Here is a 109,518-nt window from a genome sequence, read left to right as displayed (position 1 = left end):
TGGCCGAGCGGGGCAGCCGGCAGAGCGTCTCCGAACAACTCCATCTCCACCGCAACTCGGTGGGCTACCGGGTCCGCCAGATCAAGAACCTCCTCGGCACGGACCCCCTGCTTCCCGCCGCCTCGGCGCAGTTGCACCTGGCGCTCGCGGCGCTCGACCTGCTCGCCGCCGACGACCAGCGGCTGCGCGGCGACGACGAAGAACCGGTCTCCGCCGGACACTGAGCCGCCCTCGGCCGGGGCCGCCGGGGCGTGCGGCGCGATGCGTCCGCACCCGCTCCCGGCCCGCCCTGGCCTGCGCTGTGAGAGTCAACAGCAAGTGAAATGCCGACAACAGTCGGTGAAACGCCGACGAAACCCAGTTTTTCCATACAAGCGTTGACAGCGCTGGTCGGCATGGGCAGAGTGGCCCCACAATACGTTCCACCGCCTCGCAATGCGAGACGGCAAAGGTGAGGAGGGCCGCGGTGCGAGCGATGGTGCAGACCGACTTCGGGGGAGCCGAAGTCGTGTCCCTGCAGGACATCCCGGAGCCGGTGTGCGGTGCGCGCGATGTCGTCGTCGAGGTCGCGTACTGCGGGCTGAACCGCCTGGACCTGCTGCAGCGCAAGGGGCCCGGGCTGATCCCCGGCTTCCGTCTTCCGCACGTACCGGGCATGGACTTCGCCGGCACGGTGGTGGCGACCGGATCCGCGGTCAGTTCCCTGGTCCCCGGCGACCGGGTCGTCGCCGACCCCACCCAGGGCTGCGGGAGCTGCCCGCGCTGTTCGGTGGGCGATCGTGCGTACTGCGTCAGCCCGCGCATCCTCGGCGGCAACATCCCGGGCGCGCTGGCCGAATACGTCCTGGCGTCCGCCGAATCGATCGTACGGGTCCCCCAGTCGGTGTCGCTCGACGAGGCTGTCACTCTGCCCACCGCCTTCGCGACGGCGTGGCACGCGGTACACACCGTCGGAGCACTGGACGCCGGTGAGACCTTCGTGGTGCACGCGGCCGCCAGTCCCGTCAGCCTGGCGGCCATCGCGCTGGCCAAGCAGGCCGGTGCCTCGGTCGTCGCGTTCGCGGGCAGCGACGCGAAGCTGGCCGCGGCCCGTGCGGCCGGCGCGGACCTGGCCCTGCGCAACGAGGAACCGGACCCGGCGAAAGCGGTGACCGCCTTCACGGACGGCGCCGGCGCGGACCTGGTCCTGGACCACGTCGGCACCGGCACCTGGCGCACCTCACTGGACTGCCTCGGCATCCGCGGGCGGCTGGTGCTGCTGGGCAACACCAGCGGCGACCAGGTGTCCTTCTCTCTCCGCGAGGTCTTCCACCGCGGCCTCAGCCTGCTGGGCGCCGGGGGCTACACCTCGGCCGACTTCGTCGCCGCCACCTCGGCCTGCTTCGCCGACGGCCTGCACCTGCCCACCGCCGCCCGGTTCCCGCTCGGGGACCTCGCCGACGCCTGGGACGTGCTCGGCGCCCGCGACACCATCGGAAAGGTCGTGATCACGCCATGAACGACCTGCTGATCGTGGGTGGCGACATCGTCACCATGGACTCCGCACGGCGGGTCCTCACCGGCGCGACGATCGCCGTGTCCGGGGACAGCATCGCCGCGCTCGGCACCACCGAGGACCTGCGCGCCCGCTTCCCGGGCGCGAGAGAGATCGACGCGTCGGGCTGTGTCGTCATCCCGGGCCTCGTCGACGCCCACCAGCACACGACCGTCGACCCCCTCGTGCGCAGCACGATCCCGGATCACATCAGCTCGCAGGAGTCGATCTTCGACTGGATCGTCCCGCTGCACGCCCACGCCGACGGTGACGACGACGAACTGGCCGCGACCATCACCGCCGTCGAGTGCCTGTCCCGGGGCATCACCACCGTGCTGGAGCCGGGCACGGTGGCCTACCCGGAACGGGTCGCCGCCGGGCTGGCCGCCGCGGGGATCCGCGCCCGGGTCGGCGGCTGGGGCTGGGACGCCGAGGGCGTGCCGTTCGGCGCGCCCGCCGACGAGGTGCTCGCCCGGCAGGAGGACATCGTCCGGTCCCTGCCGACCACCGGGCCGGTCACCGGATGGGTGACACTCGTCGGCCACGACCTCGCGAGCGACGAACTCTTCGTCGGAGCGGCGAACCTGGCCGAGCGGCTCGATACCGGAGTGACTTGGCACGTCTCGCCGGGACCCGCCGACACCGAGGCCTACGCCCAGCGCTGCGGGCGCCGGCCGGTGGTCCACTTCGGCGAACTGGGCGTCCTCGGCCCGCGTCTGCTGCTGGGCCACGCCGTGTGGCTCGACGACGCGGAGGTCGACGCGATCCTCGCCACCCGTACCGCGGTCGCCGCCTGCCCGGGGGCCTACCTGCGCCTCGCCCAGGGCTACACCCGCGCCTCGCGCCACGCCGAACTCGTACGCCGGGGAGGCAGGGTGGCCCTGGGCTGCGACGCCCACAACGCCGGCGACGCCCCGGACGTCCTCCTGGCCGCCTATCTGTTCGCCGGCCTCGAACGTGACCGGGACCTGCCCGACCCGATCCGCGCCGAGCAGGCGTTCGCGCTCGCGACGGTCGACGGCGCCGAAGCGGTCGGTCTGGGCGGGCGGACCGGCTCTCTGGAGGTCGGCAAGGCCGCGGACATCGTCGTACTCGACACCAGTGACCCCGCCTGGATGCCCCGGGGCGACCTGGCCCGCCAGCTCGTCTGGGGCCACGTGTCGCGCACCGTCCGTGACGTGCTGGTCGACGGCCGTGTGGTCGTCCGCGACCGGCAGCCGACCGGCATCGACCTCGCCGCCGTCGCCGAGGCCGCCGCCGAGCGGTCCGCCGCTCTCCTGCGGCGCGCCGGCCTCACGCCCCGCCCGACCTGGCCGACACAGCCGGCGGGCACCCCGTAAAGGAGACCACCCGTTGAACGTCATCGACATGTCCGGACGCTCTCCGGCCCAGAAGCAGGGCCTGCTCTCGCAGCTGGTGGTACCGCGGCCGATCGCGATGATCACCACGCTCGACCCGGACGGAGGGGTCAACGTCGCGCCGTACAGCTACTACATGCCGGTCAGCGGCGAACCGCCGCTGATCGCCGTCACCATCGGTGCCCAGCGGGAGGCGACTTCGGAGCCGAAGGACACCTGGCTCAACATCGAGCGCACGGGCGAGTTCGTCGTCAACGTCACCACCGCCGAGCTCGCCGAGCACATCGAGGCGGTGGCCCGCGAGTACCCCCGCGGCGTCAGCGAGATGGACGTCGCCGCCTGGCGGTCGGTGCCCTCACAGGTCGTCGACACGCCGTCGCTGGCCGACAGCCCCGCGCACCTGGAGTGCCGGGTGCACGAGGTGATCGACCGCGGCGACCACACCTCCTGCTTCTCGGGCGTGCACATCGTCCTCGCCGAGGTCGTCTGCATCACCACCGACGACTCGCTGATGTCCGCCCCGGGCCGCGTCGACCCCACCCGGGTCCGAGCGGTCGGGCGGATGGGCTTCCCGTGGTTCGTCACCGCGGGGGAGGAGTCCATCTTCCACCAGGAGCGTGTCTCCTACGCCGAGCTCGACCGGGCCGCCCGGTCCGCCAACTGACCCACCCCCCCCGCGTCACCACCGCCTCCACAGGGCGGTGACCCACCCAGCGAACGGAACCGCAGACATGACTGCAGGCAGATCTCTCTGGCGTAGCAGGGCGGCGCTCGGCCTCGCCCTCACAGGAGCCCTCGCGCTCTCCGGCTGCGCCAGCAACGACGCGACGGCACCCAAGGCGACCCCCGCCGCGACCGGCGGCGCCAGTGGCGGATCGGGCCTCAACGAGCCCGACGTCAACGGCGACGGCAAGGTCGTCATCGGTGTCCTCAGCCCTGGGGACATCAACGACCGCGGCTACTACGAGAGTTTCGTCGACTCGGCGGACGCCTACGCCAAGGAAAAGGGCTGGACGGTCATCAAGCGCGGGAGCGTGCCCGCGAGCGACGCGCTCAGTGCCGCACGCGCGCTGTGCCAGCAGAAGGTCGACATGGTCGCGCTCGCCGCGAGTGAGCTCAAGGCCGCCATCCCGGCCTCCGAGGAGCCGGTCTGCGCCAAGACCGCCTGGTACGTGCCGTCGTCGGCGAACATCGACCAGACCCCGCGGATCATGCTGTCCTCCGACAACCCCAACCAGTCGATGCTCGCCGCCGGCTACGCCGCGGGCCTGAAGATGAAGGCGGCCGGCTACACCAAGGCCGGATTCGTCACCGGCATCAAGGCCGACTTCAGTGTCCTGGGCGCCAAGGCCTTCCTCGCCGGGATCCGGGAGGTCGTCCCCAAGGCCACCCTGGTGAGCACCTACACCGGCGACTTCAACGACTCGGCGAAGGCCAAGGAAGCCATCCAGGCCCAGATCAGCCAGGGTGCCAAGGTCATCTACCCCTACCTCGGGGGCGCGACCGACGCCGCCGCGCAGGTGGCGAACGCCAGCGGCGTGCTGACCCTCACCCCGGGCACCGACCGGTGCGCCTCGACCAGCCCGAAGTTCGACATCTCGGTGATCTTCAGCCCGGGTGACTACTTCCGCGCCGCGCTGGAGGACTTCGCCAAGGACGACCTGAAGATGGGCACGCCGCGCGTGTGGCAGCTGGGCGTCGACCCCTACCCGACCATCAAGATCTGCAAGGGCCAGGGCGACGAGGACCAGCAGCTGGCCGAGTTCATGAAGAAGATCGGCAACAAGGAGATCGACCCGGAGGCCGAGGTCAACCGCCTCGGCTGACCGACCGTGCCGACACCGACCCAGGAGATTCACACGCGATGACACCGACGACCTCAGCGGCCCGGATCCTCGAGCTGCGTGGCATCACCAAGACCTACGGGTCCGTCACGGCCTGCGACGCCGTGGACCTCACCGTCGACGCCGGCGAGATCCACGGTCTCCTGGGCGAGAACGGGGCGGGCAAGTCCAGTCTCATGAAGGTTCTGCTCGGACTGATCCGGCGCGACGCCGGCACCGTGCTGGTGCGCGGTGAACAGGTCGCGCTGGACAGCCCGCAGGAGGCGGCCGAGCTGGGCATCGGCATGGTGCACCAGCACTTCAGCCTCATCAACGGGCTCACCGTGTGGGAGAACGTCGCACTCGGCGACACCGGCGCGGTGAACAAGCAGGCCATCTGCGCCGACATCGCCCAGGTCGCCGAACGGTACGGGCTGCCGGTCGACCCCGAGGCGCGCGTCGACGCGCTCTCGGCGGGCGAGCGGCAGCGCGTCGAGGTGGTCAAGTGTCTGCGGCGCAACCCTCAGATCCTGATCCTCGACGAACCCACCTCGGTGCTGACCCAGGCCGAGTCGCAGGAGCTGTTCGCCGTGCTCGGCCGGGTGGTGCAGGAGGAGGGGCGCGCCGTCATCCTCATCAGCCACAAGCTCGCCGAGATCGTGCAGGCCACGGACCGGGTGACGGTCCTGCGCAAGGGCAGTGTCGCCTTCCGGACGGTCACCGCCGAGACCACCGCGCCGGAACTGGCCCGCCAGATGGTGGGCCGTGACGTGTCGCTGCACGAGGAGGGAGCCGCCCTCGGCCTGCTGCCGGTCAGCACGACCCGCACGGGCCGGGGCGGGGCCCACGACCGGCCCACCCCTGTCCTGAGCCTGGCCGGGCTCACCGTCGAAAAAGGCGGGGTGAAGGTTCTCCAAGGAATCGACCTGACCGTGGGCGAGGGCGAGATCTGCGCCCTCTACGGCGTCGAGGGCAGCGGCCAGGCAATGCTCGGCGAAGTCCTCGCCGGGCTGGTCCTGCCGACCGCCGGCACCATCGAGGTCGCCGGCCGCAGGGTCGACGTGACCCGGCCCGGCGCGCTCGGAAAGGCCGGTCTCGGCATCGTGCCGGAGGACCGGCACCAGAGCGGCGTCGTCCTCGACATGAGCGTCACCGAGAACCTGACGATGAAGTCGCTCGACAAACTCAGCGGCCGGTTCCTGCTGCGCCGCCGCGCGATGCACGCCGAGGCCCGTCGCCTCGCCGACGAGTTCAACATCATCGCGCCCTCGCTCGACGCGCCGCTGCGCAGCCTCTCCGGAGGCAACCAGCAGCGCGTCGTACTCGCCCGGGAACTGTCCGGTCACACCAGCGTCCTGGTGGCCGCGCAGCCCACCCACGGACTGGACGTCGGCGCCATCGAGGACATGTACGCCCGACTGCGCAGGGCGGCCGCGGACGGCGTCGGAGTGCTGCTCATCTCCACCGAACTCGAGGAAGTCATGGCCCTTGCAACCTGGATCGCGGTGATCTCGTCCGGGCGGATCACCGGAGCACTCCCCGTCTCGGAGGCGACCCCCGAGCGACTGGGCATGCTGGTCGGCGGTGAGGCCGCATGAGTGCCGCCTCACTGACGCAGGGGGACGGGGACGACCTCGCCCGGCGCTTTCTCGCCCAGCTACGGCCCGGGCGCGACGGCTGGATGACGGCGGGCCTGACCGCCGTACTGCTCGCCGTCGCCGCGGGCGCCTCCGCGCTGCTGCTCGTACTGACCGGTGGCTCGCCGAGCGCTTCGGCGGAGGCGATATGGACCGGAAGTCTGGCCGACGCCACGGGATGGACGACGACGCTGCTCAACACGGCGCCGTTGCTGCTGGTCGCGGTCGGTGCGTGCGTCTGTGCGTCGGCCGGCACGTTCAACATCGGCCAGGAGGGACAGGTCCTCATCGGCGGCCTGGTCGGCGCCTGGGTCGGGCTGCGGCTGGCCATGCCCGGCCCGATGCTGGTCGTCGTGGTACTGGTCGCCGCGGCCGTCGGCGGTGGCGCCTGGGCCGCGCTCAGCGCGGTGATGCTCCGCCTGCGCGGCGTCAACGTCCCGGTGAGCACCCTGCTGATGACGTTCCTCGCCATCCAGCTCGTCACGTTCGCCGTCAGCACGCCGTGGCTGCAGGAGAGCGCGCAGGGCTCCTCGGGCATCGCCGACGCGGCGTCCAACCCCCTGCCGGCAGGCGCCCGGCTCGGCGGCTTCGGGCAGTACCCGTCCGTGCAGTGGAACATCGGCCTGTTCATCGCCCTCGTCGCCGCGGCCGGTGTCGCCGTGGTCCTCACCCGCAGCCGGTGGGGCTTCCGGGTGCGCATGCTCGGACTGAATCCGCTGACCGCCAAGCACACCGGCGTACGGGTGGCCGCGCTCGGCGGCTTCACCCTGGCACTGTCCGGTGCCTTCGCGGGACTGGCGGGCGGGCTGCTGCTGGTCAGCCCGGTCGGCACCAACCGCCTGCAGGCCGGGCTCTCGGACAACTTCGGCTGGGACGGCCTGCTCGTCGCGCTCGTCGCACGCAACCGGCCCCTGGTCGCGATCCCGGTGTCGCTGGTGTTCGCCGTACTGCGCGCGGGCGGAGATTTCCTCTCGGCCACGGGCGTGCCGTACTACCTCGTCGATGTCGTCAAAGCACTGCTGGTCCTCGCGTTCGTCGCGCCGCCCGTGCTCGTCGATCTCTTCCGCCGGCGTCGCGGTGCCACACCGCAGGCGACGCCCGGCCTGTCCGTAGTCCCGACCAAGGTGAAGGCAGCCGCGTGAGCGTTCTGGACAGCACCACCACCATTCTCGCCAGCGGTGTCCGGCTGACCGTGCCCCTGGCGTTCGCCGCCTGCGGTGAGTACGTGGCCGAGCGCGCCGGCACGATGAACATCTCCATCGAGGCGATGATGCTCGGCGCCGCGTTCACCTCGATCGCCACAGCGAGCGCGACCGGCAGCGCCACCGCCGGTCTCCTGGCGGGCGTCCTGACGGGCCTCGTCCTTGGCTTCACGCACGGCAACCTCTCCCACCGGGCGCAGATCAACACCTTCGTCGTCGGCCTGGTGCTGAACGCGCTGGTGCTCGGGCTGACGAGCTACCTGATCACGACGAACGAGTTCGTCTCGCACCAGGTCGGGGTGTTGTCGATCCCGCTGCTGCAGGACATCCCGATCCTCGGCAAGCCGCTGTTCTCCGAACGCTGGCCGGCCTTCCTGCTGTTCGCGCTGATACCGCTCACCTGGTGGCTGGTCGAGCGCAGCCGCTGGGGCCTGGAACTGCGGGCGGTGGGGGAGAACCCCCAGGCCGCCGACGTCACGGGCATCAAGGTGAACATGCGGCGCCGGCAGGCTCTGCTGTGGGCCGGCGCGCTGGCCGGTCTCGGCGGCGCCTACCTCGCGGTCGGTGAGGTCGGATCGTTCAACCAGAACATGACCGCAGGGCGCGGATACCTCGTCATCGCCGCTGTGATCTTCGGGGCGTGGCGGCTCGGCCGGACCATGCTCGGCTGCCTGGTCTTCGGTCTCTCCGACGCGATGCGCCTGGCACTCCCGGCGCTCGGCGTCACCCTCAACGCCCAGCTGCTCGTCGCGGCCCCGTACCTCCTGGCGCTCCTGGCCATGCTCCTGTTCACCACCCAGCACCGGGAACCCGGCGCACTCGGCCGCCCCTTCGAGCGCGGGTCGACCTGATGCCCGACACCGGACGACGACGGACACCGACCCCGCGAAGGCACGGGGCCGGTGTTCACCGTGGGTGTGCGATATCGCCGTCGGCGCGGCGTCGTGGTCTTCGGCGCCGGTGGTGTGTGGGGGGCGTCGGCCGGGTTGCGGATGCCGGCCGGCGTGGCGAGTCGGTCGGGTGTGGGGCGGACGTGACGGGCCAGGTCCGGCGTGGGTGTGTGGCGTCGCTGTCGCCGTCGGCGCGGTGTCGTGGTCTTCGGCGCTGGCGGTGTGCAGGGGGCGTTGGCCGGGTTGCGGATGCTGCCCGGCGTGACGAACTCGTCGGGTGTGGGGCGGACGGGACGGACCGGGGCCGGGGAGGGCGGATGCCGGCCCCGCGAGTGCGCGGGGCCGGTGTTCGCCGTGGGTGTGGGGCATCGCCGTCAGCGGCGGCGCAGCGCCGGGGTCTCCAGGGCCGGTGGTGTGTGGCCGACGTCCAGCGGGTTGAGGACGCTGCCCGGTGTGACCAGCGCGTCGATCCGGTCCAGTGCCTCGGCCGACAACGGGCGGTCCACCGCGGTGAGTTGGGACAGGAGCTGGTCGTGGGTGCGCGCACCCATGACGGCCGTGCTGACGCCGGGATGGGCGAGCACGAAGCGCAGGGCCAGCTCGACGAGCGTGCAGCCCTCGTCGGCGGCCACGCGGACGAGTTCCTCGACGACGGCGAGCTTGCGCGTACGCATCTGCTCGTCGGCGAAGTCGAAGTGCTCGCTGTTGCGCAGCGCGCGCGAGTCGCCCGCCGGTTCGGCGCCGGCCCGGTACTTGCCCGTCAGCCAGCCGCCGTTGAGCGGGCTCCAGACCATGACGCCCATCCGGTGCCGTTGCGCGGTGGGCAGGGCAGCGGCCTCGGCGTGCCGGGCCAGGACCGAGTACGACAGTTGCTCCACGGTGAACCGCTCGCGGCCACCGCGCCGCGCCGCCCACTGCGCCTCCACGATCTCCTCGGCCGGAAAGCTCGACGAGCCGATCGCCCGCACCTTGCCCGCCCGCACCAGGTCGCTGAGCGCACCGAGGGTCTCCTCGATGTCGGTGTGGGGATCGGGACGGTGGACGAGGTACACGTCCAGGTGGTCCGTCCCCAGCCGGCGCAGGCTGTCCTCCACGGCCCGTGTGATCCACAGCCGGGAGGTGCCGCCCCGGTTGCGGTCGAGCGGGCCCGCGGGCATCCGGCTCGCGACCTTCGACACCAGGACGACGTCGTCGCGCCGCCCCTTCAGCGCCCGGCCGATGATCTCCTCCGACTCGCCGAACGCGTACACGTCGGCGGTGTCGACGACGTTGACCCCGGCGTCCAGCGCCGTCGCCACCATGCGGTGGCACTCCGCCTCGTCGGTGTTGCCCCAGGCACCGAACATCATCGACCCGAGGCACAGCTCACTCACCTCGATGCCCGTCCCACCCAGAATCCGGTAGTGCACGCTGCCCTCGTCTTCCCAGCCGACGCCCTGTCGCTGTCCTCTCGCAGGCTCGCACAGCGGCAGGCCGCGAACCGATGTCGCGCGGGGCCAGCATCCCTGGCCTGCGTGTTGTGTCCGCAGCACATCGACCCACGGGCGCGTACGCGCCTAGTCTCGAAGAAATCCGCACCACTCACGATGGAGGTACCGTGGCCACCGGTCTCATTTCGGCACGCTGGACTCACGTCGCGCTGCCGACCGGCGATCTCGACAAGGCGATCGCGTTCTACACCACACTGACGCCGCTGGTCGTTGTCGAGCGGTTCAAGGACGCCGACGGCGAGAGCGTCTGGCTCTCCAACGACCAGCAGGCCGAGACGCCGTTCGTCCTCGTCCTGGTGTCGTTCAACAAGGACAAGGGCGCCCAGCTGGGCCTGCTGCACCCGTTCGCGCACCTCGGCATCGAGGTGCCGGCGCGGGAGGACGTCGACGCGCTCGCGGACCGGGCCCGCGAGCTCGGCTGCCTGCACTGGGAGCCGAGGCAGATGCCCGAGCCCGTCGGCTACATCTGCGCCCTGAAGGACCCCGACGGCAACGTCGTCGAGATCTCCCACGACCAGCGGGTCTTCACCTCGGTCCGCAAGAAGTGGGGTTCGTCCTGAAGGACACCCGCGCCACCGTCGAGGCCTACCTCGCGGCACTGAACGCGCACGACGCCGACGCCGTGGCCGCCTGCGTGGCCGAGGACTTCGTCAACGAGCACACGTCGTCGCTGGGGCAGAGCAGGAAGGGCCGCGCCGAGTACCGCGCCGCGCTGACCGGGTTCCTCGAGAACTTCGGGGACCTGCACTACGCGCCCGAGGGCGTCCTCGTCGACGGCGGGTCGGCCGCGGTGCCGTACGTCATGACGTTCCGGATGCGTTCGGCGGGCGACCGCCCCGTACGAGTACGCGGGGTCTTCGTGTTCACCGTCGCCGGCGGCCTCATCACGCGTAGGACGGACTACTGGGACAGCGGTGAGGTGCAGCGGCAGCTCGCGTGACGTCCCGGCCCGCAGGCCCGGAACCGGCGCCCTGACCCGGCAGCCTGCCCTGACGCCCCGCCCGCACACCCCGCCCGCTCTTCTGCGGACGGGGTGGCCGTGCCTTCCCCGACCGGCAGTTCTCTGAGCGTCACGCTGTCGCGAACGAGAGATGCCCGCCATGCGAGCAGACCGCTGGAGACACCGATGCCGATGGGCACGACGTGGTGCGCGGTAGGGGGTGACCCGGGCCGCGGCGCCTGTGAAGAACGCGGGCGCCGGTGTCAGCCGACGTCTGTGCCCAGCCCCTGGGCGACCGTCTCCTTCTTCTTCCTTCTTCCTCAAAAGGGACGGTGACCTGCCAGTGGAGCCCGCCATGATCGCGGCGCAGCTCCTGGCATGAGCCGGCCGGCCACGCCCGCCGGCCCGGCCGGCCACGCCCGCCGGCCCGGCCGGCCACGCCCGCCGGCCCGGCCGGCCACGCCCGCCGGCCCGGTCGGCCGGGCCTGCCCGCGGACGGCCCGGCCGAGTCCGCTGTGGGCCGGTGGGGCGGGAGCGTCGTGGTCGGTGCCGCGGAGAAGGGCTCGTCCATGAGCGCGAAAGGTCCGGCCGAAGACCAGGGGGCGCGGACGACGGCCACCGCTGTCGCATGCCCCTGGACAGCCTTCCGAGGTACTTGCCGGCGTAGTCGCTGAGGCCGACCGGCGTCAGTGGCTCGTCCGGATCTCCCGTGACAGAGACCCGGTCCGCGCCGCGTCGACGGTCGCGGAGCCGACCCACCGACTGGTTGATGCCGGCCGGCAGGGCGACGTCCTTGCGTGGCGTCAGCCATGGCAGCAGGGCGGGGGCCTGGGGGACCGGTCCGATCGCTTCCAGCGCGCAAGCCCGGTGCCGAAGTCATCCCGAGAGCGTCAGGCTGCCGCTGCTGTACGCGTCGAGCTGATCAGGCCGATGAACGGGCCGCGAGGTCTTCGACGGGGCCGGGGACGGCCCAGGGGAGCGACGTCGTCCAGGTGGTCATGACGGATCGTTTCCGGCCGACTGCGGTGCGGCCGGCTCCAGCGGGTTCAGCGTGTGGAACCGGCGTCCCTGATAGGTGAGCGGCTCCCCACCGCCGACCACCACACCGGCCACGTCGATCAGGATGATCGTGTGGTCGCCGGCGGTGAGGCGCTGGTGCACGGCGCCCTCGAGCGACAGGGTGGCGCCGTCGAGCAGGGGTGGACCGAGCTCACCCGGACTGAAGTGCGCCGCGGCGAACCTGTCGACGCCGGCTGTCGCGAACGCCTGCGCCACCGGGTGCTGGTCGGCCGCCAGGACGTTGACGGCGACCGACTCGGCCTGGCTGAAGGCCGGGTGGACGTCTGCCGTGTCGGCCAGACAGACCGAGATCAACGGCGGGTCCATCGACACGCTGGTCACCGAGTTGGCGGTGAAACCGTACCGCTGCCCGTCCACTTCGGTGGTGACTACACAGACAGACGTGACCATCGAGGACAGTCCGTCGCGGTATGCCTGCGGGTCGTGGCGGATGACCGGGCGGCGCTTGACGGCGTGATCCACGGAGGGAGTGGGCATGTCAGGCCACCGCCGTCTCGCCGGCACACTCCGGCGCGCCGCAGGCATCGCCGCCGAGAGTGATCCGGGACGGTCGTCGGGTCGCGGGATTCGACAGGGAGGCCGGCCCGGGGGCCGGCGGGGAGCAAACGGATCTCATCATGTCGTGCCTTTGCTAGGGATGCCCCGACGCTAAGATGGGGTGTCTCGTATGTCAATACGCCATCTCGCATTGAATGCCGCGGATGAGATCCAAGGGCTCGGCAAGGTTGTTCTCGTCGGCGGCGGGGGCCCAGCCACCGGTCGCGCATGCCCCACGGGCCGAGCGTGCCGTAGATGACGTAGACGTAGACGTAGACGTAGCCGGAGAAGGCGTAGGGGAAGGCGTAGTCGTCGGTGAAGGCCGGCGGGACGCCGGCCAGGTCGACCAGTAGCCGGGCGATCCGGAACTCGACCATGCCGCGTGTCGTTACCGGGGCCTACTTCGTCAGGCCTGCCGCCGCGCACTCGGTCGCGAGTCGGGGCACGCATATGTCGGAGGGTGTGTACATGCCGTCCCTGATGACCATGTCCTTGATGTTGTTCTTCGTCAGGGCGACAACGGGCACGAAGTGCGAGGGGATGCCCTTGTGGGTGGGGCTGTCGACCTCGTCGCGGGTGAGGGCGTCAAACTGCAGGCCTTTGCTCTGGGCCTTGGCCACGGCCATCTCCGCGGCGAGTTCGGCCTCCTGTGGATACGGTTTGTACGCGCTCATGTACTGCTCGCCGGCGACGATCCGCTGCACCGCCGAGAGCTCGGCGTCCTGTCCGGTGATCGGCGGCAGGTCGGTTACGCCTGCGGCCTTCAGCGCTTCGATGACGCCGCCCGCCAGACCGTCGTTGGCGGCGTAGACGCCCTTGATGTTGTTCTTGCCGATTTCCTTGATCGCCTCGGTCATGTTCTTCTCGGCGGTCTGCGGCTTCCAGTCCACGGTGTCGAACGACTTGGCGATCGTCACGTTGCGGTCGAGCGCGAGGAGCGCGCCTGCCTTGAACTGCTGGGCGTTCGGGTCTGTGGGCGAGCCGTTCATCATGACGATCTTGTCGGAGACGCCGGCGTCCTCGCCGAGGGCTTCCAGGAGGGAACGGCCCTGTATCTCACCGACGAGCTCGTTGTCGAAGGTGATGTACCCGTCGATCGGGCCCTCGGCCAGCCGGTCGTAGGCGATGACCGCAATACCGGCCTTCTTGGCCTTCTTCACTCCGCCGGCGATGGCGTGCGCGTCGACGGGGTCCAGCAGGATCACATCGACCTGTGCGTTGATCATCTGCTGCAGTTGCCGTGACTGCTCGCCCGGGTTCGCATCGGCGTTGGCGTACGCGACCCGGCCCTGGCCGTGGGTGAGGGACGCGACCTTCGCCTTGATGACGGGGTAATGGAACTGCTCGTACTGGGGGTTCGACCTTTCGGGCAGCAGCAGCCCCACGGTGATGTCGTCGCCTTTGGCCGGGCTCGCATCGTCGCTGCTGCTCACCGCGTCGAGCCCGCCGCAACCGACGAGCGAGACAGAGAGCGTGGTGGTGGCTGCGGATATGGCGATACGACGCATCGGGAGCTCACTTCAGGCGCGATCCGGACGTGGGTACCTGCATTGCGGCCCACCTGACAAAAGCCGAGACGGAGGCGTCCCTCGGTATCGAGCGGGGCTACCATACGATATGAGAGATGGCATCTCGCAATATGCATGCCCTCGACAGTCGCGCTGCACCATCGGGCCGCCCCGGCCAGGTGTCTGCTCCGTGACGTCGACGGGCGCCCGGTGGAAAGGGCGTGAACCGAGCCGTCGGTCCGCTCGACCTGCCACTCCGAGACGCCAGGCGCTGCGCTCGGGGTGGCCGCGCCGTGTGCATCCGTGGCCGGCAGCCCGCGGGGCGCTGCGGCCGACCTCGTGGAAGCGGCTCCCTGATCGTGCGCCCAACTATGACCTGTCCGGCCGATCACGCCGCAGGCGCGGGGTGGCCGTGACATCAGCCGCTCCGCGGCGGGCGCACATCTGCCGCGTTGTCGTCGGTTGCCGACTCCCCACGCTCGAACACCCTCGCGCGGGGGGACCCCCATCGCGTCGACGCCCTCCTCCGCCTTGCAGCTGCACGCTCCCCCACGCTCGAACACCCTCGCGCGGGGGGACCCCCATCACCCCGCTCACCGGCACTCAGGAGGTACCGCCGATTTCCTGCGACTTGATCGGCCGGACAGGTCCTGGTCCTAGCCGTCAGCTCACGTCCGGACGGGGTGTCTTCGTGTCCGCGCCCCGACGCTCCGTATCGCTGGGCGCGATGCCGTCTCGCATTGCTTGACATGATGTCGTCTCGCATTGAAAGATGCCGTCATGCGAGTGGTAACGACACACGCCGGCCTGGGCCGGATCGAGGACGGGGCCATCGCCCTGTTGGACACGGCTTTTCCGCACGTCGGAGCGGTCCTCGAACAGGAGGGATCGCTGCTGTGCCTGGAGTCGTGCGCGGTGCGCCGACGGATCCCGCTCGACGAAGCCACGCTCGTGGCGCCGTTGGGCCGCCCCCGGGCGGTGTGGGGCGTCGGCCTGAACTACCTGTCGAAGGCGGCCCGGGCCGGCCGGGGACTGCCCGAGCAGCCGATCCTGTACCTGGCCGCGTCGTCCGGTGTCCTGGCGCCGGGCGCACAGGTGGTGATCCCGCCGGCCGTGACCGAACCCGACTACGAAGGGGAGATCGCGATCGTCGTCGGGCGCCCGCTGTACCAGGCGTCCGAGTCGCAGATCTGGCCCGCGATCGCCGGCATCACCGCCGCCAACGACATGACGGCGCGTGATGTCATGCGTGCCACCGCCACGCCCGCGCTCGCCAAGAGCTACCCGGGATTCACGCCGCTCGGCCCGTCGCTCTGCACTCCTGACGACCTCGCCGACCGCGACGCGATCCGCGTACGGAGCTGGGTCAACGGCGAACTCATGCAGGACGACACGAGCGCCGGGATGATCTTCCCGGTCGCCGATCTGCTCAGCCGGCTCTCGTGGTTCACCGCCCTCGAACCCGGCGACGTCGTCCTCACCGGAACCCCGGCCGGCACCGGCCAGGACCGCGGGCACTTTCTCGCCGACGGCGACGAGGTACGGGTCGAGGTGGACGGCGTGCTGCCCCTCGTCACCCGCGTCGTGCGTCCCTCGGACGCCTCACCGCACGACCACCGGCTGACCCAACCGGTCAGCTGACCGCCCCTCACACTGGAGCACACACCAATGCCCATCTCTTCCCCGTCGTCCTACGACCTCGTCCTGGCCGGCGGCACCGTCATCGATCCGGCGTCGGGCACCAACGCCCGGCTCGACGTGGCCGTCACCGGTGACCGCATCGCCGCGATCGGGGAAGGGCTGGCGGCGGGCGCGGCCCGCACGATCGACGTCACCGGTTCCACCGTGCTGCCGGGCCTCGTCGAGGGCCACACCCACATCTTCCAGTACGTCTCCGCCGTCGGCGCTCCCGCCGAAGAGGCCCACCTGCGCCGTGGCGTCGTCGCCGCGGCGGACGCCGGCACCGCGGGCGCCTCGACGTTCGCGGCCTTCCGCAAGCTGGTGGTCGAGGCGAACCCGCTGCGCATCGTCAACTTCCTCAACGTCTCGGTGCTCGGCCTGATCGACTTCCGGTTCGGCGAGCTGCTCAACCCCGACACCCTGGTCCCCGAGGACGCGCTCGCGACCGCCGAGGCCCACCCCGACATCGTGCGCGGCTTCAAGATCCGGCTGTCCGAGGACGTCGTCGGCGAGCACTGGGAGTCGCTGCTGAAGAAGTCGGTGGCGCTGGCCGAGCAGGCCCAGCTCCCGCTGATGGTGCACATCGGCGAGACCGAGGAGCCGGTACCCGTCGTCCTGGACTACCTGCGCCCCGGCGACATCGTCGCGCACTGCTACACCGGCAAGCCGAACGGCATCCTCGACGGCGACCAGGTGCACCCGGCGGTCATGGCGGCCCGTGAGCGCGGTGTGCTGTTCGACTCCGCCCACGGCAAGAGCAACCTCAGCTTCGAGGTGGCACGCAAGGCGATCGCTGACGGATTCCTGCCGGACATCCTCAGCTCCGACACCAGCGCCCGTAACTGGCGCGGCCCGGTGTTCGACCTGCTCACGAGCATCTCCAAGCTGGTCGCGCTCGGCGCGCCGCTGGAGGAGTGCATACGGCGGGCCACCGTCGCCCCCGCACAGCTGCTCGGCCTCGACACCGAGGGCTACGGGCGCCTGGCGGTCGGCGGGCGGGCCGACGTCACGGTCGTCGACTGGACCGACGAGGTCACCCTGCCCGACGCCTCGGGCAACACGATCGTCGCGCCGCGCCTGGAGCCGTCCGTCGTGCTGCACGCCGGTGCCGAGGTCGACATCGTGCCGTGGCGCGGTCTGCCGGCGGCATGAGACGCCGGCCCGCCCCGGGGAGGACCCGATGACCGCCGGTGACGTCCACCTGCTGCGGCGCCGGCTGCGCGCGGCCCTGACGGCGGGGCGACCCGCCGTCGGGACGTTCGTCAAACTGGCCTCGCCCGACGTGGTGGAACTGGCCGAGGCGGCCGGGTTCGCGTTCGTGGTCGTCGACCTCGAACACTCCACCCTCACCGAACAGAACGCCGTCGACCTGGTGCGGCACGCCCATGTGTGCGGCCTGCCGGCTCTCGTCCGGGTGCCCGAGGTGGACGCCCCCGCCGTCAACCGGCTGCTGGAGGCCGGGGCGGCGGGGATCCAGCTGTCCATGCTCACCTGCGTCGACCAGACCGAGGCACTCGTGGCCGCGACCCGGTTCGCGCCCGCCGGCCGCCGCTCGGTCAGCCTCGCCAACAGGGCCGCCCGGTTCGGCGCGCTCCCGTTGGCCGCCTTCCTGGGCGCCGAGCAGGACGACCCGCCGGTGCTGGTCGGCCAGATCGAGACGGCGCTGACCGATCCGCTGCCGGAGCTGCTCGCCCCCTTCGACGTGTGCTTCGTCGGCAGCACCGACCTCGCGGTCGACCTGGGCCTGCCGGCCGACCCCGCGGTGCTGCGCGCCGCGGTGGACCGCGTACGCGAGGCCGCCCGCTCGGCGGCGGTGGCGTTCGGCGGCTGGACGCCGACCCGGGACGCCGCGGCACACCTGGGCCTCGGTGACGCCGGCTACCTGATCGTCGGCTCGGACCTGCAACTGCTGGCGACCGCCCTGAGGACGGCCGCCGGAGAGGAGAACCAGTGACCACACGCAACGCCGCACTGTTCAGCACCGTCCTCAACTGGGACGAGCTGCCGGTGACCCAGGTGCGGCCGGGGGTACGCCGTCGGGTCTACGCGACGGACGAGATGATGATCTGCCACCACGAACTAGACGTCGGCATGACCCTCAACCCGCACCGGCACGAGGACTTCGACCAGCTGGTCCACATCGCCCAGGGCCGTGCGAACTACTACGTGGACGGTGTCGCCCACGACATGCGCGCGGGCTCGTTCCTGCTGGTCCCCCGGGGCAGCGAGCACTACGTGGAGCCGACGGAGGCCCCCTGCGTGAACATCGACTTCTTCGTCCCACCGCGCGCCGACCTGCTTCCCTGACGACCGGTGCCGGGACCGACGCGGCCCACCCACACCCGAGTCACCGCCGGGAGGCGTGTCACATGACCCATATCGTCGTGTTCGGAAGCACGAACATGGACCTCGTCGCGTACGTCGCGAAGGCCCCGCAGCGCGGAGAGACCGTCAACGGACGCGAGTTCCGTACGATCCCCGGCGGCAAGGGTGCCAACCAGGCGGTGGCCGCGGCCCGCGCCGGCGGCACGGTGTCGATGATCGGCGCGGTGGGCACCGACGACTTCGGCGCCCGGTTGCGGACCGCGCTCGACGAGTCGGGCGTGGGCACCGGCCTGCTGCGCACCGCGAAAGGCCCCTCCGGTACCGCGCACATCGTGGTCGACGACGAGGGCGGCAACGCGATCGTCGTCGTCCCCGGCGCCAACGGCACCGTCACCGCCCTCACCCCCGGCGACGAGGCTCTCATCGCCGGCGCGGACTGTCTGCTGCTCCAGCTGGAGGTTCCGCTGGAGGGCGTCCTGGCCGCCGCGCAGGCCGCGCGCCGGCACGGCGTACGCACCGTCCTGACCCCGGCGCCCGCCCAGCCCCTGCCCGCCGCTCTCCTCGCCGCCACCGACCTCCTCGTACCGAACGAGCACGAGGCCGCCGCGCTCACCGGCATCACCGACCCGTACAAGGCGGCCGACGCCCTGCTGGAGCGGGTGCCCGAGGTGGTGATCACGCTGGGCTCGGCGGGCAGTGTCCACGCCGCCCGGGGCGCCGGGAAGATCACCGTCCCAGCGCGGCAGGTGACCGCCGTGGACTCGACCGGCGCGGGTGACACGTTCGTGGGCGCCCTGTCCGTGGCGCTCGGCGAGGGCCGGCCGATGCCGGAGGCACTCGCCTGGGCCTCGGCCGCGGCGGCGCTCTCCGTGCAGCGGCCGGGCGCCTCGGCGGCCATGCCGTACCGCGCAGAGATCGACGAACTCGCCGCGCGGGCAGGCTGATCATGGCCCCGTCGACGACCAGCGCGGTCACCCTGGACATCGACGGAGAGAGATACGCACTGCGCGTCGACCACCGCACCACCGTGCTCGACGTCCTGCGTGAGCGTCTCGGTCTGACCGGCACCAAGAAGGGCTGCGACCAGGGGCAGCGCGGTGCCTGCACCGTTCTGCTCGACGGCCGCCGGGCCGTGGCCTGCCTCCAGCTCGCGGTGGCGGCCCGGGGCCGCGAGATCACCACCGTCGAAGGCCTCGCGGACGGCGACCGACTGCACCCGGTCCAGCAGGCGTTCCTCGATCTCGACGGCTTCCAGTGCGGCTACCGCGCACCCGGGCAGATTTGCTCGGCCGTCGCGGTGATCGAGGAGCACGCGGCGGGCCGGCCCAGCGCCGTCACCGGCGACGTCCGCCCCGAAGCCGGCCCGCCGCGTTCTCCGCGGTGGGCCGGCTGTCGCTCCGGTGAGTGGGTCAGCCCCCGTTGGGTTCGCTGTCCGAGGTGCCCAGTCGCTGGGACAGCGCGCGGGCGGTCTCCAACAGTGCCTGGGCCATCGGTGACTTGACGTCGTCGGGGACGGTCGCCGTCGTGCCGACGACAGCGAGGGTTCCGCTGATCTCGTCGCCCTCGAAGATCGGCGCCGCGATGGTGCGGACTCCGTTGACGGCGGGGGAGTTGACCGACAGCCCGTACAGCCGGATGGCTTCGAGCTCGTCGGTGAGTTCGGACGACTTGCGGACCGAGCGCGGCAGCGTCGGTACCTGGTCCGGGGGCAGGAACGTGAGGAAGATCCGTCCCTGCGCCGAGGAGGTGAGGTCGAGACGCGAACCGACCCGGACGCTGATGCGCACCATGTGGGCGGTGTTGTCCACCGAGCGCACCACGGTCGCCGACTCCCCGTCCCAGACGGACAGCACGATCGTCTCGTCGATGCGCCGGACGAGTTCCTCCATGTACGGCTCGGCGGCGGCGACGATCGGGAGGCCGGCCCGCGCGGCCGCGGCGAGGGTCAGCACCTGCGGGCCGAGGGAGTAGAGCGAGGTGCGCTCGTCGTACCGCAGCAGGTTCGCCGCTCGCAGCGCCTTCGTGTAGCGGTGCGCGGTCGCCTTGCTCGCCCCGAGGCGGGCGGTGATCTCGTTGAGACTCATGTGCGGCTTGCCGACCGTGAACGAGCCGAGGATCAGCGCCGCACGCTGCACCGTCTGGATGGTCGGCGCGGTGGTCTCGGGACCGCTTTGCTCGCCGGTGCCGGGCTGCGCCTTCGTGGCCATGAAATCTTGCTCCTGTCCCCTACTTAGTAAGCTGGTAAGACGTTGAGTGGAACGTCGTATCGGATAGCGTAACGGCGACGGCCGACTGAATGTGCGGGAAGTTCCGGGAAGAGGCACTCACGCATCGGAGGAGTGCCCCGGCGTGAGCGAGCGCGCCGGGTCGAGCAGGGCGGCGATGTGGTTGACGGCGAGGGCCGCCTCGCCGAAGCCGATCGAGATCAGGCTGACCTTGCCGTCGTGGTCGGAGATGTCGCCGGCCGCGAAAACGCGCTCCCGGCTGGAGCGCATCGTGCGGTCGACGAGGATGCGCCGGCGTCGCAGCTCCAGTCCCCACTGCTCGATCGGCCCGAGATCGGCGATGAAGCCGAGCGCGGCGACGACGGACTGGGCGGGCAGGCTGATCCGGTCGCCGTCCGGGCTCGCGACCACGACCTCGGACACCGCCCCGTCGGCCGACCCGTCGCCGGAGATCTTCTCGACCTCGTAGGGCGTCAGGACCCGCACGGAGGACGCGTGCACCTGCTCGACGGTGCGTTCGTGGGCCCGGAACCGCGCACGCCGGTGCACCAGCGTCACCGACGAGGCGATCGGCTCCAGCGACAGCGCCCAGTCCAGCGCGGAGTCCCCGCCGCCGACCACCACGACGTCCTGACCGGCGAGTTCGTCCAGCCGTGGCACGAAGTACCGCAGTCCCCGGCCCAGGTAGTCGGAGCCCACCGGAAGCTCGCGGGGGACGAAGTTGCCGATCCCGCCGCAGACGAGCACCGCCCCCGCGGTGATCCGCGCGCCGGCGTCGGTGGTGGCGACGATGCCCTCGCCCGCGTCGTCGAGACGGGTGACCCCGTGCCCGAGCAGGTAGGCCGGGTTCCACCGACCGGCCTGCTCGGCCAGCCGGTCCACCAGGTCCTGGCCGCGGACGGCGGGGAAGCCGGCCACGTCGTAGACGAGCTTCTCGGGGTACAGCGCGGCGATCTGGCCGCCCACCTCGGGCAGCGCGTCGGCGATCGCGACGCTCAGGCCGCGGAAACCGGCGTAGTACGCGCCGTACAGCCCTGTCGGGCCGGCGCCGATGACGAGCAGATCGACGGAGATTTCGGAGCCGTCGCCCGTGGCGGTCGGGAGGCCGCTCACGCTCCCACCTCGGGGTGGTCGTGGCCGACCCGGCCGACCTTGCGCGCGCCGCCGGGCGACCCGAGCGGCTCGGCTCCGGCGATTCCGAGGGTGAAGAACTCGGTGTTGATGCGCTCGGCCTGCTGGGACTGGGCCGGCAGGTCCTCGTGGTGGAAGATCGAGATCTGCGGGCAGACGGGTTCGCAGCGCCCGCACTCGACGCATTCGTCGGGCTGGATGTAGAGCATCCGGTCGCCCTCGTAGATGCAGTCGGCCGGGCACTCCTCCATGCAGGACTTGTCCATGACGTCGAGACATGCCTGAGTGATGACGTACGGCACGGGCTTCTTGCCCTTCACACGGTCGCACAGTATGCGAGATGGCGTCTTCTAATGCGGAACGTGGAATGGATGATGACGGTGTAGGCCCAGGGTGTCAACCATCAGGTGATTGCTTGACAGTGTCGCGTGTGCTAGGCGAAGCTGGTGCGACATACGAGATGGCGTCTCACAGCACGCCGCTCGGGTCGGGACTTGTGAGAGGCAAACGCCGTAATGGGAAGCAACCCCCGGACCGTCCCAGAACCGATGATCGTCGAGGACTGGGACCTGCTCACCTTCCGGGTCAACCGCGAGGCCTACCGCAGCGCGGAGATCTTCACCCGGGAACGCGGCTGGGTGTGGACACACACCTGGCTCTACCTCGGCCACGAGACCGAGATCCCCAACCCCAACGACTTCAAGGTCCGCACCCTCGGGGGCCGACCGCTCATCTTCTGCCGGGACACCGCCGGCGAGGTGCACGCCTTCCTGAACTCCTGCCCCCACCGCGGCACCGTGCTGTGCCGCGAGAGCGAGGGCTCGGCCAGGCTGTTCCAGTGCTTCTACCACGCCTGGACATTCCGCAACAACGGTGACCTCGCCGCGATCCCCGACGCCGACGCGTACGAGTCGACCGACGAGTTCAAGGCGTCCATGGGTCTGCGCGGCGTACCGCGCCTGGAGATCCACGAGGGATTCGTCTTCGTCGCCTTCGACCCGGACGTCCCGCCGCTGCTCGAACACCTCGGCGATGCCGCCGACTACATGACGATGATCGAACAGCAGCACGTCGGCGGCATGACCACCCTGCCCGGCACCCAGAAGTACAGCGTGCGCGGCAACTGGAAACTCGCCGTCGAGAACGCGATGGACGGATACCACTTCGCCCCGACCCACAACACGTTCGTGGGCTACCTGCGCGAGAGCGGCTACGCCGTCACCGACGACAACCAGTACGCCTACAACCTCGGCAACGGCCACGGACTGCTGGTCCTCACCGGGCACGGCGGCCGGATCAGCATGGAATGGGAACCGCGCTTCGGCGAGGACGAGCGGGTGCGCACCGAGGCCCACCGAGCCGAGATGACACAGCGGCTGGGGGAGAAGCGGGCGCACCACGTGGCCGACGAGAGCCACATCCTGTTCGTGTTCCCCAACCTGCTGCTGTTCGACATCGAGGGCCTGTCGATCCGGCAACTGGAACCGGTGGCGCCCGACCAGACCGACGTACGCGCCTGGCAGCTGGTGCCCCGCAACGAGGACCCGGACACCCGCGCCCTGCGCATGAAGACGGTCGTCAGCTTCGTCGGCCCGGGCGGGCTCGCCACGCCGGACGACATCGAGGCGTACGAGGCGGTCCAGCGCGGCATCCAGGCCACGGCCGACATCGCCGCGCCCGAGCTCGACTACAGCGACATGTCGCGCGGCATGGCCGACGAGGTCAAGGGCGTACAGGGCAGGTCGACCGACGAAGGCGCGATGCGGGGCTTCTGGCGGCACTGGATCGAAGCCGTCGGGCTCGAGAACGACCTCAAGGTCCACGGCCGGCGTCCGGAGTCCTTCCTCGCGGGAAGGGACGTGCGATGAGCGCGATCACCAACACCCACTCCGTGCAGTGCGGGGGACGCACCATCACCCGGCCCGAGGTGGAGGACTTCCTCTACGCGGAGGCGGACATCCTCGATCACTGGAACTATGACGGCTGGCTGGCCCTCTTCGAGCCCGGCGCCCGTTACGAGATCCCGACCACCGACTACCGCCCCGGCTGGTCGCCGCACGAGACCGGATCGTTCGTCGACGACGACTGGGACCTGCTCCTCGCCCGCGTCAAGCGGATGAAGTCCCGCAAGGCGCACGCCGAGAACCCCCACTCGCGCACCCACCGGCTGGTGTCCAACGTGCGGCTGTCCGAGCACACCGAGGATTCGTTCCGGGTGGCCGCCTCCTTCGTCGTGCACCGCGCCCGCGACGGACACTTCGACGCCTACGTCGGCTGGTACGAGCACGTACTGGTGCCGGCCGAGGACGGACTGCGTTTCCGGCTGCGGCGCTCGATCCTCGGCCACGAGTCGCTGGCGGCAGGCGCCCGGCTCAGCTTCATCCTCTAGCCGGCGACGGACGGTGACCCGATGATCCGACACACCCTGTCCTTCCGTTTCGACGACGGAGTCGACCAGGCCACGCGGGAGTCCGTGCTGGCCGAGCTGCGCACCTTCCCGGACCGATACCCGGACATGCGCGGCTTCGTCCTCGGCGAGAACATCAGCACCCGCGACCAGACCTTCACCCACACCATGGCCGTCGACTTCGACAGCCGCGACGACCTGCTCGCCTATCTCGGCAGCGAGTCCCACGAGAACTTCGTGCACACACGCTGGCGACCGGTCATCGACCGGCAGGCCATCACCTCGTTCGAGTTCGCCGAGCGTGCCGCGCTCGCCAAGGGAAGGACATCGCCGGTGAGCACCCGCCCGCACGCCCCGTACGGCATGGAGTACGCCCGGATCGAGGTTCCGGACATGCAGGCCACGATCGACTTCCTCGAATACCACGTCGGGCTCCAGCTGGAGCAGCGTACGGACGACTACGCCTACCTGCGCGCCGACATCGAGCACCACGCGATCGAGCTGATCAACGCGCCCGAGCGGACCGACGGATGGACGACCGCCGTCGGCTACAGCGTGGCGAGCGAGGAGGTCCTCGACCAGCTGCACAAGAGCGTCCTCGACGCCGGCCTGGAGGTCCTTCAGCTGCAGGAGCGGCAGCAGGCGCTGTGCGACAACGGCTTCGCCGTGAAGGACCCGAACGGTCTCATCATCGAGCTGTTCACCGAGTTCCAGGAGTACGCCGAGCCGCCGCACATCGAGATCCGGCCCCTCGACCTGGTGCACCCCTTCATCGCCACCGCGAAGTACGAGGAGTCGCTCGACTTCTACCAGAACGTCCTGAAGTTCGTGCCCTCGGACTACGTCGTCGGCTCGACCACGTTCCTGCGCGGCGAGGACCGCTACCACCACAGCCTCGCGATCCAGAACAACAAGGAGCACTTCACCGCGCACCTGTGCTTCGCGATGAAGAGCCTCGACCACGTCATGCGGATGCGCGCCCGCGCGCTGTACAAGGGCGCGCCGATCGCCTCCGACATCGTCAACCACTCGGCGTCCACGTCGATCGCGTTCTACCTGCACGACACGCGCTTCGGCCCGCGGTTCGAACTGTGCGACCGGCACCGGGTGTTCACGCCGGAGGAGCACGAGACGCACCGGGCCCGCAGGATGCCGGCCGACCCGCGCAACATCGACGTGTGGCGTCCGGCGTCCGACGACTGGGGACGTTTTTGAGACAGGAGCTGCTCGACGTCCTGCACCTGCTCGACGCGACGCCCGCTCCACGCGGCGCGGAGCGGACGGCGGCCCACCGGCTGCGCACCTGGTGCGCCGACCGGTGGCCGCACGTCGAGTGGGAGGTGGTGGAGCACGGCCCTGCCGGCGGCAGCCTGATCGCCGCGCACGGAGCCGGGCCGCTGCTGTACTCCCACCTCGACACGTCGCTGGACGACGGCGGGGCGCACACCCCGCTCGTCACCGGCGACGCCACGCCCGTCGCTCCGCTCCGCGTGGACGGCGACCTGGTGACCGGCTTCGGCCTCGGAGTCGCCCGCGCGCCGATGGCGGCCGCGCTGGTCGCGTTCGCCGAGGCGGGTGGCGGACGGCTCCTCCTCGCCGGCTCCGGTACCCACCGCCGCACCGGCGGGACCACCGGCCTGGAGGCCTACGCCGACGCGTATCAGCTGCCGCGGTCGGCGATCGTCGCGAAGTGCGGCCCGCCCACGCTGCTGTGGCACGAGCCGGGCGCGCTCTACCTGAGCGTCCGGGTGACGGGTCGCTCCGGGGCCGCGATGATGGCGGAGTCGGCCACACCGCCCGGGGGAGTGGTCGCCGGGGCCGGCGTCGTCCTGGACGAGCTGGCCCGCTGGCGCACGGACTACCTGGCCGCCGACCCGCGCGAGGGGCAGACCGGCCGGGCGTGCGGAATCGGCGCGATCAGCGGGGGATGGCCGGACAAGCCGGACCTGCTGCCGGCCCAGCTGCGGATCGAGCTCTACGTCGTCGCAGGCGACCGGGTCGAACCGACGGCGCTGGCGGCCGACCTGGCCGACCGGCTGCGGGCCCGGTGTGCGCGGTCGGTGCTGCGCGACTGCGCGGTCGAGGTGGAGGCCGAGCCGGTCGCGGCAGCCGCTGCCACACCGGCCGACGCCCCGGTGGTGACGGCCGCGCGGGCGGCCTGGCTCGACGAGTTCGGTGCGCAGCCGCCGCCGATCACCGGCTGGACGGGATCCACCGACGGCGTCGAACTGCGCGCCCGCGGCGTCGAGACCGTACGCCTCGGCCCTCAGACGAAGCCGGCCGCCGGCGACCCCCGCCGCGACGCCCTGTCGCTGGAGCAGCTGACCGCCTACGCGCGCATCTACCGCCGACTGCTGACCGAAGTGCCGGCGTAGCGCCGCGGCCCCCGGCACGGACCGGACCGGACTTTCACCTCACTCAGCGAACAACCAACTGAGAACAACCAATCAGCGCAGGGCGCTTCGCCCTGCAGAAAAGTGGGCGGGCGGATGGACAAGGTGGTCGCTTCCGCGGCCGAGGCGGTGGCGGACGTCCCGGACGGGGCGTCCCTCGCCGTCGGCGGCTTCGGGCTCAGCGGAATTCCGGGGGTCCTGATCCAGGCCCTCCACGACGCCGGCGTCACGGGACTCGACGTCGTCTCCAACAACTGCGGGGCGGGCGAATCCGGCCTCGCCGTGCTGCTCACCTCGGGCCGGATAGCCCGGGTCACCGGCAGCTACATCGGCGGCAACAAGGAGTTCGCCCGCCAGTACCTGGGCGGCGAGATCGAGCTGGAGCTGATCCCGCAGGGCACCCTCGCCGAACGGCTGCGGGCCGGGGGCTGCGGCATCCCGGCGTTCTACACCCCGGCGGGGGTCGGCACCCAGGTCGCCGACGGCGGGCTGCCCTGGCGCTACGACGGCGGGGGCGGCGTCGCCGTCGCCTCACCGGCCAAGGAGGTCCGCGACTTCGCCGGCGCCGCATACGTCCTGGAACACGGCATCACCACCGACTTCGCCCTGGTGCGGGCGGCGAAGGGCGACCGGCACGGCAACCTCGTGTTCAACAAGTCCGCCCGCAACTTCAACCCCCTCGCCGCCATGGCGGGCCGTATCACCATCGCCGAGGTGGAGGAGCTCGTCGAACCGGGCGCCATCGACCCCGACCAGGTCCATCTGCCGGGCATCTTCGTCCAGCGGGTGGTGGCCCTCAGCCCCGAGCAGGCCGTCGACAAGCAGATCGAGAACCTCACGGTGACCCAGAGGGAGGTGCGGGTCTGATGGCCTGGACACGCGACGAGATGGCCGCCCGCGCGGCCCGTGAACTGCGCGACGGCGAGTACGTCAACCTGGGCATCGGGCTGCCGACGCTGATCCCCAACCACCTGCCCGAGGGTGTCCACGTCGTGCTGGAGTCGGAGAACGGCATCCTCGGCACCGGCCGTTTCCCGTACGAGGACGAGGTCGACCCGGACCTGATCAACGCGGGCAAGGAGACCGTCACCGTCCTGCCGGGCGCGGCCTTCTTCGACTCCGCCCTGTCGTTCGGCATGATCCGCGGCGGCCACATCGACGCGGCCGTGCTCGGCGCCATGCAGGTCTCCGAACGGGGCGACCTCGCCAACTGGGCGATCCCCGGCAAGATGGTGACCGGTATCGGCGGAGCCATGGACCTCGTGCACGGTGCCCGCCGAGTGATCGTCACCATGACCCACACCGCCAAGGACGGCACCCCGAAGATCGTGCGGGAATGCGACCTGCCGCTCACCGGCAGGGGCTGCGTGGAGCGGATCATCACCGACCTCGGCGTCCTCGACGTCACCGACGACGGCCTTCTCCTCGTCGAGACCGCCCCCGGCGTCACCACCGAGGAGATCACCGCGAAGACGGCGGCGAACCTGCTGATCCCTTACGGCGCCCGCTCGTAGCGGGCCCTCCGTGGCACGTACGACGTGGCAGCCCGCCCGTACTGCCTGCCGGTCATCCTCCCCGGCGCGACCGTCGACCGGCGGCGCGCGTCGGTGCGGGCGCCGACCGGCACGGCGCCGACCACCTGGAAGCACGGCCTGTACGACGCCGAGGTCATTGGCGTCGACGGCGTCGATCACACCCGGTACGAGCAGTCGTCCGCGACAACACCCCGCTATCCCCGTGCTTGGAGATCACCGGCCCGTCGGCAGTGAGCCGACGGGCCGCTCGACGTGCTCGACGCGGCTGAGTGGGTGCGCTCGTGGACTTCCTGGCTGACGGCAGACGACCGCCGCAGTCACAGGGAACCTGTGACTGCGGCGGTCGGGATTTCTCCAGGGCGGCACCCGACGGTCAGCGGCGCTGGTCGAGCGACCGGTGTCCGAGGGGCGCGGCCTCACCGAGAGGCCGAGGCCTCACACGCCCCAGTCGTCATTGACGGTGACGGCGTCGGCGATGCGGAACCGGCCGCCGGGGACCAGCGGTGTGGCGGGCTCGCCCATCACGACGACGTGCTTGCCGAACTGGGGCGCCAGCGGCCGGCCGACGTCGCGCTTGAGCCACAGACGCAGCAGGTGCCGGCGGCGCTCCGGTTCCGGGTGGTCGAGGTAGCTGGTGCGCGAGTGCAGTGCGGCGTAGTTGAGCAGCCACTGCACGTCCCCCGGCTGGAAGTCCATGTCGATCGGCAGGCCGGATTCCTGCGAGATCTCGTCGAAGAGGTTGATGGCCGCAACCTGGTCGGGCGTCAGCTGGGGGACACCGGGGTACTCCTGGGCGCTGAAGATCATCGAGTTGCCCGCGTAGGTGCTGAAGACGCCGTCGACGTGGCTGATGATCGGCGAGGTGTACGTGAGTTCCGGGGAGTCGGGGTCCTGACGCCGCCAGTCCCAGTGGTAGGTGTCGAAGAGCCGTGCGGCGAGGTCCGGCCGGCGGCGCAGCATCTCGTTGTAGATCGTGGTGCCGCTGACCAGGCTGGAGGCTCCGCCCTCCCTGGCGCCGCGCAGGCACATGAGGGCGACGACGTCGGAACTGTCCGAGTGGAACGGCAGCCGGTCGCGTACGCGGGAGGGCAGCGCGCCTTCGTCGGACAGCGTCATGTTCGACGTGGCGATCACGTGGTCGAGCAGGTCGCCGCGCTGGTTCTGCCCGATCGGCTGGCCCAGGTGCAGGCCCATGACGAAGAAGACGGCCGCGGCCACGGCGTCGCCGTACTCCTCGGTGCGCAGGCCACGCACCAGGATGAAGCCCCGGCCGGCGTCCATCTGGCGGGCGCACTCGTCGTTGAGGGCGCGACAGGCGTCCAAGGGGTAGTCGGCGGCGGTGACCGTGCGCAGGTCGGGGTCGTCGGCGACGAAGCGCCGTCCCAGGTCTTCCAACTCGGTGCGCTCGGCGTCGCTGAGTACGTAGATCCATGCGGTGGACTTCGACAGCTCGTCGCCGCGCCAGGCGGACGGCCCGGAGATCGGCTGAACGCCAGCAGTGGTGGTCACGATGATGCACTCCTCGAAAACGTGATGGGGAAGTCCCGTCGGCGAAGACACGACGGACGACGGACGACGAACGTCGACGGACGACGCACGTTCGGTGTGGCGGGGGCTCGTCGCGCGGCGACGAACCGCGCTCAGAACGGAGTCTGAGGCTCGCCGACAGCCGTGCCGGGGCGCAGTCCCTCCCGGGGAGGGAAGAAGCTGAGCGGCTCGTCGTAGGTCCGACGGCCGGCGCACGACACGAGCAGGACGCCGATCAGAGCGACTGGCCTCATGCGGGTCCCGTCCTTTCGAGAAGTGCCTCAACCATAGGAGACGTCTGGGTTGTGGTCAATGTGCGAGACGCCGTCTCGTGATGCATTACGGCGAATGGATTCGACGTCGGTCACGGCGGACTGCCGTCGTTGGTTCGGCGTCGCAGTGACAACGCCGCCGGAAGGAGGGCCGAGGCCACAGCCAGTGCCGCGCAGGCCGCTGTCGTCGTGGCGAGTGCCGGCCACGGGAGTGCGAGCGATGTCCGTACGGACAGGACGCGGAGCGCGCTCCACATGCCCAGCAGGTTCAGCGCGGCGACCAGCAGGCCGAGGATCGCACCCACCGACACCACCAGCAGAGCCTCCGCACCGACCGCTCCCAGCACCTGTCGGCGGGTGGCGCCGGCCAGGCGCAGTGCGGCCAGATCGCGGGCTCGGTCGGAGGTTGCCATGGCCATGGTGTTGGCGAGGGAGATGCCCGTGTAGGCGAGGGCGATGCCGAGTACCAGGAGGAGGCCGATGCGGGGTGTGGGGGTGGGCGGGTGACTCGCCTTTGTCGGGTGGGGGTTGGTGGTTATGCGCGCGCCCGTGTCTGCGATGGCCTTGCGCAGGGTCGCCGTCGTCGCGGGTGCGTTCGCTTGGGGGGCCAGATTCACGTCCAGTCGGTCGGGCTGGGCCTCCGGTGCGTTGGCCGGGGTGACGTACGCACCGTTGTCGCCCGTGCCTGTGGCCAGTGTCGCGGCGATGCGCAGCGACCGCTTCGTGCCGTCGCCCAGCCACACCGTCACCTTCTCGCCCACCGTGTGCCGTTCCCACTCGTCGTTGACGATGATCGAGTCGTCGTCGAGGTCGGTCACCCGGCCCGATGTCACCGGCAGGTCGGTCGTCGCCGCGAGTGGTGCCGGATCGGCCACGCGGGCCTCGGACTTGATGAGCGCCACGCCCTCCTCCAGGACGTACACAGCGGTCGGCGCGGTCGCGGAGACCTCGGCCACGCCCGGCAACGTGCGCAGACGTGCCGCCAGTTGTGCGTCGAAGGCTGCGCCCGGCGGTGCGGTGACGACGAGATCGGCTGTCGTCGCATGGCGTCGTTCGGTCGCCCTCGCCTCGGCGAGGATCGCGGTGGCGCCCAGAAGTGAGCCCGTGAGGGCCACGGTGACCAGGACGGGGGCCGCGATCGCGGCGGTGCGGCGGACGTTCGCTGTGGCGTTCTCGCGGGCCAGCAGCATGATGACGCCCGGGAGTTGGGCCAGCGGCCGGGTGAGGAGGCGAAGCAGGGGGCGTACGAGGACCGGTGCGAGGAGCGCGGTCGCGGTGATCAGGAGCAGGGGGCGGCTCGTGTACGTCTTGCGGTGCAGCAGATCGCCCGGATCGGTGAGCAGGGAGACGGCGAGGGTCAGTACGGCGCCAAGGAGGAGGGCCGCGCCGATCAGGAGACGTGTGCGGGGCACGGGGAGGGTGTTCGGCGCGGCCTCTCGCAGCGCCTCCACCGGGGCTGTGCGGCCGGCGCGCCAGGACGCGGTAGCCACGCCGCACAGGGAGACCAACAGGCCTGTCCAGAAGGCCAGATGATACGGCCACACGTGATCGCCGAGCACGAACCAGCGCGGTGCGACACCACTCTCGACCGTCCACTCGACGAGCCGCGGTCCGCCGTACGCGCCGAGTGCGCAGCCCGTCGCCGAGGCGAGGACGCCGACCGTCAGGGCCTCCGCGAGGACCATGCGGCGGAGTTGCCCCGGGGTCGCACCGGCGGTGCGCAGCAGGCCGAACTCCCGTTGCCGCTGGGCCACTGTGAACGCGAACGTCGACGCCACGACGAACACCGACACGAAGCCGGTGACCCCGCCCGCCGTGCCGAACAGGGCGTTCAGCGCGACGAGCGCCTCCTCGTCCCGGTCGGGATCCGTGTCCGCGAGGCGCCGGGCGTCGCCGGTCAGGACGGTGACGCCGTCGGCACCGCGCACCGCCTCCCGTACGGCCGACTCGTTCGCTTCCACCACCAACTGGGCGCTGTGCGGGGCCAGTTCGGCGGCCCGGGCGTCTGTGAAGAACATGGCGTTCTCGAAGCCCAGGGGGTGCAGCCTGCCGACGATCCGTACCGTGCCGTGGGTGGTGGCGACGCGGTCGCCGAGGTCGGCCCGGTCGCCGGTCACGACAGCCTCCCCGGGGGCTCTGGGGGGCCGGCCTTCGGAGAGTCGGTACGGGGCGAAGGCTGCGGTCGACCAGGGGTGGGCCAGCAGGTCGGCGGGGACGCCCGTCCGGGTCCGTACGGTGAATGTTCTGTCCTCCACGACCCGTCCCAGGGTGCGCAGTCGGTCGACGACCTCCGGTGGTACGGGGCGTGGGTGGGCCAGTTGCTGTGTTTCGGGGCCGTTCGGGGTCTGTACGCGGAGGGTGTCCGCGCCTCGTACGACCAGGGGTGCGGCGGCGAAGCGTTCGGGGGCGCGGGTGGGGGCGTCCAGGGTGGCGGCCAGGGCCAGGCCCATGACGGTGAGCAGGGCGACGCCGAGGGAGAGGGCCACGAAGCTGCCGGTGAAGGTGGTCCAGCGGGCGCGCAGAGTGGTCGTCGTCAGCACGGGGCGGCCTCCGGACGGGTCGCCTGCGCGGCCTCCAGGGTGGTGATGCGGGCCGCTGTGGCCTCCGCTGACGGGGCCGCCAGCTCGTCGTGCACGCGGCCGTCGACGAGGAAGACCACACGGTCCGCGTACGCCGCCGCCACCGGGTCGTGGGTGACCATGACGACCGTCCGGCTGTCGTCGTCGACCATGGCGCGCAGCAACCGGAGCACCTCGCGGCTCGTCCGCGAATCCAGGGCGCCGGTCGGCTCGTCGGCGAACAGGACCTCCGGGCGGGTGATCAACGCGCGGGCCAGGGCGACTCGTTGCTGCTGGCCGCCGGAGAGTTCGGAAGGGCGATGGCGGGCCCGGTCGGTGAGGCCGACCTGCGTCAGCGCCTTCCGTACCTCCGACCTGGCGGGGCGGCGGCCGGCCAGGCGGAGGGGGAGCGCCACGTTCTGCTCGGCGGTCAGGGACGGGAGCAGGTTGAACGCCTGGAAGACGAAACCGACGCGGTCGCGGCGCAACAGGGTCAACCTGCGTTCGCTCAGGCCGGTCAGCTCGGTGCCACCGATGGTGACCGAACCGGACGTCGGCCGGTCCAGGCCCGCCGCGCACTGCAACAGGGTCGACTTGCCCGAGCCGGACGGACCCATGACGGCGGTGAAGGTGCCTCGGGGAAAGGCGAGGGTGACCGAGTCGAGGGCGGTCACCGCGGCCCCTTCGGCTTGTCCGGTGCCGAACTTCCTGGTGACGGAGCGCAGTTGGATCGCGGCGGTGTTCATGAGATCAAGGCAACCGTGCGCTGGGCGGTCAAGCAGTGCGGCAGGGGCGAGACTTGGGGTAGGGCCAGGCATACCGTCGATTCGCCCACAGGGCCGATGGCCCCGCCGGACGGCCGCCTCCTACGGTGATCCCCATGCACCCAAGAAACGTGTGGCAGGCCATGACCCGGGCGGGATTCCTGCTGTCGTGGTGGCCCTGGCGGTCGGTCGCCTACCTCGTCAGCGGTGCCGTGTTCGGTTCTTTCGTGCTGGTGTCGGTCGTGCTCGTGGCGGTGGTCGGTGGGATTCTCGCCGTCGTGCTCGTGGGCCTGCCGCTGCTGGTCGCCCTGGCCCTGGCCGGGCTTCCCGTGGCCCGGGTCGAACGGCTGAGGCTGCGGCTGGTCGACCCGGACCCGGTGCCCGACCCGCATCGGGAGCCGTCCGCGCCCGGACTGTGGCCCTGGCTGACGACACGGCTGCGGGAACGGGCGACCTGGCGGGAGTTCGGGTACACGCTGCTGTACGCGGGCCTGCTGTGGCCCGTGGACGCCCTCCTCCTCGCCGTCGCGCTGTTCCTCCCGGCGTCCATGGTGGCAACTCCGGTGCTGATGGCCACCGTTGGCGACGGGGAGGAGGCCAAGGTGCTCAAGCAGTGGACCGTCACCGACTGGCCGACCGCCTTCGGCTGCTCGGTCGCAGGGCTGGTTCTGCTCGCCCTGGGCGCCTATGTACTCGGGGTCGCCGCCGGTGCGCGGGCCGGACTGACGCGCCTCCTGATCGCTGTCAAGGACGTCGAGTTGGGGGAGCGGGTCGTCGAACTCGCCCGGTCCCGCGTCCGGTTGGTGGACGCCTTCGAAGCGGAGCGCCGGCGTATCGAACGCGATCTGCACGACGGCGCCCAACAACGCCTGGTCGCCCTGTCGGTGACGCTCGGGCTGGCCGGGCTCGACGCTCCGCCGGGGCCGCTCGCCGAGCAACTGGCCAAAGCTCAGGGGGAGGTGGGAAAGGCGCTGGCGGAACTGCGGGAGCTGATCCACGGGATTCATCCCCAGGTCCTCGCGGACTACGGGCTCCAGGCCGCGGTGACCGACGCGGCCGACCGTACGGCGGTGCCCGTCGACGTCACCTTCGATGTGCCCGGGCGCCTTCCCCGGGCCGTGGAATCCGCCGCGTACTTCGTGGTCTGCGAGGCGCTCGCCAACGTCGACCGGCACAGCGGCGCGCACCGGGCCGAGGTCGGCGGCGGACACCGTGACGGACGGCTGTACCTCGATGTGCGCGACGACGGGCGGGGCGGGGCGGACGCCGGGCGCGGCAGCGGGCTCACCGGACTCGCGGACCGGGTGTCAGTGCTCGATGGCAGACTTTCCCTGTCCAGCCCGCCGGGTGGACCGACGTTGCTGCGGGTGGAGATCCCTTGCGAGACGGACGACCAGACGGACGAGTCGGACACGGCACGCTCCGCATAGTCCTGGCCGAGGACAGCGTCCTGCTGCGCGAGGGACTGACCGCCCTGCTCACCCGCGTCGGCCACGAGGTCGTCGCGGCCGTCGGGGACGCGGAGGCGCTGCTCACGTCGGTCGCCGAGCAGGAACCGGACATCGTGCTGACGGACGTACGCATGCCGCCCGACTTCCAGGACGAGGGGCTGCACGCGGCGGTGAAACTGCGCGAGACACGCCCGGCGCTGCCCGTCCTGGTCCTCAGCCAGTACGTCCAGCGGGCCTACGCGGCCGAACTGCTCGACTCCGGCGACGGCACGGGCGTCGGTTATCTGCTCAAGGACCGGGTCGGGCAGGTCGCGGAGTTCGTCGAGGCGCTCCAACGGGTCGCGGCCGGGGGCACGGTCGTCGACCCCGAAGTCGTACGACAGCTGCTGCGTCGGTGCCGCGACCCGCTGGAGCGGCTGACCCCGCGTGAGCGCGAGGTGCTGGCGCTGATGGCGGAGGGCCGGTCCAACGGCTCGATAGCCCGCGAGCTGGTGGTCTCCGAGGCGGCTGTCGGCAAGCACATCGGGGGCATCCTCACCAAGCTCGACCTGCCCCCGGCGGACGAGACGCACCGCAGAGTCCTGGCGGTGCTGGCGTTCCTGAGGGCGTGAGCAGACTCCGTACGAGAGGACGAAAGTGCGAGAGTGCGAGAGTGCGAGAGTGCGAGCTACGAGAGTCTCCTCAGGGACTGTCGGTCAGACTCTTGGCGAAGCACTGGCTCGCCTCGTGGTGGCGGTAGTAGCCGAACTTCGCGCTGGGTTCGTAGCCGCTGGAGGTGTAGAGGGCGATGGCCTCCGGCTGTCGGTCGCCGGTCTCCAGGACCATGCGGGTGCGGCCCGCGGCGCGGGCGTCGTCCTCCAGGGCGGCGAGTATGCGGCGGGCCAGCCCGAGTCCGCGCGCCTGGGCGACGACGTACATCCGCTTCAGCTCGGCGTCCCCGTCCTGGTAGCCCTCGTCGTTGGTCTCCTGTCGGCGCCAGCCGCCGGTGGCCACGGGACGGTCCTGCTCGTCGTACGCGATCAGGTACAGCCCCGACGGCGGGTCGAACATCGCCGGGTCGAGGTGGGTGAGGTCGCCTTCGTCGTCGTAGCGGGCGGCGTACTCGGCCTGGACCTGGTCGTTGAGCTTGACGGCGTCGGGGTGGTCGAAGGAGACCCGGCGAATATCCATGTCAAGCACCGTACATCTATGCATCGTGCTGTCGCCATGTGTTTTCGGTCTCCAGGTATCGTGCCCGCGTGCTGACAGTGACCTCTGTGAATGTGAATGGACTGCGCGCCGCCGCGAAGAAGGGCTTCGTGGAGTGGCTCGCCGGGACCTCCGCGGATGTGGTGTGCCTCCAGGAGGTGCGCGCCGAGCCGCAGCAGCTGCCGGAGGAGGTCCGCGCGCCCGAGGGCTGGCATGTCGTGCACGCGCCCGCCGCCGCCAAGGGGCGCGCCGGCGTCTCCCTCTACACCCGCCGCGAGCCCGACCGCGTCCAGGTCGGCTTCGGTTCGGCGGAGTTCGACGGCAGCGGGCGCTACGTCGAGGCCGACCTGCCCGGCGTCACCGTGGCATCCCTCTACCTGCCCTCGGGCGAGGTCGGCACCGTGCGGCAGGACGAGAAGATCCGCTTCATGGACGAGTTTCTCGCCTACCTGAAGGGCCTGCGGGAGCGGGCCGCCGCCGACGGCCGCGAGGTCGTCGTCTGCGGCGACTGGAACATCGCCCACCAGCCCGCCGACCTCAAGAACTGGCGCGCCAACCAGAAGAGCTCCGGGTTCCTGCCGGAGGAACGGGAGTGGCTCGGCCGGGTTCTCGACGCGGCGGAGGGCGGGTACGTGGATGTGGTGCGGGCGCTGCATCCGGAGGTCGAGGGGCCGTACTCGTGGTGGTCGTACCGGGGGCGGGCCTTTGACAGCGATTCAGGTTGGCGCATCGACTACGAGATCTCGACGCCCGGGCTCGCCGTCAAGGCGGTCAAGGGGTACGTCGAGCGCGCGGCGACACACGCGGAGCGCTGGTCGGACCACGCGCCCGTCACGGTCGTGTACGACCTCTGAGTCGCGTGACCTGCTGTGATGTCTACGGCTCCTGACGCATCCGGCGGTCCAGTGCCAGTGAGAGCTCCGACTCCACCACGCGTCGCGCCAGTGGGCGCAGGTGGGCGGGGTCCGTGGTCGGGGCGTGGGTGAGGAGCATGTCCGTGAAGATCTCGGCCAGGGCGTCGGCGTGGGCGCGTACCTGTTTGCCCGCCGCCAGGACGGCCGACAGTGGGATGCCCGCCTGGACCAGGGTCGACGACGCCTCCAGGAGGCTGCGGCTGATGTGGACGATCTGCTCGCCGTCGGTGCCCAGGTAGCCGAGGTCCATCGAGGCCGCGAGGTTCTCGGGGGTGGCCTCGGGGCCGAAGCGGTCGGCGAGGTCCTCGGGGGTGAGGCGGACCGGGGTCTCCTCGGTGGGGGCGCCGAGGCCCAGCAGGTCGGCGACGTCACGGCCGTGGTCGAAGGCCTCGGCGAGTTCCGCGATGCCGTTGAGGGTGTGGCCGCGTTCGAGCAGCGCCGAGATCGTGCGCAGACGGGCCAGGTGGTGGTCGCCGTACCAGGCGATGCGGCCCTCGCGGCGGGGTGGCGGGATCAGTTTGCGTTCGCGGTAGAAGCGCAGGGTGCGGACGGTGATGCCGGCCAGGTCGGCCAGCTCCTCCATCCGGTATTCGCGCCGTTCGGCGTTCTCCGCTGCGTCTGCGTCTGCCACGTCGGAACCTTAAGGCGTACCGGCGGTAACTTTCCTCTCCCCACCTTCTCCCGACCCCTACCCATCAGTACGGGGCTCCTCTACTCTCCCCATTGCGCCAGTGTTCACTGGCGCGGTCGCGCAGGGAAGGGCATCGGCATGGCCGAACACGAACATGTGCGGGTGGCGGTGATCGGGTCCGGGTTCGGCGGGCTCGGGGCCGCCGTGCGGCTGCGCCGCGAAGGGATCACCGACTTCGTCGTGCTGGAGCGCGCCGGCAGCGTCGGCGGCACCTGGCGGGACAACAGCTATCCGGGGTGCGCCTGCGATGTGCCCTCCCATCTCTATTCGTTCTCCTTCGCGCCCAACCCCGACTGGCCGCGCGCCTTCTCCGGGCAGGAGCACATCCGCACGTACCTGGAGCACGTCACCGATGTCTTCGGGCTGCGGCCCCATCTCCGCCTCAACTCCGAGGTGAAGACGATGACTTGGGACGCGAGCCGGTTGGTGTGGGTGATCGAGACCAGCAGCGGGACCCTCCTCGCCGATCTCGTCGTCTCCGCCACCGGACCGCTCTCCGATCCCCAGGTGCCGGACGTCCCGGGGCTCGACACCTTCCCCGGCAAGGTCTTCCACTCCGCCCGCTGGGACCACGACTACGACCTGCGCGGCAAGCGGGTCGCGATGGTCGGGACCGGGGCCTCCGCCATCCAGATCGTGCCCGCCATCCAGCCCGACGTCTCCCGCCTCACCCTCTTCCAGCGCACGCCGCCCTGGGTGATGCCCCGCATCGACCGGGCCATCGGCAACGCCGAGCGCGCCGTGCACCGCGCGCTGCCCTTCACGACCCGGCTGCGGCGCGGACTCTCCTGGGGGGTACGGGAGTTGCAGGTCCAGGCGTTCACCAAGCGCCCCGGCGAGCTGGGGATGGTGGAGGCGCTGGCCAGGCGCAACATGACCCGCGCCGTCAAGGATCCGGCCCTGCGCGCCAAGCTCACCCCCGACTACCGCATCGGCTGCAAGCGCATCCTGCTGTCGAGTGCGTACTATCCGGCGCTTACCCGGCCCAACGTGGACGTGGTGGCGAGTGGGTTGAGCGAGGTCCGCGGGTCCACCGTCGTCGGGGCCGACGGGAGCACCGCCGAGGTCGACGCCATCGTCTTCGGTACGGGGTTCCACGTCACCGACATGCCCATCGCGGACCGGGTCGTGGGTGCGGACGGACTGACGCTCGCCGAGGCCTGGGCGGGGAGCGGGATGCGGGCGCTGCGCGGTGCCTCCGCCGCCGGGTTCCCCAACTGGATGACGATCATCGGGCCCAACACCGGCCTCGGGAACTCCTCCATGATCCTGATGATCGAGTCCCAGTTGAACTACCTGGCCGACTACGTACGGCAGTTGGACGTTCTCGGGGGACGGGTGGCGCTCGACGCCCGGCCTTCCGCCGTCGACGCGTGGAACGACCGGGTCCAGGAACGGATGGGGCGCACTGTGTGGAGCACGGGCGGGTGCAGCAGCTGGTACCTCGACGCCGACGGGCGCAACACCACCATCTGGCCCGGTACGACGTCCGAGTTCCGGCGCGCGACCCGACGCGTTGATCTCGCCGAGTACGAGGTCCTGCGGGCGCCCGCCGACATCAACTCCCCTGTCGAGGTGGGCGCGTGAGCCGGCTGATGTCCGTGGCGGACGGTCCGTACGCCCATCCCGCACCCGTCCGTGAACTCACCGCCGTCTCCGCCGACGGGGCCCGGCTGCACGTCGAGGTGCACGGCGTCGACGACGGGCCCGTGGTGGTCCTCTCGCACGGCTGGACCTGCTCAACTGCCTTCTGGGCCGCCCAGATACGCGACCTCGCCGCCGATCACCGGGTCGTCGCGTACGACCAGCGCGGCCACGGACGCAGCCCTTCGAGCTCCGCCTACGGCACCGACGTACTCGCCGACGACCTGGAAGCCGTACTCGCGGCGACCCTCGCGCCCGGCGAGAAGGCGGTGATCGCCGGACACTCCATGGGCGGGATGACGGTGCTGGCCGCCTCCGCGCGGCCGGGGTTCCGGGAGCATGCGGCGGCCGTACTGCTGTGCAGCACCGGCAGTTCGCGGCTGGTCGCCGAGGCGCTGGTCGTGCCGATGCGGGCGGGGCGGCTGCGCACCTGGCTCACCCGGCGCGCCCTCAGCTCGCGGGCCCCGCTCGGGCCGGTCACGCCGGTCTCCCGCCGCATCCTCAAGTACGCGACCATGGGCGCCGGTTCACCGGCCGTCATGGTCGAGGCGTGCGCCCGCATCGTGCACGCGTGCCCGCGCAAGGTGCGGTACTTGTGGGCGCGGGTGCTGGACGGGGTCCAACTGGAGGCTGCAGTACGGGAGTTGCTCGTGCCGACCGCGGTCGTCGTCGGTACGGCCGATCGGCTCACGCCGCCTGTTCACGCGCGGGCGCTGGCCGCCGTACTGCCCAAGTGCCACGGTGTGACCGAGCTGCCGGGACTCGGGCACATGACGCCGGTGGAGGCGCCGGGGGTGGTGAGCGGGCTGATACGTGAACTCGTCGTGGCATACGCGCAGTCGGGTTCGCCGAGTACTCAGGCCGACGACGGCAGTGTACGAATCGAGGAGGGCGCATGAGCAGGGTCAGTCTGGACGGGCAGGTCGCTGTCGTCACGGGGGCCGCTCGGGGGGTCGGTGAGCTGCTCGCGCGCAAGCTGTCCGCTCGCGGGGCCAAGGTCGCGCTGGTCGGCCTGGAGGCGGATGTGCTGAAGGGGGTGGCGGAACGGCTGCACACCGACAGTGCGTACTGGTACGCCGATGTCACCGATCACGAGGCGATGGCCCGGGTGGCCCAGGAGGTCAAGGAGCGGTTCGGGAAGGTCGACATCGTCGTCGCCAATGCGGGGGTCGCGAGCGGTGGGCCCTTCGTCGACTCCGATCCGGAGTCGTGGCGGCGGGTCGTCGAGGTCAATCTCATCGGGTCGGCGGTGACCGGGCGGGCGTTTCTGCCGGTGCTGACGGAGAGCCGGGGGTATCTGCTGCAGATCGCCTCGCTGGCCGCCATGGCTCCGGCGCCGATGATGACGGCGTACTGCGCGTCCAAGGCGGGCGTCGAGGCGTACGCGCACTGTCTGCGGGCCGAGGTCGGATACAAGGGCGTGGGGGTGGGGGTCGCGTATCTGTCCTGGACCGACACCGACATGGTGCGGGGCGCCGACCAGGACGACGTCATGCGGGAGTTGCGCCAGAAGCTGCCGTGGCCCGCGAGCAAGACGTATCCGCTGGGACCGGCCGTCGACCGGCTCGTGGCGGGCATCGAGCGGCGGTCCAGTCATGTGTACGGGCAGTGGTGGCTGCGGGGGATGCAGGGGGTACGGGGGTATCTGCCGGGGCTGATCGGGGCGGTCGGGCAGCGTGAGGTGGGGCGGGTGGCGCCCCGGTTGACGGGGATGCGGACGGGGCTTGTGGGAGCGGGTGGGGCGGCGGACGAGGAGGCGCGGGGCGCGGGGGCGGGCGCGAGCGCGAGCGCGGGACACGAGGAACACGGTCGGTGACGTTCGGTTACTGATCGAAATGCGTGCTTTGTCCGGGCGTGCAAATCTGGTCGAGCCCCGATCCCCTCACCCACTACGGGAGTGAAACCACATGGGCATGAAGGACGAGATGCAGGAGAAGGCCCGGCAGGCCAAGGAAAAGATGGAGCAGGGCCGGCAGGGCAAGCAGGGTCGGCGGCAGGGCCAGCCGGACCAGCCGGGCCAGGGCCAGCCGGGTCGGTCGGGCCAGGACCAGCCGGGCCAGTCGGGCCGACAGGGTCAGCAGGGCCAGGAGCGTAAGCCCGGCCAGGAGCAGACCCCGGAGCGGGGGCGTACGCGCGACGAGGACACGGAGCGCGCGATGCGTGAGGAAGAGGACCGGTTCAACCAGGACTACGACATTTAGTCCCTTGGCTTGAGCGGACGCAGGGTGCCCCTTGTTCGTGGGGCACCCTGCGCTTTTGGTTTTTTGGGGTTCTGGGGTGGTGGGGGTGCGTTGTCGGGGTGCGGTCGGTGGGGGCTTGTCGCCCAGTTCCCCGCGCCCCTGGGACGCGCCCGGGGGTCAGGAGCGTGGCTGTCAGGAGCGGGGCGGCAGCTTCGGCCTTGCTCGGTTCGGTACGTGGTTGTAGGTCGGGGGAGTCGCCGCCGGGTGGGTGGTGAGGAGGTCGAGGGCCAGGCGGATCGCGTCGTCCATTTCCACGTGACGGCCCTCTGCCCAGTCCAGGGGGGTGCGCAGGACCTCCAGGTCCGGGGCGACGCCCTGGTTCTCCACCGTCCAGCCGTAGGCGTCGAACCAGGCCGCGTTCATCGGCACCGTGATCACCGTGCCGTCGCCGAGGCGGTGGCGGCCGGTCATGCCGACGACTCCGCCCCAGGTGCGCTGACCGACCACCGGGCCAAGCTCCAGCAGCTTGAAGGCCGCCGTGATCATGTCCCCGTCGGAGGACGTCGCCTCGTCGGCGAGGGCGACCACCGGTCCCCGCGGGGCGTTCGAGGCGTACGAGACCGGCTGGGCGTCGCGTGTCAGGTCCCAGCCCAGGATCGTGCGCGTCAGTTTCTCCACGACCAGCTCGCTGATGTGGCCGCCCGCGTTGCCGCGTACGTCGACGATCAGCGCCGGACGCGACACCTCCATGCGCAGGTCGCGGTTGAACTGGGCCCACCCCGAGCCGCCCATGTCGGGGATGTGCAGATACCCGCACCGTCCGCCGCTCAACTCCCGTACCACTTCCCGGCGTTTGGCCACCCAGTCCTGATACCGCAACGGCCGCTCATCGACAAGCGGCACCACAGCAACCCTCCGCGCCCGCCCCCCACCCGCGACGGGGCCGCTTTCGGGGGGAGCACTCTCCGCGGGGGCGCTTTCGGGCGGAGAACTGTCCGTCGGAGCTCCCCCGGCCGGATCAACCTCCGCCGAGGCAGGCCCCCTCGGGGGACCTTCCGTCGGAGCAGCGCCTGCCGGAGCAGCGCCTGCCAGGGCAGCCTCCGTCGGAGCAGCGCCTGCTGGAGTAGCTCCCGTCGGGGCAGCCGTCGCCGGGGCAGCGCCTGCTGGAGTAGCACCTGCCGGAGCAGCTGCCGCCCAGGCGGCCTCCGTCGGGGCAGCGCCCGTCGGGGAATCCCCTCTTAGGGCAGCGCCCGCTGGAGTAGCACCTGTCGGAGTAGCGCCTGCTGGAGTAGCTCGCGTCGGGGAATCTCCCGCCAAGGCACCCTCCGTCGGGGCAGCTCCCGCCGGGGCACCCTCCGGTGGGGTTGCTCCCGCCGGGGTAGCTCCCGCCAGGGCACCTTCCGCTGGAGCAACTCCCGCCGGGGCACCCTCAGCCGGGGTAGCTCCCACCGAGGCTCCCTCCGTCGGGACAGCTCCCGTGGGGGCACCCTCAGCCAGCGCGGCTCCCGCCGGGGAGTTCCCCGCGTGGGCACCCCCTGCCGGAGCAACCCCCGCGAGGGCACCCCCCGTCGGAGCAACCCCCGCGTGGGCACCCCCCGCCGGAGCAACCCCGGCCCGAACACCCTCCGTCGGTGTGAACGTCAGCTCCACCGTCGTGCCCCCCGCCCCCGCCAGCAGGGGGAACGGGCCCGTTACCGGGTCTACGGGGCGGCCGTCGACGTGGGTGAGGGTTGCGCCCTCTCGGATTCCTGAACCGGCCAGGGGGGAGCGGGCCTTGGAGTCGGAGGAGTCGCCGGGGAGGATACGGTCGAGCATCCAACCGCCGTCCCTGCGGACGAAGTTGGCGCCCAAGAGGCCCTGGCGGCGCTGGTAGTGGGGTGGGCCCTCGTTGCGGCGGGCGGCTGTGACGTACGCGTGGGACGTGCCCAGCTCGCCCAGGACCTCCCGGAGCAGGTCCGCGAACTCGTCGGGGGACGCGACCCGTTCGACCAGTGGACGGTACTGGTCCAGCACCGCGTCCCAGTCGATGCCGCACATGTGGGGATCCCAGAAGTAGGCGCGGATCAGACGGCCCGCCTCCTCGTACGACTGGCGCCACTCCGCCGGCGGGTCGACCTCGTGCAGGACCCGGCGGAGGTCGATCCAGACGGTCGTGTCGCTGTCGCCGGGGTCGGTGGACGGCACCGCGCGCAGCTCGTCGTCGTCCACGACGACCAGTCGTGAGGCGTCGCCGCTCACCGCGAACCAGTCGAGGTGGTCGACGAGTTCGGACTTCTTCGCCTTGCTGATGTTGAAGTACTCGAGCGTCGGACGCCCACTCGTGTCCGCCGGGTTCGCGAACGTCTCACCCAGCGCGCCCGAGATCGGCCAGCGCAGCCACACCAGCCCGCCGCCCGCGACCGGGTACAGCGCCGAGTACTTGGAGGCGGTGACCGGGAACGGCGTCACCCGGCTCTCCAGCCCCTCCACCTCGACCGTCACCGTGCCGTCGGCGCCCTCGTCCTCGGCGGGGTCCAGGCCCCCGGCGGCCGGCCGGCCATGGGGGGACAGCGCGAAGGGGGAGGGGGTCGCCGACGACAACGGCACCAGGTAGGGGCGGCAGCCGAGCGGGAAGGAGAGGTCGCCCGTGTGGACGTCGTACACCGGGTCGAAGCCCCGCCAGGAGAGGAAGGCCAGATACCGGCCGTCCCTGGTGAAGACCGGGTTCTCGTCCTCGAAGCGGCCGTTGGTCACGTCCACGATCAGGCGGTCCTTTATACGGGCCATCTTGATCTGGCGCAGGGAGCGGCCGATGCCCGGGTGCGACCAGGTCAGCCAGGCGCCGTCCGGGGAGAACGCGAGGTCCGTGACCGGCCCGTTGATCGAGCGGATCAGCTCCGTCACCTCGCCGTCCGAGTCCTCCGAGGCGTCGATGAGCAGGAGCCGTCCGTCGTGGGCGGCGATGGCGAGCCGTTCGCCCTCCGGGTCGGACACCAGTTCCAGTACCCGGCCCAGTTCCCCCGACGCCAGCCGCCTCGGCTCCCGCTCCCCGCTGGCCCTCGGCAGGTAGGCGATCTCGATCGCGTCCTCGCCCTCCGCGTCCGTGACGTACGCGACCTGTCCGCCCGAGCCGAGCATCTCGGGCAGCCGGACCCGTACCCCCGGGGTGTCCGTGATCGTCCGCGCCGGGCCGTCGCGGTGGGTCAGCCAGTACAGGCTGCCGCGTACGACGACGGCGCTCGCGCGGCCCGTCTCGTCGACCGAGATGCCGTCGACGTGCTGCGCGGCGGGCACCTGGTACGTACGGCGCCCGGCACGCGGTCCGCCGAGCCGTACGTCGATGCGGCGCGGGAGGGAGTCGGCGGCGAGGTCGTCGACGATCCACAGGTCGCCCGCGCACTGGTACACGACCCGGGTGCCGTCGCTGGAGGCGTGCCGGGCGTAGAAGGCGTCGTGGTCGGTGTGCCGGCGCAGACCGGAGCCGTCGTACGCGCACGAGTACAGGTTGCCGATGCCCTCGTGGTCGGAGAGGAAGGCGATGCGGTCGCCGACGAACATGGGGGAGTGGAGGTGGCCGTCGAGGTCGGCCAGGAGGCGCTCGCCGTGCAGCCAGAGGCGGCCGGTCGCGCCGCCCCGGTAACGCTTCCAGGCGGCGGGCTCGTGGGGCGGGGTGCCCGTGAGGAGGAGGGTCCGGCGTTCGCCGTCGATGTCGGCGACCTGGATGTCCGAGACCGGGCCCCAGGGCAGGCGCCCGCCGGGGCCGCCGGCCGCCGGGACGCTGTAGGCCCAGGTGAAGTAGGAGAAGGGCTCGCCGTGGGAGGCGACGGCGAGGATGTCCCCGTCCGGGGACCAGCCGCAGACCTGGGTGTCGGCACTGCCCCAGTAGGTGAGCCGGTCCGCCGGACCGCCGTCCACCGGCACCCGGTGGATCTCGGGCACGAGGCTGCGCCAGCTCGTGTACGCGATGTGCCGGCCGTCGGGCGAGAAGCGCGGGTGCCCGACCTTCGTACGGTCGACGGTGAGCCGCCGGGCGCGGCCGTCTCCGTCTCCGTCGAGGCGGGCGAGCCAGAGATCGTCCTCGGCTACGAAGCACAGCAGGTCGCCACTGAGGTGGGGCAGGCGCAGATAGCTCACCTCCCCATGCTTTTCCGCAAACGGGGCCCCAGCAACTTCGGAAGCCGCTTTGAACCCGACCGAATGGTGAAATATCTGATGCCCGGGCCCGTCTGCCCGCCACTCGTGAGCCGGAACACGTACGAAACGGTTTCGTTTCTCTCGTTCTCGGGGTATGTTCATTGACGTACGGCGGAGCTGTACCGGACCAGGAGAGGGTGAGTGGCATGACCGAGGTCGCAACGGCGCGTCGTAGTCGGATCACGCCCGAGCGCGAGGCCGAGTTGTACGGGGCCGTGCTCGACCTGCTCCGGGAGGTCGGCTATGACGCCCTCACCATGGACGCCGTCGCCGCCCGTACGAAGTCCAGCAAGGCCACGCTCTACCGCCAGTGGGGCAGCAAGGCCGAACTGGTCGTCAGGGCGCTGCGGCACATGAAGCCGGGTGCCTCGGGCATCGCCGCCATCGACACCGGGTCCCTGCGCGGCGACTTCCATGCCCTCGTGCTCCGCGACGACGACTGCACCATGGAACAGAACTCCGCGCTGATGCGGGCTCTGGGCATGGCGATCCAGGACAACCCGGATCTCCTGCGGGCGTTCCGCGAACTGCTCATCGAGCCGGAGATGGCGGAGTTCCGCAAGGTGCTCCAGCGTGCCGTCGACCGGGGTGAGATCAGGGTGGACAACCCTGCGCTCGACTACGTGCTGCACATGTTGATCGGCGCCTTCGCGGCACGGTCGATCATCGACGAACTGCCCCCGACGCAGGCCTTCCTGGGCTCGTACATCGACGCCGTGGTGCTCCCCGCCCTCGGTGTGCCGATTCCCTCGACTCCCTGAGACGGCCGTCCGTCCTCACCTCCACTTCTCCCCCCCCAGTACCCCAACACCCCTGTAAACAGCACCACTTGCACCTGACGCGACCGCTCACGTCGTCGGGCCGATCTCCCCTGCGCCCCAACAGGCTGATCACCCATGCCCTCTTGCACTTCCACGACCTGACCGGGAGTAGGCCCTCATGGCCACGTTTCTCTACAAACTCGGCCGGCTCGCCTTCAGGCGACGCCACTTCGTCGCCCTGATCTGGGTGGCGCTGCTGACGCTCGCGGGAGTCGGCGCGGCCAGCGCGCCCGCCGCCGGCACCACGTCCTTCTCCATACCGGGTACGGAGGCCCAGAAGGCCTTCGACCTGCTGGAACAGCGTTTCCCCGGCGCCAGCGCCGACGGAGCGACCGGGCGCATGGTCTTCAAGGCGCCCGAGGGCCAGAAGATGACGGACGCCGACAACAAGGCGACCGTCGCGAAGACCGTCAAGGAACTCGGCGACGGCTCCGAAGTCGTCTCCGTCACCGACCCGTTCACCACGAACGCCGTGAGCCAGGACGGGACGGTCGCCTACACGTCAGTGAAGTACACGCTCCCCGGCATGGAGCTCTCGGAGTCGACCAAGGACGCCCTGGAGGCCGCCGGGGACGACGCCCGGGCCACCGGACTGACCGTCGACGTCGGGGGTGACGCGCTCCAGGCCGCGTCCGAGCCGGCGATGATGGGCGAGATCATCGGCATCGCCATCGCCGCGGTCGTCCTCGTCATCACCCTGGGGTCACTGGTCGCGGCCGGACTGCCGCTGCTGACGGCGATCATCGGCGTCGGTATCGCCGGCGCCACCATCACCGCCCTCGCCAACGCGCTCGACCTCGGCGACACCACGTCCACGCTCGCGCTGATGATCGGTCTCGCGGTCGGCATCGACTACGCGCTGTTCATCGTCTCCCGCTACCGGAGCGAACTCGCCGATGGGCGGGACCGGGAGGAGGCGGCCGGACGCGCCACCGGTACCGCCGGTTCGGCGGTGGTCTTCGCGGGCCTCACGGTCGTGATCGCCCTTGCGGGCCTCGCGGTCGTCAACGTCCCGATGCTCACCAAGATGGGCCTCGCTGCCTCGGGCACGGTCGTGGTCGCCGTCCTCATCGCGCTGACCCTGATCCCGGCGATGCTCGGGTACGCGGGCCGGAAGGTCACCCCCGCGGGCCAGAAGAAGAGCAAGCAGAAGAGCAAGCAGAAGAAGGGCGAGCAGCTCGCCGAGGACAAGAGCGACTCCCAGGGCGACGCGTCCGGGATGCCGGCCAGGCCCAACCTGGGCACCCGCTGGGCGCGCTTCGTCATCCGGCGGCCCATCGCCGTGCTGATGTTCGGTGTGGTCGGCCTGGGCACGATCGCGCTCCCGGTCACCCAGCTCGAACTGGGCCTGCCCGACGACAGCTCGCAGCCGACCTCCACGACGCAGCGCCGGGCGTACGACCTGCTGTCGGACGGCTTCGGCCCCGGCTTCAACGGGCCGCTGATGATCGTGGTCGACGCCACGGACAGCGACGACCCGCAGGCCGCGGCCGGCGAGGTGACCGACGGGATCAAGGGCCTCAAGGACGTCGTGACGGTCACCCCGCCGGCTTTCAACAAGGCCGGCGACACCGCGACGATCACCGTGATCCCGGACTCCAAGCCGTCCTCGACCCAGACCGAGGGCCTGGTCCACGCGATCCGCGACCAGAGCGCCGACGTCAAGGCCGAGACCGGTGCGACGGTACTGGTCACGGGCACCACCGCGATGAACATCGACTTCTCGCAGAAACTCAACGACGCCCTGATCCCGTATCTGGGCCTGGTCGTCGGCCTGGCGTTCCTGCTCCTGATCCTGGTCTTCCGCTCCATCCTGGTCCCGCTGAAGGCGGCCCTGGGCTTCCTGCTCAGCGTCCTCGCTGCCCTCGGTGCCGTGGTCGCGGTCTTCCAGTGGGGCTGGCTGAGCGGCCTGATCGGCATCGAGGAGACCGGCCCGATCATGTCCATGGTGCCGATCTTCATGGTCGGCGTGGTCTTCGGTCTCGCCATGGACTACGAGGTGTTCCTCGTGACCCGGATGCGGGAGGCGTACGTCCACGGCGAGTCGCCGACCGACGCCATAGCGACCGGCTTCAAGCACAGCGCGGTGGTCGTGGCCGCCGCCGCGGTCATCATGATGGCTGTCTTCGGCGGCTTCATCAGCTCCAGCGAGTCGATGATCAAGCTCTTCGGCTTCGGCCTGGCGATCGCCGTCTTCTTCGACGCCTTCGTGGTCCGCATGGCGATCGTCCCGGCGGTACTGGCCCTGCTGGGCGACAAGGCCTGGTGGCTCCCGAAGTGGCTGGACCGCGCCCTGCCCAACGTCGACGTGGAGGGCGAGGGACTGCGGTCCCTGGACGACGACAACCGTCCGAAGGACGAGGACCGGGAGCTGGTACGAGTCTGACGCGCCGCGTCTCCTGACGTATCGCCTCTGAAGAAGAGCCGGCCGGTGAGGGCCCCGTGGGGACGGGGAGCCCTCACCGGCTTTTTTGCTGCTGGTTACTGCCCTTGGGCGGCCGGGTCCTCGGCGAACACCTCGGTGGTGGAGGTGGCGGTGATGGCGCGGTCGATCCATCGGGTGAGGGTGTCGCGGTCGTCGCAGGTGGTGATGCGGTCCCGGTCGGCGTCGGAGACGGGGATGTTTCGGCGTTCGAGATGGTGGAGGAGGTAGTGGGAGAGCCCCTCGGCCGCTCCCTCGGCGCGGATTTCCTGGGCCGCCGATGACGTGAAGAATGAGAGGTCGGTCTTCAAGAGATCGCTCCAGATCTGGGAGGCCTTGGTGCTGTCCAAGCCCTGGTTGGTGAATTCCGCGAGGAGTTCTGCCCGTTCCGGGTCGCGGGCCTCCATGACCCTCAACGCTGCTGCCAGTAGCTTCAGTGTGCCATCGACCGACCGGTCCTCGGCGCGGACAGAACGGCCATCGGGACATCGCGGGTGGCCTCGTCCAGGCTCTCGACGGCGGGGATGTCGTCCGGTCCGATGACCAGGGGCTGCAGCGCGAGCCCCTGCCACTGCGGTGGGCCGAACTTCACGGGCTGGGCAGCCCAGGCGGCGGTCCGCCGGTCCCGGCAGATGACGAGGAGCAACGGCGGGAGCTGGTACTTCTGCTGTGCGAAGGCCATGTAGTAGGCCCAGGTGCCGTGCTTGGACTTGTTGGGCTTCCCCTGCGCCTCCACGGCCAGGACGTAGCTGCCGCCCGCCTCCTCGATCTGTAACAGTGTGTCCACCCGCCGCTCCACGGGATGGTTCTCCGTGAGGTCGGTCGGGAGTTCGGTGACGGAGATCGGTGTGCCGAACGCCGGGATGTCGAGCTTGCGGGCGACGCTGGCGAGGAGCCCCGGCTCCTGCCGGAAGATCCGGTGCATCGCCTCGTGCGAGGAACTGACCATCGTGGTGACTTCGGTCCTTTCGTGACGAACGCTGGCGAGCATATGGCTCCGGCATGTGCCATAACGCGGCTAATCGGGTGAAGATCACCCTTGTGAGTGACGCCCCCGCCGTCTGTCCTGTCTGTCCCGGCTGTCCGTGGTGCCGTACGGGTACCGGTCGCCGTTGGAGGTGGGTATGAGCGAGGACGCGGACGAGGTGGGCTGGGCGATCGAGCCCGGCGACGAAATGGCGCCGATGATCGAGGTTGTCGGCAGCGTGATCAAGTTCCACCGGGAGGCCGCCGAGATGTCGGTGGCCGACTTCGGGGCGGCGATGCGGTACGGCGAGGATCTGATCCGGAAGGTCGAACGGGGGGCGCGGATCCCGCGGGTCGAATTCCTGTACAACGCGGACGAGTTGCTGAACGCGCGGGGCGCGATCATCGCCATGCGGAAGTACGTGGAGGACGCGCAGTACCCGAAGAAGGTACGGGCGCTGAAGGAGTTGGAAGCGCGCGCGGTGGAGATGTTGCTGTACAGCAACCACAACATCCACGGCCTGCTGCAGACTCCCGAGTTCGCCAAGGCACTGTTCGAGATGACGCAGCCTCCGCTGACCCGGGAAGTGATCGAGAGGGAGACGGTCGCACGCATGGCGCGCAAGTCGGTCTTCGACCGGGAACCCGTGCCTTCGCTCAATTTCATCCAGGAGCAGGTGACGCTGGAGCGCCCATTCGGCGGGAAGACGGTGTTGCGTCGGCAGCTCGAACATCTGCTGGAGCTGGGGCAGTTGCGGAACGTCACGCTTCAGGTCATGCCGACCGACAGGGACGAGCACGCCGGGACGCAGGGCCGGATCCAGGTGCTGAAGTTCGCCGACGGTACGGCGGTCGGGCGTTCCGATGGCGCGTTCAACGGCCGCCCGGTCTCAACTCCCCGGGATCTTCGGGTCCTTGAGCTGCGCTATGGGATGATTCGGGCGCAGGCTCTCCCGCCGAGAGAGTCGCTGGCCTTCATCGAGCGAGCGCTTGGAGCATTATGAGCACCTCGGAACTCCACTGGTTCAAGAGCAGCTACAGCGACAGTGGCGAACCCGGCGACTGCGTAGAAGTAGCCACCACCCCCGCCACCATCCACATCCGTGACTCCAAGACCCCCGAGGCACCCCACCTCACCCTCGCCCCTACCGCCTGGAATTCGTTCGTGATGCATGTGCCCGGCAGCTAACGTGCCGGGCATGACCACGTCCTCCTCCCGTTTCGCCGAGGCCCTCGATCAACTGGGCCTCAGTGAACTCCACTCCCGCATCCGCCGGTTCCCCGACGAGACCCGTACCGCCGCCGAGGCCGCCGCCGCGATCGGGTGTGAGCTGAGCCAGATCTGCAAGTCACTGATCTTCGCCGCCGACGGCGTCCCCGTGCTCGTCCTCATGGACGGCGCCTCCCGCGTCGACGTCGAGCTCGTCCGGCGCGAACTCTGCGCCGCGAAGGTCACCCGCGCAAAGGTGGACGTCGTACGGGAGACCACCGGGTACGCCATCGGGGGCGTGCCGCCCTTCGGGCACCGGACGAAGACCCGCGTCCTCGCCGACCGTTCGCTGCTGGAGCACGACCTCGTCTGGGCCGCCGCCGGTACCCCGTACACGGTGTTCCCCATGGAGCCGAAGGCCCTGATCGCCCACGCCGGCGCGACTCTCGTGGACGTGCGCGAGCCGGCGACCTCGTGACCCCGGCCGTCACCGCCGCCGTCCTGCTCGCCGCCGTCACGCACGCCTGCTGGAACGCGCTCGCCCACCGCATCACCGACAAACTGGTCGGGTTCACGCTCATCGCCGGCGGCGGAATGCTGATCGGGCTGGTCGCGGTGCCGTTCCTTCCGCTCCCCGCCGCCGGGGCGTGGCCCTATCTCGTCGCGTCGGCCCTCATCCACATTGCGTACTACGCGCTGCTCATGCGGTCGTTCCGGCTCGGCGACTTCGGGCAGGCGTACCCGATCGCGCGCGGTACCGCGCCCCTTGTCGTCACCGTGCTCGCCGCCGTGTTCGCCCACGAGGTGCCCGACGGATGGGCGGCGGCCGGAATCGCCGTGTCCTGTGCGGGACTTACCGGGGTCGCCCTGTGGGGCCTGCGCGGACGGCGGCCCAACTGGGCCGCGATCGGGGCCGCGTTGGCCACCGGGCTGTCCATCGCCGCGTACACCGTCGTCGACGGTCTGGGCGTACGGGCCTCGGGCTCCGCGCTCGCCTACATCGCCTGGCTGATGGCGCTGGAGGGCATCGCCGTCCCCGCCTACGCCCTGTACCGGTGGCGGGGCCGATTCCTCGCGACGGTACGGCCGTTCGCCGCCGTCGGGCTGCTCGGCGGCGCGCTGTCCGTGACGGCGTACGGGTTGGTGCTGTGGGCGCAGACGCGGGCCGAACTCGCCCCCGTCGCCGCGTTGCGGGAATCGTCGATCATCGTGGGGGCGGCGATCGGGGCCGTGTTCTTCAAGGAACGGTTCGGGGCGCCGAGGATCGCCGCGGCCGGGCTGCTGGTGGTCGGGATCGGGCTGATGCTGCACGCCGGGTAGGGAGACCCGCGAACCCCGGGGTCACGCAGGCGCCGTGTAGCAGCGGACCTTCGCATGCTGCCGCGGCCCCCACTTCTGCTCACGCGATACGCGCCGCGCAGTACAAGATCACATCTTGCACTGGCCCAGCTCAAACCTTGTGACAGGGACTCGGCAACTGCTTCACTGTGGCCACCTACGGGCCGTGCGGCGGCATTTCGCAGTCTCCGCTGCCTGTCATCCAGGAAGCGTGGGGCATGAACGATTCAGCGCTGATCACGACAGGCTTGCCCATCGCGCTCACCATCATCATGTTCGGCCTCGGGCTCTCGCTCACCACTGCCGACTTCAAGCGCGTGGCCGGTTCCCCGAAAGCGGTCGCTTTCGCCCTGACCGTGCAGATAGCGGTGCTACCGCTGCTCGCCTTCGGTCTGGTCAAGATCTTCGACGTGGACCCGCTGCTCGCGGTGGGCGTGATGCTGCTGGCCGCGTCCCCGGGCGGCACCACCGCCAATCTCTTCAGCCACCTCTTCCGCGGGGATGTGGCGTTCAACGTCACCCTCACCGCGATCAATTCCGTGCTGGCAGCCGTCACCATTCCCCTCATCACCAACCTGGCCATCAGCCACTTCGATGCCGAGGGTGACCTGGGACTGCAGTTCGGCAAGGTGTTGCAGGTGATCGCGATCGTGCTCATCCCGGTCGGGCTCGGCATGCTCGTCCGGAAGCGCTCCGCGGACTTCGCCGCCCGAGCGGACCGTCCGGTCCGTGTGTTCTCCATCGTCATCCTGGTCGCGGTGTCCCTGGGGGCGTTGCTGGGAGAGCGGGAGAACCTCGCGGACTACCTTCGTCAGGTCGGCCTGGTCACCGGCATCTTCTGTCTGGCGAGCCTCAGTATCGGCTACGGCGGTGCCAGGGTCCTTCGCTTGAATGAGCCCCAGGCTGTCGCCAGCGCCATGGAGGTGGGGATCCACAACACCACTGTGGCCCTCACCATCGCACTGAGCGTCCTCGACAACACCGCGGTAGCGGTTCCCAGCGCTGTCTACTCGGTTCTCATGTACATACTGGCGACGGCCTTCGGCTACGCCATCACCCGGAATCGCTCGGGAATCTCTCGACGGCGGGCTGAGCCCGTGAGGGCGACGGAGGCCGGAGAGGTTCAGACACTCGACCCGTCCGACTCCGCCGGCTGAACCTCGCCGGCCGCCGCGCGGACGCAGCCACGAGGGTCGCCATCAGGACCTGCTCTGCGAGTTCGACTCGCCTCGACAGGGGTGGGAAGGACGGGCGGACAGGCGGGCGGACCGGCGGACGGACAGAGAGGGAAGGCCTCAGGAGTTCGGCGCCGCGTAACAGCGGAGCTTCACCCACTGGCCCGGCAGCCATTCCTGTTCCACCTCCGCCGCCAGCAGCGTCCAGCCCAGGCGTTCGTACAGGGCCGCCGCTGCCGGGGCCGTCGACGCCACGTCCAGTACGGGGTGCAGGGCGCGGGACTTCGCCTCTGCCGTCGCCCGGGTCATCAGCGCCGCGCCGACTCCTCTGCCCCGGGCCGCCGGATCGACGTACAGGCGGTTGATCACGGCGCTGGGGCCGTCGCTCCAGAGGGCCGCCGCCGCGTCGCCCGCATCGCTGCGGGACAGGACGACGTGGCCGATGATCCCCTCACCGTCGCCCCCCTCCGCCACCCACACGGCGAGGAGCGAGCGCGGAGTCAGCCAACCTGCCGCGTCGCTGGGCCAGTTGAGGGGGTACGCGTTCTGCTTGTGGACCGTCGCCAGCATGCGCACGCACGCGTCGAGGTCGGCCTCCGTGCGAGGGCGGACGCGGAACTGGGCTGTGTCGGCAGCGTTGTTGGCTGCCGTGCCTGCCGTGTTTGTCATCCGCGCATGTAAGCACGTACGCCGGACAGGTCGTGGAGGCGCATGCTGTTGCGGTCGGTCACCGAGCGGCCGAGAGCGTGGTGGGGCCAGAGGCCGCCTGCCGTGAGGCGGCTGCGTTCGACCCAGGCGCGGGCCGGGACGCTGCTGTTCTTGTAGTAGTTGAGGGCGTAGCCGCCGGTGTGGATTCGGAGGAGGCAGAACCCGCCTGGGTAGTCCTTGACCGCGCTGACCTCCTGCTGGGTGACGTGCGGGGCGCTGGTCAGGACCGTGCGCTTGTTGCGGTGGGTGTGGCCGGCGTGGTGCAGGAAGACGCCGGGGGAGGCTGCGTAGGCGTCGACGATCGAACGGGCTTGGCTGCGGTCGAGGCGCTGGCCGCGTCCCATGGGGAAGACCGAGTCCCGTGTGGTGAGCGGGTGGTGGCCGAAGACGATGGTGGGCCGGTCCCGGTCGGTCCTCAACTTGCCCTGGAACCAGGAGAGTTGCTCGGCACTCAGGCCGCCCGCATCCCCGCCGTTGCCGTTCTTCTCGTAGGTGTCGAGGCCGATCAGGCGCAGGCCGCCCAGGTCGCGGGCGAAGTAGCCGGTGCCGTCGGCGCCGCCCAGGAAACCGTCGCGGAAGGCGTCCTCGGGATGTCTCGGGCGGTCGTGGTTGCCCCGTACGACGAAGTAGTCCCGTCCGTGGGTGCCGAAACCGTCCAGGATGCGGCGGGCCTCGGCCAGGTCCCGGGGCGCGCCGCCCGCCGAGATGTCCCCGGCGGCCAGCAGCACGTCCGCTCCGCGCCGGTGGGCCTCCTCCACCATGGCCCGGCTCATGATCTCCGGGTACGGGTCGAGACCGGGCTGCTGCGACACCCCGCGCAGCATCGGCACGCCGGCCACCAGACCCGCGGTGGTCTCGCCGAGGTGCAGGTCGTTGCAGAGCGCGATGGAGAGGAGGTGGCGGCCGGGGGGAGGCTGGGGGGTCGTGAAGGAGTACGGGCCGCCGTGCGATCCCAGGCCGTGGAGCGAGGTGCCCACGGCGTTGCCGCGGACCAGGTGCAGGGGGGTCGGTGTGGCCGCCCGGCCACGGGAACGGGCCTGGTAGTAGTACGTCTGGCCCGGTTCCAGGTCCGTCAGTTCCACGTAGTGGTGGGCGGTGGGGTGGTTCTCCGCCGCCGTGCGGTTGAGGTGGCCGGGGTGGGTGCCGTACACGACCTCGCCCTCGGTGACCGCGGGGAGGAGGTGGCCGAAGCCGTCGTCGGTGCCGGGGACGGCGGTGTACCAGGTGATGACGGCGCGGTCCTCGGTGAGCGTGACCAGCTCCAGGTGGAGGGCCGTCACCGTGTCGGGGTGCGTGACGCGTTCCCTGCGGGCGGCGAGGGCGGACCGGAGTACGGCAGGCGTGAGGAGCGCGCCGGAGCGGACGAGGTCGCGGGGCGCGGGGAGCGACGCCAGGGCGGCGAGGGGAGCGGAGAGACAGCAGCGCATGTTCGGGACCGTGCCCGCGGCCCGTTAACCGCGGCCGTGGTGGCGGGGGCGGCACCGGGAATGGGGCACGACAACTCCTTGGCGTCGATGCGGGAGGTTCGCGAGAACGCGGCAAGCTCTCAGCAGAGCACGGCACCGGCCCTGAGACCACGAAGAGCGGTGCGAACGCGACGAACGTCACACAACGGACGTCGTGCGGCGGCTGTCACGCAACGGGCGTCGTACTTCCGTACGTGGCCTACCTGGTATACCCGGGGCGCCCGGCATACATGTGCGTGCGGGGCACGGCAGGAGCACTCTGGAAGGAGGAGCGGTAACGGAGGTGATCGTCATGACGCACACCGCAGTGGGATGGCATGTCGAGCTGGAATTCGACGAGGACGAGCAGCGCACACGGGCCGCGGCCCTCGTACGGCTGCCGGACGGGAACGAGGTACGGGCCCACGGATACGCAAGCCGGCACCGGTCCGACGAGAACCAGCCGCGCGTCGGCGAGGAGATCGCCGGGGCGCGCGCCCTCAACGAACTGGCGATGAGGCTCCTGACGAAGGCCCACGACGAGATCGACGAGGCGTCGGGACGTCGGTCGCGTTCGCTGGCGATTGGCTAGGCCAGTCGGCCAGTCGGCCAGTCGGCCAGTCGGCCAGTCGGCCAGTCGGCCAGTCGGCCAGTCGGCCACTCGGCCACTCGGCCACTCGGCCAGTCGGCCAGTGGGTCACCTGGCCACTCGGCCGGAGAGCCAGTCGGCCACCTAGCCAGTCGGCCAGCGGGTCACTCGTCCAGCGGGTGGATGAGCCACTCGTCCAGTGAGCCAGTGAGCCAGTGAGCCAGTGAGCCACTCGGCCACTCGGCCACTCATCCACCCGTCCAGTGGGTCACTGGACCACTAGTCCAGTGACCCACCGACCCCAGCCGCCCCCGCAGCCCGCCCCGCCCCCGCAGCCCGCCCCGCCTCCGCAGCCCCCACAGCCCGCACCGCCCGCACCAGCGCCTGTGCCCGTGCGTCCGCCGTCACGCTCTTTCGGAAGCCGTTCGTGACGTACCCGAAGGCGATGCCCGACTCCGGGTCGGCGAAGCCGAGGGCGCCGCCTCTGCCCGGGTGGCCGAAGGAGTCGGGGGAGAGGAGTGGCGAGGCGGCGCCGTGGAGCATGTAGCCGAGGCCGAAGCGGGTGCCGATCACCAGGACGCGGTCCGGGCCGGCCGACTGCTCGCGCCGGGCCAGTTCGACCGTCTCCGGGGCGAACAGGCGTGTCCCGCCGTCCACTTGGCCGATCAGGGAGGCGTAGAAGCGGGCGAGTCCGTCGGCCGTGGCGATGCCGTTGGAGGCGGGCAGGGCGGCGGCGCGGTATGCGGGGTCGTTCTCGTCGGGCAGCGGGGTGATCGCGGCGAAGGCGCGGCGGGTGAGGGACTCCGGGTCGGCGTACGCGTCGACGACGGCCCGTTTCGGCCGCGTCCTCAGGCCGCCCGACTCCGGCTCCGGCGCCTCGACCTTTCCCACCCGGCCCACGCGTCCCGCCGCCGCCTCCGAGTCCGGCAGTCCGAGCCACAGGTCGAGCCCGGCCGGCCCCGCGATCTCCGTCGCGACCCAGTCGCCGATCGAGCGCCCGCTGACCCGTCGTACGAGCTCGCTCGTCAGCCAGCTGTACGTCTGCGCGTGGTACCCGTGGTCCGTCCCCGGCTCCCAGACCGGCGCCTGCGCCGCGACCGCCGCGGCGCCGAGCGCGGGATCGGCGGCCTGTGCGGGTGTGAGCGGCCGGTCGAGCACGGGGACGCCGGCGCGGTGGGAGAGCACGTGCCGTACGAGGGCCCGTTCCTTGCCCGCGGCCTTGAACTCGGGCCAGTACTCGCCGACGGGAGCGTCCAGGTCCAGCTTGCCGCGCTCGGCCAGCATCAGGAGTACGGCGGCGGCGACGCCCTTGGTCGCCGAGCGCACGATCTGCGCGGTGCCGTGTTCCCAGGGGGCGTCGCCGTCCACATCGCGGGTGCCGGCCCACAGGTCGACGACGCGGCGCCCGTCCCGGTACACGGTGACGGCGGCGCCGCGTTCGGCGCCGGTCGCGAAGTTCCGTACGAACGCGTCCCTGACCGGCTCGAAGCCCGCCGCCACTGTGCCGTGCACATCTACGTGCGCATCTACGTTCACGTCCGCGTTCAAGTCCACGTGCGGGTAACACGCACCTGTCGGCCGCGATTCCTCAGCCCAGGATGATCGTCACGTCGATGTTGTCGCGGGTGGCGTTCGAGTACGGGCAGACCATGTGCGCCGCGTCCACCAGCTTGGCGGCGATGTCCTGGTCCAGGATCGGCAGCGAGACGCTCAGGGCGACCGCGAGGCCGTAGCCGCGCTGCTTGTTGGGGCCGATGCCGACCTTCGCGGCGACCGTGGAACCGGTCAGGTCGTAGCCCTCGCGGCGGCCCACCAGGACCAGGGCGTTGTGGAAGCAGGAGCTGTAACCGGCCGCGAACAACTGCTCCGGGTTGGTGCCGTTGCCGTCGCCGCCCATCTGCGGCGGCATCGCCACCTTCAGCGCGAGCTGGCCGTCCTGGCTGGTGACATGGCCGTCCCGGCCGCCGTGAGCGGTGGCCTCGGCGACGTACATGATCTTCGTCGGACGGGTGTCGACAGCGGTACCGTCGTCAGTCACGGCAGAACCTCCCCCAAAGCGGACAACATGAACATGTGCAGATACTGCGAATACCGCAACTACATCGTGCACAAGGTACCGGCCGGTAGGGATGTACCCACTACCCGGGGGTAGGAACCGTGGGTAACCTCAGGTCAGCGCATGTCGTACGTCAGTACGCCGTCCGTACTCCGTCAGTGCGCGCCGTCCGCCACCGCGCGCGCCCGCTCCGCCAGTTCCCACAACTCGCCCCGCAGCCGCGCGACTTCGCCCCCGCCCAGCTCTGTCGCCGCGAGCAGCGCGCCCGGGACGCGCGCCGCGCGCTCCCGGAGTTCCTCGCCCCGCCCGGTGACACCGATGGACACCGACCGCTCGTCCCGCGCCGACCGCTCCCGGCGGACGAGACCCGCCGCCTCCAGCCGCTTGAGCAGCGGCGAGACCGTGCCGTAGTCGAGGTGCAGGGCGGCGCCCAGCTCCTTCACCGTCACCTCGCCGCGTTCCCACAGGACCAGCAGCACGAGGTACTGCGGGTAGGTGAGGCCCAACTCGTCCAGGAGCGGGCGGTAGGCGGCCGTCATCGCGCGCTGGGCCGCGTACAGCGCGAAGCACAACTGGTCGTCGAGGCGCGGCGACCCGGGGATGTGCGCGTCGTTGGGCGTGCCCGCTTCTTCCGTCACACGTTCCGTCACGCGCCCATTGTCACGGAGTGCGTGTGGCGGCCGCGCGCGGGTCGAATCCGAAGGGCAGTTCCAGGCGGTGGGCGCGCATCAGCGTGTCGTCGGCGAGGAGCTCGCCGGTGAGTCCGTCGGCGGCGATGACGCCCTCGCTGAGGATCAGCGCGCGCGGGCACAGCTCCAGGGCGTAGGGCAGGTCGTGCGTGACCATGAGGACGGTGACGTCCAACGACCGCAGGATGTCGGCGAGTTCGCGGCGCGAGGCGGGGTCGAGGTTGGAGGACGGCTCGTCGAGGACGAGGATCTCGGGCTCCATGGCGAGCACGGTCGCCACGGCCACCCGGCGCCGCTGTCCGAAGGAGAGGTGGTGCGGCGGACGGTCGGCGAAGTCCGCCATACCGACCAGGTCGAGGGCGGTACGGACCCGCTGTTCGAGTTCCTCGCCCTTCATCCCCGCGGCGGCGGGCCCGAAGGCGACGTCCTCGCGCACGGTCGGCATGAAGAGCTGGTCGTCGGGGTCCTGGAAGACGATCCCGACCTTGCGCCGGATGTCCGCCATGTGCCGCTTGCCCACGGGCAGTCCGGCCACGGTCACCGTCCCCGCGCCGCCGGTGAGGATGCCGTTGAGGTGCAGCACGAGGGTCGTCTTGCCGGCCCCGTTGGGCCCGAGCAGGGCGACCCGCTCACCGCGCCCGACGGTGAAGTCGACGCCGAAGAGGGCCTGGTGGCCGTCGGGGTAGGCGAAGGCCAGCCCGGAGACCTCCAGGGAAGCGGGAGCGCCGGGAGCCGCGGGACCAGGGGGAACGGTCGGAGAGGTTGTCACAGTGACCATCCCAGCAGACAGACGACGAACGCGGCGGCGGGCAGGGCGAAGGCGTACGACCACTGCGCCCGGGACGCGGTCACCTCGTCGATGACGGGCATGGACCCGGTGTATCCCCGGCTCACCATGGCGAGATGCACGCGCTCACCGCGCTCGTACGACCGGATGAACAGCGCCCCCGCGGACTTCGCCAGCACCCCCCAGTGCCGTACGCCCCGCGCCTCGAAGCCCCGCGACTCCCGGGCGATCCGCATCCGCCGCATCTCGTCGGCGATGACATCGCCGTACCGGATCATGAAGGAGGCGATTTGCACGAGCAGCGGCGGAAGTTTGAGGCGTTGCAGGCCGAGGAGGAGTTCGCGCAGTTCGGTGGTGGAGGCGAGGAGTACGGAGGTGGCGACGCCGAGGGTGCCCTTGGCGAGCACGTTCCAGGCGCCCCAGAGGCCGTTGACGCTGAGCGACATCCCCAGCACGTCCACCCGTTCGCCCTGCGCCACGAACGGCATGAGGACGGCGAACGCGACGAAGGGCACCTCGATCAGCAGCCTCTTGAGGAGGAAGCCGGCCGGTACGCGGGCGGCGCGGGCCACCACCGCCAGCAGGACGGCGTACACCCCGAAGGCCCACACCGCCTCGCGGGGTGTGGAGACGACCACGATCACGAAGGCGAACGCGGCGACGAGCTTGGTGTGCGGCGGCAGGGTGTGGATCGGGGAGTGCGCGTGCCGGTAGAGACGGTGGGCGTGCCCGGCGCCCATGTCAGGCGCTGCTCGTGCGGGTGGCGGCCGGCGAGGCGTCTTCGGCCGTACGGCGGCTGCGCACCGCCCAGAAGATGCCGGTCCCGGCGACGACCGTGACGCCGACCCCGATCACCCCGGCGAGGCCGCCCGAGAGTCGGCCGTCGGTGATCCCCTCGACGCTGTAGTCGGCGAGCGGGGAGTCGGCGGCGGCGTGTTCCTCGACCTTGGCGTCGATGCCCTTGTCGGCGGCGACCTTCTCCAGGCCGTCGGGGCTGGCCGAGGCGTAGAAGCTGACGACGCCGGCGAGGAGGAGGGAGGCGCCGAGGCCGGTGAGCCAGACGGTGCGGGTGCGGTGGGAGCGGGCGGGGGCGAGTTCCCGTTCGGGCTCCGGGGTCGCGTCCACCAGTTCGCCGCCGACGCGCAGCTTGAGCTTCTGGGTCAGGCCCCGGGCGCCGTACACGAGGTCCGGCCGTACGGCGATGACGGCGCCGACCGTGAACGCGGTGATCGCGGCCTCGCCGAGCCCGATGAGGACGTGCACGCCGACCATGGCGGTGAGGACCCGCCCGATCGGCACGTCCGTCGTGCCGCCGATCGCGTAGACGAGCGTGAAGGCGAGGGCGGCGGCCGGCACGGACAGCGCGGCGGCGACGAAGGCGGACACGGTGACGGAACGGCGCGTCTTCGGCAGCACCTTCACCAGGCCGCGGAACGTGACGTAGGCGACGACGGTCGTCACGACGGCCATGACCGTGATGTTCACGCCGAGCGCGGTGAGCCCGCCGTCCGCGAAGAGGATGCCCTGCATGAGCAGCACGACGGACACGCACAGGACCCCTGTGTAGGGGCCCACGAGTATCGCGGCCAGCGCGCCGCCGAGCAGGTGTCCGCTGGTCCCGGCGGCGACCGGGAAGTTCAGCATCTGCACGGCGAAGATGAACGCGGCGACCAGGCCGGCGAGCGGCGCGATCCGTTCGTCGAGTTCGCGCCGGGCACCGCGCAGACTCACGGCGACGGCGCCGGCGGCGACGACTCCGGCCGCTACGGAGACGGGGGCGTTGATGAATCCATCGGGCACATGCACCGTCCGATGATAGTGGCTTGTTGCGAACCTTTCGCAAGAGCGATACGTCACCAGTAGTCCGGCTGGTAGTCCGGCGGGGTCGCGGGCTCCCGCGAGGGGGCGCAATCTGCCGAATATGCGACATTGGAGAGGAAGCGGATTCACAGCTTCTGTACAGGTGACGCAGCGTAAGGGGACGGTCCGATGTCCGCAGTCGAACAGTACGCGCGAGCCCATATCGTCACGGACACCCAGGAGGACCGGGGCGCGGTCCCCGTCGTCCTGCGCTACGACCCCGACACCGACCCGCGCACGATCCGCGTCCGCCTCCCCGGCGCCCACGAGTGGACGTTCTCGCGGTCCCTCCTGGAGGAGGGGCTGCGGGCACCGGTGGGCTCGGGCGAGGTACGGGTCTGGCCGTGCGGCCGGGTCCAGGCGGTGGTCGAGTTCCACTCCGCGGGAAGTGTCTCCGTGGTGCAGTTCGAGACGAAGACGCTGGTGAGGTTCTTGCGGCGTACGTATATGGCGGGGGCGGCGCCTGTGGCCAGGTGACGGCGGGGATTTTCGCCCCCGCCGCCCCTACCCGTCCCATCCCTTCCTGAGGGCTGCGCCCCCAGACCCCCGCTGCCGGCCCTGAACGGGCCTTGTCCTCAATCGCCGGACGGGCTGGAGGTGCGGGCCGGTACTGAAAGATCAAGCCCCGGTCGGCATCATCCAGACCCTCCGGCGTTTGAGGAGCACCCACCCCGCGTACCGAGCACCGCTCGACTTCGATGACCTCGGTTACGCGGGACGCTCGGGGATATGGTCGCTCGTATGGCTGAGTACGTGCAGGTGTCGACGGCGACGGAGACGCGAGGGCAGGCGGTGGAGCTGGCTCGGTCGGTGGTCACCGGCCGACTGGCGGCCGGAGCGCAGATCGTCGGTCCTGTTGTCTCCGTCTTCTGGCACGAGGGCCGGTTCGGTACTGGTGAGGAGTGGCAACTCCTGCTGAAGACCAGGACAGACAGGTACGCCGAGTTGGAGTCGCGTCTTCTGAGGGATCACCCGTGGAAGAACCCGGAGGTGTCGGCCGTGCCGATCGTGGCCGGGTCGGCGGCGTATCTCCGTTGGGTGAGCGCGATCGTGGGTCCGCCGGAGTCCGAGTGAACCGCTCGGCGGTCAGGCTCGGGTTTTCTCCAGAACCTCGGTGACGGCTGGGATGTTCTGGTACTGACTGAGCTGCCCCAGAACCGGTGCGAGCCGTTGCCGGGGCCTTACGGAGGAGACTCCGGCGCAGAGGTCGAGGGCGCGGCCGGTGACGGCGGCGGCTTGCTCGACCTCCCCGGCTGTCATGTACGACTCCGCAAGCCATGACAGGTACAGGCTCTTGTCCCGTGCGTGAGCGTCGTCGTACTGAACCAAGGCACTCTCCAGGGCGGGAATCGCGCGCAGCGGGCGCCGGAGTTCCGTCCAGCAGCGGCCGGTCATGATCCGTAGCTCGTTCTCGTCGACCCATGCGGCCCAGTCGGGTTGCGGCTCGTTGCTGGTCCCGGCGAGCGCGGCGCCTGCGGCCTCCAGGGCACGTTCCGTCTCGGCGGCGAGTCCGGCGACGGCGTACGCCCAAGCCAGCCGCTCATGCAGCAGCGCGCGCACTCCTGACGGCGCGTCAGGGCCTGCGGTCTCGCAGGATCGGGCAGCGGTCTCTATTCCCGCCTGACGGTCGCCGTTGACCCTCTGGTAGGCGAGAAAGGCGAGCGCGTTGCCCGCGAGTGCTGCGTCCCCGGCGTCCGTGGCCGCGTTGTAGCTCTCCTCGTACAGGCCGGTCGCGTCGTCGTGCATGCCGCCGTCGAATGCCGCCCAACCGGCTTGCTGTGCCTGCTCGGCAAGTACGGAGAGCAGGGCCTGTCCTGTCTCCTCAGTGCAGGTGGCTTCGCGGATGAGGGCCTTCGTGGCCTGGTACTCCCCGAGGTAGACCCGGTACGTGTCCCCGCCTCCCAGGATGTCGTCAAGCCGACGCAGGCGGGCCGTACGCTCCCGCAGTCGCTGAGGGAAGTCGCCTTCCGGCCCGGCGGCCCGTCAGGGGGCGGGTGAGGTCTGGGAGCCCCACGGCGAGCCCGGCCACGGCCGACGCTTTGAAGAATTCCCTGCGCTGCACGTCGTTTCCGTCTCTGTCGGCGGCGGTGGCACGTGCGGGCGCGGGGAGCACTCGGCGTAGTGGGGGACGTGTCTCCCACTCGGGCGGGGCAAGCCGGACTCGGTACGTCAGCCTGCGGACTCGTCGCCCTTGGCGCGCTTGTCCACCACATACACGCCCATGCCCGTGACCGTCTCCACGAGACCCTCGTCCTTCAACACCTTCACGGCCTTCCGCAAGGTGTCGCGAGCTACGCCGAACTCGGCTTCCAGCTCAACAAGGCTCGGGATGCGACGGCCGGGCGGGATACTCCCGCCTTCGATGCGGGCGCGCACGATCGCGGCAATCTGACGGTACGGCGGAACCGGCCCCTCCCGATCAATACTCATGATCACGACACTAGGCGGCGAGCGTGTACCCGCCATAGCTACCCCAGGGGGTAGACGGGGGTAGTACACCTCCTTTACGCTGCCAAGACGCGAAGACCCCCGCGACCGTGCGACCGGTCCGGGGGCGCGGCCCACCAACTGATTGGGAGTTGATGAACATGGCTGAGCGTAGCGCGGCTGCGCTGCACTGGCTTGTGGTGCCCCTGGCCGTATGGGGGCTCACCCGGCTGTTCCCGCCGACCGGCACCCGCCGGAAGGTGCCGACAGCAATTCGAACCGTCGTGACCTGCAAAGAAGTAAAGGATGATGTGCGCCTGGTAGCACGAGTGCCCGCTCAGCGTCGGTCGCCGTACAGCACCGACCGGGGAGCGTTGGACGGTTCCGCGTCCCGCCTGTCGCGGCCGTACCTGCCCGCTCTCGACATGGCGCCCGAGGTCCCCGTGAGTCCGCGTACGGCGCGTGTGCGGCCGTACTGGACGGCGCGGGAACGCGTGGTCCACTACAGCAGGCGTACCTCCCTCGTACTCGCCGCGGACTTCGGGCTCGACCTCGACACCCGCAACATTCACGCCGTGCTGAACGGGGTGGGGTGCCGATGACCGGCCCGAGGGTCAGAGCGTCCGTGAAGCTCGATGAAGACGCCATGCTGCGCACCTACCGGCTGTGGCACGAGCACACCCGTAAGTGCGCCGACGGCTGCAAGGGCGCGGGCAAGGCTCTGGACGGCTGCGAGACCGGGCGCGGACTGTGGGCGATCTACCGCCGCGCCTACGCCGGGGAGTCTCAATGACGACACCGATGAATACAGACCGGTGCGGGAAGGCGCGCGCGTCTCTCTTCTACGGCGCTCCGATCCTCGGCGAGTTGGGTGCCTGTGTCCTTCCCCACGGGCACGACGGGGACCACAGCGACCCCTGGGGCCGCACGTGGAACGTGAACCCGCTGCACCCCAGGGTCAACACCGACAAGGGGGCGGGTGAGTGATGAACTCCCCCGCGAAACAGTCGAGTTGGATGCCGGAGCGCTCGTACGTGTCCGGGCGTTGCACGATCGGCACCCATGACCGGTGCCGGGACGCGGAGCCCCGCGACAGCGGCACTCCCGGGGTGCGCTACCTGGTGTGCACGTGCTGCTGTCACCGGATGACTCCGGGCCTAGTGAAGGGAGCGAGCGCATGAACTCCCCCGACATTAGGGCGACTTGGTACCGCGTGTGCTGGGAGACCACCTGGGACGGGCGCGCCTGGGAACTCGGCACACTCACCGGGCGGGACGTACCGAGCATGCTCGTCAGTCTCCGTGACTGCCTGCCCGTGGCCATCACGGACCTCGAAGCGGTACGTGCCGCTGCCGACACCCCCGACGGATGGTCGTACGAGTTGGACGCGATGAGCGTGCACACGCACCAGACTCCGCGCGAGGGTTCGTGGCTGCCCTACTTCGGGTGCCCGAACCGGCGGCAGGGGGAGCCCCCGTGATGACCAGGTAACAGGAAACCGAGCAGATCATCCGTGAGGTCAAAGGGCTCAGGATCGAATTGCAGGAGGAAGAGGTCCGCTGAGAAGGCGACTTCCCGACCGGCGACGGCATGGACGAGTGCGAATGGCTGGGCACCATGACCGGCGGGCGGGGGTGCCCGTCGTGATGTCCCCACCGTGCCCCCCAGGAAGCGGCTGGCGTCGGTCACCTTCACCGCCACCCTCAATGGCCGTGTGGGCCGGCGTAGTCATCGCCGCACTGGCCACAATCACTCACCCCTGGCCCCGCCTCTCCGGATCTCTGGGAGGCAGGAAGGGCCCCCTCTGCGTTGCAGAGGGGGCCTCGGCGTGGAGTGGCTATTGCTGTGACCGGGAAGGTTCACCGTGTCGCGACGGCTGGCACGGCGCCTCGACGCGTTGGTCGGACCACCGAGGTACGTGCGGTAGGAGCCGTGGCCCTCCGCCTTGCGATGCACCGCACGGGCCGCCGGCCGGGCGGCCTCCTTACGGTTGGTGACCTTCGCGCCCCGGTCCGGGCTCACACTCGCCGCCCTGCCCTCTCAGGCGGAAAAGACGGGGCAGGCGTTTAATCGGATGTGCGTGTGGCGCGGGGTTGTTAGGTTCGCCGTGTGCCGAAGCTGAATCAGATCATCGCAGTCGAAAAGGGCGTCAAGTCCAAGGCCCTCCAGGAGCTCACCCAGGCTCACCAGGACGTGCAGAAGCCCGCCCTGCTGGCCGGCATCTCCCGGACCTACCAGCCCAAGGACGAAGAGGGCGAGCAACTGCCGCCCGAGTCCACGCGGGTGCAGATCAAGGCCGAGGATGCTCTGCGGGCGACCGCCGGGACGCTGACGCGGCTCTTCGACGTGACCGCGACGAAGGACTGGGCGAACCGGTCCGCGGTCGCGGACGTGGTGGTCGACGGTACGGTGCTGTTGCCCCAGGTGCCCGTCCCCTACCTGTTGTTCCTGGAGAAGCAACTCACCGACCTGCACACCTTCGTGCGCAAGTTGCCAGTGCTCGACGCCTCCGAGTCTTGGAACCTGGACCCCTCGACGGACTCGTGGAAGACGGACCCGGTGCGGACCATCCGCACGAAGAAGGTTCCGCGCAACCACGTGAAGGCCGAGGCCACGGAGAAGCACCCGGCGCAGGTCGAGGTGTACTACGAGGACGTCCCGGTCGGTTACTGGACCACGGTGAAGTTCTCCGGCGCGCTGCCCGCCCGGCGGGTCAATGAGCTCCTCGACCGCGTTGAGAAGCTCCAGCAGTCCGTCAAGTTCGCCCGCGAGGAGGCGAACAACACCGAGGTCACCGACCAGCGGGTCGGCGACGCGGTATTCGGCTACCTGTTCCGGTAGCCTCCACAGACGCCCTCCGTCGCGAGCGGAGGGTGCGCGATGAGCGCAAGCTGAAACTGATGTTGAAGCTGATGAAGGGGTGTCAGTTGGGGGTTCGAATCCCTCTCCCCGCACCACGTGCGGGGGTGGCCCAAGCCTGGCAGAGGCGGCCCCGTGAAACTCAGATTCTCGCTCCAGTCTCAGTATTCGCCGCCGAACACCGGATCGACCGAGCGTGGGCGAACATCGACGGATGGGGGTTCAAGTCCCCTCGGCGCCTCTCTCGTGGCGCTGTAGTTCAAAGGCAGAACACGTCGATCTCAACATGACCCGCGGTTCTTAAACGCCGCCGGTGTGCGCAAATGGGTGGCAAGCTGGAGCCCGGGAGCTGGACATGCTCCCGGGCTCCGTCACGTTCCGGCCCGCAGCTTGGTGCTGTGATCGGGAAGGTTCACCGGGTTGAGTGGTCAGGCCGCGGTGGATAGGGGTCTGCCGCCCCAGCGGATGCCTCTTTCGCCGCGGATGCGGGCGCGTTCGCGTCGTTGGGCCGCGAGGACGTCGGGGTGACGGGCGTTCTTGTTGCGCCAGCGCAGGTAGGCATGCAGGACCCGTGTCTGGACGGTGTGGTTGGGGTGGTTCGAGTTGGCCAGGGTGAACTGCCGTAGTGGTCCGAAGGGCGCCTCGACGGGGTTGGCCCAGGACGCGTAGGTCGGGGTAAAGCACAGCTCGACTTTGTTTCGGTCCGCCCACCTGCGGATTCTCCAGTTCAGGTGGGCGGAGAGGTTGTCGAGGATCACGTAGATCGGGGCTCCGTCCGGGCGCGCTGCCCGGAGCGTCTTCAAGGCGGCCCAGGTGTGGTCGATGCCTTTGCGGCGCCGGTTGATCCCCCACATCTGGTCGTCGCCGACGGAGTAGCAGCCGTGAAAGTAGGTGACTCCATGGGTGCGCCGGTAGGTGGCCGGCAGGCGGTCGGGCTGCGACTGCTCGGCCCAGCAGGAGCCGGCGGTGGGGCGGATTCCCAGGGGCCCGAACTCGTCGAACGCGAAAGTGCGGTCCGGTCGTTCATTGATCGCGTACTCAATCCGGGCGAGTAAGCATCGCAGGGCCTCCCGGCCAATGAGGACGGGGCGGGCACCGTTGCGTCGTAGGTGATCGGCGAGCTTGCGGATGGACCAGCGGGTAGAGGGCTTGCCCAGCACGGTCGGGCGAGTGGTGGCCGTCTGGACGACGAAGTCCTCGTCGTTACGATCGAGAAGGCGGGGACGGCCTCCCGCCCAGCGAGGGTTCAGGCATGCGAGCCCCATCTCGTTGAACTTGTGGATCACGTCGCGGACGGTGTCCTCGTCAGCCTGGACCACGCGGGCTATGACGAGGATCGTGCTGCCGCCGGCTGAAGCCAGGAGCATCATCGCCCGCCGGAACCGCACCGAACTCGTGCTGCCCCGCCGGACGATGCGCTGGAGTTTCTGGCCCTCCTGCTCGGTCAGTCCGCGAACCCGGACCGGGTTTCGCCATCCCGCCTCCCCACGCTGCTTGAAGAACTCATTTCCAAGCAGCACAACGAGCAACCCGGGGAACCTTCCCGGTCACAGCACTATTGATTGAAACGAGCACACCGCCATTCCTGGCGCACCTAGCCTTGCCTGCAGATCAAGTCGTTGAGGGGGGAGCATGGAGACCGTTGCGGTCGTATTCAATGTTGTCAGTGTTATCGGTCTGCTCATGTTCTTGCTCGCGTGGGCGATCGACGGTGATGCATGGCTGAGCATGGGAGGGCTGGCGCTGATGATCGGCGGTTTCGCTGTCACAGTCATGATCAGGTAGGCGCTGGCAGCATGACCGGAGCCGGCTCATCCCTGCCCGGACTGATCACGTAAGAATCCAGCCGGACATCGGCTCCTTACGCCGGTCACGGATCCGTCATTGTCCCAGGAGCTGGAGTCGGGCCCGAAACCATCGTTTCCGCAGGTCAAACCTTGTACCTAGTGGGAAGGCGTGCGCCCCCAGCCCCCTACGGCCCTGAACGGGCCTGGTCCTCAAACGCCGGACGGGCTGAGTGGGCGCTGGTCAGGAACCCGCCTTCAGCAGCGCCGCCACGATCGGGCCCGCCGTGCTACCGCCGTGGCCGCCCTGTACGACGACCCCCGCGCCGGCCAGGTCGCCCCGGTACGCCGTGAACCAGCCGTTCGGCTGTTTCTGGCCGTCGACCTCCGCGGAGCCCGTCTTCGCTCCGTAGTCCGGGCCGAGTCCCGCCATTGCCTCGGCGGCTGTGCCGTATGCGGCCGTGTACTGCATGAGTTCCCGGAGCTGGGACAGCGTCGTCGACGACATCGTCCTCGCGGCCGTGGCCAGCGTGCGGTCGTCCGTCTCCGGGGAGACGAGGTACGGCTGGCGGAAGACGCCCGACTCGATCGTCGCCGCCACCGATGCCATGTTCAGGGGGTTCATCCGGACGCCGCCCTGCCCGATCAGCGATGCCGCCATCTGGGCCTGGGACTGGACCGGGACCGAGCCGTCGAAGGTCGAGACGCCGATCGACCAGTCGTTCATGCCGAGGCCGAACACCTGCTGGGCCTGCTTGGTCAGGCTGTCGTCGTCGAGTCCCTTGGCCTGGCTGATGAAGGCCGTGTTGCAGGACCGCGCGAAGCTCGCCTTGAACGTGCCGCCCTTGATCTCGAACTTGTCGTCGTTCTGGAACTTCCAGCCGCCGTACGTGAAGAACTTGGGGCACGGATGCGCCTTGTCCGCCGACGCCAGCCCCTTCTCGATCAGCAGCGACGCGGTGATGACCTTCATCGTCGAGCCGGGGGCAAGGGATCCCTGGAACGCCGTGTTGAAGCCGTGCGACTGGTTCGCGACCGCCAGGACCTCGCCCGTCGACGGGCGGATCAGGACCACCGACGACCTCGCCTTCTTCGCCACCTGTGCTTCCGCCGCCGTCTGCAACGCCGGACTCAGCGTCGTCTTCACCGTGCCCGGCGTGCCCTTGCTCAGCTCCAGCAGGGTCTTGTCGGCCGACTTGGACGCCTTCGACGCCGTACCGCGTACGACCCTCAGTTCGATGCCGGCCTTGCCGCCCGCCTTCTTGCCGTACTTCTCCCGGAGGCTGTCCAGGACCGTGCCCAGCGACGGGTACTTGGTGAGGGTCAGCTCACCGCCGTCCCGGTCGACGGCCTTGATCGGCGGGGTGCCGGCCTCGCCGGTGAGCAGTTTGTCGCCGTCCGCCAGGTCGGGGTGGACCACCGACGCGTGCCAGTCGACCAGCGGCTTGCCGTCGGACGTACGACGGACCACGGTCAGCGCGCTCTCGTAGGCCAGCGGCTTGCTCACCTTGCCGTACGTCACCGTGCCCTTGACCGAGAACGGGACCTTGGCGCCCGTCGCCGTGCCCGGCGTGATCGTCACGCCGGTGATGTGGGCGTCCTTGGTGTAGCCGGTGAGGAGGGTGGTGGCCGCTTTCGTGGTGTCGTTCGTCGCGGCTGCCGCCTGGGGCACCTTGCCGGTCTGCCAGGCGGTGAGGAACTGGGCGGCGATCGCCTTGACCTGGGCCGCCGGGACCGGGCCCGTCGGGACCTCCGGCTTCTGGTCGGCCGTGGAGGCGGTCGACGAGCCGTCCTCGGCCGCCGCCCCGCCGCCGTACAGCCCGTAGACCCCGAGACCGGTGCCGACGACGACCACGGCGATCATCCCGCCGACCACGGCGGGTTTGGTCTTCCGTGCACTCCGTCGCTCGGCGACGCGCCTTCTGTTGCCCACAGCTCCCGATCCTCCGCGAATCCCCAGGGTCCCCGTTGCCCTCAGTACACCTCAACGACAACGACCACCCTAGAGTCCCGTCCTGTGCGGGTGAGTTCAGCCGCCTGTCCGTAGCACGGCTGCGACAATCGGGCCGGCCGCGTCGCCGCCGTGGCCGCCCTCCTGGGTCATGGCCGCCGCCGCGATGTCGCCCCGGAATCCGGTGAACCAGCTGTTGGACTTGGCCTGCCCGTCCACCTCGGCGCTGCCCGTCTTCGCCCCGATGTCCCCGCTCAACCCGGCCATGGCCGCGGCCGCGGTGCCCTGGGTCGCGGTCAGCCGCATCATGTCCTTGAGCTGCGCGGCCGTACTCGACGGCAGGCCCTTCGCCGTCGCCAGCGGACGCTTGTCCAGGTCCGGGGACACGATGTACGGCTGACGGAACTCGCCCGTGATCGCGGTCGCCGTCACCGACGCCATGTTCAGCGGGCTCATCTGGACCTGGCCCTGGCCGATCGCGTTGGCCGCACGGTCCGGGCCGCCGGAGGCGGGGACGCTGCCGTCGAAGGACACGATCCCGGTCTTCCAGTTGTCCTGCCCGAGCCCGAACCGCTCCTGGGCCTCGGTCGTCAGCGACTCGTCCGTGAGCGGGTGGGCGTCGTCGCCGTCGATGAGCTTGATGAAGGCGGTGTTGCAGGAGCGCAGGAAGCTGTTGGCGAGGGTGGCGCCCTCGTTCGGTTCCATGCCCTTGAGGTTGTTGAAGGTCTGGCTCTGCCAGGTCGCCGTGGGCGGGCAGGGCGCGGCCCCGTTCATCGACGTCACGCCGTTGTCGATGAGCATCGCCGCGGTGATGATCTTCATCGTGGAGCCGGGCGCCAACGTGCCCTCGAAGGCCGCGTTGAACTGGTCCGCGCGGTGGTTGGCGACCGCCAGCACCTCACCGGTGCTCGGCTGTACGGCGACCACGGACGACTCGGCGAACTGGTCCACCGCCTTCTCCGCGGCGGCCTGCGCACTCGCGCTCAGCGTCGTCGGCAGCTTGCCCGGGGTGCCCTCGGAGAGGGTCAGCAGCGAGGTGTCGGCCGCCTCGGTGTCCGCGTGCCGGACCACCAGCTCGATGCCCGGCGTACCGCCCGCCTTGTCGCCGTACCGGGCGCGCAGGGTGTCCAGGATGGGCCCGAGGGACGGGTACTTCTCCTTCGTCAGGACCTTGCCGTCCCGGTCCACGGCCTCGATCGGCGGGCTCTCGGCCTCCCCGGTGACCAGCTCGTCCCCGCTGACCTTCAGGTCGGGATGGACGACCGACGGCTTCCAGTCGACCAGCGCCCGCCCGGTCGTCGTACCCCGGACGATCGTCAGGCTGCTCGTGTAGGCGAGGGGCTTCGTCTTCCCCTCGAACGACACCGTGGCCTTGACCGAGAAGGGCACGGTGACGCCGGTGGCCGTGCCGGGGGTGATCTTCACCCCGGTGATGTGCGCTTGTGTGCTGTAGCCGGTGAGCAGATTGGCCGCGGGTATCGCGTTGTTGGTGAGATCGGCGGCGGTCTGCGCCTGCCCCTTCTCCCAGGCCGCGAAGAACTTCCCGCTCGTCTCCCCGACCTCGTCGCTCGACGGCGGCCCGGTCTTCACAGCCGGCGTACCGCCGCCGTCCTCGTTGAGCGCGGACACGATGTTGAACGCGCCGTACCCCGCACCCCCCACCATCACCGTGAACACGGACCCGACGATGGCTGCCTTTGCTCCCTTGCGCATGTGAGTTCCCCTCCCCGTAGGCCACTGAACTGTAAGTGGCCTACGGGGCTGCTGTGGGGGCTGTTTCCGTCTCTTGTCCCAACTCTTGTCCGAAGAGTGACTAGACCCAGGTATCCAGCCACATCCGTGAACGCCACGAATCGATAGGAATCGCCGTCCCCGTGTACAGCGGCCAGAAGTAGATGAAGTTCCAGGCGATCAGCAGCACCAGCACGCCCGCGCCCGCCGCCCCCGCGACCCGGCGTCGTTCGCTCGACCCCGGTGGGCCGACGATCGCGCCGATCATCATCGCGACGGCCAGGCAGAGGAAGGGCAGGAAGACGACGGCGTAGAAGAAGAAGATCGTGCGCTCCTGGTACATGAACCAGGGGAGATAGCCGGCCGCGATACCGCAGGCGATGGCGCCCGCGCGCCAGTCGCGGCGGAACAGCCAGCGCCACAGGACGTACAGGACCGCGAAGCCGGCCGCCCACCACAGGAGTGGGGTGCCCAGGGCCAGGACCTCGCGGGCACACTGCTCGCCCGCGTCGGCGGGGCAGCCGTCCTTGCCGGGGGCGGGGGACTCGTAGAAGAACGAGACCGGGCGGCCCAGGACGAGCCAGCTCCACGGGTTCGACTCGTACGCGTGCGGGGAGTGCAGGCCCACGTGGAACTGGTACACCTCGTGCTCGTAGTGCCACAGGCTGAGCCACCAGTCCGGGAGCAGCCACGACCAACTGCTGCTCTGACCCTGGTTCGCCGCCCAGTTGCGGTAGTAGCCGCCGGTGCCGTCCGAGGGGGAGAGGATCCAGGCCGTCCACGAGCCGATGTACGTGGCCACGGCGACCGGGACCGTCGACAGGAACGCCCAGCCCAGGTCGCGCTTGATGACCGCCTCGTACGGGTGGCGGGCGCCCGCGACCTTGCGGGAGCCGACGTCCCACAGCACGGCCATCACGCAGAACGCGACCAGGATGTACAGGCCGTTCCACTTCGTGCCGATGGCCAGGCCCAGCATCAGGCCCGCGAGCAGGCGCCAGGGGCGCAGGCCCATGCGTGTCGTCTCGGCGACGTGCGCGTCCGGCCGTACGACGCCGTCGGCGTCCGGCGGGAGGGCCGCCGCCAGTCGTTCGCGGGCCCTGTCGCGGTCGATGACCAGGCAGCCGAAGGCGGCGAGGACGAAGAACTGGAGGACGCCGTCGAGCAGCGCGGTACGGCTCATCACGAAGGCCAGGCCGTCCACGGCCATCAGCGCGCCCGCCAGGCAGCCCAGGAACGTGGAACGGAAGAGGCGGCGGCCGATGCGGCACAGCATCAGGATCGACAGCGTGCCCAGCAGCGCCGTCATGAAGCGCCACCCGAACGGATTGAATCCGAACATCCACTCGCCGAGCCCGATGACGTACTTGCCGACAGGCGGGTGGACGACGTACGACGCGCTCTCCGAGATCGGCACGTCGCCGTTGGTCTTGAGGATGAGGTCGTTGACGTTCTTGTCCCAGTTGACCTCGAAGCCGCGGTGGATGAGCGCCCACGCGTCCTTCGCGTAGTACGTCTCGTCGAATATCACCTTCTTCGGGTTGCCCAGGTCCCAGAACCGCAGCACGCCCGCCAGCAGCGTCACGAGCAGCGGGCCGCCCCAGCCCGACCAGCGCATGAGCCGGTCGGTGAGGGCCGGCGGCAGCCCGAGGGTCGCCCAGAGGCGAGGGCTCGGCCGGGTGTACGGCGGCACCAGGCGGTCCCGGACGTCGCTTCTCGGCTTCGCCGCGTATCCGTAGCGGCGCAGCCGCTGCTGCCACGAGGGCTGCTGCTCTGGCGACGGGGGGCTAGGCCGGGTGTCCGTGGAGGACGCGGTACTGGTCACCGCGCCATCGTAGGGAACAGCACTGTGTGAGTCCCGTGGATGGCCCTACCCAATCGGCCGGAGCCGGGCCTGCGAGGATGGAATCGTGACTGGAACACTGGTTTTGGCGGGTACTCCCATCGGCGACATCACGGACGCGCCGCCCCGGCTCGCGGCGGAGCTGGAGGGTGCCGACGTCATCGCGGCCGAGGACACCCGGCGGCTGCGCCGGCTCACCCAGGGCCTCGGCGTGCAGCCCAAGGGGCGGGTGGTGTCGTACTTCGAGGGCAACGAGGCCGCGCGCACCCCCGAGCTGGTCGAGGCGCTGCTGGGCGGTTCGCGCGTGCTGCTGGTGACGGACGCGGGGATGCCGTCCGTGTCCGACCCGGGGTACCGGCTCGTCGCCGCGGCCGTGGAGAAGGACATCAAGGTGACGGCCGTACCCGGCCCGTCCGCCGTGCTCACCGCGCTCGCGCTCTCCGGGCTGCCCGTCGACCGGTTCTGCTTCGAGGGCTTCCTGCCGAGGAAGGCCGGCGAGCGCCTCTCCCGCCTGCGGGAAGTGGCCGAGGAGCGGCGCACCCTCGTCTACTTCGAGGCCCCGCACCGCCTCGACGACACCCTCGCCGCCATGGCCGAGGCGTTCGGCGCGGACCGACGGGCCGCCGTCTGCCGGGAGTTGACGAAGACGTACGAGGAGATCAAGCGCGGCCCGGTGGGCGAGCTGGCGGAATGGGCCGCGGAGGGCGTACGGGGTGAGATCACCGTCGTCGTCGAGGGCGCCCCCGAGAAGGGCGCGGAGGGACTCGACGCGGCGGAGCTGGTGCGGCGGGTGCGGGTACGGGAGGAGGCGGGGGAGCGGCGCAAGGAGGCCATCGCGGCCGTCGCCGCCGAGGTCGGGCTGCCCAAGCGGGAGGTGTTCGACGCGGTCGTGGCCGCGAAGAACGCTGAGGGTGCGGGGAACGTGCCGGGTGCGACGCCGGTCACGCCATAAGCCGGCAAAGGCAGACGGCGAACGGCAAAGCCCAGCCCTCGGATCGGGGCCGTTCCCACAAGGAATGCCCAAAACGTCTTCAACAGACGACAGGTCTGATGCCTTCACGCCGGCAGAGGCGTCCACTGGTTCACAGGGACGCACCCGTCCTGTGTCCAGCGGACAAGAGGAGCTGGCATGAGCGAGATCACCGGCCGCAGCAGCACGGCCACCGCCGTCGTTCACGAGTCGTATTCCTTCGCCTGCATGCGCTGCGGGCACGGCTGGGAACAGTCGTACGAGATCGAGCACCACATCGACGGCAACGGCGCCGAGATGGTGATGTACGTGGTGGACGACCGGGTCGTACCGTCCCCGCTGTCCAGGCCGACCTGCCAGAACTGCGAGAACCACGTGGTGCGCATCATGCGCGCGGGACAGGTGTCCTCGGCGCAGAGTTCGTTGCACGGGCAGCGCAAGGTGCCGAAGGCGGTACCTGCGGCCGCCACGGCCGCGGAGTCCGGGGCGCCGGCGGAACACCACCACTGGCACCTCTCCGATCTCCTCCACCCGTTCCACCGCAGGGCGAGTTAGCTCCCTCCTGGCTCCCCCCGGAGAGGCGGGCGTGCCCCTTTCCTGCGATTCATGTGATCGGGTTTCGTAGGATCGGGGCATGCCCGCCAAGTCCGAAGCCGCACAAGCGCCGCCGCTGCCCGAACCCCTACGGGTACCGGTCGCCGACTCCCACACCCACCTCGACATGCAGTCCGGCACCGTCGCGGAAGGCCTCGCCAAGGCCGCGTCGGTCGGGGTGACGACGGTCGTCCAGGTCGGCTGCGACCTCAAGGGCTCCCGCTGGGCGGCCGATACGGCGGCCACGTACGAGAGCGTCCACGCGACCGTCGCCCTGCACCCGAACGAAGCCCCCCGCATCGTCCACGGCGACCCCGACGGCTGGTCCCGGCAGGGCGCGCGCGTACCCGGCGGAGACGCGGCCCTCGACGAGGCGCTGGCGGAGATCGACCGGCTGGCCGGGCTTCCGCAGGTCAAGGGCGTCGGCGAGACGGGACTCGACTACTTCCGTACCGGCCCCGAGGGCAAGGCGGCCCAGGAGCGGTCCTTCCGGGCCCACATCGAGATGGCCAAACGGCACGGCAAGGCGCTGGTCATCCACGACCGGGACGCGCACGCCGACGTCCTGCGGGTACTGAAGGAAGAGGGCGCCCCCGACCGCACCGTCTTCCACTGCTACTCCGGCGACGCGGACATGGCCGAAGTGTGCGCGGCGAACGGCTACTTCATGTCCTTCGCCGGCAACATGACCTTCAAGAACGCCCAGCCACTGCGCGACGCGCTGGCCGTGGCCCCCCTGGAACTGGTCCTGGTGGAGACCGACGCGCCCTTCCTCACACCGGCTCCGTACCGGGGCCGTCCCAACGCGCCGTACCTCATCCCGATCACCCTGCGGGCGATGGCCGAGGTGCGCGGCATCGACGAGGACACCCTGGCGACGGCCATCGCAACGAACACCGCGCGCGCGTTCGGTTACTGACGCGCACTGACGTGCGTTGACGCTCCGTAGTCGCGTCGCTTTGGAGAGTGACGGTCGCTCCGCTAGGTTCTGGTGCCCGTCGCCGGAACCTGGAGCGTGTCGTCGTGAGCAGTCCGCCGTACGAGACGTACAGCCCCGTCCCCGGGCCACAGCCCTACGACGCGTATGACCCGCACACCGCCGAGACGGTGGCGTACGGGGTGACGGTGCCGTACGAGGACACGTACCGGCCCGCCTACGAGCCCCCGCCGGTTCCGGCTCCGGCTCCGGTGGATCCGACGCTGCCCCAACAGCAGCAGGGCGGGCGCGGACGGGCCCAGGACCGTCGGGCGGCCAGGCGCCGCAAGGGATCCGAACGCCCGGACGCCATCCGGCGGTTGCTGCCGCAGGCCCTCGTCGTGGCGTTCCTGGCGGGCGGTACGACGGCCTTCGTCGCCAAGGACAAGGCGATCGAACTCAGCGTCGACGGCAAGCCCCGCACCCTGCACACCTTCGCCGACGACGTCACCGAACTGCTGGCCGACGAGGGCGTAGCGGTCGGCGCCCACGACGTCGTGGCCCCCGCCCCGGGCACCGCGCTGGCCAGCGGCGACGAGGTCCGCGTCCACTACGGGCGACCCGTACGGATCACTCTGGACGGTGAACGGCGCGAGGTGTGGACGACGGCCCAGACGGTGGAGGAGGCGCTCAGGCAGATCGGGGTGCGCGCAGAGGGCGCGTATCTGTCCCTCGCGCGCTCCCAGAAGATCGGCCGGCAGGGCCTGACCATCGACGTCCGCACCGAGCGCACGGTGACGATCATGGCGGACGGCCGGGCCCGCACGATCCGTACGAACGCGGCGACGGTCGGCGAGGCGGTGGCGGAAGCCGGGATCACGTTGCGCGGCGAGGACGCCATCTCGGTGGCCGACGCGAGCTTCCCGCGCGACGGCCAGACGGTGACGGTCCTGCGGATCACCGGCTCCAGGGAGGTACGCGAGGAGCCGATCCCCTTCGACGTACGGCGCACCCAGGACGCGTCCCTCTTCAAGGGCACCGAGATCGTCGACCAGGCGGGCAGCCCGGGCCTGCGCCGGGTCACCTTCGCCATCCGGTCGGTCAACGGCGTCAAGCAGAAGCCGCGCCGGGTGCGCACGGAGGTGGTGCGCGAACCGCGGGCCCAGCTGGTGAGGGTCGGCTCGAAACCGATGCCGACGTCGGTCCAGGGGGCGGACCATCTGGACTGGGGCTCCCTGGCGGCCTGCGAGTCCGGGGGGCGCCCCGGCGCCGTCGACCCCTCGGGGACGTACGGCGGCCTGTACCAGTTCGACACGCAGACCTGGCAGAGCCTGGGAGGCTCGGGGCGACCCCAGGACGCGACGGCGACCGAGCAGACGTTTCGCGCGAAGAGGCTGTATGTGAAGCGAGGGGCGGGGCCTTGGCCGCATTGTGGGGGGCGGTTGCACGGTTAGGCCGCGGTCTTGCGCGCCGCTGAAAGGCCGCTGACGTCACCGGCGGTCAGTTCGCACCACACCAGCTTCCCCCGCTTCCCGTTCCTGGCCAGCGGCTGCCATCCCCAGAGGTCGGCGCAGGCCTGGATCATCCCCAGTCCGCGTCCGTCTTCGGACTCGATGAGCTGCCCCAACTCCTGTGACGGCTGCGGTGGTTGGGGATCGGCGTCCCAGGCGCCGATGCGGAGTACGCCGGCTGACCAGCGGACGCGTAGGGCGGCGGGGCCCTTGGTGTGCCGTACGGCGTTGGCCACCAGCTCGGCGGCGAGGAGTTCGGCGACATCGACGAGGCTGATCAGTCCGTGCAGGGTGAGGATCAAGCGGAGGGTGCGGCGGCTGACGGTGACGGCGCGGAGGTCGTTGGGGATGTAGAGCCAGTACTCCCAGGACTCGGGCTCGTTCTTGGTTTCGGGCATGCGTCAACTCCCGGTTGGTGGTGGGGGGTTGCGGTCGGCGGGCGGTGGCATGCCGCAGCCGTCGTGGCAGGACGGTGTGGTGCGCTTCCGGGGTCCGGCGTTCCGCAGGGTGTGCGTCGCGTCACTGACGGTAGGTCTAATTCTTCATGTCTGGCAAGCTGGTCGCGTAATCTGACCCCCGAACGAGTCGCCTCCGCAGGCGCGTTGAACCAAGGAGCAGTCAATGGCGCTGAGGCGCGACCCCACAGCACGTCAGATGCGCCTGGCGGTCGAGCTGCGCAGGCTCAGGGAGGCGGCAGACCTCGCCGCTCGCGAGGCGGCGGCTGAGCTCGGGGTGGCCCCCACTCAGATCAGCCACATCGAGTCCGCCCTCGCGGGTGTGAGCGAGAAGCGGCTGCGCCGCCTCGCGGCCCACTACGCATGCACGGACGGCGAGTTCATCGACGCGCTGGTCGCCATGGCCACAGGTCGATCGCGCGGCTGGTGGGACGAGTACCGAGGCCTGCTGCCGAAGTCATTCCTCGACCTCGCCGAGCTGGAACACCACGCCACGTTCCTGCAAGAGGTCCAGTTCCTCTACATTCCCGGCCCTCTTCAGACGGAGGCATACGCCCGCGCCGTCTTCTCGTTCCGGGTCCCCGAACTCCCCGATGACGAGCTTGAGTTGCGCGTCCGTCACCGGATGCAGCGCAAGGTGATCCTTGAGGGCGCCGCTCCCACTCCGTACGAGGCGGTCATCCATGAGGCGGCGTTGCGCATCAACGTCAGCGACCGCGCGGCCTCACTGACGCAGCTCACCAGTCTCCTCGAACTCTCCGAAGAGGACCACGTCACCGTGCGTGTTATTCCCTTCGCCCTGGAGGGCTTCGCCGGCGCTGCCAGCGCCATGGCTTACGCAGGAGGAGCCGTACCCAGGCTGGACACCGTCGTCGGCGACGGCCCGCACGGCACGGCCTTCATCGACTCCGAGGCTCAACTAGGTGTTTTCCGAACACTCTTCCGTAAAGTGGAGGCTGTGTCGCTCGACCCCGACGAGTCGCGCGCCTTCATCCACAGACTGACGAAAGAGCTGTGAGGCGTCCATGGGCACCCCAAGCAACTGGCGGAAGTCGTCCTACTCGGGCCCTGGCGACGGCAACTCCTGCGTCGAGATAGCGGGTCACCGCACCCGGGTAGCCATACGCGACTCCAAGAACCCCGCCTACGGCACCCTCACCTTCCCGACCGGAGCCTTCGCACCCTTCGTAGAGGCACTCAAGTGGCGGAAGTCGTCCTACTCCGGCGGCGGCGAGGGCAACGCCTGCGTGGAGATCGCCAGCTCGCGCACCCGCATAGCCGTCCGCGACTCCAAGGCGCCGGCCCGAGCGCCCCTCACCTTCCCGACCGGGGACTTCACCTGCTTCGTCGAGGCGCTCAAGTCGCCCAGGGCACAACCCCGGTGACCACCTCTGGCACCTGGCGGAAGTCGTCCTACTCCGGAAGCGGTGACGGCAACGCCTGCCTGGAGTTCGCCAGCTCGCGCACCCGCATAGCCGTCCGCGATTCAAAAGCCCCGGCTCACGGCGTCCTCACCTTCCCCATCGAAGCCTTCACCCCTTTCATCAAGGCCCTCAAGGCGCCGCGATAAACCCGGTGCCGTCGACGAGCATCCCCGCGATGCTGGTTGCCCATGGATGAGGTCGAAGTCGTCGTCGCCCATTCCGAGCGTGCGACTCTGCGCGTCGGTGACGTGTTCCTGAAGGTGGACGCCGATCAGGCGCGCATCGATGTCGAGGTCGAGGCGATGGCCCTCGTGCCGGTCCCGACCCCGGAGGTGCTGTGGCGCAAGCCGCACGTGCTGGCGATCGCCGCACTGCCGGGGGCGACGCTCGGGCGCCTCGGCGGGCCGTCGACCGGGTCGCGGGCGGCGTGGGCTGCGGCGGGTGCCGCCATCCGGAAGCTGCACGGCGCGCCGCTGCCGCCCCGGCCTGGCGGGGCAGGCCGGAGCGTCGTCGCGCTGGGGGCGGAACTCGACGACGAGTGCGAGTTGCTCGTAGCGAACGGCGTGCTGCCCGCCGACCTGGTCACCCGCAACCGCCAGGTCGCCGAGGCCGCGCTCCGGCCGTGGACTCCGGTGTTCACGCACGGCGACCTGCAGATCGCGCACGTCTTCGTCGACGGAGACGAGGTCACGGGCATCATCGACTGGTCCGAGGCGGGCCAGGGCGATGCCCTGTACGACCTCGCCACCTTCACGCTCGGACACGAGGAGCACCTCGACGACGTCATCGCCGGCTATGGCACCGACATCGACCTCGACCTCGACGTGATCCATGCGTGGTGGTCGTTGCGTAGCCTGCTGGCGGTTCGCTGGCTGGTCGAGCACGGCTTCGACCCGTTCGCGCCGGGCTGTGAGGTCGACGTGCTGAGAGCCCGGATGTGAGGCCGCGCGGGCCCGACTGCCACGTAGGCGGGCCGGAGCGTTCACCTCGCGGGCGGTGTGCCTCCGTGGTGCGATGGAAGGTGGGCAGGGAGGCGAGAGCGATGGTCCCACCAGCAGCGGAGCGCAAGAGTGGCGCAGCCCCGGTGTCAGTCCGATTGCAGGGCGTGACCATGCACAGACCCAACGAACCCGGGTACAGCCACCCCGACGCGTATGTGATCGACGACTGGCGTTGACCACCGCCGCGCCACCACGAGGGTCCCCGCCGGGTACGGCAGTTCGCCGTGGCCTGGCATTGTCGAAATCCGCCCTAAAGGTGCATAACTTGCTTAGGCGACCCACTGTGGGGTACACGGCAGGGAAGCTGATCTGTCGACCGCGCCCGCGTGCGTGGAGGTGAAAGAGATGGCGACAGGCAAGAAGGTCAAGAACGTGGCCAAGAAGAGCAAGGGCAAGATGAAGGAAACCGTTGGCGACGCTGTCGGCAACGAAAGCCTGGAGGCGAAGGGCGTTCGCGAGCAGATCGTGAGCGATGCGAAGCAGACGGGTGAGAAGGCCAAGGACACGCTGAAGCACTGAAGCCGTGTTCGAGGAGCGGTGAGAGGGGTCGACGGCTTCGTCGGCCCCTCTCGGGGGTTCGGGGGTGATCAGCCCGGCCGGCCCGGCCGGCCCGGCCGGTTGGCCTCCCGTCGTCGGCTCCCTACTCCTCGTCCTCCTCGTCGTAGTCCTCGTCCGTGTATTCCTCGCCGGCGGCGTCATAACGACCGTCGGGTTCCTCTTCGTCCTCCTCCTCGGGTTCTTCGTCTTCTTCCTCGAGTTCGTCCTCCTCTTCCAGCGCCTCTTCGTGGCTGACGACCACCTCGCCGTCCCGGATCTCGCCGCGCCAGCCTTCCGGCTCGTCGGTGGTGAGGGAGACGTGTCGCAGGAAATGCTTGAGGTCCAGGCGCAGACGGCGGCCCTGGGCGCGCCACAGGTTGCCGGTCTTCTCGAAGAACCCGGAGGGGTAGTACTCCAGCACCAGGAGGACGCGGGTCAGTGTCGGAGCGAGTTCGTGGAAGCTGACGCAGCCGCGGGTCGTTCCCTTGGCGCCCTCGGACGTCCATACGATCCGCTCGTCGGGTACCTGCTCCTGAACGGTGGCCTTCCAGCCGCGCGTCGACGGCCCGACCTTGACCTTCCACTCGCTGGTGGTGTCGTCGTCGCGGGAGACGTCGCGCACACCCTTGGCGAAGCCGCTGAAGTCCTCGTACTGCGTCCAGTGGTCGTACACCGTCCGCAGCGGTAGGCCTACGTCGATGAACTCGACGATGTTGACGACCTTGCCGCCGCTCTTGCGGCCCTTCTTGCCCTTGCCGAAGATCTTTGAGGCGGCGCCGGTCAAGGTTTCCTTGAGGCTGCTGAGGCCCTGGCCCGCCATCGCTTTCCCGGGCGAGTCGCCCCCCAGCACCCGCCCCCCGATACCGGTGAGGTCGGAGAGCTTGCCCTTGCCTTCCGTCACGTCCTGGAGCTGATCGGTCACGTCTGCCAGCTTGTCCGACGCCCTGTCCGCGAGCTGCTGGGCCTGGGCTTCGAGGTACGAGGTCAGCTCTTCGAGCAGCTGGTCCAGTCCCGACTTCGTGTCCTGCGCGCCGCCGCGTTTCGACTGTGCCATGACCTACCTCCGCGTGGACGGCTTGCGGCCTGGCGTCTTCTTCGCCGCAGTTTTCCTGGCTGTCGTCTTGCTGGTTGTCGTCTTCCTGGCCGCTGTCTTGCGTGCGGGAGCGCGCGCTGCGGTCTTCTTCGCCGGCGACTTCTTCGGCGGTGACTTCTTGGCCGGGGACTTCTTGGCCGTCCTCTTGGCCGTGGTCTCGGATGTTGTCCTGGCCGTCGTCCTGGAGGATGCGGCCTTCTTGGAGGCCGGCGAGCGCTGCGAGGTCTTTTCCGCTGTGCTCTTCTTCGCCGGCGTCCGCCGTGTGCTCCTTCGGGCGGGAGCTTTGGTGCGGGTGCGGGTTCCTGTACGGGTCGGTGCCCGGCCGCGCCTGCGAGACGAGGGCTCCTCTTCTTCCTCTTCTTCCTCCGGCTCGTACTCTCCCTCCGCTTCCTCGTCCTCGTCCTCTTCTTCCTCCGGCTCCCCTTCTTCTTCCGCCTCCGCTTCCGGGGGCCCTTCTTCGTCCTCGCCCTCCGTTTCGTACTCGTATTCGCCCTCGTCCTCGTAGGGCTCCTCCTCGTCCTCCCGCTCGTCCGTGCTGGTCAGTTCGAGAGTGCGCTGGTGGAGCGAGTCGGCGAGGTCGCCGAGCTTGCGGTTCGCCGCGACTCCCAGCGCCTTTTTGCCGGCGTCCAGGGCCTCGCCACGAAGCTGATCGCCCACTTCGGCGAACTGGGGCATCTCCTTGAGCTTGCTGAGGCCCTGCGTCAGGAGCTGACCTGGCTCAAGGCCGAAACGGCGGCCTGCGAGGTAGGTGGCCGCCGTGAACGCGAGACGGCCCTTCTTGGCGCGTCCCAGTACATAACCCCCGGCCACGGCGGCCGCGAGCGCGATCTTGGTCGTGTCCTGCATGAGCTGCTCTCCTTCCCGAGAGCGCGTGCCGACTGTGCGTCGCCGCTCAGACGGGCTGTATACCGCCTACCCCTAAAAAGGTGGATATCTCCCGATACAATGACAATTAAGCTTCAGTGAGCCGAGTCCCCAGTGGAGTGACCACATGGCCGCAGCAGAACCACCACCTCCGAGGAGAGTCCGCCCCCGCCCGGCCGGGAACGCCGAGAGCGCCAAGGGCGCTGAGGGGCGGGAGCGGCCGTCGGCCCGCAAGGCTTCCGCCAAGCGGCGGGCAGGGGTTCCCGACGCGGCTGCGGCGATGCGCTCGGCAGCCGGACAACTCGCCCAACTGCTCGGCAGGCCCCCTGACTCCGTCTCGTCACTCAAGCCGACCGACGAGGGCTGGGAGGCGCAGGTGGAAGTGGTGGAGCTCGACCGCATCCCCGATACGACCAGCGTGATGGCCAGCTACAAGGTCGCCCTGGATCCGCAGGGAGCGCTGGTCTCGTACGAGCGGACCCGCCGGTACAGCCGGGGCATGATCGACCGGCCGACCTGAAAGAGGCCGGCAGGAGAGGAGGCGCCATGACCATGGTGCCGCAGAGCGGCAACGGCGTGAGCAGAAGCGGAGGCACCACAGGCAGCAGCAGCCTTTACGACGTGTTGGAGCTCATCCTCGATCGTGGCCTGGTCATCGATGTCTTCGTCCGTGTCTCATTGGTGGGCATCGAGCTCATCAAGATCGACGCCCGCATCGTGGTGGCCAGTGTCGACACCTATCTGCGGTTCGCCGAGGCATGCAACCGACTTGATCTCGAATCGGGCAGGAAGGCGCCCGCCCAGCTTCCCGAGGTCGTCGGAAACATGGTGGAAGGCGGCGCTCGCGGCAAATCCAAGGGCGCGCTCAGCGGGGCGGTCGACGCCGTGACCGAGTCCCTCACCGGCCGCTCCGCCCAGCGGGAGGAAGCGGAGGAGGAGGAAGAGCCCGAAGAGGAAGCCGCGCCCAGGAAGCGGCGTCCCGCCCGGCGTCCGGCCCGCCGGGAGAGGGAGTAACCCGCCGGAGTAACCCGCCGCGAGAGGGAGCAAAGGGAGAAAAGGCAGCCAAGGGAGTACGCGATGGCGCTCTACGTGTACGGGATCACAGGTAAGGACCATCCTCACCGACTTGACGGTCTGACGGGCGTGGGCTCACACCCGTCACCCGTGCGTACGGTCACGGCCGGGCCCTTGTCCGCAGTGGTCAGCGACGTCTCCGAGGAGATCCGGCCCAAACGCAGAGATCTCCAGGCGCATCAGGGAGTGCTGGAATCCCTCATGGCCGACGCCGTGGTCCTGCCGCTGCAGTTCGGCTACCTCGCCTCCGACGAGCAGGCCGTCCAGCAGGCTCTGGAGGAGAACACCGACCACTACATCGCCACCCTCGCGCGAATCGACGGCTGCGCCGAGTACCACGTGCGGGCCTCCCAGGCGGACGAGGACGAGCTGCTGCGCCAGGTCCTGCGGGACTCTCCCGAGGCGAGGGAACTCAACGAGCGGATCCGGGCCGGCGCGAAGGACCCGCAACTGCCCCTCGCGCTGGGGGAACTGGTCGCCCGCGCAGTACAGGAACGCCAGGAGGCCGTGGCCGCGGGACTCGCTCACACGCTGATTCCCTACGGCCGGGAGCACGCCACGCATCCGCCCGCCGGCCCCGACTTCCTCAATCTGTCGCTTCTGGTACCGCATGACCGGACGCGGGAATTCCTGGCGGCGCAGGCCGACCTCGCCCGCCAGACCGAGGACGGCGTCGACTTCCGGCTCACCGGGCCGCTGCCCCCGTACAGCTTCGTTCGGTGACCCCGGATCCAGGGAGGAGGACACGAACCATGGGCCTGCTGACACACCTGCTCACCCTTCCCGTCGCGCCGGTGCGGGCCGTCGTATGGGCCGCCCAGCGGATCGAGGAGAAGGCCCAGGACGAGTACTACGACCCGGCCCCGGTGTGGCGCGCCCTCGCCGACCTGGAGCGGCGCCTCCAGGGCGGCGAGATCGACCAGGAGACCTTCGACAGCCAGGAGGACGAGCTGATCGACCGGCTCGCGGAGATCGCGGAGTTCCGCCGGCAATTCCCTGACCGATACCCGTGACCGATACCCGTGACCGGTCTCCCTGACCGATCTCCCCGACCGATCTCCCTGACAGGGGAAGCGAGGCCGACATCGTGTCTGAGCCACTACCCGACCGACTCGGATCCTTCCCGTCCCGGGCCGCCCCGATGCCGTACGGCGGGCAGAGCACCTCCAGCCTCGCCGACATCCTGGAAAGAGTCCTGGACAAGGGCATCGTCATCGCCGGTGACATCCGCATCGACCTTCTCGACATCGAACTGCTGACGATCAAACTCCGGATCCTGGTCGCCTCCGTGGACAAGGCGAAGGAGATGGGCATCGACTGGTGGGAGCACGACTCCTCGCTCTCCTCACGTCACACCGGCAGCCCTCTTGAGCAGGAGAACCGCCGACTGCGCGCCGAGCTGGAGGCCCTGCGCCGCGAACGCCCCGATGATCAGGAGCAGGGCACGGACGAGGGAACCGCAGGTGGTGGGGGAGCAAGAGGGGGGACCGCACGGGGGCGGCGGCCATGACCGCATCCGACGACGTCCTCACGTACGTCTACGCCACAGCCCCCCTCACCGCAGGCCTCCGCGACGTCCTGAAAGGCCTCCGGGGCATCCACGGCTCCCCTGTCGTCTGCGTCACCGCGCCACCCGGCCCCGGCGACGGGCCCTCCTTGGCCTTCGCCACCAGCCACGTCCTTCGGCGCGACTTCGACGAGAGCGCGCTGAAGAAGCACTTCGAGGATCTGGAGTGGCTCGAGGATGTCGCCCGCGCGCACCACGAGGTCGTCCAGGCACTCTCCGCCCACACCACGGTCCTCCCGCTGCGCATGGCCACCGTCTACCAGGACGACGACCGCGCCGGCCAGGCACTGGCCGAGCAGTACGACGCCTTCGCCGAAAGACTCGCCCAGCTCACCGCCCACACCGAATTCGGCGTGAAGATCTTCCTCGCGCCCCTCGCGCCCTCCACGAGCCCGGCCGGCCCCGCACCCGGCACCGGCACGGGAACCCCCGCCACCACCACTCCGGGCAAGGGCAAGGCCTACCTCCAGAGCCGCAGAGCCCAGCACCAAGCCCAGGAAGCCCTGTACGGCCAGGCGCAGAGGGCCGCCGAAACCGTCGGAGCCGTCGCCTCCCGATACGCCTCGCAGCACGTGCGACACCCCGCCCAGCGCGGCGCCCTGACCGGGCCCGCGGAAAACGTGCTCAACGACGCCTACCTCGTCCCGAACGCGTTCGCGGAGGCGTTCCGGACCGCCGTCGAAGAAGCCGTCGGCGTGTTCGAAGGCATCCATGTCGAGGTGACCGGCCCTTGGGCGCCGTACTCCTTCGCCATGCCGCCGCCCGAGCACCGGCCCACGGCCGACGACGAGGAGCGCGGCCGATGACTCTGGCGGAGCCGGAGCACGGAGAGCCGCTGCCAGGGCGCCAGGTGGCGCTGGTGGACCTCCTCGACCGGCTGCTCAGCGGCGGCGTGGTCGTCACCGGTGACATCGTTCTGTCCATCGCCGACATCGATCTCGTCCGCATCTCGCTGCGCGCTCTCATCGTGTCCGTCAGTTCCGAGGACAGCCAGGCCCCGACGGCCCCCGGCAGCAACGGCCCAGGAGCGCGGCCATGAGCGAGAAACACCCCGATCACCACTCCGATCACCACCCCGATGACCCCGACCTCCGGGGCCTCGGCGACTCGATGGCGCGCGCCTTCCGACTGGTCCAGGCACCGCCCACCCCGCCCGAAGCGCCCTCGCACGAAGCGCCCCCACGCGCGGCACACCGCGTGCACACCGACCGCGACACGGTGGAAGAGGACCTGCTCAAGCTGGTCCTCACCCTGGTCGAGCTGCTGCGTCAGCTCATCGAGCGCCAGGCACTGCGCCGCGTCGACGCGGGAGACCTCACCGACGACCAGGAGGAGGAACTGGGAGCCACGCTCCTGGCGCTCCACGACCGACTGGCCGATCTGTGCACCCAGCACGGCTACACGCTGGAGGACCTCAATCTCGACCTCGGCCCGTTGGGCCCCCTGCTTCCGCCCGGACCCGGCACTTCTCCCCCTCCCACCCCCCGTACCCTGGACCCGTGAGTACCAGCCCCGTCCCCGACGCCTCCTCCGACGCCCTGTTCGGTGCCTCCGACATCCGTGAGCTGGCCGGCGCCCTCGGGGTGCGGCCGACCAAGCAGCGCGGCCAGAACTTCGTCATCGACGCCAACACCGTGCGCCGTATCGTGCGCACCGCCGGTGTGCGGCCCGACGACGTGGTCGTCGAGGTCGGGCCGGGGCTCGGTTCGCTCACCCTCGGGCTGCTGGAGGCCGCCGAGCGGGTCGTCGCCGTCGAGATCGACGACGTGCTCGCCGGGGCGCTGCCCGCGACGGTCGCCGCCCGGATGCCCGGCCACGTGGAGCGGTTCGAGCTGGTGCACTCCGATGCCATGCGGGTGACCGAACTGCCGGGGCCCCCGCCCACCGCACTGGTCGCGAATCTGCCGTACAACGTCGCCGTGCCCGTGCTGCTGCACATGCTGGAGACGTTCCCGAGTATCGAGCGGACCCTCGTCATGGTGCAGGCGGAGGTCGCCGACCGGCTCGCCGCGCCGCCCGGGTCGAAGGTGTACGGCGTCCCGTCGGTGAAGGCCAACTGGTACGCCGAGGTCAAGCGGGCCGGTGCCATCGGGCGCAACGTCTTCTGGCCCGCGCCCAACGTCGACAGCGGGCTTGTTTCGCTGGTCCGGCGTGCCGAGCCCATCAAGACGACCGCCTCCCGGCGCGAGGTGTTCGCGGTCGTGGATGCCGCGTTCGCCCAGCGGCGCAAGACCCTGCGCGCCGCCCTCGCCGGGTGGGCCGGGTCGGCCGCCGCCGCCGAGAGCGCCCTCGTCGCCGCAGGTGTCTCCCCGCAGGCCCGCGGCGAGTCCATCGGCGTCGAGGACTTCGTCCGCATCGCGGAGAACAAGGTCCAGGAACAGGACGACAACGGGGAGTCCGGGCAGCTGTGAGCGTCACCGTACGGGTTCCCGCCAAGGTCAACGTCCAGCTCGCGGTGGGTGCCGCGCGTCCCGACGGCTTCCACGACCTCGCCAATGTCTTCCTCGCCGTCGGCCTGTTCGACGAGGTCACCGTGACCCCGGCCGAGGAGCTCCGGATCACCTGTGCGGGGCCGGACGCCGCTCAAGTGCCCCTCGACGGGACGAATCTCGCCGCCCGGGCCGCCGTGGCGCTCGCCGAGCGGTACGGCCGTACGCCCGCCGTGCACATCCACATCGCCAAGGACATCCCCGTCGCCGGCGGGATGGCGGGCGGTAGTGCCGACGGCGCCGGTGCGTTGCTCGCCTGCGACGCGTTGTGGGGGACCGGGGCCTCGCGCGTCGAACTCCTCGACATCTGCGCCGAGTTGGGCAGCGATGTGCCGTTCAGCCTGGTGGGCGGGGCCGCGCTCGGGATCGGGCGCGGCGAGAAGCTGACGGTCCTGGAGACCGGGGGCACCTTCCACTGGGTGTTCGCGATGGCGGAGCGCGGGCTGTCGACGCCTGCCGTGTTCCGGGAGTTCGACCGGCTGGTCGCTGACAGTGACGTACCGGTGCCCGTCGCCTCGTCGGAACTCCTCGACGCGCTCGCCGCCGGTGACCCGGACGCGCTCGCCGCCACGGTCTCCAACGACCTCCAGCCCGCCGCCCTTTCCCTCTTCCCGGCCCTCGCCGACACCCTCGCCGCGGGCCGTGCGGCCGGTGCCCTGACGGCTCTGGTCTCGGGTTCCGGTCCGACGACGGCGTTTCTCGCCCGGGATGCGGTGGCTGCGCAGGAGGTGGCTCAGGCGCTCTCCGTGTCCGGTAGCTGCCGTTCTGTGCGAGTGGCAGCGGGGCCGGTGGCCGGCGCCAGCCTGCTGTGACAGTGGACACAAAGAGTTACTTTTGGGTTACCCCATTTGTCGGACGCTCACAGGGAATTCACCGTTCCTTGGCCTGAGATGGTGTGGGTGGGGCGGGCGTGACGCATAGGGTCTTTTCAACTTCAAGCACTCGCCGTCGCAGGGCTCTTTCGGTCGTACGACTGTTCAAGTCGTAGGGCTTTCCGCGAGTTCCATGAGTGTGCGCGGCGTGGGGTCCCCCTTGAGTTGCCAACTCCCCCAGTTCATCCGGAAGGCATCTCCGTGTCCGTACCTCCCCCCTCCTCTTCTTCGTCCTCTTCCTCGTCTCCTTCTCCGGCGCGCTCCCATCGCAGGAAAGTTCCCCTCTCCCGGCGCGGCATGATCGGCGCCGCCGGTGCGGTCGCCGTCGGCGGCGCGCTGACCCCGGTGGTCTTCGCGGCGGGCAACGGTGAGGACTCCTCCTCCAGCAACTCCGGTACGACGGACAGCACGTCCGGCACCGCGGGTACCGAGCCGCAGAAGTTCCCGGCCACCCGTACCGAGGCCGCCACCGGCACCGCCGAGGGCAGTGCCGCGTTCGCCATCTCGTACGTCGGTGTGCGCTGGAGCGGGGCGGCGGACGGCGCCGGGATCAAGTTCGCGGACGGTGCCTCCGCGCCCGGCAAGTGGCAGGAAATGAACGGCGGTTGCGCGACCGTCGAGGGCGGCGGCACGAAGCTGGTGGCGGCGGGGGACGCCACCGCGTACGAGCTGAAGCTGCCCGACGGTACGAGTGTGAGCGGGGCGCGGTCGCTGGCGATCGACACGACCGGCGGGGCCGGCAAGACCTTCGAGGTGCCGACCGAGCCGACCCGGGTGCGCGGGGTGCAGTACCTGTCGCGGCCGGCGTGGGGTGCCGACGAGTCGAAGCGGTTCAAGGACGGGAAGGTCAACACGCCGGAGGCGTACTACCCGTTCCAGACGGTCACCGTCCACCACACGGACACTCCGAACGCCGACCCCGACCCGGCGGCGACCGTGCGCGGCATCTACGAGTACCACGCGATCTCCCTCGACTGGGGCGACATCGGCTACCACTTCCTCATCGACGAGGCCGGCGCCGTCTACGAGGGCCGCTACTCCGGCGACGACCTCGTCCCGGCCTTCGACAAGGACGGCAACCTCGTCACCGCCTTCCACACCGCCGGCTTCAACTCCGGCAACCTCGGCATCGCCCTGCTCGGCAACCTGGTCGCCCAGCCGCCGACCGACGCGGCCAAGGCCTCGCTGATCCGCCTCATCAAGGTGATCGCCCGCTTCAAGGGCCTCGACCCGCAGGCGAAGTTGACCTATGTGAACCCGGTCAACGGGGTGACGAAGGACGTCAACGCGATCAGCGGCCACCGCGACTGGCTGTCCACCGACTGCCCCGGCCAGACGATGTACGACCTCCTCGGCGAGGTCCGTACGGCGGTGGCCGGCAAGAGCTGACGACCCTGATCGCGCTGACGATCGTGATCGCGGCATTCGTGATCATGGCTCATTAGTGACGGTATCGAGCGAAGTGAGGGGTCGGTGAAAATCGGCCCCTTCTTCGTGACCTTGCACAAAAATGCAGGTCAAATGGTACCTCAACTGTTATCTACGTCACCGCAATCGAATGTTCGGCAATCCGCCCCATGGTCCCTTTCGCGCCATCTGGTGCAGAGGGAGGGGTGGCATGATCAGCCATCCCCCGGTCCCCCGTTACCGGCGGTACTTCCTGGGTGCGGCCTTCTGCCGGCACCTCGGGCGAGAGGAATCCCCCCATGGGCCATATGGATCACTTCAGCGCCGGTTGGGTCACCCCCGTTCTGTCCTATGCGATGGCCTGTCTGGGCTCGGCGCTCGGACTGCGCTGCACCGTAAGGGCGTTGGAATCGGACGGCGCCTCCAAGCGCAACTGGCTGACGCTCGCCTCGTTCGCGATCGGGTCCGGCATCTGGACCATGCACTTCGTCGCGATGATGGGCTTCGGCGTCGACGGCACCCCCATCCGCTACGACGTCCCGCTGACCGTCCTCAGCCTCGTCACCGCGATCGCTGTCGTCGCTGCCGGTGTCTTCACCGCCGGGTACGGCCGCTCCCGCGTCAGGTCGGTGATCCTCGGCGGCCTCGGCACCGGCCTCGGCGTCGCCGCCATGCACTACGCCGGCATGTACGCGCTCAACCTGCACGGCGAGATCTCGTACGACCCGACGCTCGTCGTCGCCTCCGTCGCGATCGCCGTGGTCGCCGCGACCGCCGCGCTCACCCTCACCCTCATCGTGCGCGGGCCCGTGCTCGCCACGATCGCCGCGCTGGTCATGGGCCTCGCGGTGAGCAGCATGCACTACACCGCGATGTACGCGGTCGAGGTCGACCTCGCGCCCAGCAGCGCGGAGCTGCCCGGGGCCACGTCCACGGAGTTCCTCTTCCCGCTGGCCGTGCTGCTCGGGTCGTTCCTCTTCCTGGCCTCGGCGTATGTCGCCCTGTCGCCCACAGGGAAGCGGGAGGAGGCGGCGTTCGCGGCGGAAATGCTCCGCGAGGTCGAGCTGGCCACCGCCTGAGCCCGATCTCGCCCCCGCCGCCCCTACCCGTTCCCATCCTCTGGGGGCTCTGCCCCCAGACCCCCGTATCGCGCTGAACGCGCTCGTCCTCAAACGCCGGACGGGCTGAAATGCAAAAAGCTAACGAGGTTCTCCATGAGTTTGGCTCGCACCTCCGAACGGCTACGCCCCAGATCCGTCCGGGCGAAGATCGTCGCCCTGCTGATGCTGCCCGTCGTCTCCCTCATGGCTCTCTGGAGCTTCGCCGCCGTCACCACCGCGTCCATCATCGGCGACGCCGAGCGGGCCAAGGACGTCAACTCCGAACTGCTCGTCCCGGTCGCCCACTTCGTCACCGCGATACAGACCGAGCGGTCCGTCGCCACCCGGTACGCCGCCGACCCGAGATCCGGCGACGCGGACGTCCTCGGGCGGACCCGGGTGGCCACCGACAAGGCCGCCGAAGCCCTGCTCGCCGGCATCAACTCCTCCAGCTCGGACGCCGCACTCCTCGAGTCCGCGCTGCCCGGCCGCCTCGACAAACTCGCCGACGACGTCAAGAGCATCACCGAGCTGCGGGTGCCGCAGAGCGGCGGCGGCAAGAACGCGACGCAGGCCGCGTACACCGCGTACACGGACATCGTCGAGGACGCCTTCGCCGTCACCGGCGCGCTCACCGGGGAGAAGGGCACGACCACCGCCTCCGAGGCGCGGGTGGTCCTCGAACTCGCCCGCGCCCGCGAGGCGCTGGCCCAGGAGCAGGCGCTCCTCATGGCGGGCGCCGCGGCCGGGAAGCTCACCGACGAGCAGTACGCGCTGTTCGTCGGCGCCCTCGCCGTCCAGCGGAGCCTGCTGAAGCCCTCCGTCGCCGATCTCAAGCCCGAACACCGGAAGGCGTACACCACCCTTCTGGAGAGCGGGAGTTACGACCGGCTGACGGCGATCGAGAACCGTGTACGCAGTGCCGGCGCCGGTGAATCGGCCGTGGCCGACGGCCTGTTGAAGGACTGGGACAACTCCGCGAGCACTGTGCTGGAGTCGCTCGCCAAGGCTGAGACGAAGGCCGGTACGGCCGCCGCGGCCAAGGCGAACCCGTTCGGCTGGGACACGCTCGGCGCCTCCGGGATCGCCGTACTCCTGGGCCTGGTGGGCGTGTTGCTGTCGCTGCTGGTCTCCGTGTCCGTCGGCCGGGGACTGATCGTGGAGCTCCTCGACCTGCGCAACTCGGCCCTCGAAGTCGCCGGCCGCCGACTCCCGCAGGCCATGCGTCGGCTGCACCTCGGGCAGGGCGTCGACATCGACGCCGAGGCCCCGATGCGCCGCCTCGCCGGAGACGAACTCGCCCAGGTGGGCACCGCGTTGACGGCCGTACAGCGGGCGGCGCTCAAGGCCGCCTCCGAGCGCGCCGAACTCCTCAGCGGTATCTCCGGCGTGTACGTCAGCCTCGCCCGCCGCAGCCAGGTGCTGCTCCACCGGCAGCTCGACATCCTCGACCGGCTGGAGCAACGCCCGCGCGAGGCGGCCGAGTTGCAGGACCTGTACCGCGTCGACTACCTGGCCACCCGGATGCGCCGGCACTCCGAGAGCCTCCTCATCCTGTCCGGCATCGCGCCCGGCCGTGGCTGGCGGGACCCGATCCCGCTGGCGGACACCCTGCGCGCCGCGGTGGCCGAGATCGAGGACGGGACGAGGGTCCAGATCTGGGCCGTACCCCCGGTGTCGCTGATCGGCGGCTCGGTGGCCGACGTCATCCATCTGCTCGCCGAACTCGTCGAGAACGCGGCGGCGTTCTCCCCGCCCAGCACCAAGGTCCAGCTGCGCGCGGCCCGGTTGCACGACGGCCTCCTCATCGAGGTCGAGGACAGCGGCTTCGGTATGAAGGAGGAGGCGATGGCCGACGCCAACCGCAAGATCCAGTCGGAGAAGGTCGACCTCCTCGACGCCAAGCAGATCGGCCTGTTCGTGGTGAACCGCCTCGCGGACCGACAGGGCCTGCGGGTCGAGGTGCGCGAGTCTCCCAGCGGTGGCGTCACCGCGGCCGTCCTCATCCCCGAGAACCTGGTGCGCGACGACATGCCGGTGCGCGAGAGCCAGTACGAGCGGGAGCGCGAGCACGCGCTGACGGCGCCGGAGGGTGCCGGAGGCGGCCGGGGCCTGGCACCGGCGTCGGCGCTGATTCCGCAGCAGCGGGGCGAGTAGCCCGTAGGGCTTGGTGAACGGCCGTGCGCCCCGGGTGAGTTGTGTCCCCGGGGCGCACGGCTTCTGTCATGTGGGCTGTCGTAGCCGGGCCGGTGTGGGTCAGAAGGTGAGCTTCCAGCTGTTGATGTAGCCGGTGTCGGCGCTGTAGACGTCCTGGACCTTGAGCTGCCAGGTGCCGTTGACGGTGGTCTCGCTCGACGCGTTGACGGTGTAGGTGGCGTCGACGTTGTCGGCGGAGTCCGAGGAACTGCTGCTCTTCAGACGGTAGGTGGAGCCGTCCGGGGCGACCAGGTCGACGACGAGGTCACCGCGGTAGGTGTGCACGATGTTGACGTACACGGACAGGTCGCTGGGCGCGCTGCCGGTGATGCCGCTGACGGTGATCGGCGAGTAGACGGCCGAACCGGCGTCGGGGACGGACACGTCGGTGGCCGACTCGAAGACGGTGCCGGTGTCGCCGCCGCCGTCGTCGTCACCGTCTCCGCTGGGCGTGACCTGGAGGAGCAGGTTGGGGCTGCCGGTGCCGACGCTGGTGAGGGTGGACGCGGAGGCCGCCGAGGTCAGCGCCGTGGCGACCTGGGCGGGGGTGGCGCCGGGGTTCTCGCCCAGGTAGACGGCGGCCGCGCCGGCGACGTGCGGCGAGGCCATCGACGTACCGGAGAGCGAGGCGGTGGCGGTGTTCGACGTGTTGTACGTCGAGGTGATGCTGGAGCCCGGCGCGAAGATGTCCAGTATGGAACCGTAGTTGGAGAACGAGGATCGCGCGTCGGCACTCGTACTGGCGCCCACGGTGATCGCGGAGGCCACGCGGGCCGGGGAGTTGGCGGACGCGTTCACGTTGTCGTTGCCGGCGGCGACGGCGTAAGTGACGCCCGCGGCAATGGAGTTGGCGACGGCCTCGTCGAGTACGGAGTCGGCGTCACCGCCCAGCGACATGTTGGCGACGGCCGGGCTGACGTGGTTCTCGGTCACCCAGTCGATACCGGCGACGACCCCGTCGGTGGTCCCGGACCCCGAGTCGTCGAGCACGCGCACGGCGACGATGTTCGCGGCCTTGGCGACACCGTACGTGGCACCGGCGACGGTCCCGGCGACGTGCGTGCCGTGCCCGTTGCCGTCGCCCGCGCTGGTGTCGCCGTCGATGGCGTCGTAGCCGTAGGAGGCACGTCCGCCGAAGTCGGTGTGCGTGATCCGTACGCCGGTGTCGATGACGTAGGCGGTCACGCCACTTCCGGCGCTCGACGGATAGGTGTAGGCGGAGTCGAGCGGCAGGTCCGCCTGGTCGATGCGGTCGAGTCCCCAAGTGGGGCCGGTCTGCGTGTCGTTGATGTGCAGGGTCTTGTTCTGCACGACCTTCGCGACGGCCGGGTCCGCGGCGAGCCGCTTGGCTTCGGCCTCGGTCATCTCGGTCGCGTACCCGTTGAGGGCCGTCTTGTAGGTCCGCTCGACCTCGGCGCCGTACCGGGTGGCGAGCGCCTTGCCCTTGCTGGAGGCGGCCCGGAAACCGGCGCTGTCCTTGAGGGTGACGATGTAACTGTCCTTGATGGCGCCTTCGGCATCGGCGCCCTGAATAACCCCGACGGCCGGGGTGGCCGCGGAAGCGGGCGAGATGGCGGCGCCACCGACGGCGAGCACGGAGGCGACGGCGGCGAGAGCGGCGAGGCGGCCGCGTCTGCGGGATCTGGTGGCGGACATGCCGGTCGTGGGCATGCCTGTGGGGGAGTGCGTAACGGACATGGGGTGGTTCCCCTTTTGTTCGATGTGCACGAGGTGTACGGGGACATGTGGGGCGTGAGGGGGGTGGCGTCTCCGTGGGCACACCGTGGCGGAATTGAAAGGGGCACGTCAATGAGGGGAATCCCTACGTCCGGGTAGCAGGCAAGTGGGGGTGGGGAAAGGTGAGTTGGGTGGCCGGGGAGGGGGAGGCGCTCAGAGCGCGTCGAATGCCGCCTCGAACGCGTCCGCCGTGGGTACCAGGAAAATCGCCTTCTGCTGGAGGTCCGCGGGAAGGTGGCGGCGGTTGTCCTCGTCAAAGATCAGCGCGCATCCGTCCTGGGGCAGGATCGAGGCCCCGAGGGCCGCCGCCAGCCGGGCGAGCACACCGCTCATCGCGCCACGGGCGAAGTGCGTCACCGTCACGCACGACAGCCCATCCTCACCACCGGACGCGTGGTAGAGGTCCGCCCTGCCCCCGTCCTCCGCCCGGAGTTGAGAGAAGCCCTCCTCCGGACCGCCGTCCACCACGTACAGCTCCGTCATCTGCCGGAGCCGTTCGGCGTCCAGGGTGACGACCTCGCCGTCCACGAACCGGAGCATGAAGATGCTGTAACTCACGGGCACACTCTGACATCACCGCGACGCGCCGGACAGGCCCTGCCGACGCCCGGTCGTCCACTCACTTCGAGGTAACCACCCACTAAAAAGTGGGTACTTGATCATGAGGAGAGCTGAGAGAAGCCTGGTGGACATGCAAACCCACACCACGCCCCACGCCACGTTCGGTACCACGTCCGGCACCCCCTCGAAGCCCCCCGTCACACTCCTCGGCCTCGGTGACATGGGCACCGCGCTGGCTCGTTCCTGGCTCGCCGCGGGGCATCCGCTGACCGTCTGGAACCGCACCCCGGCCAAGGCCGGACCGCTGGTCGACGAGGGTGCCCGGAAGACGGCCACCGCAGCCGGGGCACTGGAGTCGGCGGCAGGCCCCGTCATCCTGTGCCTCCTGGACGACGCCTCCGTCGGCGAGACCCTGGAGGCTGCCGACCTGCACGGCAAGGACCTGATCAACCTGACCACCAGCACTCCCGACCAGGCCCGCCGCCGAGCCCGCTGGGCACAGGAGCGCGGGGCCCGTTTCCTGGACGGCGGGATCATGGCCGTTCCGCCGATGATCGGCCGCCCGGAGACCGGCGGCTACGTCCTCTACAGCGGCGACCACGCGCTGTTCGAACGGCACCGCGAGACCCTGGAGGTGCCCGCCGGTGCGAGGTTCGTGGGCGCGGACCCCGGGCACGCGGCGCTGCACGACGTCGCCCTGCTCAGCGCGATGACCGGCATGTTCGCGGGTCTCACCCACGCGTTCGCCCTGGTGGCCCCGGAGAAGGACCTCGACCGGGCAGGGCTCGCCACCCTGCTCACGGAATGGCTCGGCGCCATGGCGGGCGCTGCCCACGGCATGGCCGCCCAGTTGGAGAGCGGCGACTACACGGAGGGGGTCACCTCCAACCTCGCGATGATGACCGCGGCCAACGCGGCGCTCCTGGCCACGGCGCAGGAACAGCACGTCGATCCGCGGTTGCTCGCTCCGTACATGGAGCTGATGAGCCGGCGCGTTGCCCAGGGGTACGGGGACGAGGGGTCGGCGGGGTTGGTGGGCCTGCTCGGCGGCGAGTGAGGGGGCGCACTTCGGGGACGGGGTGGGTAGGGACGGGACCGGACGGGGCGTCAGGTGCGGTTTGGTGAGGCAAGGCCGACGACTACAACACCGAGGCGTACGACCTCGGCCGGAACGCCGAAGGCTGAGCCACACGGACTCCGGCTGCGGAAGTCGCCAAGGGCGAGAGTCCCCCTCGGTGGTCCGGCACGGACAGAACGGCTCGTCCTCAGTCGTCGTGGTCGTCTGCCACCACGGTCAGCCGCTGATCGAGGTCGCTCACCCACCGCTGGGCCCAGATCCTGAGTTCTTCCGTCTCCTCCGGGGTGAGGCCGTAGGCGGCGAATTCGTCGTCATCGAACCACTCCGCACCGCCGAGACGCTCACGGAGGTCCTGGAGCCGGAACTCGCCGCGACCATGCCGCTCGCCGAGCCGTTCGAGATCGTGAAGGGCGTGACTGTCGGCGGCAGCATGGACGTCGATGAGGTCTCTGACGGCACCACGATCGGCCAAGGCGCGGACCTTGGTCCCGACGACGTCGTCGAAGGCGAGGACCGGGCCGTGTTCGGTCGACTCGGGCGGCGCCCAGAAGTTCTCCTTGAGGACGTCCACTTCGCAGTCCTCGCACGTATCGGGGCTGGTCACCAGCAGACGAGCGGAGAGCGGGTCGACGCTGATGACGGTGACCTGCCAGCCTCGGTGTGAGAGACCCTGCCTCAGGTCCTCGGCAATGGCTGCCATGGGAGCCGGGTTCTCGGTCGCGACGTCGATGTCCTGGCTGAGCCGGTCGACGAGCCCGTGCGCCTGGACGGCGTACCCGCCCGTGATGACCAGTGGATAAGCAGTGCCGATGGAAATGACATCGGCGAGGAGCCGGCGGTGGAGGGCGCTGAGGTTCACGCTGTGGTGGATTCCGTTCGGCGCACGAGTTCGGGGAACGTGTCCTCCCACACGGCGCGGATGTGCCGGCTGATGAGGGTGCGCAGAACCGGCCACTGCTCGATCAGCAGATCGTGGTGGAGGAAGGCCACCAGATCGTCCCGCTGTCCTTCGGCCAGGACAGTGCGGTACAGGCTCATGCGCTGCCGGCGCCGGTCCAGGTCGTAGCTGCGCAGGCCTGACCAGGCGATATGGAGGGGCAACGGAACCTGGCCGTGTGCCGGACCGGTGAGGTCCTCGATGGAATCAGGGAGCCGGTCCGCGTAGCGCGCTCGCAGTACGTCGGCCGTGGAGGGCGAGGAACTGGAGAAGGACTGCGGTGCCATACCGGCGATTATTCCTCCTCGCCCGCGCATGCGGCTACACGATGCCGATGTCCGGCCGGTGGGGGAGGGGCGGGGGCGCGGATCCGCCGCGGCCCCACGTGCTGACACTCGGACTGTCAGCGGGGCGAAGGAACCATGGCCTGCCCCTGCATCTCGCCTGTGACCACCTCGACGTAGGTGTGGGCGACGTCGCTCAGCGGTGTGCCTCCCGCGGTGTCCATACCGAGTTTTTCGAGCGTCTCCTTCACCCATCCCGGGCTGACGACGTTCACCCTGAGCCCGCGGGGCATCTCGATGGCCGCGGCCTGGACGAATGCCTCCAGGCCGGCGTTGACAAGAGCGCCGAAGGAACTGCCTGGCGTGGGCTCCTGAAAGGTGCCGCTGGTGAGTGTGATGGAGCCGCCGTCCCGTATGTGGTTCAGAGCCCGGCGTAGCAACATGACCTGCCCCAGCAGCTTGCCTTTCAGGCCGAGAGTGAACTCGTCGTCGGAGGGGGCGGTGAGCGGCGTCAACTGACCGCTCGCAGCGCAGCAGATGACCGCGTCCACTGTGCCGACGGTGTCAAAAAGGGCGTCGATGGAAGCCGGTATCTCCAGGTCGACCCCTGGGCTGCCGTTGCGTGAAGCCCGTATCACCTCGTGCTCGGTCTCCAGCGCGTCCGCGACCGCACAGCCGATGGTGCCGGTCGCTCCGATCACCACGATCTTCATGCTGTTCCTTCTGTTCCTTCTGTTCCTTCTGTCATCGGGCGAGGCGGGCCGGAAGGGGTGCGAGCGGGAAGTTGGCCCAGACGTAGTTGTCCATCTGGTGCTGGTCGCCGCTGAGGTTGACCACCCGATCGACCTTGCCGTCGTTGTCGAAGTGCCATACCAGTGCCCACGTCGTGTCCACCTGGCCCACGCCCTGGGTTGTCCAGCCGCGGTGGATGTCGACGACGTACTCGCCGTTGCTGCCAAGGAACACTGGGTCGGCCTGGAAGCCCGCCTTGCCGAGCTGGTCGAAGAAGCTGACCACTTCGTCGAGTCCGTGCTTGGTGCCCGACAGCGGGTGGTGGCCCGGGATTTTCCATTCGATGTTCGGAGCCAGGACCGCGCTCATCCCTTTGGCGTCGTTGGCCGCGTAGGCGGAGAAGAAGTGGTGGACGGCCTCCACCTTGAGGTCGGACAAGGCTTCACGCGTCGTCATCTGATTGCTCCCCGATGGGTTCGGTACCGGGCTGTCCCGGTCGCGTGATCAACGCTCTCGCCGCCTGCTGCAGTCGTCCAATACCTGCTTCCATAACCTGGCGGCATGGATATCGACACCCGTCTGCTGCGGTACTTCGCCGCAGTGGTCGAGGAAGGCAACCTCACACGGGCCGCTGAACGGCTCTACATCTCGCAGCCCGCTCTGACGAAACAGATCCGGCAGCTGGAAACGCAGCTCGGGGTGGGCCTGTTCGTGCGTTCCCGTGCCGGGATGGCCCCCACCGAGGCCGGTGAGGCTCTGGCTGCCCACGCCGGCGCCGTGCTCGCTGCCTGGGAGCGTGCGCTGCGCGGCACCCGGGGCGCCACGACCCGGGCCGCACACACACTGCGGGTCGGCTTCGTGGCCAGCGCCGCCAACGAGCGCACCCAGCTGATCATCGCCGACTTCGCCCGGCGCCGACCCGGCTGGCGGGTCCAGATGCGGCAGACCGAATGGACCGACCCAACCGCCGGACTGGCCACCGGCGAGGTCGACGTGGCGCTGCTGCGCCTGCCGGTGCCCGCGCAGAGCGACTTCGACGTCGAAGTGCTGCTGACCGAGCCACGCTGGATTGCCCTGCCGACGAAGCATCGCCTCGTGGGGCAGGACCGGATCCGGTTCCAGGATCTGTACGACGAACCATTCGTGGCGACCCCCGCCGAGTCGGGGGAGTGGCGCGACTACTGGCTCGCCGCCGATGAGCGCGAGGGCCACCCGGTGCGTATCGGCGCGGTCGCGCACAACCCCGATGAATGGCTCAACGCGATCGCCCACGGCCAAGGCATCAGCCTCACCCCCGAAGCGACCGCCCGCTTCTACCAACGCCCGGACGTCGTCTACCGGCCCGTGACGGGCGTCAGCCCCAGCCAGATCGGTGTCGCCCGGCCCCGCACCCAACTGGTCGACGACACCGTCGATGCCTTCGTCCTCAGCTGCCGTGCCGTATGCAGCGACCAGTGAGGGCCGCTCGCAGGCACCGGCCTGATGAAGCAGTTGCGTAGCCGGTGTCGGCGGTCTGATGCTGAGCAGAGCCGGACTCAGCCGAACGCCCGTCGGCTGTGTACAAGCAACTCGCGCACCGACGGGTTGTGCGTGCTCCTCCAGATCAGGGCGAGCAGCGCCGGTGTTTCGAGGTCGTCGATGGGGCGGGCGGTGAGCCGGTCGCCGTAGGCCGCTGCCATCGAGTCGCTGAGGACGGCGACGCCGAGCCCGCGGGCCGCGAGGCCGGCGATGGCGTCCGCGGCGCCGGCCTGCAGGGTGATCGCCGGGTGGAGGTCCTGCGCGGCGCAGGCGCGGTCGAACACCGTACGGAGGCCCGTGCCGGGCGGCATGCAGACGATCGGGTGGGTGACGAGGTCGCGCAGAGTGACCCGGCGCTGTTTCGTCAGGGGGTGGTCGGCCGGGACCGCGGCGACGAGCCGCTCGCTGACGACGGTCAGCGCCTCCAGCCCGTCGGGGGCGGCCGTCGCGGTCCCGACGAGAGCCAGGTCGATGGTGCCGGTGCGTACCCCCTCGATCATCCGGTCGGAGTTGTCCTCCAGCAGGGAGATCTCCACACCGGGATGTGCCCGGTGGAACGCGGCCAGGGCGTCGAACAGCGGCGTGATCGTGCAGCCGACGACCATCCCGACCGTGAGCCGCCCCCGGATCAGCCCGGTCACCTCACCCACCGCCTGACCGACCGCCCCGGCCGCGGCGAGTGCGGCGCGGGCCGGTGCGAGCGCGGCCTTCCCGGCGACGGTGAGGGTGGCGGTGCGCGCCGACCGGTCGAACAGCTCGGCGCCGAGTTCACGTTCCAGCTGGCGGATCTGGGCGCTGACGCCGGACTGGCTGATGTGCACCCGCTCGGCCGCCCTGGTGAAGTTCCGCTCCTCGGCGACCGCGACGAAGTACTCCAGCTGCCTCAGTTCCATGACTGCAGATTCTAGCTTCCATCAATTCCATCTGTTGGACTTCTGATCGGCAGGGGACCACGCTGGAAGCACCGAAACGAGAGAGGAACCCATGTCGGAGTACCAGAAGCAGGAGTACGAGAAAGCCCTGCGCCCCGAGGACATCACCCGCCTCTTCGTAGAGCGCTCCAACGCCGGTGACGCCGCCGGAGTCGCCGCGCTCTACGAAGAGGACGCCGTGCTGGCCTACCCGCCCGGTGAGCTGACCGTGGGCCGGGAGGAGATCCGCGGGCTGTGGGAAAGGGTGCTGGCCAGCCGTCCCCGCTTCGCACCGGAACAACCGCTGCCGACGCTGGTCAGCGGTGACATCGCTCTCACCTCGACCCCGCCGAAGGACGGTGCCGGCGCCCGGGCGCAGGTCGTCCGGCGGCAGCCCGACGGCAGCTGGCTGCGTCTGCTCGACCAGCCCGAGTTCGTCCCGCCCGCCCGCTGAACCCCGCCGCGAGGAAACGGTTCGTCCCACCAGAGAAACCGCCCGCCAGGTACACCCACCCGGCCCACTACCCTGGAAGGTCGATCCACCCCCTCTTTCAGGAGCGAAATGGCCGTCAACCTCGTCAATGTCGAGAACGTCAGCAAGGTGTACGGGACCCGTGCCCTGCTCGACGGGATCTCGCTCGGGGTGTCCGAGGGGGACCGGATCGGGGTCGTGGGTCGCAATGGCGACGGCAAGACCACCCTCATCCGGATGCTCGCCAAGCTGGAGGAGGCCGACACCGGACGCGTCACCCACTCCGGCGGCCTGCGTCTCGGTGTGCTCACCCAGCACGACTCCCTCGACCCCACCGCCACCGTCCGCCACGAGGTCATCCGGGACATGGCGGACCACGAGTGGGCCGGAAACGCCAAGATCAGGGACGTACTCACCGGACTCTTCGGCGGACTCGACCTCCCCGGCTTCCCGCAGGGCCTCGACACCGTCATCGGACCCCTCTCCGGTGGTGAGCGGCGTCGCATCGCGCTCGCCAAACTCCTCATCGACGAACCCGACCTGATCGTTCTCGACGAGCCCACCAACCACCTCGACGTCGAGGGCATCTCCTGGCTCGCCCGGCATCTGCGCGAGCGCCGCTCCGCGCTCGTCTGCGTGACCCACGACCGCTGGTTCCTGGACCAGGTCTGCACGCGGATGTGGGACGTGCAGAAGGGGGACGTCTTCGAGTACGAGGGTGGCTACTCCGACTACGTCTTCGCCCGCGCCGAGCGTGAGCGCATCGCCGCCACCGAGGAAGTGAAGCGGCAGAACCTTGTCCGCAAGGAGCTGGCCTGGCTGCGGCGCGGCGCCCCCGCCCGTACGTCGAAGCCGCGCTTCCGCGTCGAGGCCGCCAACGAGCTGATCGCCGACGTACCGCCGCCCCGGGACAGCAGCGAGCTGATGAAGTTCGCGTCCTCGCGGCTCGGCAAGACCGTGTTCGACCTCAAGGACGTGACCGTGCAGGCCGGGCCCAAGGTGCTCCTCAAGCACCTCACCTGGCAGCTCGGCCCCGGCGACCGGGTCGGCCTCGTCGGGGTCAACGGCGCCGGCAAGACCTCCCTCCTGCGTGCCATGGCCGAGGCCGCCGTCAGTGACGGGGAGAAGCAGCCCGCCGCCGGGCGGGTCGCCGTCGGGAAGACGGTCAAGCTCGCCTATCTCTCCCAGGAGGTCACCGAACTCAACCCGAACCTGCGGGTGTTGGAGGCCGTCCAGCAGATCCGCGACCGCGTCGACCTCGGCAAGGGGCGCGAACTGACCGCCGGACAGCTGTGCGAGACGTTCGGCTTCGGGAAAGAGAAGCAGTGGACCCCCGTCGGGGATCTCAGTGGTGGTGAGCGGCGGCGGCTGCAGATCCTGCGTCTGCTCATGGACGAGCCCAACGTCCTCTTCCTCGACGAGCCCACCAACGACCTCGACATCGAGACCCTCACCCAGCTCGAAGACCTGCTGGACGGCTGGCCCGGCTCCATGGTCGTCATCTCCCACGACCGGTTCTTCGTCGAGCGGACCACCGACCGCGTGTTCGCCCTCCTCGGCGACGCCGCCCTCCGCATGCTGCCGCGCGGCATCGACGAGTACCTGGAGCGCCGCCGGCGGATGGAGGAAGCCGCGGCAGCCGCGGTGCCCGTCCCGGTCGCGGTGAAGGGCGGCCCGGAGAAGAGCGCGGCCGACACGCGTGCCGCGAAGAAGGAACTCCAGAAGATCGAGCGGCAGTTGGACAAGGTCGCCGAGCGCGAGAGCAAGCTGCACGCCCAGATCGCCGACAACGCCACCGACTTCGAGAAGGTCGCCAAACTCGACGCCGACCTGCGCGCCCTCTCCGGCGAGCGCGACGACCTCGAACTGCGCTGGCTGGAACTCGCGGACGAGGCGTGAAACTCGCATACATGGCGTGAAGAGTGAGTGAACGCGCATAACGAGGGCATCACGGGCCCGTTCGGCCTTGGGAACAGCGGTGGTTACAGGCCGATACGGTCCGGTGCGAGGTGGCCACGGAGTGGTAGAAAGGGCCGTCTGAGTACTCCCTGAGTAAGAATCCGTACCTTTTGCGTACCTCAGGGCGTGGCTAAAAATCAGCTGAAGGGGGAACGCGCTGATGACCCAGCCGCCCAGCCAACCGCCCCAGGGTGGCTTCGGCCCACCGCCGGAGACACCGCAAGGAGTGCCGCAGGGACCGCCGCAGGGGGTGCAGCCAGGGACGCCCTACGGGGCTCCGCCGCCCCCGCAGGGACCGCCCGCGCAGGGACAGCCCCCGCAGGGCCCGCCGCCCCTGCCACCGGCCCCGCCCGGGCCCGCGCCCCAGCCGGGGTACGGATATCCGCAGCAACCGGGCCCCTACGCCCAGCCGTCGGGCCCGTACGCCGGCCAACCGGGCCCGTACGGCGCCCCGTCGGGCCCCTACGCCCAACAGCAGCTGCAGCCGCAGCCGCCGGCGTACGGGTCCGGGCCCGGGTACGGATACCCGGGGCAGTCGCCGCAGTTCCCCGGCGCCCCCGTACCTCCGACGCCCCCGCCCGGCGGCGGTTCGCGCAGTCCCTTCAAGGGGCGGCCCGCGCTGGTGCTCGGGGCGGCCGTCGCCGCGCTGCTCGTCATCGGGGGCACGGTGTTCGCCGTGACCAGTGGTGGCGACGACGAGGACAAGAAGCCCGTGGCCGGTGGCGGCCAGACCGACGACAAGCCCTCCGCCTCCACGCCCGTCAACCCCGGTGACGGCAGCGGCGACAGCGGCGGCGGTGTCGCCGGCGCCGATCCGGACGACCTCAACGAGGGGCGCCAGACCGGGGATTCGAAGGTCCTCTGGTACAAGGACGCCCCGGACGCGCCGGCTTCCGGCGCCGAGGCCGCCGGCATGTGGATCACCGACAAGGTGGCCGTGAAGGCGGCGTACAAGCAGGTGTTCGCGTTCAATGTCGGGGACGGGAACCCGGCGTGGGGGCCGATCGCCTTCCCGCAGAAGATCTGTGCCGTCACCGCGCAGAAGTCGGCCGACGACAAGATCGTGGTCGCCTACATGGACGGCGCCAGTGACCGGGCCAAGTGCAACCAGCTCCAGGTGCTCGACGTGGACACGGGGGCGAAGGGCTGGAGCGCCGAGGTCCCGGACGGGGCGCTGTTCGACAGCGCGCTCAGCATCGAGCTGACGATCACCGGGACGACGCTGATGGTCGGGCGCTCGCAGTCCGGCACGGCGTACGACCTGAACAGCGGGACCAAGCTGTTCGACAAGGTGAAGTACGGGGCCGCCTGCTTCCCCGCCGGCTTCGCGGGCGGCGCCCGGCTGATCGTCGTGTCGTCCTGCGGGGCCTCCACCTCCACCGAGCACGACGAGGTGCAGGAGCTGGACCCGAAGACCGGCAAGGCCAAGTGGACCCGGGCGATCCCCAAGGGCTGGGCGGTCGGGCGTACGTACTCCGTCGACCCCGTCGTCCTCTACCTCACCAACGAGGACAAGAAGTCGTGGAACATCTCCACGCTCACGGCCGGCGGCGCCTTCCGCTCCGAGGTCGCCGTCGACGAGTCCTTCGCACCCGTGTGCGGCTGGGCGATCCTCGAACGCGACCTCCAGGGCTGCCAGGGCGTCGCGTCCGACGCCGACACCCTCTACCTGCCGACGGAGGCGACGACCGGCGCCAACGAGATCGTCGCGATCAACCTGGCCACCGGCAAGGAGAAGTGGCGCGTCAAGTCCCCGGCGGACGATTCGATGCTGCCGATGAAGGTCGAGGGCACGCAGCTCATCGCCTATGTCGAGCCGTCGTACGACGCCGGCGGCCAGGTCGTGTCGATCCCCGTCACCGGTTCCACCCACACCCCGGTGAAGCTGCTCCAGAACCCGGCGTCCGCCGCCGACGTCGAGAACGGCTTCTACTCGAAGGCGTACGACTGGGTCGACGGCCGTTTCTTCCTCTCCACGACCCGGCTGAGCGGCCGGGACGAAGCGAGGGAGAAGCTGATGCTCGCCTACGGCAAGTAAGAGGCCCCGCCCCCTTCCCTGTTCCGCTCCCTCCCCGCTCCCCTCTTCTCCCCGTTCCCGAGGTACCCACGTCATGACCCAGCCGCCGCCCCCGCCCCCGCCGAACCAGCCCCCGCAGCCCCCCGGCTACGGCTACCCCCAGGGCACCCCGAACCCGTACGGCCAGCAGCAGCCCCCGTACGGCCAGCAGCCCCCGCCCGGATACGGCTATCCGCAGCAGCCGCAGCCCGTCTACCAGCCCCAGCCCCCTCAACCCCCCGCCCCCAAGGGGAAGGCGAACGCGCAGGCGGTCATCATCGTGTCGGCCGTCGTGGCGATCGCCCTGATCATCGGCGGCGGCGTCTGGTACTCCTCCTCCAAGGGCGGCCAGGCCGAGGCGAAGACGGACGGTAAGAGCAGCACGGCCGGCACCACCGAGGGAACCGGGGCAACCGGCGGAACCAGCGGTGGCGGCGGTGGCGGCGGCTCGGAGAAGGCGCCCGAGAACACCGCCTCCAAGGTCCTCTTCCAGGTCCCCGAGCCGGCCATCGGCGCCGACGAGAACAGCGCGACGGTCGTCGGCTCCTGGCTCACCGACACGGTGTACGCCAAGAGCGGCCACGCCGAGATCGTCGGGTACGACCCGGTGAAGGGCACCAAGCTCTGGACGGTCCCGCTGCCCGGCCCGGTGTGCGCGGCGAGCCGCCACACCACCGACACCCACCAGACGGCGATCGTGTACGAGCCCGCCATGCCGACCAAGGACAAGCCCTCGCACGGGTGCAGCCAGATCGCGGCGATCGACCTCGACGCGGGCAAGAAGCTGTGGACGCGGACGGTCAAGTCCGGCGACCAGGTGATCAACCTCGACAACGTGACGATCAGCGCGACCACGGTCGCCGTCGGCAGCACCAGTGGCGGCGCCGCCTTCGACATCACCGGCAAGTCCCTGTGGGCCCCGAAGCCGACCGACACCTGCTACGACGCCGGCTACGGCGGCGGCGAGAAGCTGGTCGCGGTGCGCAAGTGCGGTACGTACGGCGCCCGGCAGCTCAGCATCCAGACCATCGACCCCGTCTCCGGGAAGGTGCTCTCCGAGTACAAGATGGCCAAGGGCATCGAGGACGCCAGCATCGTGACGACCAACCCGCTGGTCGCCGCCGCCGACGTCAACCGATCCGCGGGCGACGGCAGCGGAATCTCGGACTTCTTCTCCATCGACAACAAGACCGGACAGCTGCGTACGAAGATCTCGGCGCCCGGCGACAAGTACGCCGCCGAGTGCGAGGGCATCACCCGGATCGAGTACTGCACCAAGCTGGCCGTCGGCAACGACAAGCTGTACCTCCCGACCGAGGACCACGACGGCTCCGGCGAGGAGTACCGCCAGACCAACGAGATCGTCGCCTTCTCCCTCGCCACCGGCAAGCAGGACGGCCAGCGGGCGGACGCGGGCAACGGCTGGACGATCTCCCCGCTGCGCATGGACGGCGGCAACGTGATCGCGTACAAGCGCCCGCCCTACGACAAGGGCGGCCAGGTCGTCAGCATCGACGGCGGCACCTTCGCGCAGACGACACTGATGGAGAACCCGGCGACGAAGGCGGTGCGCGCGGTCGAGGCCAGCATGCAGCCCGAGTACGCCGAGATCATCTACGGCGACGGCCGCCTCTACATGTCCCAGGTCTACGCCCGCAAGCCCTCCACCACGGGGGAGACGAGGTACCTGGCGATCGCGTACGGCACGAACTGAAGCCCCTGTTCAGGGGTGGGGGCGTGCGCGTACTACATCATCACCCTCGAATGAGAGGATTTTCGGCGATCCGGGGCACTTCTCTCCAGTAGGGGAAGCGCAACGTCGAACAAGCGTGTAGCTTCCGGGGGCATGGGAAGCGGGGGAGCCGGGGGGCTCCTGTCCGTGGGGACCAATGGGCATCCAGAAGGGACAACCATTGGGGGGACTGGGGGGTGGCTCGATGGGAGTGCGGCTCATGGTGGTCGACGACCACCGACTGCTCGCCGAGGCGCTCGCCTCGGCGTTGAAGCTGCGCGGACACCGCGTGCTCGCCGCGGCGGCACCCGCCGCGGGCGCGGCGGAGCTGGTGATCACACGCGCGCCCGAGGTGTGCCTGCTGGGCACGGCGACACCGGCCGAGCCGGGCATGTTCGACCCGGTGGTGCGGATCAAGCGCGAGCGTCCGCAGGTGGCGGTCGTGGTGCTGGGCCCGGTGCCCAGCCCGCGCGGAATCGCCGCCGCCTTCGCCGCGGGCGCTTCCGGGTACGTACGTCACGACGAGCGCATAGAGGGCGTCGAGCGCGCCATCATGAAGGCCAGGGCGGGCGAGGCGGCGGTCTCTCCGCAGCTGCTCCAGGGCGCGTTCAGTGAACTTCTCAACCCCGTCGCCCAGCCCGACGACGAGGGCCAGCGCCTGCTCCAGATGCTCACGCCGAGAGAGGTCGAGGTCCTGGTCCGGGTCGCCGACGGCGAGGACACCCGGCTGATCGCGGCCGGCATGGGCATCGCGCCCAGCACGGCCCGTACCCATGTGCAGCGGGTACTGATGAAGCTGGGCGTGGGCTCCCGGCTGGAGGCGGCGGCACTGGCGGCCCGTACGGGCCTGCTGGACAGGGCGGGACCGATCCAGCAGCACCAGCAGCACCAGCCGCACTCACCACCCCTCGAATCGGACTTCTGAACTTCAGACCTCACCTCCAGACTGCGGAGCCGGAGTTCCCGTGAACTCCGGCTCCGCTGACGTGTCACGTCTCGCTCTGGGATACCCATGGTTGTGGATTTATGATTTGATGTGTTCGGTTCTGTTTGAAGCTAGGTTTTGGTACGGATGGAGAGTCCGGCGTGAAGAAGACCTCGACGAGGCTCGCCGACGGTCGTGAGCTCATCTACTACGACCTCCGCGACGACACAGTGCGCGACGCGGTGGACCGGCGCCCCCTGGAGCGCACGGTCACCACGTCGGAGGTCCGACGGGACCCGCTCCTCGGCGACGAGGTGGCCATCGCCTCGCACCGCCAGGGCCGCATCTACCACCCCCCGGCCAACGAGTGCCCCCTGTGCCCGTCCGAGGGCGACCGCCTGAGCGAGATTCCTGACACCTCGTACGACGTGGCCGTCTTCGAGAATCGTTTCCCCTCCCTGGCCGGCGACTCCGGACGCTGCGAGGTGGTCTGCTTCACCTCCGACCACAACTCGTCCTTCGCCGACCTCACCGAGGAGCAGGCGCGACTGGTCCTGGAGGCGTGGACCGACCGGACGTCGGAGCTGTCGCACCTCCCCTCCGTCGAGCAGGTGTTCTGCTTCGAGAACCGCGGCGCCGAGATCGGCGTCACCCTCGGCCATCCGCACGGCCAGATCTACGCGTACCCCTTCACCACCCCCCGTACGGCCCTGATGCTCCGCTCGGTGGCCGCGCACAAGGAGGCGACGGGCGGCGAGAACCTCTTCGACGCGATCCTGGAGAAGGAACTGGCGGGCGAACGGCTCGTGCTGGCGACCGACCACTGGG

The 109,518-nt window shown here is 70.1% G+C and carries 114 protein-coding genes and 3 pseudogenes (2 of these 117 running past the window's edge); 77 read left to right on the top strand and 40 right to left on the bottom strand.

Annotated features, from left to right (window positions below; all coding sequences use genetic code 11):
• The 8 genes from ACH4TV_RS27950 to ACH4TV_RS27915 form a co-directional block, all read left to right on the top strand.
• On the top strand, window positions 1–224 hold the final stretch of the coding sequence (locus tag ACH4TV_RS27950) for a PucR family transcriptional regulator (RefSeq protein ID WP_398402760.1). The gene continues 982 nt to the left of window position 1, outside the view; 224 of the gene's 1,206 nt are visible here — the last part of the coding sequence; its start codon lies off the left edge, out of view; its stop codon occupies window positions 222–224.
• A 251-nt stretch (window positions 225–475) separates the two neighbouring features.
• Complete coding sequence (locus ACH4TV_RS27945; protein ID WP_398403006.1) at window positions 476–1,498, top strand: alcohol dehydrogenase catalytic domain-containing protein; 1,023 nt, start codon at window positions 476–478, stop codon at window positions 1,496–1,498.
• Window positions 1,495–2,874, top strand: coding sequence for an amidohydrolase family protein (locus ACH4TV_RS27940; protein ID WP_398402758.1), 1,380 nt, complete (start codon window positions 1,495–1,497; stop codon window positions 2,872–2,874). Before ACH4TV_RS27945 ends, ACH4TV_RS27940 begins: the two co-directional genes overlap by 4 nt.
• 13 nt (window positions 2,875–2,887) lie before the next feature.
• On the top strand, window positions 2,888–3,556 hold the full coding sequence (locus tag ACH4TV_RS27935; RefSeq protein WP_398402756.1) for a flavin reductase family protein: 669 nt from the start codon (window positions 2,888–2,890) through the stop codon (window positions 3,554–3,556).
• 67 nt (window positions 3,557–3,623) lie between these two features.
• Window positions 3,624–4,718, top strand: coding sequence for a BMP family ABC transporter substrate-binding protein (locus ACH4TV_RS27930; protein WP_398402754.1), 1,095 nt, complete (start codon window positions 3,624–3,626; stop codon window positions 4,716–4,718).
• A 38-nt stretch (window positions 4,719–4,756) separates the two neighbouring features.
• Window positions 4,757–6,313 carry an ABC transporter ATP-binding protein gene (locus ACH4TV_RS27925; protein WP_398402752.1) on the top strand — a complete coding sequence of 519 codons (1,557 nt, stop codon included), beginning with the start codon at window positions 4,757–4,759 and terminating at the stop codon, window positions 6,311–6,313.
• Window positions 6,310–7,494 carry an ABC transporter permease gene (locus ACH4TV_RS27920; protein WP_398402750.1) on the top strand — a complete coding sequence of 395 codons (1,185 nt, stop codon included), beginning with the start codon at window positions 6,310–6,312 and terminating at the stop codon, window positions 7,492–7,494. Before ACH4TV_RS27925 ends, ACH4TV_RS27920 begins: the two co-directional genes overlap by 4 nt.
• Complete coding sequence (locus ACH4TV_RS27915; RefSeq protein WP_398402748.1) at window positions 7,491–8,405, top strand: ABC transporter permease; 915 nt, start codon at window positions 7,491–7,493, stop codon at window positions 8,403–8,405. Before ACH4TV_RS27920 ends, ACH4TV_RS27915 begins: the two co-directional genes overlap by 4 nt.
• Window positions 8,406–8,818: 413 nt before the next feature.
• On the opposite strand, the gene ACH4TV_RS27910 is transcribed toward ACH4TV_RS27915, so the two are convergent.
• Window positions 8,819–9,853: an aldo/keto reductase gene (locus tag ACH4TV_RS27910; protein ID WP_398402746.1), complete on the bottom strand. Its 1,035-nt coding sequence runs from the start codon at window positions 9,851–9,853 to the stop codon at window positions 8,819–8,821.
• A gap of 188 nt (window positions 9,854–10,041) precedes the next feature.
• Between ACH4TV_RS27910 and ACH4TV_RS27905 the strand changes: the two genes are divergently transcribed.
• Entirely contained in the window at window positions 10,042–10,494 is a 453-nt protein-coding gene (locus tag ACH4TV_RS27905; RefSeq protein WP_398402744.1) for a VOC family protein, read from the top strand.
• Window positions 10,479–10,874, top strand: coding sequence for a nuclear transport factor 2 family protein (locus ACH4TV_RS27900; protein WP_398402742.1), 396 nt, complete (start codon window positions 10,479–10,481; stop codon window positions 10,872–10,874). Before ACH4TV_RS27905 ends, ACH4TV_RS27900 begins: the two co-directional genes overlap by 16 nt.
• A gap of 996 nt (window positions 10,875–11,870) precedes the next feature.
• Here ACH4TV_RS27900 and ACH4TV_RS27895 read toward each other — a convergent pair.
• The 3 genes and pseudogenes from ACH4TV_RS27895 to ACH4TV_RS27885 form a co-directional block, all read right to left on the bottom strand.
• A complete protein-coding gene (locus ACH4TV_RS27895) occupies window positions 11,871–12,431 on the bottom strand; it encodes a flavin reductase family protein (protein ID WP_398402740.1) in 561 nt (186 codons plus the stop codon).
• Window positions 12,432–12,691: 260 nt separating this feature from the next.
• Window positions 12,692–12,874 (bottom strand): annotated as a pseudogene (locus ACH4TV_RS27890) (hypothetical protein); the annotation flags it as partial.
• Window positions 12,875–12,889: 15 nt separating this feature from the next.
• Complete coding sequence (locus tag ACH4TV_RS27885) at window positions 12,890–13,999, bottom strand: sugar ABC transporter substrate-binding protein (RefSeq protein WP_398402738.1); 1,110 nt, start codon at window positions 13,997–13,999, stop codon at window positions 12,890–12,892.
• A 780-nt stretch (window positions 14,000–14,779) separates the two neighbouring features.
• Between ACH4TV_RS27885 and ACH4TV_RS27880 the strand changes: the two genes are divergently transcribed.
• The 6 genes from ACH4TV_RS27880 (at window position 14,780) to ACH4TV_RS27855 (ending at window position 19,505) form a co-directional block, all read left to right on the top strand.
• Complete coding sequence (locus tag ACH4TV_RS27880; protein ID WP_398402736.1) at window positions 14,780–15,640, top strand: fumarylacetoacetate hydrolase family protein; 861 nt, start codon at window positions 14,780–14,782, stop codon at window positions 15,638–15,640.
• 27 nt (window positions 15,641–15,667) lie between these two features.
• Window positions 15,668–16,831 (top strand): amidohydrolase family protein, encoded by a 1,164-nt coding sequence (locus tag ACH4TV_RS27875; protein ID WP_398402734.1) that lies wholly within the window; start codon window positions 15,668–15,670, stop codon window positions 16,829–16,831.
• A 28-nt stretch (window positions 16,832–16,859) separates the two neighbouring features.
• Complete coding sequence (locus ACH4TV_RS27870) at window positions 16,860–17,633, top strand: HpcH/HpaI aldolase/citrate lyase family protein (RefSeq protein ID WP_398402732.1); 774 nt, start codon at window positions 16,860–16,862, stop codon at window positions 17,631–17,633.
• Entirely contained in the window at window positions 17,630–17,986 is a 357-nt protein-coding gene (locus ACH4TV_RS27865) for a cupin domain-containing protein (protein WP_398402730.1), read from the top strand. The genes ACH4TV_RS27870 and ACH4TV_RS27865 overlap by 4 nt, the downstream gene beginning before the upstream one ends.
• A gap of 62 nt (window positions 17,987–18,048) precedes the next feature.
• Window positions 18,049–18,948 carry a ribokinase gene (gene rbsK, locus ACH4TV_RS27860; protein WP_398402728.1) on the top strand — a complete coding sequence of 300 codons (900 nt, stop codon included), beginning with the start codon at window positions 18,049–18,051 and terminating at the stop codon, window positions 18,946–18,948.
• Between the two features lie 2 nt (window positions 18,949–18,950).
• A complete protein-coding gene (locus ACH4TV_RS27855) occupies window positions 18,951–19,505 on the top strand; it encodes a (2Fe-2S)-binding protein (protein WP_398402726.1) in 555 nt (184 codons plus the stop codon).
• Here ACH4TV_RS27855 and ACH4TV_RS27850 read toward each other — a convergent pair.
• The 3 genes from ACH4TV_RS27850 to fdxA all read right to left on the bottom strand — a co-directional run bounded on the left by ACH4TV_RS27850 (window position 19,414) and on the right by fdxA (window position 21,680).
• Window positions 19,414–20,211: an IclR family transcriptional regulator gene (locus ACH4TV_RS27850; protein WP_398402724.1), complete on the bottom strand. Its 798-nt coding sequence runs from the start codon at window positions 20,209–20,211 to the stop codon at window positions 19,414–19,416. The genes ACH4TV_RS27855 and ACH4TV_RS27850 overlap by 92 nt on opposite strands.
• Before the next feature lie 117 nt (window positions 20,212–20,328).
• A complete protein-coding gene (locus ACH4TV_RS27845; protein WP_398402722.1) occupies window positions 20,329–21,342 on the bottom strand; it encodes an NAD(P)/FAD-dependent oxidoreductase in 1,014 nt (337 codons plus the stop codon).
• On the bottom strand, window positions 21,339–21,680 hold the full coding sequence (gene fdxA / locus ACH4TV_RS27840) for a ferredoxin (RefSeq protein ID WP_398402720.1): 342 nt from the start codon (window positions 21,678–21,680) through the stop codon (window positions 21,339–21,341). The genes ACH4TV_RS27845 and fdxA overlap by 4 nt, the downstream gene beginning before the upstream one ends.
• Before the next feature lie 195 nt (window positions 21,681–21,875).
• On the opposite strand from fdxA, the gene ACH4TV_RS27835 reads away from it, so the two are divergent.
• The 7 genes from ACH4TV_RS27835 (at window position 21,876) to ACH4TV_RS27805 (ending at window position 27,929) form a co-directional block, all read left to right on the top strand.
• Window positions 21,876–23,228, top strand: coding sequence for an SRPBCC family protein (locus tag ACH4TV_RS27835; protein ID WP_398402718.1), 1,353 nt, complete (start codon window positions 21,876–21,878; stop codon window positions 23,226–23,228).
• Window positions 23,225–23,749, top strand: coding sequence for an aromatic-ring-hydroxylating dioxygenase subunit beta (locus ACH4TV_RS27830; protein ID WP_398402716.1), 525 nt, complete (start codon window positions 23,225–23,227; stop codon window positions 23,747–23,749). The genes ACH4TV_RS27835 and ACH4TV_RS27830 overlap by 4 nt, the downstream gene beginning before the upstream one ends.
• A gap of 21 nt (window positions 23,750–23,770) precedes the next feature.
• Window positions 23,771–24,982 (top strand): Dabb family protein, encoded by a 1,212-nt coding sequence (locus ACH4TV_RS27825; RefSeq protein ID WP_398402714.1) that lies wholly within the window; start codon window positions 23,771–23,773, stop codon window positions 24,980–24,982.
• Window positions 24,979–26,142: a hypothetical protein gene (locus tag ACH4TV_RS27820; protein ID WP_398402712.1), complete on the top strand. Its 1,164-nt coding sequence runs from the start codon at window positions 24,979–24,981 to the stop codon at window positions 26,140–26,142. The genes ACH4TV_RS27825 and ACH4TV_RS27820 overlap by 4 nt, the downstream gene beginning before the upstream one ends.
• Window positions 26,143–26,256: 114 nt before the next feature.
• The gene (locus tag ACH4TV_RS27815; protein WP_398402711.1) at window positions 26,257–27,027 is read left to right on the top strand and encodes a CoA transferase subunit A; all 771 of its coding nucleotides are present in this window, start codon (window positions 26,257–26,259) and stop codon (window positions 27,025–27,027) included.
• Entirely contained in the window at window positions 27,027–27,674 is a 648-nt protein-coding gene (locus tag ACH4TV_RS27810) for a CoA transferase subunit B (protein WP_398402709.1), read from the top strand. Before ACH4TV_RS27815 ends, ACH4TV_RS27810 begins: the two co-directional genes overlap by 1 nt.
• A gap of 24 nt (window positions 27,675–27,698) precedes the next feature.
• Complete coding sequence (locus ACH4TV_RS27805; RefSeq protein ID WP_398402708.1) at window positions 27,699–27,929, top strand: hypothetical protein; 231 nt, start codon at window positions 27,699–27,701, stop codon at window positions 27,927–27,929.
• Window positions 27,930–28,130: 201 nt separating this feature from the next.
• Here ACH4TV_RS27805 and ACH4TV_RS27800 read toward each other — a convergent pair whose 3' ends face one another.
• The 4 genes from ACH4TV_RS27800 to ACH4TV_RS27785 all read right to left on the bottom strand — a co-directional run bounded on the left by ACH4TV_RS27800 (window position 28,131) and on the right by ACH4TV_RS27785 (window position 32,798).
• Entirely contained in the window at window positions 28,131–29,204 is a 1,074-nt protein-coding gene (locus tag ACH4TV_RS27800; protein ID WP_398402706.1) for a TauD/TfdA family dioxygenase, read from the bottom strand.
• Window positions 29,205–29,335: 131 nt separating this feature from the next.
• The gene (locus ACH4TV_RS27795) at window positions 29,336–29,476 is read right to left on the bottom strand and encodes a hypothetical protein (RefSeq protein ID WP_398402704.1); all 141 of its coding nucleotides are present in this window, start codon (window positions 29,474–29,476) and stop codon (window positions 29,336–29,338) included.
• A 110-nt stretch (window positions 29,477–29,586) separates the two neighbouring features.
• The gene (locus tag ACH4TV_RS27790; protein ID WP_398402702.1) at window positions 29,587–32,034 is read right to left on the bottom strand and encodes an ABC transporter permease; all 2,448 of its coding nucleotides are present in this window, start codon (window positions 32,032–32,034) and stop codon (window positions 29,587–29,589) included.
• Window positions 32,028–32,798 (bottom strand): ABC transporter ATP-binding protein, encoded by a 771-nt coding sequence (locus ACH4TV_RS27785; RefSeq protein WP_398402700.1) that lies wholly within the window; start codon window positions 32,796–32,798, stop codon window positions 32,028–32,030. Before ACH4TV_RS27785 ends, ACH4TV_RS27790 begins: the two co-directional genes overlap by 7 nt.
• A 134-nt stretch (window positions 32,799–32,932) precedes the next feature.
• On the opposite strand from ACH4TV_RS27785, the gene ACH4TV_RS27780 reads away from it, so the two are divergent.
• Together ACH4TV_RS27780 and ACH4TV_RS27775 are read left to right on the top strand one after the other, a co-directional pair.
• On the top strand, window positions 32,933–34,246 hold the full coding sequence (locus tag ACH4TV_RS27780; RefSeq protein ID WP_398402698.1) for a sensor histidine kinase: 1,314 nt from the start codon (window positions 32,933–32,935) through the stop codon (window positions 34,244–34,246).
• A complete protein-coding gene (locus tag ACH4TV_RS27775) occupies window positions 34,195–34,878 on the top strand; it encodes a response regulator (RefSeq protein WP_398402696.1) in 684 nt (227 codons plus the stop codon). The genes ACH4TV_RS27780 and ACH4TV_RS27775 overlap by 52 nt, the downstream gene beginning before the upstream one ends.
• 70 nt (window positions 34,879–34,948) lie before the next feature.
• On the opposite strand, the gene ACH4TV_RS27770 is transcribed toward ACH4TV_RS27775, so the two are convergent.
• A complete protein-coding gene (locus ACH4TV_RS27770) occupies window positions 34,949–35,437 on the bottom strand; it encodes a GNAT family N-acetyltransferase (RefSeq protein ID WP_398402694.1) in 489 nt (162 codons plus the stop codon).
• Window positions 35,438–35,505: 68 nt separating this feature from the next.
• Here ACH4TV_RS27770 and ACH4TV_RS27765 point away from each other — a divergent pair, with 68 nt between their 5' ends.
• A complete protein-coding gene (locus ACH4TV_RS27765; protein ID WP_398402692.1) occupies window positions 35,506–36,309 on the top strand; it encodes an exodeoxyribonuclease III in 804 nt (267 codons plus the stop codon).
• Between the two features lie 22 nt (window positions 36,310–36,331).
• On the opposite strand, the gene ACH4TV_RS27760 is transcribed toward ACH4TV_RS27765, so the two are convergent.
• Window positions 36,332–36,952: a MerR family transcriptional regulator gene (locus tag ACH4TV_RS27760; protein WP_398403004.1), complete on the bottom strand. Its 621-nt coding sequence runs from the start codon at window positions 36,950–36,952 to the stop codon at window positions 36,332–36,334.
• A 186-nt stretch (window positions 36,953–37,138) separates the two neighbouring features.
• Between ACH4TV_RS27760 and ACH4TV_RS27755 the strand changes: the two genes are divergently transcribed.
• From ACH4TV_RS27755 to ACH4TV_RS27740, 4 genes are all read left to right on the top strand, one after another.
• The gene (locus tag ACH4TV_RS27755; protein ID WP_398402690.1) at window positions 37,139–38,647 is read left to right on the top strand and encodes a flavin-containing monooxygenase; all 1,509 of its coding nucleotides are present in this window, start codon (window positions 37,139–37,141) and stop codon (window positions 38,645–38,647) included.
• Window positions 38,644–39,603 carry an alpha/beta fold hydrolase gene (locus ACH4TV_RS27750; RefSeq protein ID WP_398402688.1) on the top strand — a complete coding sequence of 320 codons (960 nt, stop codon included), beginning with the start codon at window positions 38,644–38,646 and terminating at the stop codon, window positions 39,601–39,603. Before ACH4TV_RS27755 ends, ACH4TV_RS27750 begins: the two co-directional genes overlap by 4 nt.
• On the top strand, window positions 39,600–40,520 hold the full coding sequence (locus tag ACH4TV_RS27745; protein WP_398402686.1) for an SDR family oxidoreductase: 921 nt from the start codon (window positions 39,600–39,602) through the stop codon (window positions 40,518–40,520). The genes ACH4TV_RS27750 and ACH4TV_RS27745 overlap by 4 nt, the downstream gene beginning before the upstream one ends.
• Before the next feature lie 91 nt (window positions 40,521–40,611).
• Window positions 40,612–40,905, top strand: coding sequence for a hypothetical protein (locus ACH4TV_RS27740; protein ID WP_398402684.1), 294 nt, complete (start codon window positions 40,612–40,614; stop codon window positions 40,903–40,905).
• A gap of 171 nt (window positions 40,906–41,076) precedes the next feature.
• Here ACH4TV_RS27740 and ACH4TV_RS27735 read toward each other — a convergent pair whose 3' ends face one another.
• A complete protein-coding gene (locus tag ACH4TV_RS27735; RefSeq protein WP_398402682.1) occupies window positions 41,077–44,997 on the bottom strand; it encodes a S41 family peptidase in 3,921 nt (1,306 codons plus the stop codon).
• Window positions 44,998–45,203: 206 nt separating this feature from the next.
• Between ACH4TV_RS27735 and ACH4TV_RS27730 the strand changes: the two genes are divergently transcribed.
• Both ACH4TV_RS27730 and ACH4TV_RS27725 read left to right on the top strand, forming a co-directional pair.
• Window positions 45,204–45,818 carry a TetR/AcrR family transcriptional regulator gene (locus ACH4TV_RS27730; RefSeq protein ID WP_398402680.1) on the top strand — a complete coding sequence of 205 codons (615 nt, stop codon included), beginning with the start codon at window positions 45,204–45,206 and terminating at the stop codon, window positions 45,816–45,818.
• Between the two features lie 178 nt (window positions 45,819–45,996).
• On the top strand, window positions 45,997–48,264 hold the full coding sequence (locus tag ACH4TV_RS27725; protein WP_398402678.1) for an MMPL family transporter: 2,268 nt from the start codon (window positions 45,997–45,999) through the stop codon (window positions 48,262–48,264).
• Between the two features lie 95 nt (window positions 48,265–48,359).
• Here the strand turns inward: ACH4TV_RS27725 and ACH4TV_RS27720 are convergent, their stop codons facing one another.
• Together ACH4TV_RS27720 and ACH4TV_RS27715 are read right to left on the bottom strand one after the other, a co-directional pair.
• On the bottom strand, window positions 48,360–48,707 hold the full coding sequence (locus tag ACH4TV_RS27720; RefSeq protein WP_398402676.1) for a hypothetical protein: 348 nt from the start codon (window positions 48,705–48,707) through the stop codon (window positions 48,360–48,362).
• A 26-nt stretch (window positions 48,708–48,733) separates the two neighbouring features.
• Window positions 48,734–49,249 (bottom strand): hypothetical protein, encoded by a 516-nt coding sequence (locus ACH4TV_RS27715; RefSeq protein ID WP_398402674.1) that lies wholly within the window; start codon window positions 49,247–49,249, stop codon window positions 48,734–48,736.
• A gap of 175 nt (window positions 49,250–49,424) precedes the next feature.
• Here ACH4TV_RS27715 and ACH4TV_RS27710 point away from each other — a divergent pair, with 175 nt between their 5' ends.
• From ACH4TV_RS27710 to ACH4TV_RS27690, 5 genes are all read left to right on the top strand, one after another.
• Complete coding sequence (locus ACH4TV_RS27710; RefSeq protein WP_398402672.1) at window positions 49,425–50,270, top strand: Scr1 family TA system antitoxin-like transcriptional regulator; 846 nt, start codon at window positions 49,425–49,427, stop codon at window positions 50,268–50,270.
• Complete coding sequence (locus ACH4TV_RS27705) at window positions 50,267–50,455, top strand: DUF397 domain-containing protein (protein WP_398402670.1); 189 nt, start codon at window positions 50,267–50,269, stop codon at window positions 50,453–50,455. The genes ACH4TV_RS27710 and ACH4TV_RS27705 overlap by 4 nt, the downstream gene beginning before the upstream one ends.
• A gap of 10 nt (window positions 50,456–50,465) precedes the next feature.
• The gene (locus tag ACH4TV_RS27700; protein ID WP_398402668.1) at window positions 50,466–50,954 is read left to right on the top strand and encodes a YbaK/EbsC family protein; all 489 of its coding nucleotides are present in this window, start codon (window positions 50,466–50,468) and stop codon (window positions 50,952–50,954) included.
• On the top strand, window positions 50,951–51,796 hold the full coding sequence (locus ACH4TV_RS27695) for an EamA family transporter (protein WP_398402666.1): 846 nt from the start codon (window positions 50,951–50,953) through the stop codon (window positions 51,794–51,796). The genes ACH4TV_RS27700 and ACH4TV_RS27695 overlap by 4 nt, the downstream gene beginning before the upstream one ends.
• A gap of 236 nt (window positions 51,797–52,032) precedes the next feature.
• Complete coding sequence (locus ACH4TV_RS27690) at window positions 52,033–52,971, top strand: bile acid:sodium symporter family protein (RefSeq protein WP_398403002.1); 939 nt, start codon at window positions 52,033–52,035, stop codon at window positions 52,969–52,971.
• A 138-nt stretch (window positions 52,972–53,109) separates the two neighbouring features.
• Here ACH4TV_RS27690 and ACH4TV_RS27685 read toward each other — a convergent pair whose 3' ends face one another.
• Window positions 53,110–53,559: a GNAT family N-acetyltransferase gene (locus ACH4TV_RS27685; protein WP_398403000.1), complete on the bottom strand. Its 450-nt coding sequence runs from the start codon at window positions 53,557–53,559 to the stop codon at window positions 53,110–53,112.
• Window positions 53,560–53,654: 95 nt separating this feature from the next.
• A complete protein-coding gene (locus tag ACH4TV_RS27680) occupies window positions 53,655–55,124 on the bottom strand; it encodes a metallophosphoesterase (RefSeq protein ID WP_398402664.1) in 1,470 nt (489 codons plus the stop codon).
• A 331-nt stretch (window positions 55,125–55,455) separates the two neighbouring features.
• On the opposite strand from ACH4TV_RS27680, the gene ACH4TV_RS27675 reads away from it, so the two are divergent.
• Window positions 55,456–55,734 (top strand): DUF1876 domain-containing protein, encoded by a 279-nt coding sequence (locus ACH4TV_RS27675; RefSeq protein ID WP_398402663.1) that lies wholly within the window; start codon window positions 55,456–55,458, stop codon window positions 55,732–55,734.
• 276 nt (window positions 55,735–56,010) lie between these two features.
• Here ACH4TV_RS27675 and ACH4TV_RS27670 read toward each other — a convergent pair whose 3' ends face one another.
• From ACH4TV_RS27670 to ACH4TV_RS27645, 6 genes are all read right to left on the bottom strand, one after another.
• Window positions 56,011–57,267, bottom strand: a complete 1,257-nt coding sequence (locus ACH4TV_RS27670) for a serine hydrolase domain-containing protein (protein ID WP_398402661.1) — start codon at window positions 57,265–57,267, stop codon at window positions 56,011–56,013.
• A gap of 52 nt (window positions 57,268–57,319) precedes the next feature.
• Window positions 57,320–57,724 carry an organic hydroperoxide resistance protein gene (locus tag ACH4TV_RS27665; protein WP_398402998.1) on the bottom strand — a complete coding sequence of 135 codons (405 nt, stop codon included), beginning with the start codon at window positions 57,722–57,724 and terminating at the stop codon, window positions 57,320–57,322.
• 218 nt (window positions 57,725–57,942) lie between these two features.
• Window positions 57,943–58,425, bottom strand: coding sequence for a MarR family winged helix-turn-helix transcriptional regulator (locus ACH4TV_RS27660; RefSeq protein WP_398402997.1), 483 nt, complete (start codon window positions 58,423–58,425; stop codon window positions 57,943–57,945).
• Between the two features lie 22 nt (window positions 58,426–58,447).
• The gene (locus tag ACH4TV_RS27655) at window positions 58,448–59,254 is read right to left on the bottom strand and encodes an energy-coupling factor ABC transporter ATP-binding protein (protein WP_398402659.1); all 807 of its coding nucleotides are present in this window, start codon (window positions 59,252–59,254) and stop codon (window positions 58,448–58,450) included.
• Window positions 59,242–60,003, bottom strand: a complete 762-nt coding sequence (gene cbiQ / locus ACH4TV_RS27650) for a cobalt ECF transporter T component CbiQ (protein ID WP_398402658.1) — start codon at window positions 60,001–60,003, stop codon at window positions 59,242–59,244. Before cbiQ ends, ACH4TV_RS27655 begins: the two co-directional genes overlap by 13 nt.
• A 1-nt stretch (window position 60,004) precedes the next feature.
• Entirely contained in the window at window positions 60,005–61,069 is a 1,065-nt protein-coding gene (locus ACH4TV_RS27645) for an energy-coupling factor ABC transporter permease (RefSeq protein ID WP_398402657.1), read from the bottom strand.
• A 183-nt stretch (window positions 61,070–61,252) separates the two neighbouring features.
• Here ACH4TV_RS27645 and ACH4TV_RS27640 point away from each other — a divergent pair, with 183 nt between their 5' ends.
• Window positions 61,253–61,600 carry an SsgA family sporulation/cell division regulator gene (locus ACH4TV_RS27640; RefSeq protein WP_398402655.1) on the top strand — a complete coding sequence of 116 codons (348 nt, stop codon included), beginning with the start codon at window positions 61,253–61,255 and terminating at the stop codon, window positions 61,598–61,600.
• A 264-nt stretch (window positions 61,601–61,864) separates the two neighbouring features.
• Complete coding sequence (gene cutA, locus ACH4TV_RS27635) at window positions 61,865–62,197, top strand: divalent-cation tolerance protein CutA (RefSeq protein ID WP_398402653.1); 333 nt, start codon at window positions 61,865–61,867, stop codon at window positions 62,195–62,197.
• Between the two features lie 12 nt (window positions 62,198–62,209).
• On the opposite strand, the gene ACH4TV_RS27630 is transcribed toward cutA, so the two are convergent.
• Both ACH4TV_RS27630 and ACH4TV_RS27625 read right to left on the bottom strand, forming a co-directional pair.
• Window positions 62,210–62,869, bottom strand: a complete 660-nt coding sequence (locus ACH4TV_RS27630; RefSeq protein WP_398402651.1) for an XRE family transcriptional regulator — start codon at window positions 62,867–62,869, stop codon at window positions 62,210–62,212.
• 423 nt (window positions 62,870–63,292) lie between these two features.
• On the bottom strand, window positions 63,293–63,553 hold the full coding sequence (locus ACH4TV_RS27625) for a GntR family transcriptional regulator (RefSeq protein WP_398402995.1): 261 nt from the start codon (window positions 63,551–63,553) through the stop codon (window positions 63,293–63,295).
• A 158-nt stretch (window positions 63,554–63,711) separates the two neighbouring features.
• Between ACH4TV_RS27625 and ACH4TV_RS27620 the strand changes: the two genes are divergently transcribed.
• From ACH4TV_RS27620 to ACH4TV_RS27600, 5 genes are all read left to right on the top strand, one after another.
• Window positions 63,712–64,152, top strand: coding sequence for a hypothetical protein (locus tag ACH4TV_RS27620; RefSeq protein WP_398402649.1), 441 nt, complete (start codon window positions 63,712–63,714; stop codon window positions 64,150–64,152).
• Between the two features lie 23 nt (window positions 64,153–64,175).
• Window positions 64,176–64,343 carry a hypothetical protein gene (locus tag ACH4TV_RS27615; RefSeq protein WP_398402648.1) on the top strand — a complete coding sequence of 56 codons (168 nt, stop codon included), beginning with the start codon at window positions 64,176–64,178 and terminating at the stop codon, window positions 64,341–64,343.
• A complete protein-coding gene (locus tag ACH4TV_RS27610) occupies window positions 64,340–64,537 on the top strand; it encodes a hypothetical protein (protein ID WP_398402646.1) in 198 nt (65 codons plus the stop codon). Before ACH4TV_RS27615 ends, ACH4TV_RS27610 begins: the two co-directional genes overlap by 4 nt.
• Before the next feature lie 190 nt (window positions 64,538–64,727).
• Window positions 64,728–65,030, top strand: a complete 303-nt coding sequence (locus ACH4TV_RS27605; RefSeq protein WP_398402644.1) for a hypothetical protein — start codon at window positions 64,728–64,730, stop codon at window positions 65,028–65,030.
• 629 nt (window positions 65,031–65,659) lie between these two features.
• Window positions 65,660–66,391 (top strand): hypothetical protein, encoded by a 732-nt coding sequence (locus ACH4TV_RS27600; RefSeq protein ID WP_006376607.1) that lies wholly within the window; start codon window positions 65,660–65,662, stop codon window positions 66,389–66,391.
• A gap of 446 nt (window positions 66,392–66,837) precedes the next feature.
• On the opposite strand, the gene ACH4TV_RS27595 is transcribed toward ACH4TV_RS27600, so the two are convergent.
• Window positions 66,838–67,779 (bottom strand): helix-turn-helix domain-containing protein, encoded by a 942-nt coding sequence (locus tag ACH4TV_RS27595; RefSeq protein WP_398402993.1) that lies wholly within the window; start codon window positions 67,777–67,779, stop codon window positions 66,838–66,840.
• A 262-nt stretch (window positions 67,780–68,041) separates the two neighbouring features.
• Here ACH4TV_RS27595 and ACH4TV_RS27590 point away from each other — a divergent pair, with 262 nt between their 5' ends.
• Window positions 68,042–68,194 (top strand): hypothetical protein, encoded by a 153-nt coding sequence (locus ACH4TV_RS27590; RefSeq protein WP_398402642.1) that lies wholly within the window; start codon window positions 68,042–68,044, stop codon window positions 68,192–68,194.
• Between the two features lie 243 nt (window positions 68,195–68,437).
• Here ACH4TV_RS27590 and ACH4TV_RS27585 read toward each other — a convergent pair whose 3' ends face one another.
• The 3 genes from ACH4TV_RS27585 to ACH4TV_RS27575 form a co-directional block, all read right to left on the bottom strand.
• The gene (locus ACH4TV_RS27585) at window positions 68,438–70,126 is read right to left on the bottom strand and encodes a penicillin-binding transpeptidase domain-containing protein (protein ID WP_398402640.1); all 1,689 of its coding nucleotides are present in this window, start codon (window positions 70,124–70,126) and stop codon (window positions 68,438–68,440) included.
• A 96-nt stretch (window positions 70,127–70,222) separates the two neighbouring features.
• Window positions 70,223–71,857: a penicillin-binding transpeptidase domain-containing protein gene (locus ACH4TV_RS27580; protein WP_398402638.1), complete on the bottom strand. Its 1,635-nt coding sequence runs from the start codon at window positions 71,855–71,857 to the stop codon at window positions 70,223–70,225.
• Between the two features lie 100 nt (window positions 71,858–71,957).
• A complete protein-coding gene (locus ACH4TV_RS27575) occupies window positions 71,958–73,700 on the bottom strand; it encodes a dolichyl-phosphate-mannose--protein mannosyltransferase (protein WP_398402636.1) in 1,743 nt (580 codons plus the stop codon).
• An 85-nt stretch (window positions 73,701–73,785) separates the two neighbouring features.
• On the opposite strand from ACH4TV_RS27575, the gene rsmI reads away from it, so the two are divergent.
• The 4 genes from rsmI to ACH4TV_RS27555 all read left to right on the top strand — a co-directional run bounded on the left by rsmI (window position 73,786) and on the right by ACH4TV_RS27555 (window position 77,652).
• Window positions 73,786–74,670: a 16S rRNA (cytidine(1402)-2'-O)-methyltransferase gene (gene rsmI, locus ACH4TV_RS27570; protein ID WP_398402635.1), complete on the top strand. Its 885-nt coding sequence runs from the start codon at window positions 73,786–73,788 to the stop codon at window positions 74,668–74,670.
• Window positions 74,671–74,847: 177 nt separating this feature from the next.
• The gene (locus ACH4TV_RS27565) at window positions 74,848–75,243 is read left to right on the top strand and encodes a hypothetical protein (RefSeq protein ID WP_398402633.1); all 396 of its coding nucleotides are present in this window, start codon (window positions 74,848–74,850) and stop codon (window positions 75,241–75,243) included.
• 79 nt (window positions 75,244–75,322) lie between these two features.
• A complete protein-coding gene (locus ACH4TV_RS27560) occupies window positions 75,323–76,201 on the top strand; it encodes a TatD family hydrolase (RefSeq protein ID WP_398402631.1) in 879 nt (292 codons plus the stop codon).
• Between the two features lie 104 nt (window positions 76,202–76,305).
• Window positions 76,306–77,652, top strand: a complete 1,347-nt coding sequence (locus ACH4TV_RS27555; RefSeq protein WP_398402629.1) for a ubiquitin-like domain-containing protein — start codon at window positions 76,306–76,308, stop codon at window positions 77,650–77,652.
• Here ACH4TV_RS27555 and ACH4TV_RS27550 read toward each other — a convergent pair.
• Complete coding sequence (locus ACH4TV_RS27550) at window positions 77,649–78,107, bottom strand: ATP-binding protein (protein WP_398402627.1); 459 nt, start codon at window positions 78,105–78,107, stop codon at window positions 77,649–77,651. The two genes, ACH4TV_RS27555 and ACH4TV_RS27550, sit on opposite strands and share 4 nt — an antisense overlap.
• A gap of 223 nt (window positions 78,108–78,330) precedes the next feature.
• Here ACH4TV_RS27550 and ACH4TV_RS27545 point away from each other — a divergent pair, with 223 nt between their 5' ends.
• The 6 genes and pseudogenes from ACH4TV_RS27545 to ACH4TV_RS27520 all read left to right on the top strand — a co-directional run bounded on the left by ACH4TV_RS27545 (window position 78,331) and on the right by ACH4TV_RS27520 (window position 81,108).
• Window positions 78,331–79,182 carry a DUF5753 domain-containing protein gene (locus ACH4TV_RS27545; RefSeq protein ID WP_398402625.1) on the top strand — a complete coding sequence of 284 codons (852 nt, stop codon included), beginning with the start codon at window positions 78,331–78,333 and terminating at the stop codon, window positions 79,180–79,182.
• A gap of 7 nt (window positions 79,183–79,189) precedes the next feature.
• Window positions 79,190–79,366 (top strand): annotated as a pseudogene (locus ACH4TV_RS27540) (DUF397 domain-containing protein); the annotation flags it as partial.
• Window positions 79,367–79,549 (top strand): annotated as a pseudogene (locus ACH4TV_RS27535) (DUF397 domain-containing protein); the annotation flags it as partial.
• Window positions 79,546–79,734 carry a DUF397 domain-containing protein gene (locus ACH4TV_RS27530; RefSeq protein WP_398402623.1) on the top strand — a complete coding sequence of 63 codons (189 nt, stop codon included), beginning with the start codon at window positions 79,546–79,548 and terminating at the stop codon, window positions 79,732–79,734. The pseudogene ACH4TV_RS27535 and the gene ACH4TV_RS27530, both read left to right, overlap by 4 nt.
• Window positions 79,735–79,776: 42 nt before the next feature.
• Entirely contained in the window at window positions 79,777–80,529 is a 753-nt protein-coding gene (locus ACH4TV_RS27525; RefSeq protein WP_398402621.1) for a phosphotransferase family protein, read from the top strand.
• Window positions 80,530–80,934: 405 nt separating this feature from the next.
• Window positions 80,935–81,108, top strand: coding sequence for a CsbD family protein (locus tag ACH4TV_RS27520; RefSeq protein ID WP_398402619.1), 174 nt, complete (start codon window positions 80,935–80,937; stop codon window positions 81,106–81,108).
• 121 nt (window positions 81,109–81,229) lie between these two features.
• Here the strand turns inward: ACH4TV_RS27520 and ACH4TV_RS27515 are convergent, their stop codons facing one another.
• Together ACH4TV_RS27515 and ACH4TV_RS27510 are read right to left on the bottom strand one after the other, a co-directional pair.
• A complete protein-coding gene (locus tag ACH4TV_RS27515) occupies window positions 81,230–82,180 on the bottom strand; it encodes an SRPBCC family protein (RefSeq protein WP_398402617.1) in 951 nt (316 codons plus the stop codon).
• 3 nt (window positions 82,181–82,183) lie between these two features.
• Window positions 82,184–83,065, bottom strand: a complete 882-nt coding sequence (locus ACH4TV_RS27510) for a histone protein (RefSeq protein WP_398402615.1) — start codon at window positions 83,063–83,065, stop codon at window positions 82,184–82,186.
• 145 nt (window positions 83,066–83,210) lie between these two features.
• Between ACH4TV_RS27510 and ACH4TV_RS27505 the strand changes: the two genes are divergently transcribed.
• The 13 genes from ACH4TV_RS27505 (at window position 83,211) to ACH4TV_RS27445 (ending at window position 93,749) form a co-directional block, all read left to right on the top strand.
• Window positions 83,211–83,603: a gas vesicle protein gene (locus ACH4TV_RS27505; protein WP_398402613.1), complete on the top strand. Its 393-nt coding sequence runs from the start codon at window positions 83,211–83,213 to the stop codon at window positions 83,601–83,603.
• Window positions 83,604–83,629: 26 nt separating this feature from the next.
• Window positions 83,630–84,097 (top strand): gas vesicle structural protein GvpA, encoded by a 468-nt coding sequence (locus tag ACH4TV_RS27500; protein WP_398402611.1) that lies wholly within the window; start codon window positions 83,630–83,632, stop codon window positions 84,095–84,097.
• Between the two features lie 63 nt (window positions 84,098–84,160).
• Window positions 84,161–84,880 (top strand): GvpL/GvpF family gas vesicle protein, encoded by a 720-nt coding sequence (locus ACH4TV_RS27495; RefSeq protein WP_398402609.1) that lies wholly within the window; start codon window positions 84,161–84,163, stop codon window positions 84,878–84,880.
• Window positions 84,881–84,909: 29 nt separating this feature from the next.
• Complete coding sequence (locus tag ACH4TV_RS27490; RefSeq protein ID WP_398402608.1) at window positions 84,910–85,170, top strand: gas vesicle protein GvpG; 261 nt, start codon at window positions 84,910–84,912, stop codon at window positions 85,168–85,170.
• A gap of 74 nt (window positions 85,171–85,244) precedes the next feature.
• Window positions 85,245–85,667, top strand: a complete 423-nt coding sequence (locus ACH4TV_RS27485; protein ID WP_398402607.1) for a gas vesicle protein — start codon at window positions 85,245–85,247, stop codon at window positions 85,665–85,667.
• A complete protein-coding gene (locus tag ACH4TV_RS27480; RefSeq protein WP_398402606.1) occupies window positions 85,664–86,530 on the top strand; it encodes a GvpL/GvpF family gas vesicle protein in 867 nt (288 codons plus the stop codon). The genes ACH4TV_RS27485 and ACH4TV_RS27480 overlap by 4 nt, the downstream gene beginning before the upstream one ends.
• Window positions 86,527–86,763, top strand: a complete 237-nt coding sequence (locus ACH4TV_RS27475; protein ID WP_398402604.1) for a gas vesicle protein — start codon at window positions 86,527–86,529, stop codon at window positions 86,761–86,763. The genes ACH4TV_RS27480 and ACH4TV_RS27475 overlap by 4 nt, the downstream gene beginning before the upstream one ends.
• The gene (locus tag ACH4TV_RS27470) at window positions 86,760–87,227 is read left to right on the top strand and encodes a gas vesicle protein K (protein WP_398402602.1); all 468 of its coding nucleotides are present in this window, start codon (window positions 86,760–86,762) and stop codon (window positions 87,225–87,227) included. Before ACH4TV_RS27475 ends, ACH4TV_RS27470 begins: the two co-directional genes overlap by 4 nt.
• Window positions 87,224–88,135 carry a 16S rRNA (adenine(1518)-N(6)/adenine(1519)-N(6))-dimethyltransferase RsmA gene (gene rsmA / locus ACH4TV_RS27465; protein ID WP_398402600.1) on the top strand — a complete coding sequence of 304 codons (912 nt, stop codon included), beginning with the start codon at window positions 87,224–87,226 and terminating at the stop codon, window positions 88,133–88,135. Before ACH4TV_RS27470 ends, rsmA begins: the two co-directional genes overlap by 4 nt.
• Window positions 88,132–89,025, top strand: coding sequence for a 4-(cytidine 5'-diphospho)-2-C-methyl-D-erythritol kinase (locus ACH4TV_RS27460; protein WP_398402598.1), 894 nt, complete (start codon window positions 88,132–88,134; stop codon window positions 89,023–89,025). The genes rsmA and ACH4TV_RS27460 overlap by 4 nt, the downstream gene beginning before the upstream one ends.
• Window positions 89,026–89,382: 357 nt before the next feature.
• Window positions 89,383–90,474, top strand: a complete 1,092-nt coding sequence (locus tag ACH4TV_RS27455) for an N-acetylmuramoyl-L-alanine amidase (RefSeq protein ID WP_398402596.1) — start codon at window positions 89,383–89,385, stop codon at window positions 90,472–90,474.
• A 317-nt stretch (window positions 90,475–90,791) separates the two neighbouring features.
• Window positions 90,792–91,571 (top strand): MHYT domain-containing protein, encoded by a 780-nt coding sequence (locus tag ACH4TV_RS27450; RefSeq protein WP_398402594.1) that lies wholly within the window; start codon window positions 90,792–90,794, stop codon window positions 91,569–91,571.
• A gap of 135 nt (window positions 91,572–91,706) precedes the next feature.
• Complete coding sequence (locus tag ACH4TV_RS27445; RefSeq protein ID WP_398402592.1) at window positions 91,707–93,749, top strand: nitrate- and nitrite sensing domain-containing protein; 2,043 nt, start codon at window positions 91,707–91,709, stop codon at window positions 93,747–93,749.
• A gap of 99 nt (window positions 93,750–93,848) precedes the next feature.
• Here the strand turns inward: ACH4TV_RS27445 and ACH4TV_RS27440 are convergent, their stop codons facing one another.
• Together ACH4TV_RS27440 and ACH4TV_RS27435 are read right to left on the bottom strand one after the other, a co-directional pair.
• Entirely contained in the window at window positions 93,849–95,444 is a 1,596-nt protein-coding gene (locus ACH4TV_RS27440; RefSeq protein ID WP_398402991.1) for a S8 family peptidase, read from the bottom strand.
• 234 nt (window positions 95,445–95,678) lie between these two features.
• Window positions 95,679–96,083 (bottom strand): hypothetical protein, encoded by a 405-nt coding sequence (locus ACH4TV_RS27435; RefSeq protein WP_398402590.1) that lies wholly within the window; start codon window positions 96,081–96,083, stop codon window positions 95,679–95,681.
• 133 nt (window positions 96,084–96,216) lie between these two features.
• On the opposite strand from ACH4TV_RS27435, the gene ACH4TV_RS27430 reads away from it, so the two are divergent.
• Window positions 96,217–97,143 carry an NAD(P)-dependent oxidoreductase gene (locus ACH4TV_RS27430; protein WP_398402588.1) on the top strand — a complete coding sequence of 309 codons (927 nt, stop codon included), beginning with the start codon at window positions 96,217–96,219 and terminating at the stop codon, window positions 97,141–97,143.
• A 208-nt stretch (window positions 97,144–97,351) separates the two neighbouring features.
• On the opposite strand, the gene ACH4TV_RS27425 is transcribed toward ACH4TV_RS27430, so the two are convergent.
• From ACH4TV_RS27425 to ACH4TV_RS27410, 4 genes are all read right to left on the bottom strand, one after another.
• Entirely contained in the window at window positions 97,352–98,023 is a 672-nt protein-coding gene (locus ACH4TV_RS27425) for a nucleotidyl transferase AbiEii/AbiGii toxin family protein (RefSeq protein ID WP_398402586.1), read from the bottom strand.
• Window positions 98,020–98,388: a hypothetical protein gene (locus ACH4TV_RS27420; protein ID WP_398402584.1), complete on the bottom strand. Its 369-nt coding sequence runs from the start codon at window positions 98,386–98,388 to the stop codon at window positions 98,020–98,022. The genes ACH4TV_RS27425 and ACH4TV_RS27420 overlap by 4 nt, the downstream gene beginning before the upstream one ends.
• Before the next feature lie 116 nt (window positions 98,389–98,504).
• Window positions 98,505–99,098, bottom strand: a complete 594-nt coding sequence (locus ACH4TV_RS27415) for a short chain dehydrogenase (RefSeq protein ID WP_398402582.1) — start codon at window positions 99,096–99,098, stop codon at window positions 98,505–98,507.
• Window positions 99,099–99,129: 31 nt separating this feature from the next.
• Entirely contained in the window at window positions 99,130–99,573 is a 444-nt protein-coding gene (locus ACH4TV_RS27410) for a nuclear transport factor 2 family protein (RefSeq protein ID WP_398402580.1), read from the bottom strand.
• A gap of 105 nt (window positions 99,574–99,678) precedes the next feature.
• On the opposite strand from ACH4TV_RS27410, the gene ACH4TV_RS27405 reads away from it, so the two are divergent.
• Window positions 99,679–100,575: a LysR family transcriptional regulator gene (locus tag ACH4TV_RS27405; protein WP_398402578.1), complete on the top strand. Its 897-nt coding sequence runs from the start codon at window positions 99,679–99,681 to the stop codon at window positions 100,573–100,575.
• 77 nt (window positions 100,576–100,652) lie between these two features.
• On the opposite strand, the gene ACH4TV_RS27400 is transcribed toward ACH4TV_RS27405, so the two are convergent.
• Complete coding sequence (locus ACH4TV_RS27400; protein WP_398402576.1) at window positions 100,653–101,528, bottom strand: LysR family transcriptional regulator; 876 nt, start codon at window positions 101,526–101,528, stop codon at window positions 100,653–100,655.
• Between the two features lie 91 nt (window positions 101,529–101,619).
• Here ACH4TV_RS27400 and ACH4TV_RS27395 point away from each other — a divergent pair, with 91 nt between their 5' ends.
• From ACH4TV_RS27395 to galT, 6 genes are all read left to right on the top strand, one after another.
• Entirely contained in the window at window positions 101,620–102,000 is a 381-nt protein-coding gene (locus tag ACH4TV_RS27395; RefSeq protein ID WP_398402574.1) for a YybH family protein, read from the top strand.
• Between the two features lie 108 nt (window positions 102,001–102,108).
• A complete protein-coding gene (locus ACH4TV_RS27390) occupies window positions 102,109–103,917 on the top strand; it encodes an ABC-F family ATP-binding cassette domain-containing protein (RefSeq protein WP_398402572.1) in 1,809 nt (602 codons plus the stop codon).
• 220 nt (window positions 103,918–104,137) lie between these two features.
• On the top strand, window positions 104,138–106,015 hold the full coding sequence (locus tag ACH4TV_RS27385) for a PQQ-binding-like beta-propeller repeat protein (RefSeq protein ID WP_398402570.1): 1,878 nt from the start codon (window positions 104,138–104,140) through the stop codon (window positions 106,013–106,015).
• 73 nt (window positions 106,016–106,088) lie between these two features.
• Window positions 106,089–107,747, top strand: coding sequence for a PQQ-binding-like beta-propeller repeat protein (locus tag ACH4TV_RS27380; RefSeq protein WP_398402568.1), 1,659 nt, complete (start codon window positions 106,089–106,091; stop codon window positions 107,745–107,747).
• Window positions 107,748–107,970: 223 nt separating this feature from the next.
• Window positions 107,971–108,690, top strand: coding sequence for a LuxR C-terminal-related transcriptional regulator (locus tag ACH4TV_RS27375; RefSeq protein WP_398402566.1), 720 nt, complete (start codon window positions 107,971–107,973; stop codon window positions 108,688–108,690).
• 161 nt (window positions 108,691–108,851) lie between these two features.
• Window positions 108,852–109,518, top strand: the 5' portion of a protein-coding gene (gene galT, locus ACH4TV_RS27370) for a galactose-1-phosphate uridylyltransferase (protein WP_398402564.1). The gene runs 395 nt beyond the window's last position; only the first 667 of its 1,062 coding nucleotides appear in the window; the start codon lies at window positions 108,852–108,854; the stop codon falls past the right edge of the window.

Source organism: Streptomyces sp. NPDC020898, from assembly GCF_044333925.1.
Classification (GTDB): domain Bacteria; phylum Actinomycetota; class Actinomycetes; order Streptomycetales; family Streptomycetaceae; genus Streptomyces.
Note: the sequence above shows the minus strand (reverse complement) of the source record. Positions and strands in the feature narration are given on the sequence as shown.

What these genes read in the sequence shown, in the direction of transcription:
- ACH4TV_RS27415 (WP_398402582.1), bottom strand. Translation starts at nt 99,098, where the DNA reads ATGAAGATCGTGGTGATCGGAGCGACCGGCACCATCGGCTGTGCGGTC.
- ACH4TV_RS27495 (WP_398402609.1), top strand. Translation starts at nt 84,161, where the DNA reads ATGGCGCTCTACGTGTACGGGATCACAGGTAAGGACCATCCTCACCGA.
- cutA (WP_398402653.1), top strand. Translation starts at nt 61,865, where the DNA reads ATGGCTGAGTACGTGCAGGTGTCGACGGCGACGGAGACGCGAGGGCAG.
- ACH4TV_RS27740 (WP_398402684.1), top strand. Translation starts at nt 40,612, where the DNA reads ATGGGCATGAAGGACGAGATGCAGGAGAAGGCCCGGCAGGCCAAGGAA.
- ACH4TV_RS27620 (WP_398402649.1), top strand. Translation starts at nt 63,712, where the DNA reads ATGGCTGAGCGTAGCGCGGCTGCGCTGCACTGGCTTGTGGTGCCCCTG.
- ACH4TV_RS27500 (WP_398402611.1), top strand. Translation starts at nt 83,630, where the DNA reads ATGACCATGGTGCCGCAGAGCGGCAACGGCGTGAGCAGAAGCGGAGGC.
- ACH4TV_RS27770 (WP_398402694.1), bottom strand. Translation starts at nt 35,437, where the DNA reads ATGGATATTCGCCGGGTCTCCTTCGACCACCCCGACGCCGTCAAGCTC.
- ACH4TV_RS27655 (WP_398402659.1), bottom strand. Translation starts at nt 59,254, where the DNA reads ATGGTCACTGTGACAACCTCTCCGACCGTTCCCCCTGGTCCCGCGGCT.
- ACH4TV_RS27870 (WP_398402732.1), top strand. Translation starts at nt 16,860, where the DNA reads ATGACCGCCGGTGACGTCCACCTGCTGCGGCGCCGGCTGCGCGCGGCC.
- ACH4TV_RS27850 (WP_398402724.1), bottom strand. Translation starts at nt 20,211, where the DNA reads ATGGCCACGAAGGCGCAGCCCGGCACCGGCGAGCAAAGCGGTCCCGAG.
- ACH4TV_RS27385 (WP_398402570.1), top strand. Translation starts at nt 104,138, where the DNA reads ATGACCCAGCCGCCCAGCCAACCGCCCCAGGGTGGCTTCGGCCCACCG.
- ACH4TV_RS27430 (WP_398402588.1), top strand. Translation starts at nt 96,217, where the DNA reads ATGCAAACCCACACCACGCCCCACGCCACGTTCGGTACCACGTCCGGC.
- ACH4TV_RS27700 (WP_398402668.1), top strand. Translation starts at nt 50,466, where the DNA reads ATGACCACGTCCTCCTCCCGTTTCGCCGAGGCCCTCGATCAACTGGGC.
- ACH4TV_RS27785 (WP_398402700.1), bottom strand. Translation starts at nt 32,798, where the DNA reads ATGAACACCGCCGCGATCCAACTGCGCTCCGTCACCAGGAAGTTCGGC.
- ACH4TV_RS27835 (WP_398402718.1), top strand. Translation starts at nt 21,876, where the DNA reads ATGGGAAGCAACCCCCGGACCGTCCCAGAACCGATGATCGTCGAGGAC.
- ACH4TV_RS27565 (WP_398402633.1), top strand. Translation starts at nt 74,848, where the DNA reads ATGAGCGAGATCACCGGCCGCAGCAGCACGGCCACCGCCGTCGTTCAC.
- ACH4TV_RS27630 (WP_398402651.1), bottom strand. Translation starts at nt 62,869, where the DNA reads ATGCACGACGACGCGACCGGCCTGTACGAGGAGAGCTACAACGCGGCC.
- ACH4TV_RS27410 (WP_398402580.1), bottom strand. Translation starts at nt 99,573, where the DNA reads ATGACGACGCGTGAAGCCTTGTCCGACCTCAAGGTGGAGGCCGTCCAC.
- ACH4TV_RS27640 (WP_398402655.1), top strand. Translation starts at nt 61,253, where the DNA reads ATGTCCGCAGTCGAACAGTACGCGCGAGCCCATATCGTCACGGACACC.
- ACH4TV_RS27560 (WP_398402631.1), top strand. Translation starts at nt 75,323, where the DNA reads ATGCCCGCCAAGTCCGAAGCCGCACAAGCGCCGCCGCTGCCCGAACCC.
- ACH4TV_RS27920 (WP_398402750.1), top strand. Translation starts at nt 6,310, where the DNA reads ATGAGTGCCGCCTCACTGACGCAGGGGGACGGGGACGACCTCGCCCGG.
- ACH4TV_RS27830 (WP_398402716.1), top strand. Translation starts at nt 23,225, where the DNA reads ATGAGCGCGATCACCAACACCCACTCCGTGCAGTGCGGGGGACGCACC.
- ACH4TV_RS27520 (WP_398402619.1), top strand. Translation starts at nt 80,935, where the DNA reads ATGGCGACAGGCAAGAAGGTCAAGAACGTGGCCAAGAAGAGCAAGGGC.
- ACH4TV_RS27755 (WP_398402690.1), top strand. Translation starts at nt 37,139, where the DNA reads ATGGCCGAACACGAACATGTGCGGGTGGCGGTGATCGGGTCCGGGTTC.
- ACH4TV_RS27490 (WP_398402608.1), top strand. Translation starts at nt 84,910, where the DNA reads ATGGGCCTGCTGACACACCTGCTCACCCTTCCCGTCGCGCCGGTGCGG.
- ACH4TV_RS27710 (WP_398402672.1), top strand. Translation starts at nt 49,425, where the DNA reads ATGAGCGAGGACGCGGACGAGGTGGGCTGGGCGATCGAGCCCGGCGAC.
- ACH4TV_RS27925 (WP_398402752.1), top strand. Translation starts at nt 4,757, where the DNA reads ATGACACCGACGACCTCAGCGGCCCGGATCCTCGAGCTGCGTGGCATC.
- ACH4TV_RS27390 (WP_398402572.1), top strand. Translation starts at nt 102,109, where the DNA reads ATGGCCGTCAACCTCGTCAATGTCGAGAACGTCAGCAAGGTGTACGGG.
- ACH4TV_RS27445 (WP_398402592.1), top strand. Translation starts at nt 91,707, where the DNA reads ATGAGTTTGGCTCGCACCTCCGAACGGCTACGCCCCAGATCCGTCCGG.
- ACH4TV_RS27380 (WP_398402568.1), top strand. Translation starts at nt 106,089, where the DNA reads ATGACCCAGCCGCCGCCCCCGCCCCCGCCGAACCAGCCCCCGCAGCCC.
- ACH4TV_RS27440 (WP_398402991.1), bottom strand. Translation starts at nt 95,444, where the DNA reads ATGTCCGCCACCAGATCCCGCAGACGCGGCCGCCTCGCCGCTCTCGCC.
- ACH4TV_RS27470 (WP_398402602.1), top strand. Translation starts at nt 86,760, where the DNA reads ATGAGCGAGAAACACCCCGATCACCACTCCGATCACCACCCCGATGAC.
- ACH4TV_RS27825 (WP_398402714.1), top strand. Translation starts at nt 23,771, where the DNA reads ATGATCCGACACACCCTGTCCTTCCGTTTCGACGACGGAGTCGACCAG.
- ACH4TV_RS27715 (WP_398402674.1), bottom strand. Translation starts at nt 49,249, where the DNA reads ATGGTCAGTTCCTCGCACGAGGCGATGCACCGGATCTTCCGGCAGGAG.
- ACH4TV_RS27610 (WP_398402646.1), top strand. Translation starts at nt 64,340, where the DNA reads ATGACGACACCGATGAATACAGACCGGTGCGGGAAGGCGCGCGCGTCT.
- ACH4TV_RS27510 (WP_398402615.1), bottom strand. Translation starts at nt 83,065, where the DNA reads ATGCAGGACACGACCAAGATCGCGCTCGCGGCCGCCGTGGCCGGGGGT.
- ACH4TV_RS27705 (WP_398402670.1), top strand. Translation starts at nt 50,267, where the DNA reads ATGAGCACCTCGGAACTCCACTGGTTCAAGAGCAGCTACAGCGACAGT.
- ACH4TV_RS27725 (WP_398402678.1), top strand. Translation starts at nt 45,997, where the DNA reads ATGGCCACGTTTCTCTACAAACTCGGCCGGCTCGCCTTCAGGCGACGC.
- ACH4TV_RS27895 (WP_398402740.1), bottom strand. Translation starts at nt 12,431, where the DNA reads ATGCCCACTCCCTCCGTGGATCACGCCGTCAAGCGCCGCCCGGTCATC.
- ACH4TV_RS27545 (WP_398402625.1), top strand. Translation starts at nt 78,331, where the DNA reads ATGGCGCTGAGGCGCGACCCCACAGCACGTCAGATGCGCCTGGCGGTC.
- rbsK (WP_398402728.1), top strand. Translation starts at nt 18,049, where the DNA reads ATGACCCATATCGTCGTGTTCGGAAGCACGAACATGGACCTCGTCGCG.
- ACH4TV_RS27400 (WP_398402576.1), bottom strand. Translation starts at nt 101,528, where the DNA reads ATGGAACTGAGGCAGCTGGAGTACTTCGTCGCGGTCGCCGAGGAGCGG.
- ACH4TV_RS27720 (WP_398402676.1), bottom strand. Translation starts at nt 48,707, where the DNA reads ATGGAGGCCCGCGACCCGGAACGGGCAGAACTCCTCGCGGAATTCACC.
- cbiQ (WP_398402658.1), bottom strand. Translation starts at nt 60,003, where the DNA reads ATGGGCGCCGGGCACGCCCACCGTCTCTACCGGCACGCGCACTCCCCG.
- ACH4TV_RS27450 (WP_398402594.1), top strand. Translation starts at nt 90,792, where the DNA reads ATGGGCCATATGGATCACTTCAGCGCCGGTTGGGTCACCCCCGTTCTG.
- ACH4TV_RS27525 (WP_398402621.1), top strand. Translation starts at nt 79,777, where the DNA reads ATGGATGAGGTCGAAGTCGTCGTCGCCCATTCCGAGCGTGCGACTCTG.
- ACH4TV_RS27395 (WP_398402574.1), top strand. Translation starts at nt 101,620, where the DNA reads ATGTCGGAGTACCAGAAGCAGGAGTACGAGAAAGCCCTGCGCCCCGAG.
- ACH4TV_RS27515 (WP_398402617.1), bottom strand. Translation starts at nt 82,180, where the DNA reads ATGGCACAGTCGAAACGCGGCGGCGCGCAGGACACGAAGTCGGGACTG.
- ACH4TV_RS27760 (WP_398403004.1), bottom strand. Translation starts at nt 36,952, where the DNA reads ATGGAGGAGCTGGCCGACCTGGCCGGCATCACCGTCCGCACCCTGCGC.
- ACH4TV_RS27375 (WP_398402566.1), top strand. Translation starts at nt 107,971, where the DNA reads ATGGGAGTGCGGCTCATGGTGGTCGACGACCACCGACTGCTCGCCGAG.
- ACH4TV_RS27505 (WP_398402613.1), top strand. Translation starts at nt 83,211, where the DNA reads ATGGCCGCAGCAGAACCACCACCTCCGAGGAGAGTCCGCCCCCGCCCG.
- ACH4TV_RS27455 (WP_398402596.1), top strand. Translation starts at nt 89,383, where the DNA reads ATGATCGGCGCCGCCGGTGCGGTCGCCGTCGGCGGCGCGCTGACCCCG.
- ACH4TV_RS27675 (WP_398402663.1), top strand. Translation starts at nt 55,456, where the DNA reads ATGACGCACACCGCAGTGGGATGGCATGTCGAGCTGGAATTCGACGAG.
- ACH4TV_RS27745 (WP_398402686.1), top strand. Translation starts at nt 39,600, where the DNA reads ATGAGCAGGGTCAGTCTGGACGGGCAGGTCGCTGTCGTCACGGGGGCC.
- ACH4TV_RS27680 (WP_398402664.1), bottom strand. Translation starts at nt 55,124, where the DNA reads ATGCGCTGCTGTCTCTCCGCTCCCCTCGCCGCCCTGGCGTCGCTCCCC.
- ACH4TV_RS27780 (WP_398402698.1), top strand. Translation starts at nt 32,933, where the DNA reads ATGCACCCAAGAAACGTGTGGCAGGCCATGACCCGGGCGGGATTCCTG.
- ACH4TV_RS27855 (WP_398402726.1), top strand. Translation starts at nt 18,951, where the DNA reads ATGGCCCCGTCGACGACCAGCGCGGTCACCCTGGACATCGACGGAGAG.
- ACH4TV_RS27795 (WP_398402704.1), bottom strand. Translation starts at nt 29,476, where the DNA reads ATGAGGCCAGTCGCTCTGATCGGCGTCCTGCTCGTGTCGTGCGCCGGC.
- ACH4TV_RS27880 (WP_398402736.1), top strand. Translation starts at nt 14,780, where the DNA reads ATGCGAGTGGTAACGACACACGCCGGCCTGGGCCGGATCGAGGACGGG.
- ACH4TV_RS27550 (WP_398402627.1), bottom strand. Translation starts at nt 78,107, where the DNA reads ATGCCCGAAACCAAGAACGAGCCCGAGTCCTGGGAGTACTGGCTCTAC.
- ACH4TV_RS27940 (WP_398402758.1), top strand. Translation starts at nt 1,495, where the DNA reads ATGAACGACCTGCTGATCGTGGGTGGCGACATCGTCACCATGGACTCC.
- ACH4TV_RS27605 (WP_398402644.1), top strand. Translation starts at nt 64,728, where the DNA reads ATGAACTCCCCCGACATTAGGGCGACTTGGTACCGCGTGTGCTGGGAG.
- ACH4TV_RS27810 (WP_398402709.1), top strand. Translation starts at nt 27,027, where the DNA reads ATGGCCTGGACACGCGACGAGATGGCCGCCCGCGCGGCCCGTGAACTG.
- ACH4TV_RS27590 (WP_398402642.1), top strand. Translation starts at nt 68,042, where the DNA reads ATGGAGACCGTTGCGGTCGTATTCAATGTTGTCAGTGTTATCGGTCTG.
- ACH4TV_RS27405 (WP_398402578.1), top strand. Translation starts at nt 99,679, where the DNA reads ATGGATATCGACACCCGTCTGCTGCGGTACTTCGCCGCAGTGGTCGAG.
- ACH4TV_RS27420 (WP_398402584.1), bottom strand. Translation starts at nt 98,388, where the DNA reads ATGGCACCGCAGTCCTTCTCCAGTTCCTCGCCCTCCACGGCCGACGTA.
- ACH4TV_RS27625 (WP_398402995.1), bottom strand. Translation starts at nt 63,553, where the DNA reads ATGAGTATTGATCGGGAGGGGCCGGTTCCGCCGTACCGTCAGATTGCC.
- ACH4TV_RS27730 (WP_398402680.1), top strand. Translation starts at nt 45,204, where the DNA reads ATGACCGAGGTCGCAACGGCGCGTCGTAGTCGGATCACGCCCGAGCGC.
- ACH4TV_RS27885 (WP_398402738.1), bottom strand. Translation starts at nt 13,999, where the DNA reads ATGCGTCGTATCGCCATATCCGCAGCCACCACCACGCTCTCTGTCTCG.
- ACH4TV_RS27875 (WP_398402734.1), top strand. Translation starts at nt 15,668, where the DNA reads ATGCCCATCTCTTCCCCGTCGTCCTACGACCTCGTCCTGGCCGGCGGC.
- ACH4TV_RS27815 (WP_398402711.1), top strand. Translation starts at nt 26,257, where the DNA reads ATGGACAAGGTGGTCGCTTCCGCGGCCGAGGCGGTGGCGGACGTCCCG.
- ACH4TV_RS27580 (WP_398402638.1), bottom strand. Translation starts at nt 71,857, where the DNA reads ATGCGCAAGGGAGCAAAGGCAGCCATCGTCGGGTCCGTGTTCACGGTG.
- ACH4TV_RS27945 (WP_398403006.1), top strand. Translation starts at nt 476, where the DNA reads ATGGTGCAGACCGACTTCGGGGGAGCCGAAGTCGTGTCCCTGCAGGAC.
- ACH4TV_RS27480 (WP_398402606.1), top strand. Translation starts at nt 85,664, where the DNA reads ATGACCGCATCCGACGACGTCCTCACGTACGTCTACGCCACAGCCCCC.
- ACH4TV_RS27665 (WP_398402998.1), bottom strand. Translation starts at nt 57,724, where the DNA reads ATGTACGTCGCCGAGGCCACCGCTCACGGCGGCCGGGACGGCCATGTC.
- ACH4TV_RS27685 (WP_398403000.1), bottom strand. Translation starts at nt 53,559, where the DNA reads ATGCTGGCGACGGTCCACAAGCAGAACGCGTACCCCCTCAACTGGCCC.
- ACH4TV_RS27930 (WP_398402754.1), top strand. Translation starts at nt 3,624, where the DNA reads ATGACTGCAGGCAGATCTCTCTGGCGTAGCAGGGCGGCGCTCGGCCTC.
- ACH4TV_RS27475 (WP_398402604.1), top strand. Translation starts at nt 86,527, where the DNA reads ATGACTCTGGCGGAGCCGGAGCACGGAGAGCCGCTGCCAGGGCGCCAG.
- ACH4TV_RS27690 (WP_398403002.1), top strand. Translation starts at nt 52,033, where the DNA reads ATGAACGATTCAGCGCTGATCACGACAGGCTTGCCCATCGCGCTCACC.
- ACH4TV_RS27595 (WP_398402993.1), bottom strand. Translation starts at nt 67,779, where the DNA reads ATGATGCTCCTGGCTTCAGCCGGCGGCAGCACGATCCTCGTCATAGCC.